We start from the raw sequence: 113,667 nt of genomic DNA on the forward strand, positions 1-113,667 counted from the left end.
GCTTGTGCGTGCGCATTTCGAAGTGCTCGCGGCTGTCCTTGTACTTGTGCGGAGAGCGGATTACGCAGTAAACGTTCTTCTCCGTCGGCAGCGGCACGGGGCCAACTACAGTTGCGCCTGCGCGCGTGACCGTCTCAACGATCTTCCGTGCTGAAACGTCAATGACCTCGTGGTCGTATGACTTCAGCCGGATGCGGATTTTTTGTCCCGCCATGTCGCCTGACTCTCTTTCAGTCTGTGCTTCCCCTGATTAGGGCTGCCCTGTTCACTTACCTGTTGTGCGGCTGCCGAAGCATTTGAAGTCGTAACTACCACCCGCCGCACAAGCTGAATCCGGATGAATCCGGGTTCCTCAACCTGCCGACGCAACCGACCCCCGCGGTCGGGCGTGTCGCGCTCTGTGCGCGTACTCGTCCGCAATTCCTTGGGAAGTGGGTTATGTTTGGGCTCTTACCTGGACCCTGGCACCCGGCATTATCCGGATCGGGACGCGAAAGAGCGCTTGAACAACTCATCTAGTATGCCGGAATTTGGCGCCAGAAGCGAATTGGCCCTTTTCCCGGCGCAGTCCAGGGGTCATTGCCAATGGATACGCCCGAATGGATGATAGGGGCATGACGCTGGAAAGCACCGAATCCGTGACTGACCTGGTCAGCCGCATGCCGCCGTCGTTCACGCTGGGCGTCGCGGCCGCAGCATTCCAGATCGAAGGAGCCGTTACCCAGGGAGGCCGGGGACCGTCCGGATGGGACGCGTTCGCTGAGAAACCCGGCAGCATTATGGACGGGCACTCCCCCGTTGTGGCCTGCGACCACTATAACCGCCTGCCGGAGGACATCGCTCTGTTGCAGGAGCTGGGCGTGGACTCCTACCGCTTCTCGTTGTCCTGGCCAAGGATCCAGCCCGGGGGCCGGGGAAGCCTCAATCCGGAGGGGCTGGACTTCTATGACCGGCTGATCGACCAGCTGCTCGCTGCCGGCATCTCCCCCATGGCCACCCTTTACCACTGGGATACCCCCCTGCCGCTGGAACAGCGAGGGGGCTGGATGAACCGCGAAACAGCTGAACGGTTTGGCGAGTACGCCGCTGCCGCCGGCGAACGCTATGGCGATCGCGTGGCGCAGTGGGTCACGCTGAACGAACCGCTGTCGGTGACCCTGAACGGCTACGCCCTTGGCGTCCACGCCCCTGGCCGGACACTCATGTTCGACGCTCTTCCGTCCATCCACCACCAACTCCTGGCCCACGGTCTCGGTGCACAGGCCCTGCGCGCTGCCGGGGTCAAGGGAGACGTTGGCGTCACCAACCTCCACTCGCCAGTCCGGCCAGCCAGCCGGAAGGTCGGGGACAGGCTGGTGGCGAAGCTGTACGACCTGCTTATGAACAGGATCTACGCCGACCCCGTGCTGCTGGGCCGCTACCCCAGCCTCCCGCTGTATGCCAGGCCGTGGCTGCGCTCAATCGGCAGGATTTCCGACGCCGACCTGCGGACCATCCACCAGCCGCTGGATTTCTACGGGCTTAACTACTACTTCCCGGTGAAAGTTGCCATCGGCCGCGGCGTGACGCCTATTCCTGCCAATACCCACAAGGCGGTAGCCAAGCTCCCCTTTCATGAGGCGGGCTACCCGGAATACAGCAGCACCGGCTTTGGCTGGCCTGTGGCCCCGGACCATCTGGGTATCCTGCTCAAGGAGCTGCAGGACCGGTACGGTGACGCGCTCCCACCCGTCTACATCACCGAAAGCGGAGCGAGTTTCCCCGAGCCCGACCAGGTGTCCGGCCCCGTCCAGGATGGGGACCGGGTGGACTACATCGCTGCGCACCTGCGCGCGGCACTGGATGCCACCTCGCCCGGCGGTGCGGCGTCGGGCGTGGACCTGCGCGGCTACTACGTGTGGACCCTGATGGACAATTTCGAATGGGCGGCAGGCTACTCCCAGCGCTTCGGCCTGGTGCACGTGGATTTCGGGACACTGGAGCGCACGCCCAAGCAGTCTTTCTACTGGTACCAGGCGCTCAGCAAGGCACGGAGGGCTGCGGCCGGCTAGCCATCCCAGCCCGGCGCCGCTACTGGTTTTTGTTCGCCCGGTTGATCCGCTTGGCGCGGTCAATCTCGTTGCGGAAGTGCTTCTTGGCCCAGAACACACCTGCGACCACGGCTACCGCGATAATCAGAAAAATAAGCCAACCCATGATGATCTCCTTTCGGTCCAGCAACAGTATCAGGGAGGGGTTAACGAAAAAGAACAGCCCCGCTGCAGTAGCAGTGGGGCTGTTCTTTCAGTTCAACTGGAATTACTTGTTGATCTTGGTAACGCGTCCTGAACCAACGGTGCGGCCGCCTTCGCGGATTGCGAAGCCGAGGCCCTCTTCCATAGCGATCGGCTGGATGAGCGCAACGGTCATCTCAGTGTTGTCGCCAGGCATAACCATTTCCGTGCCCTCGGGCAGGGTGATAACGCCGGTTACGTCCGTGGTGCGGAAGTAGAACTGCGGGCGGTAGTTGGAGTAGAACGGGTTGTGACGTCCGCCTTCGTCCTTGGAGAGGATGTAGACGTTAGCCTCGAAGTCGGTGTGCGGGGTGATGGAACCCGGCTTGACGACAACCTGGCCGCGCTCTACGTCATCGCGCTTCAGACCGCGGAGCAGGAGGCCACAGTTCTCGCCGGCCCATGCTTCGTCGAGCTGCTTGTGGAACATCTCGATACCGGTAACCGTGGTCTTCTGGACCGGGCGGATGCCGACGATCTCGACCTCGGAGTTGATGGCGAGGGTTCCACGCTCGGCGCGGCCCGTAACAACGGTGCCACGGCCGGTGATGGTGAAGACGTCCTCGATCGGCATCAGGAACGGCTTGTCACGGTCACGTACGGGGTCCGGAACGGACTCGTCGACAGCAGCCATCAGGTCCTCAACGGACTTGACCCACTCCGGGTCGCCTTCCAGTGCCTTCAGGCCGGAAACGCGGACAACCGGTGCTTCGTCGCCATCGAAGCCCTGCGAGCTAAGGAGCTCACGAACTTCCATTTCAACGAGGTCCAGCAGTTCCTCATCGTCAACCATGTCGGACTTGTTCAGCGCGACCAGCAGGTAGGGAACACCAACCTGGCGGGCGAGCAGAACGTGCTCGCGGGTCTGAGCCATCGGGCCGTCAGTGGCGGCAACCACGAGGATTGCACCGTCCATCTGGGCAGCACCGGTGATCATGTTCTTGATGTAGTCAGCGTGACCGGGGGCGTCTACGTGTGCGTAGTGGCGCTTCTCGGTCTGGTACTCAACGTGGGAGATGTTGATGGTAATGCCGCGCTGACGCTCTTCGGGAGCAGAGTCAATCGACGCGAAGTCACGCTTCTCGTTGAGAGTCGGGTACTTGTCGTACAGCACCTTGGAAATGGCGGCCGTCAACGTCGTCTTACCGTGGTCAACGTGACCAATGGTGCCGATGTTAACGTGCGGCTTAGTCCGCTCGAACTTTGCCTTTGCCACAGGTTCCTCCTAGAACGTTTTCAAATGACATACCCTTCTGCCGCTCTTGTAGCGGCAGAAACTCAGGTAAGTCTACTTGGGGGGCTTTGGATTGGTGAAATTGCAGATTCAGGAACTAATACTAGTCCCTCGAGCCTGTTCGTGCAGATGGCCGGGATCCGGCTTGTCCGGATGAATCCGGCCGTACCCGGCCACCTGCACCAGGCGGCCTCCGTCAATCGGAAGCACACCCGAGTTTGTTCGCTGCGAAGAGTCCGAAGACTATTCGCCGCGGGTCTTCTGGATGATCTCGTCGGCAACTGCCTTCGGGACCTCGGCGTAGCTGTTGAACGTCATGGAGTACACAGCACGGCCCTGGGTCTTCGAACGCAGGTCACCGATGTAGCCGAACATGCCGGACAGCGGAACGTGCGCACGGATGACCTTGACGCCCTGTGCATCTTCCATGGACTGCATCTGGCCACGGCGGGAGTTGAGGTCACCGATAACTTCACCCATGTATTCCTCAGGGGTGCGGACCTCTACATCCATCAGCGGTTCGAGCAGAACCGGGTTGGCCTTGCGTGCGGCTTCCTTGAAAGCCATACGGCCGGCGATCTTGAACGCCATTTCTGACGAGTCAACATCGTGGTACGCGCCGTCAACCAGTGTGGCCTTGATGCCCACAACCGGGTAACCGGCCAGGACGCCGTCGTTCAGCGCATCCTGGATACCAGCGTCAACAGACGGGATGTACTCGCGGGGAACGCGGCCACCGGTGACCTTGTTCTCGAACTCGTACAGCTCGCCCTCGGCGGTGTCCAGCGGCTCGATCGCGATCTGGATCTTTGCGAACTGGCCCGAACCACCGGTCTGCTTCTTGTGCGTGTAGTCGTGGCGTTCGACGGCGCGCTTGATGGTTTCGCGGTAAGCAACCTGGGGCTTGCCCACGTTTGCCTCGACCTTGAATTCGCGGCGCATGCGGTCCACCAGGATGTCCAGGTGGAGCTCGCCCATGCCGGCGATGATGGTCTGGCCGGTGTCTTCGTTGAGGGACACCTGGAAGGTGGGGTCCTCAGCGGAGAGCTTCTGGATGGCCGTGGAGAGCTTCTCCTGGTCACCCTTGGTGTTCGGCTCGATGGCAACCGAGATCACGGGCTCCGGGAAGCTCATGGACTCGAGCACGATCTGGTTGCCGGAATCACACAGGGTGTCACCCGTGGTGGTGTCCTTCAGACCGATGGCTGCGTAGATGTGGCCGGCGGTAGCGCCCTCGACGGGCATTTCCTTGTTGGCGTGCATCTGGAACAGCTTGCCGATGCGCTCCTTCTTGCCCTTGGTGGAGTTGACCACCTGGGCGCCTGCTTCCACGTGACCGGAGTACACGCGGATGAAGGTGAGCTGGCCGAAGAACGGGTGCGCAGCAATCTTGAAGGCCAGTGCGGAGAAGGGCTCTTCGGAGGAAGGCTTGCGGGTCAGTTCCTTCTCTTCGTCGCGAGGATCGTGGCCGACCATCGGGGGGACGTCGAGCGGGTTCGGCAGGTAGTCCACAACTGCATCGAGCATGGGCTGAACGCCACGGTTCTTGAAGGCGGAACCACAGAAGATCGGGTAGAGCTCGGAGTTGATCGTCATCTTGCGGATGCCGGCCTTGAGCTCGTCGATCGAGATTTCTTCACCCTCGAGGTACTTCTCCATGAGTTCCTCGGAGGACTCTGCAACCGTCTCAACGAGGTTTGCGCGGTACTCTTCAGCCTTTTCCTGGAGGTCAGCCGGGATCTCGCGGATCTCGTACTTCGCACCCATGGTGACGTCACCCTTGGCATCGCCGGGCCACACCAGTGCGCGCATGTAGAGCAGGTCCACGACGCCGATGAAGTCGTTCTCGGCACCGATGGGCAGCTGCATAACGAGCGGCTTGGCACCCAGGCGGCTGACGATGGTGTCTACGGTGAAGTAGAAGTCGGCACCGAGCTTGTCCATCTTGTTGACGAAGCAGATGCGCGGAACGTTGTACTTGTCAGCCTGGCGCCAAACGGTCTCAGACTGCGGCTCAACGCCTTCCTTGCCATCAAAGACGGCAACGGCGCCGTCGAGGACGCGCAGGGAGCGCTCAACCTCAACGGTGAAGTCAACGTGGCCGGGGGTGTCGATGATGTTGATCTGGTTGTTTTCCCAGAAGCAGGTCACGGCGGCAGACGTGATGGTGATGCCGCGTTCCTTTTCCTGTTCCATCCAGTCAGTGGTCGAAGCGCCGTCGTGCGTTTCGCCGATCTTGTGGTTCACACCCGTGTAGAACAGGATGCGCTCGGTGGTGGTGGTCTTGCCGGCATCAATGTGGGCCATGATGCCGATGTTGCGGACCTTACTAAGGTCGGTAAGCACGTCCTGTGCCACGGTGTCTCCCTTTCGGATGGACTACACGTTCGCCGCCGGCCTGTGAGGGCCGGCGGCGTACGGGAAGTATTACCAGCGGTAGTGTGCGAAGGCCTTGTTGGACTCGGCCATCTTGTGGGTGTCTTCGCGACGCTTCACAGCGGCACCGAGACCGTTGGAGGCATCCAGGATTTCGTTCTGGAGGCGCTCGGTCATCGTCTTTTCGCGGCGGGCCTTGGAGTAGCCAACCAGCCAGCGCAGGGCGAGTGCGGTGGAGCGGCCCGGCTTGACCTCAACCGGAACCTGGTAGGTGGCGCCGCCGACGCGGCGTGAGCGGACCTCGAGGGAAGGCTTGACGTTGTCCATGGCCTTCTTGAGTGCTGCTACGGGGTCGCCGCCGGACTTGGCGCGTGCGCCTTCGAGGGCACCGTAGACGATGCGCTCTGCCGTGGACTTCTTGCCGTCAACGAGCACCTTGTTGATGAGCTGGGTAACCAGCGGGGAGCCGTAAACGGGATCTAGTACGAGCGGCCGCTTGGGGGCCGGACCCTTGCGAGGCATATTACTTCTTCTCCATCTTTGCGCCGTAGCGGCTGCGGGCCTGCTTACGGTTCTTGACACCCTGGGTATCGAGGGCGCCACGGACGATCTTGTAGCGGACACCCGGGAGGTCCTTCACGCGACCGCCGCGAACGAGCACAATGGAGTGCTCCTGCAGGTTGTGGCCTACACCGGGGATGTAAGCGGTGACTTCAATGCCACCGTTGAGGCGCACACGCGCCACCTTACGCAGTGCCGAGTTCGGCTTCTTCGGGGTGGTGGTGTAAACGCGGGTGCAGACACCGCGGCGCATCGGGCTGCCGGCAAGCGCGGGAGCCTTGGTCTTTTTGACCTTCGGCGTGCGGCCCTTGCGGACCAGCTGGTTAATCGTAGGCACTCTCGTGTTCTCCGTTGGTTTGATCTCTACCGGCGCATTTCGGGCGTCAGCCGTCACTGCATCGGTTTTGGCGTTGTCCCTGCAGCCTTGGCGTCTCGAACCGTGCCTAGGCGTGCAAAAGAGTGGCATTCGTTGCGCACTTAGCCCGCAACCCGGAAACAAGCTCACACCCAGCATCATGAGAACAAAACCAAAATGATGCTGCGGCGGCCTTCATCCACTGCCACATAGAACAATTACAAAAAGTCTAGCACGGCTTGATCCCGGGCCTTAATCGGGTGTATACGAAAGGCCCCGTCCCCCTGCAAAACTGAAGCAGGGGGAACGGGGCCTTCCTACGGGCTCTTAGCGGAAGTCGTTGCCCAGGTCGTAGTCATCCAGCGGGATGGCGTGGAACTCAGGAGCTCCGTCGCCGCCCAGGGTGTCGTACGAGAAGTCACTGAATGCGCTGGGGCCGGTGAACAGGTTGGCCTTTGCTTCTTCAGTGGGCTCGACGGTGACCTCGGTGTAGCGCGGGAGGCCCGTGCCGGCCGGGATCAGCTTACCGATGATGACGTTCTCCTTGAGGCCGAGCAGCGGATCGCTCTTGCCTTCCATGGCCGCCTGCGTCAGGACGCGGGTGGTCTCCTGGAAGGAAGCTGCGGACAGCCAGGACTCGGTAGCCAGGGACGCCTTGGTGATGCCCATGAGCTCAGGACGCCCGGAAGCCGGAGTCTTGCCCTCGGACACAACACGGCGGTTGGCATCCTCGAAGCGGCTGCGCTCGGCGAGCTCGCCGGGCAGCAGGTCCGATTCGCCGGACTCGATGACCGTGACGCGGCGCAGCATCTGGCGGACGATAACCTCGACGTGCTTGTCGTGGATACCGATGCCCTGGCTGCGGTACACGCCCTGGACCTCGTCCACCAGGAACTTCTGTGCCGCACGGGGACCCATGATGCGCAGGACCTGCTTGGGATCCACCGGTCCGTTGATCAGCTTCTGGCCGACGGTGACGTGGTCGCCATCCTCGATCAGCAGGCGTGAACGGCGCAGGACCGGGTAGGCGATCTCTTCGGTTCCGTCATCGGGAGTGATGACCAGGCGCATCTGGCGCTCGGACTCTTCGATGGTGATGCGGCCGGCTGCTTCTGCAATCGGTGCAACACCCTTCGGAGTACGGGCTTCGAAGAGCTCCTGGATACGGGGCAGACCCTGGGTGATGTCGTCGCCGCCGCTGGCGGAGACTGCACCACCGGTGTGGAACGTACGCATGGTCAGCTGGGTACCGGGCTCACCGATGGACTGTGCGGCGATGATGCCCACGGCCTCACCGATGTCCACGGTCTTGCCGGTGGCCAGCGAACGGCCGTAGCACAGGGCGCAGGTGCCGACGCTGGACTCACAGGTGAGTACGGAGCGGACCTTGACCTCGGTGATGCCTGCTGCGAACAGCTCGGCGATGACCACGTCACCGCAGTCGGTGCCGGCGGCTGCGAGGACGGTGCCCTCAGAGTCCACGACGTCGACAGCCAGCGTGCGTGCGTAGGCGCTGTTCTCAACGTTCTCGTCCAGCACCAGCTCACCGTTGGAATCGGCGACGGCGATGGGCGTGACCAGGCCACGCTCGGTGCCGCAGTCCTCTTCGCGGACGATGACGTCCTGCGACACGTCCACCAGACGACGGGTCAGGTAACCCGAGTTGGCGGTACGCAGGGCGGTGTCAGCCAGACCCTTACGGGCGCCGTGCGTGGCGATGAAGTATTCCAGAACCGACAGGCCCTCACGGTAGGAGGACTTGATGGGACGGGGAATAATTTCACCCTTCGGGTTGGCCACCAGGCCACGGATACCCGCGATCTGGCGGACCTGCATCCAGTTACCACGTGCACCGGAGGACACCATGCGGTTGATGGTGTTCATCGGCGACAGGCTGTCGCGCATTGCCTGGGCGATCTCGTTGGTTGCCTTGTTCCAGATCTCGATGAGTTCCTGGCGGCGCTCGTCGTCGTCGATCAGGCCCTTGTCGTACTGGCCCTGGATCTTGGCAGCCCGCTCCTCGTAACCGGCGAGGATCTGCGGCTTTGCGGCCGGAACCTCGATGTCCGAGATGGCGACGGTGACCCCTGATCGGGTGGCCCAGTAGAAACCGGCATCCTTCAGGTTGTCCAGCGTTGCCGCGGTGACAACCTTCGGGTAGCGCTCGGCAAGGTCGTTGACGATGCGGGACAGTTCGCCCTTGTCGGCAACAGCCTCAACCCAGGGGTAGTCCTCGGGCAGGGTCTCGTTGAAGAGAACCTGGCCCAGGGAGGTCTGGACGAGTGCGGGCTGACCCTGTTCCCAGCCTTCCGGAGCTTCCCAGCCTGCGTACGGCACGAAGCCTTCGAGGCGGATCTTGACCTGCGAGTTCAGGTGCAGCTCGCGGGCGTCGAACGCCATGATGGCTTCCGAAACCGACCCGAAGATCCGGCCTTCGCCAGCTGAACCGGCACGCTTGGTGGTCAGGTGGTAGAGGCCGATGATCATATCCTGCGAGGGCAGGGTGACCGGGCGTCCGTCGGACGGCTTCAGGATGTTGTTCGAGGAAAGCATCAGGATGCGGGCTTCAGCCTGGGCCTCGGGGCTCAGCGGCAGGTGCACTGCCATCTGGTCGCCGTCGAAGTCGGCGTTGAAGGCGCCACAAACCAGCGGGTGAAGCTGGATTGCCTTGCCTTCAACAAGCTGCGGCTCGAATGCCTGGATACCAAGGCGGTGCAGGGTAGGTGCACGGTTGAGCAGCACCGGGTGTTCGGTGATGATCTCTTCCAGCACGTCCCAGACCTGCGGACGGTAGCGTTCCACCATGCGCTTGGCCGACTTGATGTTCTGGGCGTGGTTGAGGTCAACCAGGCGCTTCATCACGAACGGCTTGAAGAGCTCCAGTGCCATCTGCTTGGGCAGGCCGCACTGGTGCAGCTTCAGCTGCGGGCCGACGACGATGACCGAACGGCCGGAGTAGTCGACGCGCTTGCCGAGGAGGTTCTGGCGGAAACGGCCCTGCTTGCCCTTGAGCATGTCGCTCAGGGACTTCAGCGGACGGTTGCCCGGTCCGGTGACCGGACGGCCGCGGCGGCCGTTGTCGAAGAGGCTGTCAACAGCTTCCTGAAGCATGCGCTTCTCGTTGTTGACGATGATCTCCGGAGCACCCAGGTCAAGCAGTCGCTTGAGTCGGTTGTTGCGGTTGATCACACGGCGGTACAGGTCGTTGAGGTCGGAGGTCGCGAAGCGGCCGCCGTCCAGCTGGACCATGGGGCGCAGTTCCGGCGGAATCACCGGGACGGCGTCAAGGACCATGCCAAGCGGGCTGTTGTTGGTGGTCAGGAATGCGTTGACCACCTTAAGGCGCTTGAGGGCACGGGTCTTGCGCTGGCCCTTGCCGTTGGCGATGACGTCGCGCAGCAGGTCCGACTCGGCCTGCATGTCGAAGCTTTCAAGACGCTTCTTGATGGCTTCGGCACCCATGGAGCCTTCGAAGTACATGCCGTAGCGGTCGCGCAGCTCGCGGTACAGGCCTTCGTCACCTTCGAGGTCTGCGACCTTGAGGTTTTTGAAGCGGTCCCAGACCTGCTCGAGGCGCTCGATGTCGGCGTCGGCGCGCTTACGCACGTTGGCCATCTGGCGGTCGGCGGAGTCGCGGGCCTTCTTCTTGTCGGCAGCCTTCGCACCTTCACCCTCAAGGCGGGCGATTTCGCCTTCGAGGTCACGGGCGATAGCCGCGATGTCGGAGTCGCGGTTATCGATGAGCTGCTTCTTCTCGATGTCGTGCTCAACCTGCAGGTTGGGCAGTTCCTCGTGGCGGGCAGCCTCGTCAACGCTGGTGATCATGTAGGCAGCGAAGTAGATGACCTTTTCGAGGTCCTTCGGTGCCAGGTCAAGGAGGTAGCCCAGGCGGGAGGGAACACCCTTGAAGTACCAGATGTGCGTGACGGGAGCGGCCAGCTCGATGTGGCCCATGCGTTCGCGGCGGACCTTTGCACGGGTGACTTCAACGCCACAACGCTCACAGATGATGCCCTTGAAGCGCACGCGCTTGTACTTGCCGCAGTAGCACTCCCAGTCCCGGGACGGGCCGAAGATCTTCTCGCAGAAGAGTCCGTCCTTCTCGGGCTTGAGGGTGCGGTAGTTGATGGTTTCCGGCTTCTTAACCTCGCCGTAAGACCAGCCGCGGATGTCTTCCGCGGTTGCGAGGCCGATTTGCATGAGGCCGAAGGAGGATTCGCTGGACATATGGTCCCTGTTCTCTCTTGTTCTCTAAATTCTGAAGTCTTGGGATACGGGAAGAGGGAGGTGACTTACGACGACGGGTGGGAACCCGCCGTCGTAAGTCCCCTGCTAGACCTCTTCTACGGAACTGGGCTCTGCACGAGACAGATCGATGCCCAGTTCTTCCGCAGCGGTGAAGACTGCGTCATCAGAGTCACGCATTTCAATTGTGGTTCCGTCCGTGGAGAGGACTTCCACGTTCAGGCACAGCGACTGCATTTCCTTGATCAAGACCTTGAAGGACTCGGGAACGCCCGGCTCGGGGATGTTCTCGCCCTTGACGATGGCTTCGTAGACCTTCACACGACCATGAATGTCATCAGACTTGATCGTGAGGAGTTCCTGGAGCGTGTAGGCGGCGCCGTAAGCTTCGAGCGCCCACACTTCCATCTCACCGAAGCGCTGGCCACCGAACTGTGCCTTACCACCCAGCGGCTGCTGCGTGATCATGGAGTACGGGCCGGTGGAGCGCGCGTGGATCTTGTCGTCCACCAGGTGGTGGAGCTTCAGGATGTACATGTAACCGACCGAGATCGGATCCGGGAACGGCTCGCCGGAGCGTCCGTCGAAGAGACGGGTCTTGCCGGAGGAGTCGATCAGGCGCTGCCCGTCGCGGGTCACGTTGGTGGAGTCCAGCAGGCCCGTGATTTCCTCTTCGCGGGCACCGTCGAACACCGGCGTTGCAACAGTGGTCTGGCCACTCTCGCGCGGCAGGTTCGGCAGCTGCTTGACCCACTCGGGCTCGCCTTCGATCTTCCAGCCGGTCTTGGCAACCCAGCCGAGGTGCGTCTCGAGCACCTGGCCCACGTTCATACGGCCCGGGACACCCAGCGGGTTCAGGACGATATCAACGGGGGTGCCGTCGGCAAGGAAGGGCATGTCCTCGATCGGGAGGATCTTGGAGATAACACCCTTGTTGCCGTGACGGCCGGCGAGCTTGTCGCCGTCGGTGATCTTGCGCTTGGCAGCAACATAGACGCGGACCAGCTGGTTGACGCCCGGGGGCAGCTCGTCGTCGTTGTCGCGGTCGAAGACGCGCACGCCGATGACGGTGCCGGACTCGCCGTGGGGCACCTTCAGGGAGGTGTCGCGGACTTCGCGGGACTTCTCACCGAAGATGGCGCGCAGCAGGCGCTCTTCCGGGGTCAGTTCGGTTTCACCCTTCGGGGTGACCTTTCCGACCAGGATGTCCCCTGCTTCAACCTCGGCACCGATGTGGATGATGCCGCGCTCGTCCAGGCCTGCCAGTACTTCCTCTGACACGTTGGGGATGTCACGGGTGATCTCCTCGGCACCAAGCTTGGTGTCGCGGGCATCAATCTCGTGCTCCTCGATGTGGATGGAGGAAAGAACGTCCTCGGCAACGATGCGCTGCGAGAGGATGATGGCGTCCTCGAAGTTGTGGCCTTCCCATGACATGAATGCCACGAGCAGGTTCTTACCGAGGGCGAGTTCGCCCTGGTCCGTTGCCGGGCCGTCGGCGATGATGCCGCCAACTTCCAGGCGCTGGCCTTCGTTCACCAGGACACGGTTGTTGTAGCAGTTGCCCTGGTTGGAGCGGGCGAACTTGTTGATGCGGTAGTTGGTTTCCGTGCCGTCATCGTTGAGCATGATGACGAGCTCAGCGGAGACCTCGGTAACCACACCGGCCTTCTTCGCGATGGTGACATCACCGGCGTCGACGGCTGCGGCGCGCTCCATGCCGGTGCCCACGAACGGAGCCTCGGAACGGACCAGCGGCACGGCCTGGCGCTGCATGTTGGCACCCATGAGTGCACGGTTTGCATCGTCATGCTCGAGGAACGGGATCAGGGCGGTAGCCACGGACACCATCTGGCGCGGGGAAACGTCCATGAACTCGACGTCCTCGGCGGGAACCAGGACAGGCTCGCCTCCACCACCACGGGCACGGACCAGGACGGTGTCCTCGGCGAACTTCTTGTTCTCGTCCAGCGGAGCGTTGGCCTGTGCGATCAGCACCTCAGCCTCGTCGTCGGCCGTCAGGTACTGGACGTCGTCGGAAACGACGCCTTCCTTGACCAGGCGGTACGGCGTCTCGATGAAACCGAACGGGTTGATGCGTCCGTAGGATGCCAGCGAACCAATCAGGCCAATGTTCGGGCCTTCAGGGGTTTCGATGGGGCACATACGTCCGTAGTGGGACGGGTGCACGTCACGGACTTCCATGCCGGCACGGTCACGGGACAGACCACCCGGGCCAAGGGCCGACAGGCGGCGCTTGTGGGTCAGGCCCGAGAGCGGGTTGTTCTGGTCCATGAACTGCGACAGCTGGGACGTTCCGAAGAACTCCTTGATCGCTGCGACCACGGGGCGGATGTTGATCAGGGTCTGCGGCGTGATGGCCTCGACGTCCTGAGTGGTCATACGCTCGCGGACAACGCGCTCCATGCGGGACAGGCCGGTGCGGACCTGGTTCTCGATGAGCTCGCCGACGGCGCGGATGCGGCGGTTGCCGAAGTGGTCGATGTCGTCAATTTCGACGCGCAGGTCCACTTCCTGGCCATCGCGGATGCCCTTGGTGGTCTTCTCGCCGGCGTGCAGCGCAACGAGGAACTTGATCATCGCGACGATGTCTTCAACGTGCAGGACCGAAGCTTCCTTGTCGCCAAGGGAGCGGTCGATGCCAAGCTTGCGGTTGATCTTGTAGCGGCCAACCTTGGCCAGATCGTAGCGCTTGGAGTTGAAGTACAGGTTGTCCAGCAGCGACTGGGCAGCCTCAACGGTGGGCGGCTCGCCCGGGCGCAGCTTCCGGTAGATGTCCAGCAATGCGTCTTCGCGGGTTTCGGTGGCGTCCTTCTCCAGGGTTGCCCGCATGGAGTCGTACTGGCCGAACTCTTCGAGGATCTGGCCTTCGGTCCAGCCGAGGGCCTTCAGCAGGACGGTGACGGACTGCTTGCGCTTGCGGTCGAGGCGGACGCCGACCTGGTCGCGCTTGTCAATTTCGAGCTCGAACCAGGCGCCGCGGGACGGGATGATCTTCGCAGTGAAGATGTCCTTGTCGCTGGTCTTGTCGGCGGCACGCTCGAAGTAGGCGCCCGGGGAACGGACCAGCTGGGAGACCACGACACGCTCGGTGCCGTTGACCACGAAGGTGCCCTTCTCGGTCATCAGCGGGAAGTCGCCCATGAACACGGTCTGCTGCTTGATTTCGCCCGTGTTGTTGTTCATGAACTCGGCCTTGACGTACAGCGGTGCCGAGTACGTCGCGTCCCGGTCCTTGCACTCGGCCATGGTGTACTTCGGGTCAGCGAACTCCGGATCGGAGAAGCTCAGGGACATGGTGCCCTGGAAGTCCTCGATCGGGGAGATCTCTTCGAAGATGTCCGAGAGTCCGGACGTGGTGGCGACGCTAAGATCGTTTTCTTCGACAGCTTTCGCTACGCGTGCCTGCCAGCGTTCGTTTCCGACCAGCCAGTCGAAGCTGTCCGTCTGGAGGGCAAGCAGATTCGGAACGTCAAGAGGTTCGTGAATCTTTGCGAATGAGAGCCGGCGAGTGGCACCATCAGTGCTGTCGGCGGTGTTAGCGGTTTCGTTATTAGAGGTGCTCGAGGCGACCAAGAGGGATCCTTCCACAGACCTTCAGGCGTTTTCAGATCTCCCCCGCTGTGCACCCTGCGGAATGACTCCGCAGTGCTACCATCCGGTTCCGCTATATGACCCGGGGCCGGTGCTGACCATGCTGTGACGTTGTTGACGGCACGTTGATTGCCAGCTGCCAGGCGAAAGCCCACCGCTATATGAAGGCTGAAGGTAAACAGGGAAGACGCAAATATCTACGATACGGCAAAATAACCTACATGTCTACCCCACATCCGACGCGATTGCAAGCACCGGTTTTCCGGCTGGCTCCGGGCCGGTTCGGGCTGGCTGGGCCCGGGCCGCCTACGGACTGCGTCCGGCGGATGGGACTATAGCCGCAGAGTGACGCCTTCGGCCGTGCAGGTCCCCGCGTTGGCAAAGACGGCGTCACGGACGGCATCCTTGGATTGCTGCGCAGGCCCGCCGCCGGATTCCGCCGCGGCCGAGTGGTCGATGGCGAGCAGGCTCAGTGACGCGAAGAGCCCCGGCAGGTCTCCGGCTGTGGCGTCCTTGGCGTCTTCGGCCCGCAGGTAGATGTCCTCAAAACCGTTCGGTTCATCGGCGGGGATGGCTTTGTAATCCGCGAACATTTTGTTGAAGAGTTCGCAGGCTCCTTTCACTCCCCCTGCAGAGGCTTCCCCTGCAGCCGACGACGGCGGCGCGCCGCTGCCGCTGTCAGCGGAGCCGGTGGCGCGGGGAGAGCTTGCCTCGCCCGGCTCCGGCGTGGACGGCACCGATGAGGGGGCGTCGGGGGCCGGCGCGGAAAGCGAACAGGCCGTAAGGCCCGCGAGTCCGGCGGCCGCTGCCATGGCCAGAATTTTTTTCACGCTGCTGCTCCAAGCGTCCCGGGGAGCGGACCTGCTGTCCCCCCTGCAAAAGTGTCCGCCGCCCACCCTACGCAGGCCGCCGTCGTCGTGCACGTTCCCGGGATGGGGACTTCTCCCCGGCCGCTGCCGGCGCGGGAACCTGGGCACTGCCGGAATGCACATAGCGGCCGGGGCGTTTGAATATATGGGTGACCAGCGTCACGATAGCCTTGGTGGCCTACAACGGATCAGATCGGAAGAGATAAACATGGGCAACTCCGCGGACAACACTGACGTTGTCATCCTGGCAGCAGTTCGTACTCCACAGGGCCGTATCAACGGACAGCTGGCGAGCTTTACCGCCGTCGATCTCGGGGCCCACGCCATCAAGGCGGCCCTCGAGGCAAGCGGGGTGGACGCCGGCCAGGTGGAGGCCGTCATCATGGGACAGGTGCTCCAGGCCGGTGCCGGCCAGAATCCCGCACGGCAGAGCTCCATCGGTGCCGGTATCGGCTGGAATGTTCCTGCCGTCACCGTGAACAAGGTCTGCCTCTCGGGGCTGACCGCGGTGATCGACGCTGCCCGGATGATCCGCGGCGGCGAGGCAGCCGTAGTGGTGGCAGGCGGGCAGGAGTCCATGACCCGGGCACCTCACCTGCTGCCTGGCTCACGGCAGGGGTGGACCTACGGCTCCATCCAGGCGCTGGACGTTGCTGCGCACGATGGACTCACCGATGCCTTCGACGGCCAGTCGATGGGCCTGTCCACCGAAACCCGGAACCTTGCGCTGGGCATCGACAGGACGTCCCAGGACAATGTGGCCGCCCAGTCGCACCAGCGCGCGGCGCTGGCAGCCAAGAACGGAACGTTCGACGACGAGATCGTGCCCCTCAGCGTGAAACAGCGCAAAGGCGATCCGCTCATGGTCTCCACCGATGAGGGGGTGCGCCCGAACGCCTCCGTCGAGTCCCTCGCCGGGCTGCGGGCCGCCTTCGTCACCGACGGCACCATTACCGCCGGCAACTCCTCTCCCCTGTCCGACGGCGCCGCCGCCCTGGTCCTTGCCTCCCGAGCATTTGCCGAGCAAAACGGGCTGGAATACCTGGCAGTCGTCGGGAAGCCAGGGCAGGTTGCCGGGCCTGACAACTCGCTGCACTCCCAGCCGTCCAACGCCATCATGAACGCCCTTGGCCGTGCGGGCTGGACTACCGCGGATCTGGATTTTATCGAGATCAATGAAGCGTTCGGGTCCGTGGCGGTGCAGTCGCTGCAGGATCTGGACTACCCCCTCGAGAAGTGCAACATCCATGGCGGCGCCATCGCCCTGGGCCACCCCATCGGCGCGTCGGGGGCCCGGTTGGCTGTCCACGCTGCGCACGAACTGAAGCGGCGCGGAACGGGCAAGGCCGCGGTGTCCCTGTGCGGCGGCGGCGGGCAGGGCGAAGCGCTCCTGCTGTACCGCGACTGATGGCGGACGAGGCCGGGACCGGCACCGCGGCCAATGGCGGCGCCGGCAGGGACAGGTTCCTTGCCGACGCCGCAGCCCGCGGGCTGCAGGTGGACGTAGTGGAAAGGCCGGCTGCCAAAAGCCTGGCGGAGGCGGCAGGCATCCTTGGTATCGCTCCGGCGGACATTGTGAAGTCGCTGGTGGTCAAGCACAAGGACGGCTCGTTCCTGTTTGCGCTGATCCCCGGTGACCGCCAGATCTCGTGGCCGAAGCTCCGGAACCTTGTGGGCGTCAACAAACTCTCCCTGCCTCCGGCGGACGTGGCACTGGATGCCACCGGCTATGAACGCGGCACCATCACCCCGCTGGGCAGCACCAACCGCTGGCCTGTGTACGCCGATGCCACCATCACAGGCCGGAGGATCTCGATGGGCGCAGGTGCCCACGGCTACAGCGCCTTTGTGGACGCCGACGCCCTCACGGGAGCGCTGGACGCCGTCGTCGCCGACATCAGCGACCCCGCCTGACCTCCCCGGATCGCAAAAAGCCCCGCCCACAAACGTGGACGGGGCTTTTCGAGGAACAGGTGTTGTTACTTGAGGGTAACGGTGGCGCCTGCAGCCTCGAGCTGATCCTTGGCCTTCTCGGCAGCTTCCTTGGTGGCGCCTTCGAGAACAGCCTTGGGTGCGCTGTCAACCAGGTCCTTGGCTTCCTTGAGGCCGAGGGAGGTGATGGCGCGAACTTCCTTGATCACTGCGATCTTCTTTTCGCCAGCAGATTCGAGGACGACGTCGAAGTCGGTCTTCTCTTCAACCTCTTCAGCAGCAGCGCCGGCGGGGCCAGCAACGGCTACAGCAGCAGCGGTAACTTCGAAGGTCTCTTCGAAGAGCTTGACGAACTCGGAGAGCTCGATGATGGTCAGTTCCTTGAAAGCTTCAATGAGCTCTTCGTTGGTGAGCTTCGCCATGGTAGGCGTCCTTCCTGTTGTGGTGTTTCAGCGGCACGGAGCCACGCGTCACACCGGAGTCTGGTGGGGTGAAGAGAACTAGTTCTCTTCGGCTGCGGGAGCTTCAGCTGCGGGAGCTTCGGCTACTGCTTCAGCTGAAGCATCAGCAGCTTCTTCAGCGGCAGGCGCCTCGGCAGCTGCCGGTGCACCGTTCTCTTCTTCAAGCTTGAGGCGCAGTGCGTCAATGATGCGTGCAGCGGCGGCGGCGGGTGCCTTGAGGACACCTGCAACCTTGGCGAGCTGCAGCTCACGGGACTCGAGCGCTGCCAGTGCGGCAACCTCGCTGGCGTTCAGCGCCTTGCCCTCGAAGTAACCGGTCTTGATGACCAGCTGCTTGTTGGTCTTGGCAAAATCCGTCAGGCTCTTGGCAGCGGCAACTGCGTCACCCTTGATGAACGCGATTGCAGTGGGGCCGGCAAGCTGGCCGTCGAATGCTTCGACTCCGGCTTCCTTGGCTGCAATGGCGGTCAGGGTGTTCTTGACGACCGAGAACTTGGTGTCCTGGCCGAGAGAAACACGCAGCTGCTTGATCTGTGCAACGGTGAGCCCACGGTATTCGGTCAGGACAGCGGCGTTCGATTCCTTGAAATCGTTAGTGATCTCAGCTACTGCTGAAACCTTTGCAGGCGTTGCCATAACCCTCCTTCCGGGGATAGTGCCGGTATGCGACGGTCCCCGCTCAAGGTGAGCTAAAACTAAAAACGCCCCGCGCAGATGCACGGGGCTTGGCTCGACACAGATGTTCCGTGGAGCTTTGCTTCGTTCACCTGCGCCGGCCGCCCTACGTTCAGGGTCCTTCGTCCAGAAAGCCACTGTTTCCCCCGCGCGCAACTGCAGATTTGAGCCATGCTCGGGAGAGTGGATTTCCAACAACCGACGGTCTTTGGTCCTTCAAGTCTACGGGAGAGCCATCACTGCGCCAAATCGGGGTTCAGCTGGTGCTCGTGTGCAGGTGCGGAAGCTCCTTCTGCCAAATCCCCGTCACACCGGCAGTCTGGAAACCCAGCTGCTTATTGACGGTCAGGAGGTACCGGTTCTCCGGGGCGTTCCAGGTGTAGATGATCCGCGCATCGGGAAACTGCTCAGTGAGCCGTTCCATGTTGGCCACCTTGATCAGCAGGCCCAGCTTGTTCCCGCGGTGCTCCTGCAGCACCAGCGTGTCGTCCTGGAAAACAACGTCGGCGCGGTGCGCCAGCACCGTGATGGTGGTCAGGCCTACAAGTGCCCCCGAGGCGAGGTGCTCGACGGCGGTGACCACCGTCCGCCGGCCCTGCGCAATGGCAACTTCTTCGGCCTTCCGGAGGATGCCGCCGTCGAGCACCATGTCCTGCTCAACAGGCGGATCCAAGGAAGGGTCGACGTCGGCCCCCGCCTGGTTCTCAAGGGCCGCCACGGCCTCAAGCCAGCCGTCAGGGCAGCGATCCGTCCAGTGGTGCAGGCGGTACCGTCCGCTGTTGGCGGCGTCCGCCTCGGCCTGCAGATCCGCAACCAGCTTGGTGTCCAGCGGCAGCGCGCAGGAACTGAACTGCTCGATGTGCTGCAACGTATAGCCGGTCTTTTGCGCGAACTCGACTTCACGGCTCTCCAGCGGCACGAAACCCTGCCCCGTGCCGGGAACCAGCTGGGCGCGTTCAAACTCATGCAGGGAAGCCCCGGGGTGGTTCGTGTCCACCAGGATCATGGTGCGGCCTTCCCCTCGGGCAAACTGTTCGGCGGCCTGGAGGAGGCGCCGGCCTACGCCCTGGCGCTGGAACTCGGGCAGGATGTCGAGGGTGAATTCCGCCAGGTCCAGGTTGTCCGTAAGGGGCAGGGCGATGTCGACGGTCCCCACGATCTCCCCGTCCACCTTGGCGACGAGAATGAGCTGCCGCTCGTACGGGTCCTGGAACTCGAGCAGCTTCTCCAGGGGGCCGTAGGCAAGGTCGTCGCTCCCCCAGGTCTGCATTCGGACCTTCCGGCCCACCTCGACGGCGGCAAGAAATTCCGCAGCGTCCGGCGCGTCCAGTGAGTCGGGAATCCAAAGTTGCTCGATCTTCACGTCAATAGCCATAGGCGCATCATCCCAGCCGTTTCTGCCACTCGCCTTCAAAACCTGCGGGCTTGAATCCAAGTGCGATATTTATGGCCAGCATATGTTGGTTTTCGTCGGCATTCCATGTCAGCACCGACCGCGCTGACGGCCACCTGGTCTGGGCGCGCGGCAGGTTTGCCACTTTGATCAGCATGCCCAAGCGGCGGCCGCGGTGTTCCGAGGTGACCAAAGTGTCCTGCTGCACGATGGAGGCCGGCACCCCTGCGCGCCAGTTCAGGACCGTGTAAGCCACCGGCTGCCCAGTTTCCCTATGCCGGGCGGCCGTCACAGCTGATCGGACCCCGCTGCGGATCAACCTGTTTTCCTCTTCCCGGACCCTGGCGGCATCCCAGTCTTCACCTTCCCAGTCCATTCCGGCGATGGGAACGTCCCTGGTCATCGTGGCCCTGAGACGGGCATAGGCCTGTACCAGCTCCTCCGGACAATTGTCGTCCCAGCCGGTGATGGTGTATTCCGCTGCCCCGGCCGAGGCCTCGGCTTCCAGCCGGTCCAGCAGTTCCGGCGGAACCGGCAGGGCGAGGCGGCTGGATCGTTCCACCTGCTCCAGCTCATAACCGGCAGCAACGGCAAAGGCCACGGCGGGCTGGTTAAGCGGCAGGCCGCCGGCACCGGATTTGGCCGGAAGCAGGGCCGCACCGTCCGCCGCCTGCCACGGCTCTTCGTGGTAGGCGTCAAGGGATGTTCTGCCGTGTTCACAGGCGACTGCTTCTGAGTGCTCCAGAAGGGCCCGGCCCAGGCCCTGGCGCCGGTGGGCAGGGGCGATCAGGACATCTATTCCAGCGGTATGCGTGTTCTCGCGCAGCGGGAGGGTCACCGAACACGTGCCCACGGCTACTGTGCCGATCTTTGCCAGGTACAGGTGCCGTTCCTCATACTCATTGCCCCGCCAGTACTCCACAGCTTCCTGCAGTGTGTCGCAGCGGTCCAGGTTGCCCCAGACGGCGAGCTCATGCTCCACCCGCAGGGCGTGGCACTCCTTGAAGTCAGCGGTAACCGGACTGGTGCCCGCCTCCGTTTCACCATCCACCGGCAAGATGTCCACGGCAGTTATTGCCAGCGCAGCGGTTTCTTCAAGGGACGGTTCCACATCCGGTTTGGCCACTTCTCCAGCTTAGGCAGGAACCCGCCCCTGCGGCAGGTTCCTGGGCTTAAACAAAACCGCCCGGCGCGTACGCCGGGCGGTTTGGTTTGCAGCGGAAGGATCCGCGGCGGAGCTTCAGACGAGGATTTAGGCCTCGGTCAGAACCTTGGTGACGTTGGGGTCAACGGAGATGCCGGGACCGAACGTGGTGGCAACCGTGGCCTTCTGGATGTAGCGGCCCTTGGAAGCGGACGGCTTCAGGCGAAGCACCTCTTCCAGTGCTGCTGCGTAGTTCTCAGCCAGCTTGATGGCGTCGAAGGACACCTTGCCGATGATGAAGTGCAGGTTGGAGTGCTTGTCGACGCGGAAGTCGATCTTTCCACCCTTGATGTCGTTGACGGCCTTGGTGACGTCGGGGGTCACGGTGCCCGTCTTCGGGTTCGGCATCAGGTTACGCGGACCCAGGACCTTACCGAGGCGGCCGACCTTGCCCATGAGGTCAGGGGTGGCGACGGCGGCGTCGAAGTCGGTCCAGCCGGCTGCGATCTTTTCGATCAGGTCATCGGAACCAACGAAGTCGGCGCCGGCAGCGATTGCTGCCTCTGCCTTGTCGCCCGTGGCGAAAACCAGGACGCGGGCAGTCTTGCCGGTGCCGTGGGGCAGGTTGACCGTGCCGCGGACCATCTGGTCAGCCTTGCGGGGGTCCACGCCGAGGCGGAATGCAACCTCAACGGTGGCGTCGAACTTGGACGGGTTGGTGTCCTTGGCGATGGTCACTGCCTCGAACGGCGCGTAGAACTTCTCCGCGTCGATCTTGGCGGCTGCTGCCTCATATGCTTTGCTGCGCTTTGCCATGCTGCTTATTTCTCCTTGTGCAGTTGTGGTCTGCGGACCGCGCTGGGCCCTGCCACAGTTGGTAAGCGGGCTCGTTATCCGTGCCCGGGTCCCAACATTGTCGGTTTGTGCCGCTTATACGGCGGTGGTGCCGGTTTCCCGGCGGTGCCGCCCGTCGTGATCGGTTTCCCGAGCCCGACATCCGGCGGCGAGGGGACTAACCCTCGACGGTGATACCCATGGAGCGGGCGGTGCCGGCGATGATCTTCGCTGCGCCTTCGAGGCTGGTGGCGTTGAGGTCTTCCATCTTGGTGGTGGCGATCTCGTTAACCTGGGCCTGGGTCAGCTTGGCAACCTTGACGGTGTGCGGGGTTGCTGAACCCTTGGCGACGCCTGCGGCCTTCTTGATGAGCTCTGCAGCCGGCGGGGTCTTGGTGATGAACGTGAAGGAACGGTCCTCGTAGACCGTGATTTCCACGGGGATGACGTTTCCGCGCTGGGCTTCCGTCGCAGCGTTGTACGCCTTGCAGAATTCCATGATGTTGACACCGTGCTGGCCAAGCGCAGGACCGATCGGCGGAGCCGGGTTAGCGGCACCTGCCTGGATCTGCAGCTTGATGAGGCCGGTGACCTTCTTCTTGGGAGCCAATGTAGGGTCCTTCTCTCAATAACGTCCTGGGGCACAGGAGCGTGCCTCAGGTTTGTGGCCGCCATGGCGAGGCAGCCGGCCGTTCCGGTGCTGCTAAAGCGGGCAGCCCCGGGACGAATTCTTGGGTTGTCAGATCTTGGTGACCTGGTTGAACGCCAGGGTGACGGGCGTTTCGCGCTCGAAGATGGAAACCAGCACCACGAGGGTCTGCGATTCGACCTTGATCTCGGAGATCGTGGCGGGAAGGGTCTCGAACGGGCCTTCCTTGACGATGACGGATTCGCCAACTTCGAAGTCGACATCCACGGGAGCCTGGTGCTGCTTGTTGACCGGCTTGCCCTTCTCGGCCTGCTCTTCCTCGAAGACGGGGGCGAGCATGGAGAAGACCTCGTCCAGGCGCAGCGGCACGGGGTTGTGGGCGTTGCCCACGAAGCCGGTGACACCGGGCGTGTGGCGGACGGCGCCCCAGGAGGCGTCAGTCAGGTCCATGCGGACCAGGACGTAACCGGGAATCCGGACGCGGTTGATCACCTTGCGCTGAGCGTTCTTGATCTCAACGACTTCTTCCATGGGCACCTGGATCTCGAAGATGTAATCTTCCATGTCCAGGGTCTGGATGCGGGTTTCAAGGTTGGCCTTCACGCGGTTTTCGTAACCGGCGTAGGAGTGGATGACGTACCAGTCACCTTCCTGGCGGCGCAGCTTGGCCTTGAACTCCTCGGCGGGGTCCACGTCGGCCTTGGCGGCGGCAGCGGCGAGGGCGTCGCTGGACTCTTCCTCGGAGCCGGCGTCGTCCGCCTCGGCGTCCTCGTCAGACTCGGCGTCTTCATCAGACTCGGCGTCGCTGGCTTCGGGCGCGGAGGAATCAACCTCAGACTCGTCACCGGCTTCTGCCGTGATGTCCGCGGACTCTTCCAGCTCAGTCTCGGTTACCTCGAGCTCCTGCTCAGACACTTGGTCTCCTGCTTCCTCATTGCCTAACATGCCTATTTAAATGGCTCAATTCCGCACACCGGTGTTCCCTCCGGTTTTCCCGGATGGAACACTCGGCCTGCGGACCGTTCAGCCCTAGCTGTCCGTGGGGACGCTGCCGCCGAAGATCCAGCTGACAGCGGTTCCAAAACCGAGGTCCAGCAGGCTGACGATGATCATCATGATGCCGACGAACACCAGCACCACGAGCGTGTAGTTGATCAGTTCCTTGCGGGTTGGTGCAACAACCTTCTTCAACTCGCCGATGATCTGGCGGATGAAGAGTGCAATGCGGGCGAAGAAGTTTGCCTTGGCGTCCTTCTTAGCTGGGCGGCCCTTGGAGCTGCTGGCAGCTGTTTCGGTCACCTGGTCCTCGCTCATCTTTGCAATGTTGAATTACCCGGCTCTGATCAGAACCATGGTTGCTGCGCTTGCCCCGGATTTTCGCCCGGGGCAGCTTGCGCAGGGCAGACAGGACTCGAACCTGCAACCTGCGGTTTTGGAGACCGCTGCGCTACCAATTGCGCCACTACCCTATGGAGTGAATTCCACGCTTCGACGGCGAACCAGCAGCTTTCACTGGGGCGCACGTCATCATCCGTGTTTTCAACACCGGTGAACCAGTCTACGCAACATCTTCGTGTTCGTCGAACCAGCCCATTTCCGGGCCCTCCCCGTTGGCCGGGAATGACCTTGACTGACGGGCAGTCACAATCAAAACCGGCAACCCGGAGGGTCCGGTGATCAGCATAGAGTAGATCACGTCGAATCCCACATTCCAGCCTCCGGGCTGCAAGCAAAGAACGGACCTGCCATGTCTGCCGCCCGCGTTTCCCAGCGCATTTCCGCTATTGCCGAATCCGCCACCCTTGCCGTTGATGCCAAGGCGAAGGCGCTGAAGGCAGCAGGCCGGCCGGTTATTGGCTTCGGCGCGGGTGAACCCGACTTTCCCACCCCGGATTACATAGTCCAGGCCGCCATTGAGGCGGCCAGCCAGCCCAAGTACCACCGCTACTCCCCCGCAGGCGGGCTGCCCGAACTGAAGAAGGCCATCGCCGAGAAAACCCTCCGTGACTCCGGCTACGCAGTGGGCGCTTCCCAGGTCCTGGTGACCAACGGCGGCAAGCAGGCCGTCTACAACACGTTCGCCACCCTGGTTGATCCGGGCGATGAAGTCATCGTGCCCACCCCGTTCTGGACCACCTACCCCGAAGCAATCCGCCTCGCCGGCGGCGTGCCGGTGGAAGTGTTCGCCGGCCCGGAGCAGGACTACCTGGTGACCGTGGAGCAGCTCGAAGCAGCCGTTACGGACAGGACCAAGATCCTGCTGTTCGTCTCGCCGTCGAACCCCACCGGCTCCGTCTACTCGCCCGAGCAGGTGGCGGAGATCGGCAAGTGGGCCGCGGCCAAGGGCCTGTGGGTCGTCACTGATGAGATCTACGAGCACCTGACCTACGACGGCGTGCCGTTCACTTCAATCGCCACCGCCGCCCCCGAACTGGGCGACAAGGTGGTCATCCTCAACGGCGTGGCCAAGACCTACGCCATGACCGGCTGGCGCGTGGGCTGGATGATCGGCCCGGCAGACGTCATCAAGGCCGCCACCAACCTGCAGTCGCACGCTACATCCAACGTCTCCAACATCCCGCAGGTGGCTGCCCTCGCCGCCGTGTCCGGGCCGCTGACCGCAGTGGACGAGATGAAGGTTGCCTTCGACCGCCGCCGCAAGGCCATCGTCGCCGGCCTCAACGCCATTGAAGGCGTGGAATGCCCGACGCCGAAGGGTGCCTTCTACGTCTACGCTGACGTGCGCGCGCTGCTGGACAAGGAATTCCCGACGGCGTCCGGCACCGCCACGCCGCAGACCTCGGCTGAGCTCGCGGCCTTGATTCTGGACGAGGTTGAGGTGGCAGTGGTCCCGGGCGAGGCTTTCGGGCCTTCCGGCTACCTGCGCCTGTCGTACGCGCTTGGCGACGAGGACCTCGCCACCGGCGTGCAGCGCCTGCAGGACTTCCTCGGCAAGGCCCAGTAACGACGCCCCATCACCTCCCGCAGGAAAAACCAGAACGCCCCATCACCTCCCGCAGGAAAAACCAGAACGCCCCATCACCTCCCGCAGGAAAAACCAGAACGCCCCATCACCTCCCGCAGGAAAAACCAGAACGCCCCATCACCTCCCGCAGGAAAAACCAGAACGCCCCATCACTCTCTTGAAGAGAGTGATGGGGCGTTTGGGTTTAAGGCCGACAGGTGATGGGGCGTTTGTGGATTAGGTGCAGGATCTGATGGGGCGTCTAGAGGAGACGGCGCTCCGCGGCCCACTTGGTCAGTTCGTGCCGGCTGGAGAGCTGCAGCTTGCGGAGGACGGCGGAGACGTGCGTTTCTACTGTTTTGATGCTGATGAACAGCTCCTTTGCCACTTCCTTGTAGCTGTAACCGCGGGCAATCAGGCGCATGACCTCCAGCTCCCGCGCCGAAAGCTTGTCCAGTTCGTCGTCGGCGATGTCGGCCGGCGCCGTGCCAAATGCGTCCAGGACGAAGCCGGCAAGCCGTGGCGAGAAGACTGCGTCCCCGCCCGCAACCCGGTACACGGCCTCGGTGATTTCTGGCCCCGAGATGGTCTTGGTGACGTAGCCGCGCGCTCCCGCCCGGATCACCGCCACCACGTCCTCGGCGGCGTCCGAGACGCTGAGGGCAAGGAATTTGGTGCTGGACAAAAGGGCAGCTGAGCCGGCGATGACCTCGCGGCCCCCGCCGCCGAGACCGCCGGGCAGGTGGACGTCCAGCAGCACCACGTCCGGGCGTTCCTGTGCAATCACGGCGATGGCCTGCTCCACCGTCGCCGCTTCCCCCACCACATGGATGCTGGGGTCGAGGTCCGCCTTCAGGCCGGAGCGGAAGATTGCGTGGTCGTCCACAATGACCACCCTGGCGGACCTGGCGGTCCGGATGGGGCCTGTACCGGTTCCCTGCGTTGTGTTCATGGTTTGCCTTCCGTGCTGTCCTGCGGGGCGGCGGGGAAGCCCAGCCGCACCTCCGTGCCTGCGCTGGTGCTGGTGATGGTGGCCGTGCCGCCGTGGCGGTTCATCCGGCCGATGATGGACTCCCGGACGCCGAGCCTGTCCTCCGGCACGTCCTGCAGTTCGAAGCCGGGGCCCCGGTCCTTGATGAAGACTTCGGCGCGGCCGGCGGAGGCCTCCAGGTAGACCGAGACGGCCCCGCCGCCGTGGCGGGAGGCGTTCAGCATGGCCTCACGGCTGGCCTGGATCAGCGCTTCATGGCCTTCCGTGACGGCGGCGTCTCCCACGCTGACCACCTCGACGGCGTTGCCCAGCAGGTCTTCCACTTCGGCTGCGGCGGCCTTGATCCGGTCCGACAACTGCCCGGCGTCCTTGCCCGGATCCTCGAACAGCCAGCCGCGCAGCTCCCGCTCCTGTGCGCGGGCCAGCCGGACGACGTCGTGTTCATTGGCGGCGCGCCGCTGGATAAGAGCCAGTGTCTGCAGCACGGAGTCGTGAAGGTGGGCTGCAATCTCGGCCCGTTCGGTTTCCCGGATCCGGCCGGCGCGCTCCGTTTCGAGGTCGCGCCAGAACTTCAGCGCCCATGGGAGCAGGACCAGCACCACCCCGCCGAGGACAGCAACGGAGGCCAGCAGCGCGAGCCAGGTCTGCTCCCAGGAACCCGATCCGGACACCATCACCAGAACGCCCGCCACCACCAGCGCCAGGCCCGCAACAAGCCGGGCCCAGCCACCGGCCTGGTCCGCTTTGGTCTTGTCCACGAGCCCGGCGCGCCGGCTTTCATCCAGCTGCATCCAGGCAATAGAGGCGCCCCCGAGGACTGCTGCGGCCGGAATCAGTGTGCCCAGCGGAACGTCCACCCCCAGGAGCTGGGCGACCAGGATGCCTGCCACCAGGAGCAGCCCGACTCCGAGCAGGATCTCCTTGCCGTAGCGCATGTCGCGGAACCTGAACAAGGGCGGCCGGGCCTCGGAAGCCGCTCCGGCGGCCTGCCCCGCCGTAAGGTAATCACGGGCATCGGGAGGGGCAGCGGCCGCCCCACGGCCGCCGTCGGCCATTCCGGGCGGGAGCGCTCCGGGCGGCACCGTTCCAAGGCCATCCGGGGACACCGCAACCCCAGCCGGGGCTGTAGCCGTAGCCGTAGCTGCGGGCATCGCGCGGGGAACGGAAGCCGGCAGAGGCTCGCGGCTTACGGCCGGGGCAATGGGCGACGCCGGGCGGCGCGCCTGCCGTCGGGCACTTTCGTCCGCGGTGGGCACCATGATCCACAGCCAGGCGTAGAAGACGACGCCGGCCCCGCCGGCCAGCGAAGCCAGGACCATCGCCACCCGCACATTCCGGACGGGCCAGTCCAGATGCACGGCAAGGCCGGAGCACACTCCCGCGAGAAAGCGGTCGCTGCGGCGGACCAGCGGGGGCCGGGCGGGGACGGTGGTCATGGATCAATCCAAGCATGGATCAGGGTTTCCCGGACCGTATTCCGGCCGGAACCGGGGGCCGCTCAGGGACCGTTCAGGGTGTCCCCCAATAGAGCCAAACCGCCGTGGGCGGAAGGATCGAGGTATGAACTCGCAAACTCCCACCCCTGATGACGGACAGCCAACGGTACCCCTCCCCAAGCGGGAAAACGAACATCCCACGGAGCCCCTGGTGCCGCCTGCTTCCCCTTCAGCCCCGGACCAGAACCCGGGGCAGGAATCCAAACAGGATTCCCCACAGGATTCTTCCCAGGAATCCACCCAGGACCACCCGGCGCAGGACAGCTCCGGCGGGCCCTCGGCCGGGCCCTACTCAAGCCAAAGCGGCCCAAGCCGGAACACCGGCAGCTACGCATACGCCGGAGTGCCCAATCAACAGACGGACTTCTTCGGTTGGATCCGCAGCCACGGAATCACACGCGGCCCGGACCGCTGGATCGGCGGCGTCTCGAGCGGCATCGCCCACCGCATGGGCATCGACCCGCTGATCGTCCGGGGCGTCTTCATTGTCCTCACCCTCTTCGCCGGCATCGGCGTCCTTGCATACGGCCTGGCGTGGGCCTTCCTGCCCGAGCCCGATGGCAGGATCCATGTCCAGGAAGCCGGCGCCGGCAGGTGGACCACCGGCATGACCGGTTCCCTGATCGCCGTCATCCTCGGCTTCGGCGGGCTGGGAGGCGGATTCTGGGGCTGGGGCAACCAAGGCTTCGGCGCCTTCCTCTGGACCGTATTTTGGGTTGGCGGCGCCATCTACCTCGTTTACTACCTTGCCCAGCGGAACAAGGCCGCGGTTGGAACACCGGCGAGCGCAACCGCGCCAGGCACCACCTCCTACGCCGGTTCCACCGCCTACCCCGGAACCAACGCTTACTCTGCCGCAACCTCCACAGGTACCCCTCCCCCTTACTCCGACGTTGCGGGCACCGGCCCCTTCACCGGCAGCCCTTACGGAGGAGCCGGGTCCGGCAGTGGATGGAATAACGGAGGTGCCGGCGGCACCCGGCCGCCGCAGGGTCCTCCACCTGCCCCCAAGGTACGCCCCGCTGGTCCCGGTGCCCCCGCCGTCGCAATTGCTGCCGGCAGTGCCCTGCTGGTGGGCGCGGGACTCAAAGCACTGGATGTCACCAACATCATCGACCTCGGCGACGCCACCAACGCCATCGCCTGGGCCAGCGCAGCAGCGGTCCTGGGCCTCGGGATACTCATCCTGGGCCTGCGCGGCAGGACTTCCGGCATCCTTTCGTTCTTCGCGGTGGCGGCCCTGGTTATTGGCGGGATCTTCAACGTGGTGGGCAACAACGGCGACCGGGTCCGCTTCCAGCAGGTTGACTGGACGCCCACGAGCATCGAGCAGGCCCGCGACGGACTGAACATCACGGCAGGACGCGGCACCGTTGACCTCACCGGGCTGGCCCTGGCCACCCCGCTGCAGTCCGACGTCGTGGTCCCGCTGGACTTCACGGCCAGCAATGTCACGGTGGTTATTCCCGACACCGTGCCGGTGGACATCAGGGCCGACATGACCCTTGGCAACCTGGCCGAAGGCGGAAGCCAGCGCGGCGGAACCACCACGCGGGAAAGCAGCTACAACACCGACAAGCCCGGCAGCCACCTGGTGATCCAGATCGACGGCACGGTCAGCAACGTCACCATCAAGGAAGGTAACTGACATGAGCAGCCATACTCCGGACCCGTACGTTCCGGGAAGCACGACGGCGGCACGCACGGATTCTGCCCCTCCCTCGGGGGCGCGCGTCGGAACGGTGGTGTGGGGCCTGATTGTCCTGGCCCTCGCCGCCCTGATCATCATCGCTCAGTTGGGCATTGTCACCCTCAACGGGACCTACGTCCTGATCGGACTCATGATCGGCGCAGGCGCGGCACTGGTGATTGGCGGACTCCTCTCCGCCCGGAAACGTGACAACAGTCCTACAACAGGGAAGTCTTGAGCCATGGACAAGTTTTTCAGCATCGTCAGGGGCTTTGGCCTGAAACGCGGACCGGAGCGCTGGCTCGGCGGGGTGCTGGGAGGCATCGCAGCGAAGCTCAACGTGGATGTGGCCTTTGTCCGCATCGCTTTCCTGCTCTTCTGCCTGCTGCCCGGCCCGGCCGTGATCTTCTACCTCCTGGCTTGGGTGGTCCTGCCGGACCAGCGGAATGTCATCCCGCTCCAGACATTCCTCGACCGGCGGTCCATCAACCGCCCCTGAAACTCTCAAACGAAGACCCCCGCTCCTGTTCGGAGCGGGGGTCTTCGTGGTTCGACGCAGGTCATCGCGATGGAGCGGGGCCTTTTGTAACCGGTTTGTGTCGTACCCCACACCCCCCACTAGACTCTATGTGAGCTCAGCGTGGCGCTCTGCCTGTACACCTTCTCCCAGGATTTGAGCCAGAGACATGAAAATTGGAATTCTCACCAGCGGTGGCGACTGCCCCGGACTGAACGCCGTGATACGCGGAGCCGTCCTCAAAGGCATTGCCATCCACGGCCACGAATTCGTGGGTTTCCTTGACGGCTGGCGCGGCGTCGTCGAGGGCGACATCATCGACATCCCCCGCACCATGGTCCGCGGCATCGCCAAACAGGGCGGCACCATCCTGGGCACCTCGCGCACCAACCCCTTCGAAAACGGCGGCGGCCCCGAGGTCATCAAAGCCCACATGGACCGGCTGGGCATCGACGCGATCATCGCGATCGGCGGTGAGGGAACCCTGGCTGCTGCCAAGCGCCTCACCGACGCCGGCCTGAAAATCGTGGGCGTTCCCAAGACGGTGGACAACGACCTCGACGCCACCGACTACACCTTCGGTTTTGATACTGCCGTTCAGATCGCCACCGAAGCCATCGACAGGCTCCGGACCACCGGCGAATCCCACCACCGCTGCATGATCGCCGAAGTGATGGGCCGGCACGTCGGCTGGATCGCCCTCCACGCCGGCATGGCCGCCGGCGCCCACGCCATCCTCATCCCCGAACAAAAGGTCAGCATCGACCAGATCACCGAATGGGTTAAGGAAGCCCACGCCCGCGGCCGCGCGCCCCTGGTAGTGGTGGCCGAAGGCTTCGTACCCGAGCACATGGAAACCCCGCACTCCGAACGCGGCCTCGACACCTTCGGCCGGCCCCGCCTGGGCGGCATCGCAGACCAGCTCGCCCCCGAACTTGAAGCCCGCACCGGCATCGAAACCCGCGCCACCATCCTGGGCCACATCCAGCGCGGCGGCGTACCGTCCGCCTTCGACCGTGTCCTGGCCACAAGGCTCGGCATGGCAGCCATCGACTCCGTGGTGGAAGGCTACTGGGGCACCATGGTGGCACTGAAAGGCACCGATATTGAGCACGTGGGCTTCCAGGAAGCCCTTGGCCAGCTCAAGACCGTTCCGCAAAAGCGCTACGACGAAGCCGCCGTCCTGTTCGGCTGAGGTGTTGTGCACAGTAACGGTGTCCTGTTCGGCCGGGCTCCCTGCCCGCCCTAGGCTGGGAGCATGACACTTGACCCCGGTTCTGCCGCCATCATCCAGCTTGCCTGGGCCCGGCGCCTGGGACTCGACGACGACGCCTTCGGAACTGCCCTGGCCTCCGGCGAGCGGATCGTCCGGGCCGACGAATCGGCCCGGACGGTGGAGTTCGTGCGCCTCTTCGGCAGTTCGGCACTCGTGGGTCCACAGTGGGTCATTGACGCCGCTGCGGGCATTCCGGATGAGGAGATGGCCCAGCACGTCACGCTCCTGACGCTGGCCCGCTCCCATGGCGGTCACGGCCTGGGTGCTGCCGCCTTGTTCTTCGCGGACGACCTGCCCCTGAAGCAGCCATCGGAAGAGATGACTGTTTCGCACGGCAACCCGGAGGCCATCGAACTGGAGGGCCGCTGCCCGCCGGACGACGTCAACGAGGTTGGCCTTTCGGACCTCGAAAACCGCTACACCATCATCCACGAGATTGACGGGCGCCGGGTACCCCTGGCCTGTGGCGCTTACTCCGAGTGGGTGGGCCTGCTGGCCCATTTGGGTGTCCTGGTGGATCCGGAATGGCGGCGCCGGGGCCTGGGCTCGCTGGCAGCGTCCATCGCGGCCCACGAAGCCCTGTCCGCAGGGCTCACGCTGCAGTGGCGGACGGACGTCAGCAATACCGGCTCCCTGGCGCTGGCCCGGAAGCTCGGCCTGTCAGCCGGCGGAATCCAGACCAGCGTCCACCTTGGCTGACGAGGCCGCCCCGCTGCCGCCCCAGCCCTGAACCGGCTGCGGCTTCGCAAAGAACAGTGCCACGACAGCGCCGACCAGGACCACTCCGGCGGGCAGCAGGATGGCCTGCCCCATCGCCGCCGAAAATCCGCTGTGCAGGGCCTCCGGCAAGCTGCCGGACAGGGCCATGCCCTCGCCCGCCGCCCCGCCCGCGGAAAGCTCGGCTGCGAGCCGGGACTGGATCAGCACGGCGATGGCTGCGCTGCCCAGCACCGCGCCGAACTGCCGGGTGGTGTTGTAGACACCCGAGCCTGCACCGGCCTGCCGCGGCGGAAGGTTGCGGGTTGCGGTGGTGCTCAGGGGCGCCCAGATGCCGGCGTTGGCAAAGCCCAGGACAGCACTGGGCAGCAGGAACATCAGGATGGGCGTGTCTGGCTGCATCAGGGCCGAGTTCCATACCAGCGCCACGGCCATCAGGGTCAGCCCGCCCGTGGCGAGGTACTTCGGGTTCACCCGGTCCACGATCTTCCCCACCACCGGTGCCAGCCCGCCTGAAATCAGCGCCATGGGCACCATGAGGAGGGCGGACTGCGTTGGGGTCAGGCCGCGGACCATCTGGTAGTAGAAGATCAGCGGCAGGCCGAAGGAGGTGACGGTAAAGCCCACCATGGTGATGCCAATGTTGGCGAGGGAGAAGTTCCGGTCCCGGAACAGCCCCAGCGGCAGGAGCGGCTCACCCTTGATAAAGCGCTGCCACACCACAAACCCCGTCAGCACGGCAAAGCCGGCGATGATGAGTCCCCACACACTGACCGGCCCTGTGATGGTGCCCCAGTTGTAGGTTTCGCCTTCCTGGATGCCGAACACCAGGAGGAAGAGCCCGACGGCGCTGAGCACCACGCCCGGAATATCGAACCGGTGCGGGTGGGTGCTGAGGGCGGGAACGTTCCGCCAGGCGAGGATAAAGCCGGCGATGCCCACGGGCACGTTGATGAAGAAGATCCACTGCCAGCCGAAACCGTCAACCAGCACGCCGCCGAGGATGGGGCCCACAAGCGTGGCCACGCCGGCGGTGGCTCCCCAGATGGCCATGGCGGCACCCCGCCGGTCGGGCGGGAAGATCCGGGTAATCACGGCCATGGTCTGGGGTGTCATCATTGCTGCGCCGAGCCCCTGGAGCACCCGCGCGGCAATCAGGGTTTGGATATCACCCGACAGGCCGCACCACAGCGAGGCCAGGGTGAAGACCACCAGCCCCGAGAGATACAGCTTCTTCGGCCCAAAACGGTCACCCAGCCTGCCTGTAATCAGCAGCGGGACGGCGTAGGCGAGGAGGTAGGCACTGGTGACCCAGATGACCGAGTTGATGTCAGCGCCGAGCTCCTCCATGATCCGGGGATTCGCCACTGAAACGATGGTGGTGTCAATCAGGATCATAAAGAAGCCGATCACCAGCGACCAAAGGGCCGGCCACGGCCTTGCTACTTTTTCCACCGGGTCATCCTTCGTCAGGGGGTTATCTGCCGGGCGGGACCCGGCGGCACTAGCCCAGGAGATCCAGGATCTCCTGGCGCGCGAACATCTGGGCGGCTGCGCGGGCAGACGGCGATCCGGCGTCCGGATCAGCTCCGGCATCCAGCAGGACGCGGGCAACAGCGGTGTAGCCCTTGAACGCCGCTCCTGCGAGCGGCGTCTGGCCGCGGTCATTGGCGGTGTCGGCTTCAGCGCCGTGTTTTAGGATGAGCTGAACGGTCTCCGCGTGGCCGTGGTAGGCGGCCAGCATCAGGAGTGAATCCCCGGCGGAGTTCGTCAGGGTGGCGGGAGCGCCGGCGTCGAGATAGGCATGCAGCAGCGCGGAGTCGCCTTCCCTTGCCGCTTGGAACAGCGTGTGCGCCAAAGCCAGCGCCTCGTCGTCGGGCCCACCCTGGGCCGCCGGAGAGTCGGACGGCACTGCGTTCGACTGCCCTGGGTCATGTGCGGCGTTTTCAGTCATTAGCGTGGCCCCTTGAGAAATCCGGTCTGGCGCCCCACCACCTGGCCGGCGTCGGGGGCGACGATGAGTTCCTGGGCGGCAGGGTAAGGTTCCTCGCCATCCAGGACCGTCAGTATTTCATCCGCACCCACGGAACGCTTTATGACTGCCAGGGCAACCGGCCCCATCTCATAGTGCTGGGCCACGGACGTCACCGTCCCCACCTTCCGCTCCCCCACCAGCACGGGGCTTCCGGCCTGCGGCAGGGTGTGCTGGGATCCGTCCAGCTGGAGGAACACGAGCCGGCGGGGCGGGTGCCCCAGGTTGTGCACGCGCGCGATGGTTTCCTGGCCCTTGTAGCAGCCCTTGGCGAGGTGCACGGCCGTGCGGAGCAGGTCCAGCTCATGCGGGATGGTCTTGTCATCGGTCTCGGCACCGATCCGGGGACGCCAGGCAGCAACGCGAAGGGCTTCTGCAGCGAGGACCCCGGCCAGGGGCCGCCCGTCCACAGCTGCTTCCAGCCCGGCGGCAGGAACCAGGTACTCAAACCACGGGCGTTCGAGGCCGGGATGGTTTTCCTCCGCAACCGTTGCATAGGAGTACCCGCCGGCGGAGACATGCGGCCACGGGTCCTGCCATGCAAGGTAGGAGGACCACTCGGGCACGGCCTTGGTGCTTCCCAGCACAGCCCAGTCGGCCGAGACGTCCGCGATCTCCACGCGCAGCATGAACTTCATCCTGTTCAGGAACTCCGCCAGCGGTGCTGCTTCGGCGGCCTCAACGAGCAGCCAGGTGGTCACGCCGTCGTCAATCACCCGGGCGTCGAAGTCGATCCTGCCCTGGACGCTCAGGAGGAGCAGTTCGCTGGACTCCCCCGGCTGCAGGTTGGTGACCTGCTGCGAGGACAGCGTGTTGAGCCAGCTCAGCCTGTCCGGCCCGCTGACCGTCACCACCCCGCGGTGGGAAAGGTCGACGACGGCGGTACCGGCTGCGAGTGCGCGCTGCTCGCGCAGCGGCTCACCATAGTGGGATGCGACGCCTGCGTCAGTGCCGGTGGCCTCAACGGCTCCAGGGCGCGACAACAGAGGGCTGGAAGTAGTCATACTGGGGGCAACGTCCTTAGGTCAGTGTCTATTCCGGTCCCGACGGCCTCGCGGGGTTAAGGAGCGGTTGGGGATCTGTACTCGGGATTTTCGAAATCAAACCGGGTTCCGGCCGCCCACTCCTGCGGCAGGTTGCCGTGGGCCGGGTAACCGCCGGCGTCCTTGAGGATCCGGGCAAGGTGCAGGAGGTTCCAGGTCATGAAGGTGGCGTTGCGGTTGGTGAAGGATAGAAGGCCCACTGGCCCTTGCTGTTGAGTTCGCCGGAGTGGGCGTAGAGGCGTTCAATCAACTTCTTGGTCTGTGAGGAGTTGTCGCCCAGCCAGATGGGCCCGGCCACCACCACAATGTCCGCGTCCTGGACCGCAGGGTACAGCTCCGGCCATTCGTCCGTGGGCCAGCCGTACTGGGTCATGTCCGGGTATACACCACTGGCGATGTCGTGGTCCACGGTGCGGATCACCCGCGTGCTGACACCCTGCTTCTCCATAATCAGCCGGCTGATCTTGATCAGGCCATCCGTGTTGCTGGCCTGGGGCGATCTCTTCAGCGTCCCGTTGAAGAAGACGGCTTTCAGGTCGCTGTAGTCCCGCGCGCTCCCCTGGGCCTGGACGTTTTGAAGATTCTCCAAGTTCCACGACCCGCTTTCGTTCCTCCGGACCGGATCGGTCAGGAAACTTTTTTGAGGAAGGCGGAGGCGTGGGCTTCCAAACCCTTGCCCTCCTTGCCGCCGACGGCGACGTCCCAGCGCCAGAGCAGGTTCCCGTCCACCAGGCCGAAGATGCGCGTGGCGGCGCTGTAGTCCTTGGAGTGGCTGCCGCGCATCACCATGTCTGTGGTGAGCTGGATCTGGGGTCCCTTGATCTGCCCGTAGTACAGCTCGGAAATTCCACCGGGATGCGAGATGGACACGGAGATGTCGAAGCCGCCCTCACTGTTGCGGAGGGCTTCCACCTCATCGGCACTCTTCAACGCCGGAACGATGTCCGCCGGGATCAGGCCCGGTCCGCCGTCGGCATCGAGTTGCTTGCGCTCCAGCGCCCAGAAGCCTGTTTCAACGGTCAGCGGCCGCAGGCGCGTGCCGTCGTCGTCCGTCAGCCAGCTCTCGGCACGGTACTGGAGATAAGCCAGCCCGTTGTGGGTGAAGGATACGTGCTGCAGGAAGTGTTCAGAATCCTCGTCCCCGGTGCCCAGGCGGCCGCGGCCCTCCCACTCCCCAATGAGCCAGGAAAGCGGGACAAGTTCTGGGGTCAGGTCTGTAGGAATTTCAATCGGCACAGCAAATACCTCGGGAAACTGCTAGCTCCGGAACGGGACTACTTCTGACCTTTGAACAGGCGGTAGACCACAAAGCCGGCAAACCACGCCATGGACAGGCTGGCGATGCCGAGCAGGACAAGGAAGAAGATTTCAAAAGCAAGTACGGACATGATGCCATCCTAACGCGTTAGTAGATGAGTAGTTTGTCTATGAAGTAAGCCAGGGAACCCACCGCCGAGACGGGTGCCAGCCCCATGCTAAGGGCAGCTGGAACATTAAGCGGTGCGCCGCGTAGCGTCACGAGCCGGCGGAAGCTGACCAGGACCGCGCCCACCACCACACCAAAAATGGCTGCGGGCAGAACGGCGATGTCGGAGAGGACCAGCCCTGCCAGCGGACCGGCAAGTCCCGCAAGGACGATGCCAAGGGGCGCGATGATGCTGTCGGGCCACCTGATCAAGCAGGCCAACAGGGCAACTGCCGCGCTGATGGCCGCCACCAGCAGCATCTCCCTAACCCCGTTGAACCGTGCGCCGGCGATCCAGCCCGCGCCGAGGCAGGCGAGCAGCACTCCCACCGAGCAGCCAAGTGTTGACTCCAGCCGTTGCGCCTGCCCTGTCCCGCGGATGAGCTGCACTACAAAGACGGCCATGATCCCCAAGGCGATAAAGGGCGGCGTCCAGTCCAAATAACCGGGAGCGGGGGCGTAAGCGGCGGCGAGCGCAGCGCCGGCTCCAGCCAGGGCAATCACCGCCGCGAGCGTCTTTTTAGCAGGAATCCGAAGGAAGTGGGGCCAGCCGATGCCCACCGCGGCCGCACTGGCCACGGCAACAGCGACGAGGGCCTCGCGGGAGGTGTAGACCCCTGCAATGATCGCGGCCAGCCCTGCGATGCCAGCCACACCAATGGTCCACGAGCCCAGGGAACGCACCGGCGCCTGCAGTTCCGCCGTCATACGGATCCCGGCCCGGGCTTAGTCTGTGCACTCACTGCGCTGCATCCCATCCTGCGTTGACCTTCGAAGGCGGTCCGCCCTCAGTGGCAGGGCATCGGGCCCTGCCACAATCCTGCCTTATGTGAACGGCATATGTCGCAAAACGTACCCTGATCCGGGGCCGACCAGTGGCAGCTTCGGGGCCGCCGGGTATACTCGGAGCTCAGCTAAGTTCCCTGCTGAGGTGGCCGTGACCGCTGCTGTTGGCAGAGTCCCAAACCGGGGCAGGGAGCCAGTACCGGCCGGTGAAAATCCGGTTCAGTCGCCCAACGATGCGCGGACGGCCCTTGGAGGAACAATGTCGCACATCCTGTTATTGACGAACAGCACCGGTTCTTCGGTGGACATCCTGCCTGCCTTGGAATTGCTGAACCACCGGGTCCACATCCTCCCCGCCGAGCCCACCGCCCTGCTGGAAACGGACCCCTGCGACATCGTGCTGCTGGATGCCCGCAAGGACCTTGTGGGGGCCCGCTCCCTCACCCAGCTCCTCAAGGCCACCGGCCTGAGCGCCCCGCTGGTGCTGATCCTCACCGAAGGCGGAATGGCTGCTGTCTCCTCCGCCTGGGCTGTGGACGACATCGTGCTGGAATCAGCCGGGCCCGCGGAGGTGGAGGCCCGCATCCGGCTGTCCGTGGCCCGGGCCGTCCCTGAGCAGGACGACGCTCCGTCCGAAATCCGCGCCGCCGGCGTCGTTATCGACGAAGCGAGCTACACCGCCCGCGTGAACGGGGCTCCCCTGAACCTGACGTTCAAGGAATTTGAGCTCCTTAAGTACCTGGCACAGCACCCCGGCCGCGTCTTCACCCGGCAGCAACTGCTCACCGAAGTATGGGGCTACGACTACTACGGCGGTACCCGTACCGTGGATGTGCACGTCCGGCGCCTGCGCGCCAAACTCGGCGCCGATCATGAAAACCTCATCAGCACCGTCCGCAACGTCGGCTACCGGCTCACCCTGGTGCGGCAGCAGGAAGACGAGCTGACGGAAGCCTGAGCAGGGCGGCCCGCGATCCGGCAGTCGTTGATCCCGTATAGCCTTGCCTCATGACTCCAGCGCACCCTGAGAAGTGGCCCGTCCATGTTGTTAAAGGCGGTGTTGACCGGCAGCTCCTGAAGGACTGCGGCGATCTGCTGGCTGCGGCGGAAGAGTCAGACGGCAATCCCGCCATTTCGGAGCAGACCCTCATCAGCATGCGTGCCGGTGATTCCGCGGACCACCAGGTGCTCACCCTGGCCCTGTACGCTCCGGATGAGGACTCTGATCCCTCCTCCGGCCAGGACCTTGCAGGGTTCGCCGCGGTGGTGGAAGAACCTGACGGCAGCGGCGTGGTCGAAATCGCCGTGCATCCCAGCTACCGCAACCAGGGTGTCGCGGACCGCCTCGTGGGCACCCTTCAGGACCGGCGCGGGCTGCAGGGACTGAAAGCCTGGTCGCACGGCAACCACGAGGCAGCCGCGGACCTTGCCGCCCGCTACGGCTACGTGCCCGTGCGCGAGCTGTGGAAGATGCGGATGACGACCGCGGCGGCGGAGCTTCCCGACGTCGTCCTTCCGGACGGCGTGTCCATCCGGGCGTTTGTGCCCGGCCAGGATGAGGACGGCTGGCTGACTGCCAACCGTGCCGCGTTTTCCCATCACCCGGAGCAGGGCAACCTCACCCGCGCCGACCTCGATGCCCGGATGGCTGAGGAATGGTTTGACCCCGCCGGCTTCCTCCTTGCCGTGAATGGGAACGGCCGGCTGCTCGGATACCACTGGACCAAGGTGCATCCGAGCCACGGCTCCCACCCCGCAATCGGGGAGATCTACGTGGTGGGCGTAACGCCGGAAGCGCAGGGTTCGGGCTTGGGCAAGGCCCTCACGGTGGCAGGCATCAAGTACCTTCAGGACCTGGGGCTGCACGCCGTCATGCTGTACGTCGACGCCGACAACGCGCCTGCGGTCTCCCTTTACCGGCGGCTGGGGTTCACGCGCTGGGACATGGATGTGATGTACGGCCCGGCAGCAGGTTAGTCCAATCCCTTGACGCAAGGGCCCTGCGGCGCTAAATCCAAGGCCTCCGGCTACTGATTGCTTGTAAGGTTGAAACAGAACCGCGCAGGCCGGATACGGCCGCACCAAGCGCCAGGTAAAGGAGATGCCATGAACCCGGAACCTTCCGGAGCAGCCACGTCCCAAGAGACTCCAGTCCCCGTGCGCGCCCGATTCGGCTCCTCGGAGGTTCCGGCGTCGCGGGCCACGCAGGACCGGATCGACATCCCGGATTTTGCGCCCAACCTGGAGCCCGAGGGCGACATCCGGCCGGACCGCTTCCTTGACCGGGAACTGAGCTGGCTCAGCTTTAACTCCAGGGTTTTGGAACTTGCCGAAGACGCTTCCCTGCACCTGCTGGAACGGGTCAGCTTCCTCTCCATCTTCGCGTCCAACCTGGACGAGTTTTTTATGGTGCGCGTGGCTGGCCTGAAACGGCGCATCGCCACCGGACTGGCCGTCCCCTCCCCCGCAGGGCTGAGCCCGGTGGAAGTCCTGGAAAAAATCGGTGAGGAAGCCCACCGGCTCCAGCAGCGGCACGCGCAGGTTTTTGCAGAGCAGATCCGCCCGGCCCTGGCTTACGAGCACATCCACCTGATGCACTGGGACGAACTGGATAGTGCCGCCAAACAGCAGCTCAGCCAGATGTTCGCCGAAAAGGTCTTCCCCATCCTGACGCCCCTGGCGGTGGACCCTGCACACCCGTTCCCTTACATTTCGGGCCTGTCACTGAACCTGGCCGTAGTGGTGCGGAACCCGGTCAGCGACAAGGAACTGTTCGCCCGTGTCAAGGTGCCGGACCAGCTGCCGCGGCTCATTTCCATTGATGGTCCGCGCGCCGGTGCGGTGGCAGGCCGAGTGGCGCGCTTCATCGCGCTGGAGGAAGTCATCGCCGTTCACCTGGACAAATTGTTTGCCGGGATGGAGGTCCTTGAGCACCACACCTTCCGGGTCACCAGGAACGAGGACGTGGAGGTTGAAGAGGACGACGCCGAGAACCTCCTGCAGGCGCTCGAGAAGGAACTGCTGCGCCGCCGCTTCGGCCCTCCCGTCCGGCTTGAGGTCACCAACGACATCAACCCCAATATCCGGGCGCTGCTGATCCGCGAGCTGGGCGTTGAGGAATCCGAGGTGTACTCCGTGCCGGCCCCGCTGGACCTCCGGGGCCTTTCGGTCATTGCCGGCATTGACCGCGCCGACCTGCACTACCCCAAGCATGTTCCGCATACCTCCCGGTACCTGAACGAGTCCGAGACCTCCAAGGCGGCCAACGTCTTCGCGGCGATGCGCCGCCGGGACATCCTGCTCCACCACCCGTACGACTCGTTTTCCACCTCAGTACAGGCCTTCCTGGAGCAGGCAGCGGCCGACCCGAAGGTCCAGGCCATCAAGCAGACCCTGTACCGCACCTCGGGCGACTCCCCCATTGTGGATGCGCTGATTGATGCCGCCGAGGCAGGCAAGCAGGTCCTGGCCCTGGTGGAAATCAAGGCCAGGTTTGATGAGCAGGCGAACATCTCCTGGGCCCGCAAGCTTGAACAGGCGGGCGTACATGTGGTGTACGGCATCGTGGGCCTGAAGACGCACTGCAAGCTCTCGCTGGTGGTGCGCCAGGAAGTGGACGGGCTGCGGCGTTACTGCCATATCGGCACGGGCAACTACCACCCCCGGACAGCCCGCTACTACGAGGACCTCGGCCTTCTCACGGCCAACGACCAGGTGGGCGAGGACCTCTCCAAGCTGTTCAACCAACTGTCCGGCTACGCGCCCAAGTCCACCTTCAAACGGCTGCTCGTTGCTCCGCGTTCGGTGCGTTCCGGGCTGATTGACCGGATTGAAACTGAAATCCGGAATGCCCGGGCGGGGCTGCCGGCCCGCGTCCAGATCAAGGTTAACTCCATGGTGGACGAGGCCATTATCGACTCGCTGTACCGTGCATCGCAGGCCGGGGTGAAGGTGGATGTAGTTGTCCGCGGCATCTGCTCACTGCGTCCGGGGGTTCCGGGACTCAGTGACAACATCACCGTCCGCTCCGTCCTGGGCAGGTTCCTGGAGCACTCCCGGGTGTTCGCGTTCGCGAACGGCGGTGAACCGGTGGTGTACATCGGCTCGGCGGACATGATGCACCGCAACCTGGACCGCCGGGTGGAGGCCCTGGTCCAGCTTGCCGCCCCCGATGACATCAACTACGTCCTGGACCTTTTGCGCCGCTATATGGCCCCGGAAACTGCAAGCTGGCACCTGGACAACGAAGGGAACTGGTCGCGTCACCACCTGGCCGATGACGGCAGGCGGCTTGAGGACGTCCAGTCCTTCCTGCTGGCGTCACGGCCGCGGCAACGCAGCCTGAGCCGACGGTAAGGGCTGCGGTTTTGTCGAGCGACGCACTCGTAGCTGACCAGACGGACCACCCAGGCGAACCGGTAGCCGTCACGGCTGCCGGGGCGCTGCCGTGGCGCCTCAACAAGGACACGCTTGAAGTACTGCTGATCCACAGGCCCCGCTATGACGACTGGTCCTGGCCAAAAGGCAAGATCGACGACGGCGAAACTATCCCCGAATGCGCCATCCGCGAGGTGCGGGAAGAGATTGGACTCACCGCATCACTGGGCATACCGCTGCCGCCAATCCACTACCACGTCGCCAGCGGCCTGAAGGTGGTGCATTACTGGGCCGTTAGGGTCAACGGCGACAGGCTGGTCCCGGACGGCAAGGAGGTGGACAGTGTGATGTGGTGCACCCCGGAAAAGGCGGCCCGCCTGCTGTCCAACCCCTCCGACGTCGAACCTCTTGAGCATCTCCGGGACGCCCACGAGCGCGGGGAGCTGAACACCTGGCCCCTCCTGGTAGTCCGCCATGCCAAAGCTAAGCCGCGCTCTTCCTGGACCAAGGCGGAAGGCGAGCGGCCGCTGGCTGCCACCGGAACGCGTCAGGCCCAGGCTGTGGGCCGGCTGCTGCAGGCGTGGAAGCCGCCCCGGGTTGTCACCAGCCCGTGGCTGCGCTGTGTCGCGACGGTTGCGCCCTATGCGAAGGCGGCCGGTGCAAAGGTAAAGCTGGAGGAAGCCCTCACCGAACACCGGCACGAGCGGAGCCCCAAGAAAACTGGGGCCGTCATCGAGGCCCTTCTCGACAAGCAGCGTGCGGTGGCCGTCTGCACCCACCGCCCGGCGCTGCCCACGGTGTTCGGGCAGCTGGCCAAACACATGCCCCCGCATCTGGCCGTCCTCCTTCCCGCCGAGGAACCATACCTGTCCCCAGGCGAACTGGTGGTGTGCCATGTGGCTCCGGGCGGGAAAAACAGGATTGTGGCGGTGGAACAGTTCAGGCCCTTCGACGACTGACTCCCCGCGGTGACTGCCGCGCTTGACCCGCAGAGTTTTGTATCAAACACTTAGTACACTGATGCATTCTTTTGGGGGAAATGTGCCTGGTTCCGATGTAACGGCAGTGTTCAGTAATGTCCCGCCGGGGGTGGCGCTCTGGCCGTTCCTGCTCGCAGCAGGGATCTACCTGCTGCTCCGATGGGTGATCTGGGAGCCGGGAGGGGGCGCGTCCGCAACCACGGCGTCCCAGCACGCCTTCTGGGTGGGGATCATGGGCTGGCTGGTTAGTTCGCTGCAGCCCGCTGGAAATGCCGGCATACTTCCCGCGGGTTCAACCACCCAGCCGTTCACCGGCCCCGGCGACATCATTCCAGCTTTGGCGTGGCCCGTGCTGGGCTGCCTGGCGGTTCATGCCATCGGCCAGTTGAGCTACCCCGGCCCGCGCCTGCCACGCCGGTTGGCGACGCTCGAGGCGCGGCGGGTACGGGACTTCCTGCCGCGTCCGCTGGCTTGCACCGTGTTGGCCATCTTTGCCGCAGCTGCAGTGCAGATCGGCTGGGTGGCGACGCTTCCAGGTTTTCCGCCGATCCCCTACGGCTCACAGCCTGGTCCCGGAAACGGCTACACCACCTTTGGCGGCAGGGTGCCCGGCGTTGAACTGGCCGCCTACCTCGGGCCTGCCCTCCTTATCCTGGCCGCCGGCACGTGGCTGGTGCTTGAGCTCATCACCCGGCGCAGGCAGCTTGAGCCGCTGACCACGCAGGAGAACCACCTGCTCAGGACCATTGCCATGAACCGGCTCCTCCGCACCGTGGCCACCATAGCCGCCGGGCTGGCCGGGATTGCGGGCAATCATGCCGCCCGGCCGGATCCCTCCGTCGCGTCCGGCTCCTGGACGAACGCCGCAGGGGCGGTGGGGCTCGCCGTCCTGCTGGTGATGTGGTGGTGGGCCCCGCCCAAGCTCCCAAGCGAACGGGCTGCGGGCAGCCTGCCGGCACCCCATGAGCCCTCCGCGTCGGCCCAACCCGCCACCCGGCTTTCGGTGTCCCTGGGCGCAGCGCTGGGACTGGCAGCCCTGGTTCCTGCTGTGGTGGCGCTGATCATCCCGGGAGCGGTGACGGGGCACCCGGCCCTGGTGGTGGCGATGTCAGCCGCGTTGGTTCTGATGGTCACCGCCGCAGGGGAACTGCTGATGCAACGCAATTACGGAACGCCGGAGGCCCGACGCAGCTGGCCGCGGCAGCCTGTCAGCCCGGCGCTGCTCACCACCGCAATTGCTGCCCTCACCCTGCTGGTTGTGGTGGTTGTGGTGACAGCTGTTGCTCAAGCAACCCTGGAGGTAACGCCGTCGTGGCCAGCCACCGTCTGGGCGGGAGCGGCTGTGGTGATCCTGTCCGTACTCCCCCTCGCAGCTGCCCGCGCACGGCGTGGTATCGCGGCGTCGGTTCGGGGATTGGATGCCGCCCTCCGCGCCATCACGGTGTACCGGGTGGTACGGGCGCTTGCCGCCTGCTTCACCGTGCAGGCGGGGGTGCTTCTCATATCTGCGGCCCCGGCAATCAAAAGGGCCATGAACCTGAACCCCGCGGAGTGGGCCGGCTTTTGGGACCTGGCGGCCGCCGCCGGCGCCCTGCTTGCGGCGGCAGGAGTGTTGATCGCAGTCATCCCCGTGCGCGGTTTTGTCCGTACCGCTCCCCCTGTGAGCAGCGCCGTCGGGCAACCTGCACCATGAGCGCAGGGATCTTCGTCGACCTGCGTTCGGCTGTTCCGCCCTACGAGCAGATCCGCTCGCAGATCAGCTCCCTGGTGGCAGTAGGCGCGTTGTCCCCCGGAACCCGTCTCCCCACTGTCCGCAGCCTCGCAGCCGACCTGGGCATCGCCGCGGGCACAGTAGCGCGGGCCTACAAGGAGCTGGAGGCGGCAGGGCTTGTTGAAGCCCGACGGCGGGGAGGCACCGTTGTGACGGGCCCGCTCCCGGAAAGCACCGGCACCCAGGGGACGGTCCCGGGGACGGTGACTGCCGCCGTCGAGCGTTACATTGAAGCGGGGCGGAAAGCCCAGCTGAGCGACGAAGTCCTGCTGGACCTGCTCCGCGGGCGGTTGCGGAAGTCATGATGCCCGAAGCCTGGGACCAACCCCGATAGACTTGAGCCGTGAGCATCCCAACGCCCTATGAAGACCTCCTGCGCGATGTCCTGGCCTCCGGCACGCACAAATCGGACCGCACCGGGACTGGAACCACCAGCGTTTTCGGGCGCCAAATGCGGTTTGACCTGGCCAAGAGCTTCCCGCTCATCACCACCAAGCGGGTCCATTTCAAGTCCGTGGCAGTTGAGCTTCTGTGGTTCCTGCGCGGCGAAACCAATGTGAAGTGGATGCAGGACCAGGGCGTCACCATCTGGAACGAATGGGCAGACGCCGACGGCGATCTTGGCCCTGTCTACGGTGTCCAGTGGCGCAGCTGGCCCACCCCGGACGGGGGGCACATCGACCAGATCGCGGAGCTCATCGAGAACCTGAAGTCCAACCCGGACTCCCGCCGGCACATCGTCTCAGCCTGGAATGTTTCCGAGCTGCACGATATGGCCCTGCCGCCGTGCCACGCGTTCTTCCAGTTCTACGTGGCGGACGGCAAACTTTCCTGCCAGCTGTACCAGCGCTCCGCGGACATGTTCCTGGGTGTGCCGTTCAACATCGCCTCCTACGCCCTGCTCACCTGCATGGTGGCTCAGCAGGTGGGACTCGAACCGGGCGAGTTCGTCTGGACCGGCGGTGACGTCCACATCTACGAAAACCATATGGACCAGGTTCTTAAGCAGCTGGAGCGGGCACCGTATGAGTACCCGCAGCTGAACATTACCCGGAAGCCCAAATCGATCTTCGACTACACCCTTGAGGACTTCGAAGTGGTGGGCTACCGGCACCACCCCACGATTAAGGCCCCGATCGCCGTATGAGCACGGAGAATTCCACCGATCCGCAGTCCTTCACGGAAGAGCTCGCCGCATCGGTCACCGGTGTGGGTCTGGTGTGGGCGCAGACCCCGGACGGCGTCATCGGCAAAGACGGTGACATGCCCTGGCACCTGCCCGAGGACCTGAAGCACTTCAACCGGCTCACCATGGGCCACCCAGTGGTGATGGGCCGCAAGACCTGGCTGTCCTTTCCGGACAAGTACCGCCCCCTGCCCGGCCGGACCAACATCGTGGTCACCCGGCAGAAAAGCTGGGCCGACAGGCCTGAGGCGGAGGGCGCCGTCGTGGTTCCTTCCCTTGACGACGCGCTGCTTGAGTCCCAGTTCGTCGACGGCGGCGAAACCGTCTGGATCCTGGGCGGCGGGGAGATTTTCCGCCAGTCCACCGAGCTCGCCAACGTCGCGGTGGTCACCACCATCGACGTCGATGCCGACGGCGACACTTTCGCCCCGGAGCTTGGCACCAGTTGGGAGGCTGCGGCCTCCGTCCCGCCGGACGGCTGGTTGACGGCCGCTAACGGCACACGCTACAGATTCACCAAATGGTCACGGACTGAGGGCTAGAGATGTTGAAGAAACCGGAAACCCTCTTTGTGCTGGGCTACATGCTGCTCCCCCTGTTGGCGCTGCTGTCTGCCATCGTAGGGCTCACCATGATCCTGGGCGGCAACAAGATCGCCGGCGCCATCGTGCTGGTGGTGGTGACGCAGGCGTTCGCGTTCGGCGCGTTCTTCGCCCTGCGGGCGCGCAAGGCAGCGGTGCTGGAGGATTCCGAGCGCAGTTAGGACCTTGTGCCGCATATGGGGAGGAGACCCCATCGCGGCGGCTGCAGGTTGCCATTAGGCTGAGCTGGGTTTCAGCTTGAAAGACGGCTGGTTGATTATCGGGGGGATTGCCAGGTGGCAGGAAATTTGTGGGGCGCGGACGTTGCCGAATTGCGGACGCTGGCGAAACAGTTCGGCAAGACGGCCGATCTGCTGCTGCAGCAGTCCACGCAGCTGACAAGCCATATCAACAGCACAACGTCATGGAAGGGCCAGGACGCCGTTGCGTTCCGGTCCGATTGGAACGGCAGCCACCGGGCAATGCTCCAGCAGGCTGCCTTCGCCCTCAAACAGGAGTCGAAGAAGCTCCTGGAGAACGCGAACCAGCAGGAGACGGCGAGTAACGCCGGCACCGGTTCCGGCGCATCCGGCCCCGGTGTAGAGGCCAGCAGTAACGGCCCCGCCGGTTTCATCCCCGGACAGGGCAGCAAGGACCCTTGGGGCCCCGGCTGGATGTCCGACCCAGACTCGCCGTTCCGTGACGGCTGGGACGCCTATGGCCTGGCCAAGGCTTTTCCGAATATCCGCGCGGGAATCTTTGACATCGGCGCCATGCTTCATAAGTCCCGCATCCGAGATTTCTTGGACCCCGCAGCTTGGCGCGCCTTCGAGAACTCGAACGAGTTCAGCAGGTTTTTCAACCTGTCCAACAACCTGTTTGAGGGTAAATTCCACGAAGTCCTCAACCTGGCCGACACCACAAAGGCGTTCAAGTTCCTCGACGGCTTTAGCGGAGGCCTTGGTCTCGTCGGGGTCGGCCTGGACAGTCTGGACGCCTTCAACAACTTCAAAGAGGGCGATTTTGCAGCAGGTGGATACTCCACTGCCAAAGCCATCCTGGGCGCCGGCTCCTTCGCCCCGCCGCCGATTGGTACGGCCTGCATGGTGGCCAGCGGCGCCCTTGCCCTGTACGACAACGTCCCCGTCATCCGCGATTCCGTCAACTACGTGGGGGATAGGATCGCGGATGGGGCAGAGGCTGTGGGCGGTGCCATCAGCGACGGGGTAGACGCCGTCGGCGACTTTTTTGGCTTCTGAGAACTGAGGAGAACATCAAGTGACTGAAACAACAACAACAAGGTCCTCACCTGCCAGTCAGGGCTTCCCCGACGCCATCGGTTTTGGTTTCGCCGAACTCCTGGTCCTCCTGAACCTCCGGCGCAGCCCGGTAGCCGACGCATCCGCGAAGGCACTTCGGCTGGAGGCCGAACTCGACGACGTCTCGCTGCTGTCTGCCGGAGCCTCCTCTCTGGTGGCGCGCGGCGCCGCCAAGGCCAGCAGCGACGGTGAACTTTCGGTTGCCGGGCCGGTGGCAGCGGTCACCGCTGCCCTGACCGAAGCAACCAAACGGGTACAGATCAATCTCCTGACGGCCGACTCCGTAGACAACGTCCTGTCCATCGAATCGGCCGAGTATCGAATTTTGCTGCAGCCGCGCGCCTACCTCAGCTGGTTCGCGATGGCCCACCGCCCGGATATCACGCCTGAAGAAGCCAACTTCTTCATTGTGCGCAAACATCTCGAGGAAAACCCTGCCGGCGGAGCAACAATTCGCTTGCTAGAGGACGAGGCTGACCAGCAACTGCTGATCAAACGCAGCGGACAGTCCTGGTCCGTGGGGTATGGCATCATCGATGCACCCGCCCAACCCATCCAGGAAATATCAGGCCTCACCGAGGGCCAGGTGTTGGACCACATTCGATCAATTCGACAGGACTAGCGTGCAGAACGGCATTCCAGGCAGCAACACGGGCAACGGCCCGCACTCCGACGACCAAGTCCGCGCCTACCACGAGCAGGCAGTGGCACGCGGTGACAAGAGAATCCTGTTCCGTACCGTGGAGGGCAGGCTTCACAGCTACGCGAAGGATGAGCTGGGAATAGTCACGGCCAGTTCCCACCCACAGGTTCGGTCAGCCGGCGGCTTCCTGGCAATGGCTGTCTTCTTCGCTGCCGCGGCAATCTTCTCTATCCTGCTGGTGGCCGGGCCCACCGGCCAAGGCCAGGATCCGATGTGGGGTGGGCTGTTCTTGACGGCCGCCGGGCTGGGAGGCGCGGCGTATGCCGTTCGGATGGCGAATGTGGCTTCGACGGCCAAACGCCTGCGGGCGGAACGGGGCATCCCGGAACCGACAGGCCGGCAGTTGGACTGGTAGCGAGGCCTCACTTTTCTCCCCCGGAATGCCTGGAACCTGAACCACGAAAACGAGAACGCAACGACGCCGCGTACGCCGAACACAAGGAAGCGCTCGCCCGAGGCGAAAAGCGGGTGCTCCGAGGACCGATACCGGTGAACTCCACAGCTATCCTCCTGATGAGATCGGGTTCTCTCCGGGCCGGGGCCAAGCTCAAGTCAGAACATGGTGGGGCATGGGGATCGTTTCCGCTTTTATGGTGCTGGTATTTCTGGGCTCTGCGATGATGCTCTTTATGCCCTTGGCGCACGGTGACGGTTTCGAGTGGGGTGCGTTGTTTCCTATCGCGCTGGGCGGGTTCGGCGCCTGGTACACATTTGGCATGGCAAGGGACGAATACCAGGCCAAGAAGCTGCGGCGAGAACGGGGTGCACCCGAGCCAGCGGCGGGGCACGTTTCACAGTGACGCCGGCCCGGCACAGGCAAGCAGTCGTGGCCGCCCGCCGTCGTCAGTTCCGCACGGCAGTGACGTAACCGACTGCGCCCTGCCGGCCCAGAAGTCTAAACTATACGAATGACTACAGCAGCTACCCCTTCCGTCGGCCTGGTCGGATGGCGCGGCATGGTCGGTTCCGTCCTCATGCAGCGCATGCAGGACGAGGGCGACTTCGCCAACATCAACCCGGTGTTCTTTTCCACCTCCAATGCGGGAGGTGCCGCGCCGTCCTTCGCTGACGGCGCCGGCAAGCTCGAGAACGCGTTCGACATCGACACCCTCGCGAAGCTGCCCATTATCGTCACCGCCCAGGGCGGGGACTACACCAAACAGGTCCACGGCGAACTGCGCAGCCGCGGCTGGGACGGCCTCTGGATCGACGCCGCCTCCACCCTGCGCATGAACGACGACTCCATCATCGTCCTGGATCCGATCAACAGGGACGTCATCGACAAGGGCCTGGTCAACGGGACCAAGGACTTCATCGGCGGCAACTGCACCGTGTCCTGCATGCTCATGGGCCTCGGCGGGCTGTTCAAGAACAACCTGGTGGAGTGGGGCACCTCCATGACGTACCAGGCAGCCTCCGGCGGCGGCGCCCGGCACATGCGCGAACTCCTCAGCCAGTTCGGCACCCTCAACGCCGAGGTCAGCACGGAACTGAACGACCCGGCGTCGGCCATCCTGGACATCGACCGGAAAGTCCTGGCCCACCAGCGCACGGGCATCGACGCCGCCCAGTTCGGCGTGCCGCTGGCCGGCTCCCTGATCCCCTGGATCGACGCCGACTTGGGCAACGGACAATCCAAGGAAGAGTGGAAAGCCGGGGTCGAAACCAACAAGATCCTGGGCACCTCCGAGGAAAACCGCATCATCATGGACGGCCTGTGCATCCGAATCGGCGCCATGCGCTCCCACTCGCAGGCACTGACCCTCAAGCTCCGCGAGGACCTGTCCGTCGCCGAAATCGAGAAACTCCTGGCCGAGGACAACCAGTGGGCCAAGGTGGTTCCCAACTCCAAGGAAGCCTCGATGGCCGAGCTGACCCCGGTGGCAGCGTCCGGCACCCTGGACATCCCCGTTGGCCGTATCCGCAAGATGGAGATGGGCCCGAACTACATCAGCGCCTTCACCGTGGGCGACCAGCTCCTCTGGGGTGCCGCCGAGCCGCTCCGCCGTATGCTCAACATCGCCACCGGGAACCTCTAGCCCCGGGGTCTTCCGCAAAGCGGCCCTGCCCCGCCCGAACGGTGTTGCCAAACACCGCTCAAGCGGGGCAGGGCCGTTTTTGTTGTCAGCCGTCGAGAAACGCCTGGTAGCGTTTCGCGGCGCGGGCGAAGGAACCTAGGGCGGTCACCCCGAGGGACTTTGTTTCGTCGAAGAGCTCGGGCACGACGGCGGCCCGCGCCCCTGTGCCTTCCCGGGCCCACGTGCCAATCACCTCTCCCCCGGCCACCACCGTCTTCTTGAAAACGCCGTTGCCGCCGGGGACGATCTTGTTGGCATGCTCCGGTGCCAGGACCAGGCTCCGGTCCGTGTAGCCCAGGACGAACTCATCGAAGCCGGGCAGCAGAAGGACAGACCGCTGGCCCGGCACGCCGCCGTCGAGCAGGGACGCGGTCTCCGGGGACAACCAGTAGCTGGTGCCCTCGAATTCCAACTCCACCAGCTGGTCCTTAAGGTCTTCGAACACCGCCCGAACCTCGGTCAGGGGAATCTGCGTCCACCAGGCGAAGTCGCGGACAGTTGCCGGGCCGTGGCTTCGGAAGTAGCGCAACAGAAACTCCGCGATGGCCTCCTGCCGCTCCAGCCGGCGGGACGTTGGGATCCAGCTCTGGAAGTCCACGAGAAGCTGCTGGTTCCCGGCCAGCGGTCCCTGTACAAGCCACCCATGCCGGCACAGTGTCCCCAGGACATGGATTCCCCGCTGGCCCTCGGTTGACTGCCCTGCAGCCTCAAAGACGGCGAAAAGCTCCGCTCGGCTTACAGCCCCGCCGCCGGCAATCCGCTCCAGCGCAATGTCGCGGCACTTTTCGACGTCCGCCCACGTGATGCCCAGTTCCCGGTGCCGGGCGGCGATGCTCTTCGTGAGCCGGTCAGCGGTGAGGTCCAGCATCCAGTGCAGGTCCTCCGGCGCCACCAGGTGCAGGGTGCCCCGCATCGGCCACGACCGCACCACAGCAGCCGAGTCGAGGGCAGACCGCACATCCTGCAGCCCCGCTCCCGGCACCCTGGCGCCCACGGCCCACAGGGCGGCCTGCAGGTCCTGGGCCTGCATCGCCGTCATCCACCGGACAGTCCCGGCCACGGCGGCGGCATCCGGTACCAACCGCGGCGGCGCGGCCGGAAGCGGCACCAGCCGTTGGGAAGCCAGCCGCAGCCTACCCATGGTCCGGCGGTCAAGACGGTTCCCCACCCTCGCAGCCATGGGCCCATCCTAAGCTCGGGACTGGCCTGCCGACATGACCGCTAGGGTAGAAGCATGACTTTGGGGAGTTTGTGGCAGTTGCTTGATTTAAGAACGAAGCGTTGGATGGTTGGCGGGACTGTGTGCGTCCTTGCCGGAACGGGCGCAGGGCTGGTCTCCATGTCCGCCTTACTGGAAAGCGGACGTTCCGATCCCTTGCTGCTTCTTCCGTCCCTCGGCTTAAGCCTGGGCGGCGGCTACGCGGTACTTTTTCCCGGCATCAGCGTGAACCGGAACGGCCCGCATATCTTCCGGGACTGGCGCCGGCACGCCCTGGCCGGAAAGGTTCTTTGGGTCCTGTCCCTCGCCATCGCCGCGGGAGGCCTCATGACCTGTATTGTGGCCGGCCTGGCCAATCCGCTGGCCCCCGGCCTCCTCGTCTGGCTGTTTATGGGGCTCTACCTTGCCAGCGCCGGCTGGGCCTCCGCCATGATGGGAGTGGGCAACGCCATCACGGGTGAGGCCCTGAATGCAGAACCTGACGAGGCGCGGGCTACAGTTCCAAGCCGATGAGCAGGGGCTCCGGGTGCAGTTGGATTCCGAAGCGGCGTTCGACGCCGGAACGCACCTCGCGGGCCACCGCCACCACGTCCGCCGCGCTGGCCGAGCCCCGGTTGGTGATGGCGAGGGTGTGCTTGGTGGACAGGGACGCGCGGCCCCCGCTGACACTGCCCGGCTCCAGGCCGAAGCCCTTGCCGAAACCCGACTGGTCAATCAGCCAGGCAGCGGAAAGCTTCACCAGCCCGTCCTGGCCTGCCGGGTAACGCGGCGCCCCCTCCGGAAGCGCTGCAGCAACGTCGGCCGGGACAATCGGGTTGGTGAAAAACGAACCCGTGGAGTACGTGTCGCGGTCCTTGGGGTCCCACACCATGCCCTTCGAAGCCCGCAGCCGCAGCACCTCCCGGCGCACGTCGGTGGCATAGGCGCGCTTGCCCTGCTCCACGCCCAGCGACCGTGCCAGCTCCGCGTACCGGATCGGGGCGCTCATGCGCCCCAACGGCAGCTGGAACTCCACGGTCAGCACCACATAGCGCGGTGAACCGTTAACGGTGGTCTGCTTGAGGATGGAGTCCCGGTACCCGAACTTCAGCTCAGAGTTTGTGAAGGTCTTGACGGCGTTCCGCTCGCGGTCCCAGGTGCGGACTGCTGCGATGGTCTGGGAAACGTCAGAGCCGTAGGCGCCCACGTTCTGTACCGGAGTCGCCCCAGTGGAACCCGGGATGCCGGCGAGGGCCTCCACCCCGGACCACGCGTGCAGGACCGCGTGCTCCACCAGCTTGTCCCAGTTGTGCCCGGCCTGCACCACTACAGCCACGCCGCCGCAGGAGTCCTCCGCATTGACGGTGAACCCTTCTGAAGCGATCTTGACCACGGTGCCGGGGAAACCGTCGTCCGAAATCAGCAGGTTGGAACCGCCGCTAAGGATCAGCAGCGGCTCCCCTGCTGCGTCCGCGGTGCGGACGGCGTCGATGATCTCGGCCTCGGTCCGGGCCTCGATGAAGGCGCCGGCCGGTCCTCCGACCGCGGCCGTGGTCAGCTGGGAAAGCAGAGTGGAAGTCACCGAACAACCCTATCGGGAAAGTCAGGCCGGTCCTCCCGGCTCAGCTGAGCCGGACGACTGCCTGGGCCTTCATCAGGACTTTCTGCCCGGCGGACACAACGGTGAGGTCGACACGGGCGGTGCCGGCATCGGCGTCGAGCTTTCCGATGGTGCCGCTGACCTCGATGGTGGCCCCGGGCTCATTCTCCCCGGTGGTGTCGGTGACCAGGACGGGCTTGGTGAAGCGGGTTTGGAAGTCGACGACGGCGGCCGGGTCGCCTGCCCAGTCGGTGACCAGCTGCACGGCAGAGCCCATGGTGAACATGCCGTGCGCGATGACGCCGGGCAGTTCCACGCCGGTGGCGAAGGCCTCGTTCCAGTGGATGGGGTTGAAGTCGCCGGAAGCGCCGGCGTACTTGACCAGGTCCGTGCGGGTGACCTCGATGGTGCGGCTGCCGATGTCCTGGCCTGCACTGAGTTCGTTGAAGCTGGGGCTCATGGTTACTGTCCCTCTCCGCGGACCAGGATGGATGACGTGGTGGTGGTGACCGGTTCCCGGGAATCGTCCGTGCCGAGGGCGAAGATTTCCGAACGCGTGGTGATCATCGCTCCCCCGCCCATGGCCCGGACGCCGTCCACGTGCAGCTCCGCCACCAGGCGGTCGCCGGCAAGGATGGGCCGGTGGTGGATGAAGCGCTGGTCGGCGTGCACCACGCGCGAGAAGTCGATGCCGGCCTCCGGATCCTCGATGAGCTGGGCGTCGGCACGCTGGGCGATGATGATGGCGAACGTCGGCGGGGCAACCAGATCGGTGTGGCCCAGGGCCTTTGCAGCGTCAATGTCGAAGTGTGCAGGATGGCTGGCTTTGACGGCGCGGGCGAACTCGCGGATCTTCTCGCGGCCAACGTCATACACCTCTGCGGCAGGGTAGCTTCGGCCCTGCAGGTCCGGATTGATAGTCATGGGCTCAAGCCTATCGTCAGGCTGTTGAGCGGCAGAAAAAGGGAGCGGCCCGGAAGGTTACCGGCGGAGGTTCTTCCTAATGCTTTGGCCGCGGACCACAATCCCGGCGATGTGCAGGATCAGGCCCAGCCCAATCAGCGGCAGGGATGCGGTGGCGAGGCCGGAGTTGCCGCTGGTGTTTCCCACCAGGTTCAGGATGATGCCGACGGCGATCAGTCCCATCGCGCTGAAGACCAGGACTTTGTAGCGGGTGGGCGCCGTGGCCCAGAATTCGTTCAGCACCCTGCCAGTCTACTGGGGGTTACGGCCAGAGTCCGCGCCGGTTCAACCCAGCTAATGGGCCGACGTCAGAACAGAGCTTCCTGGACTGCCGGGACGTCGGAGCTGTACCGGCCCAACTCGATGGTGCGGCCCTTGAGCTGGCCAAGATCCACCACGAATTCCACATCCGCGCCATCGAGGGCGGCCAGCACAAAGCTGCCGCAGATGGACCGGATGGTGAACCCGTGCTGCCCTGAAGCCATCGCGTGGGGGTAGGCGTGCCGGGCCCTTCCGGAGCACAGCCCTTCCGCCAGTTCGGGCCTGTTCCAGCCTTCGTCCACCACTTCGAAACCGTCTTCGCCCGCTCCGGAAATAACGTGGCGGGCGGTGGTTGCGAGTGCCGCGTTGTGGGCTTTGACCTGGTCCGGGGGTACCGGGGTGGCCAGGGCGGCGGCCTTGGCAGCAGACCGCACCTGCTGCGGAAGCCCGCCGTCGCGCGTTACCAGGTCCTCCAGGATCCGCACTACCCGCCCGTCCGCCGCGCGGGCCACGTAGCTCGCCGCCACGGCGCCCTGTTCGGCGAGCCGCTGCCACTTTCGAACGTCCGACGCAGTCCCTACCTTGCTTGCCCCGTTGGCGAAGGTGGCGACGTAAAGCCAGTGCGGCTGCATCAGGTAGTTGCGCAGGCCGGGCGGGACACGCCCGCCCCGGTGGAAGTCGTGCATCAGCCGGAAGTCGTCCACCACGAAGCACCGCTCGCACTGGTTCCCGCGGGCCGCCGGAAACCGGCCCCCACACAGGACATGGTCCCGTAGGGCTGGGCCGTGCACGCGGTGATGGCCAAGGCAGGACTTGCCCTCGGCGGCTAGCCGAAAACCCAACCGGGTGCCGCCGTCGAGCGCTATCTCCTCGAAGGTGCCGTCCGAAGCCTGCAGCCGCAGCACCGGGCAGGAGGCCGGCGGCGCAAGCCAAAAGACCCCGTGCACCAGATAGCGGGTATCGGTCACGGGGTCTCCTGAAAACGTGCGGGTGCTACAGCGCGGGCTGCACCCCAAAGGCTACCGCGAGCTTCATGATCTTCTCGGCGCGGCCCAGGCGGGGCAGGTCGGAACCGTCACGGATGACGCGGCCGTTGGCTTCGAAATCGGCCATGAAGTCCGTGGCCCAAGCGACGTCGGACGGGGTGGGGCTAATGACCTCGTTGATGACAGGGGTCTGGTCGATGGCCAGGCACAGCTTGCCGGTCATGCCCATCATCACCGTGATGCCGGTCTGCTCCCGCAGGATGGGGTGGTTGGTGCCGACAGTGGGGCCGTCGATGGGGCCGGGAAGGTTTCCCACGCGGCTGGCTACTACCAGTTTGGCGCGCGGGTAGGCCATGGCCTCAGCAGTGGCCGCCATGCCGGTGTCCCGGCGGAAGTCGCCGGAGCCGAAGGCCAGGCGGAATGCGCCCTGTGCCTTCGCGATGTTGTTGGCTTCCTCGATGCCGACGGCGGATTCAACCAGCGGGATGACGGGGGTCTTGCCGTCCATGCGGTGGAAGCTCTCGGTGACCTGGTCGGCGGATTCGGTCTTGGCGAGCATCACGCCGAGGAGGCCGGGGGTGCCGCGGAGGCCGGCGAGGTCGGCGGCCCAGAAGGGGCTGGTGGCATCGTTGATCCGGACCCAGGCCTTGCCGCCGGCGGTCAGCCAGTCCACCACGTTGTTCCGTGCCTGGTCCTTCTGTGAGGGGTCCACGGCATCTTCAATATCCAGGATGATCGAGTCGGCGCGGGACACTGCCGACTGGTCAAAAAGCTCGGTCTTCATGGCATTAACAAGGAGCCATGAGCGTGCGATTTCTGCTGGGATATTGCGTTCCGGCCTTACGGTCTCGGTGGCGATGGTAGACGTCATGCTTTCTACAGTATCTGCCCGGCAACCGGCATTGCGAAGAAATCGGCCCCCTTGTGAGGTTCAATACGAACTAAACCGGATATGACTGGGGCCTGCGTGCATGTGGGTAGCAGCAGGTGCCGTTATGGGCTTCATAACGGCACCTGCTGCTGCCCGGTTGGGGTCAGGGGATGTTGCTGCCCCGCGCCGTCACCCATAGCCGGTACCACTCCGCCCGGCTCATGGCCTCGGCCACCCGGGCAGCGTCAGCGCAGGCACGGATCCGGCCGGGGTTTACCGTCCCGATCACCGGTGCGATGTCCGCCGGGTGCTTCATCAGCCACCCGAGCAGGACCGCCTCCCCCGAACTGCCGTACCGTCCGGCGAGCTCCGCCACCAGCTCTGCAGTGGCCGCCTCAGCCGACGTCGGGCTGTCCTGTTCCGCCCCCGTGTACAGGCCGCGGGCCAGGGAGCCGTAGGCCTGCAGGGTGATCGAGTTGCGGACGCAGTACTCCAGCGTGCCGTGCGGGAAGCTGTAGTCCAGGTGCTCGGCATGGTTGACCAGCACCTGGCTTTCCAGCCAGGCCCGCTTGAGCAGGCTCATCTCCAGCTGGTTCGCGACCACCGGGGTTTCCAGCCGGTCCTGCAGCGCCTCGATCTGCGCCCCGGACATGTTGGACACGCCCAGCTGCCGGACCTTGCCTTCCGCCATCAGCTGCCCGACGGCGGCGGCCACCTCTGCCGGATCCGCCAGGGGGTCCGGGCGGTGCAGCAGGAGGATGTCCACGTAGTCCGTCCGCAGCCGCTTGAGGCTTTCGTTGACCCGCTCGAGGATGGCCCCGCCGCTGAGGTCGTAGTGCGTCTGCAGCCCGCGCTCATTCAGCCTGATGCCGCACTTGGTCTGCAGCCGGATGCGGTCCCGGAGCGCGGGCGTGGCCGCCAGCACCTCACCAAAAACCGCCTCCGACTTGCCGCTGCGGTAGATGTCCGCGTGGTCAAACAATGTGATGCCGGCATCCAGCGCGGCCTCGACGGCGGCAGCGGCCTCGTCCACATGCTCACCTGCGTGCGGCTCGTCGGACCAGCTGCCGCCCAGGCCCATGCAGCCATAAATCAGCTCCTGCATCAGGCCGGCCGCCCCGCACGGCGCGGCGCGGCGATCAGCGCAGCCATGCGGTGGTGTTGGCGGGCAGCTTACCGTCCTCGAGGGGGGCGCTGCTGACCAGGACCGTGCCTGCCGGAAGGTCGACAGCGGTGTCCCCGAAGTTGGTCACCGACTGCCAGCCGTTGGGCCGGCGGAAGTGCAGGACGTCGGGGGTGCCGGCCTCGACCCATTCGAGCTCTTCGTCGGTCTGCAGTTCGCGGCGGAGCTTCAGGGCGGCGCGGTAGAGCTCCAGCGTGGAGCCCTGGGTACCGTCCTGCGCCTGCACAGCGTACTTGCTGAACCAGTCCGGCTGCGGCAGGTGTGCGCCGCCGTCGCCGAAGCCGAAGGAGGTGCCTTCCACCTTCCAGGGCAGCGGCACGCGGCAGCCGTCGCGGCCGATTTCCACGCCCTTGTTGCGGAAGAAGGATGGGTCCTGCCGCTCCGACTCGGGGATCTCGGCCACTTCCTGAAGGCCAAGTTCCTCGCCCTGGTACAGGTAGGCGGAGCCGGGAACTGCGAGCATCAACAGCGTTCCGGCGCGGGCGCGGCGTTCACCGAGCTCCACGTCCAGCTCCTCTTTGGGGCCGCCGGCGAGCAGCCAGTCTTTGCCGTCCTGGCCCTTGGTACGCGCCTTGCCCTTGGAAACCTGGGGCAGGCCGTAGCGGGTGGCGTGGCGGACAACGTCGTGGTTGGAAAAGACCCAGGTGGAGGAGGCTCCGGTGGCGGCAGCCTCGGCGAGGTTCCGGGTGATGATCTCGCGGTACTCCGCGGCGTCGAAATCGGCCTGCAGCAGGTCGAAGTTGAAGGCCTGGCCGAGACCCTGCGGGCTGGCGTAGCGGGCGCGGCGCGTGGCGTGGACCCAAGCCTCGGCGACGGCGGTGCGGGGCGGGTTGTACTCGTTGAACACCTCGCGCCATTCGGCGTAGACCTCGTGGACTTCGTCGCGGTCCCAGAAGGGGTGGGTGCCGTCGTCGAATCCATCCACGCCGGTGTTGGCCGCGCTCAGTTCCAGCTTGGACAGCAATGGCTCGGTGAGGTCCTTGGTGAGGGCGTGGGCAACGTCCACCCGGAACCCGTCAACGCCACGGTCGGACCAGAAGCGCAGGGTCTTGAGGAAGTCCTCGCGGATTTCCCGGTTGGACCAGTTCAGGTCCGGCTGTTCCTTGGCGAAGATGTGCATGTACCACTGGCCCGGCGTGCCGTCCGGTTCGGTGATGCGCTCCCAGGCGGGGCCGCCGAAAACGGAGTCCCAGTCCGACGGCGGGAACTCGCCGTTGGGCCCCTTGCCGTCACGGAAAATGTAGCGGTCGCGGGCGGGCGATCCCTTGGGTGAGGCGAGGGCCTCCTTGAACCACTCGTGCCGGTCCGAGGAGTGGTTGGGCACGATGTCCGCTATGAGCTTGATGCCGGCGCCGTGCAGCGCATTGGCCATCTCGTCGAAATCGGCCAGCGTTCCCAGCTTGGGGTCGACGTCGCGGTAGTCGTCGACGTCGTAACCGCCATCTGCCAGCGCCGACGGGTAAAACGGGCTCAGCCAGACGGCGTCGATCCCCAGCGACTTCAGGTACGGGACCTTGGCGGTGATGCCCCTGAGGTCACCGATGCCATCGCCGTTGGAGTCCGCGAAGCTCCGCGGGTAGATCTGGTACACGGATGCCTGGCGCCACCAGTTCGGATCGGCCAGGCGGTCGGAATCGGAAAGGGTTGCCAGTGTGGCGGTGGTGGACAAGGGGTGATCCTTTGCTTCTTGTCGACTATATTTATTTTGGCTCTAAATTTAGTTGCCCGATCATTATCTGGCGCGACGCACGGAAAGGTCAACAGCATGGCTGACACCACCCCGGCAACTCCCCAGCTGCTGCGCAGGGTTAGCGCCGGCTCAGTGCTGGAGTTCATGCGTTCCTCCGCCGACGTAACGGTCACTGGGGTCATGGAGGCAACGGGACTGACCCGCGCAACAGCCATCGCTGTGTGTGAAGACCTCAAGGAACGTGGCTGGATACGGGAGCTGGAAAACCAGCGGGCCTTTGGCGGATACCAGAAGGGCCGCCCCGCACGGCGCTTTGAGCTCAATGAGCGGGCCGGGGTGGTACTGGGGATGGATGTGGGCATCTCCAAGGCAACAGTGGTGGTGTCAGACCTCCGCGGCAATCGGCTGGGAAAATCCAGCCTGCCCTTTGCCGATGCGGAAATTTCGGCGGAGGAACGCGTCTCCGTCATTGACCGCGCGGCCCTGAAAGCCCTGGCCGGCGTAGGCGTCTCCCCCGCTTCGGTCCTGGCCGTGGCCGCCGGCATCGCCGCTCCCGTGGACCGCAACGGAAACGTGCTGGTAAGCCAGCACTTCTGGGGCCTGTTCGACGTCGGCCTGAAGTCGGCGCTGCGGGAGCGGCACGGCTGGACTGTGCTGCTGGAGAACGACGCCAACCTTGCTGCCCTGGGGGACAGCTGGCGGGGCGCGGCGGCGGGAGTCGGGGACGTCGTCGTGATTCTTGCCAGTGAACGGCTGGGTGCAGGGATGCTCGACGGCGGACGGCTGCTGCACGGCAGCCGTGGCGGGGCGGGCGAGCTTGCGTTTTTGGAACAGGTCCGGGGCGTGGGTGATACCTATGGCATCGCGAGCCTCGCCAGGGCGTGGGCCGCAGATGCGCTCGCCGGGAAGGCCAGGACCTCCCTTCGCGCCCACTTGCAGCATGGAGGTGCGGAAGCGGAGCATGTCTTTGCCGCCGCCGCGGATGGGGATGCGGTGGCCCTGAAGATCCTGGACCGCCTGGCCGACAGGATGGCCAGGGTCATTGGGGCGGTGGCCACCATGCTCAACCCGGAGCTCGTGGTTATCGGTGGAGCCGTGGCAAACTCTGCCGGTGTGTTGCTGGACCCGATCGCCGCGAAGCTGAAGGAGTTCACCGCCACGCCTCCGCATGTGGCTGTATCGCCGCTGGGTGATTCGATCGTCACCGTCGGCGCTGTGCGCGCAGCCCTGGACTATGTGGAGAAGAACTCGCTGGACCTGGAGCTTGCCGCAGCAGTCAGCTAGGCGATTCCAGCGCAGCGGCAACCGGCAGGGAGCCGTCGCAGAATTCGATCATCCGGCCGGCCGTCTCCGGCAGGTCCAGCACCGCGGCCGCCACGATGGCCGTATTGCTGCGCGACGTTCCGCGGTCCCCCTCGCCCGGGCTGGGGTCCACTGTGATCAGGCCGGTACCGGGCTTGTCCGTCAGGGTGCCCGGTCCCAGGATGGTCCAGGCGAGGCCGGTTCCGCAAAGATATTCGTCAGCGGCAGCTTTCGCCTCGGCATAGGCGAAAAAGCCGTTGCTCTCCGGTACACCGTGATCCTTGCGCGCGCCCAGGTAGGACACCATCACGTAGCGGTTCACTCCGGCCTGCCCTGCGGCATCCATCGAACGGATGGCCGCATCCCGGTCCACGGCGTAGGTCCGGGCGGAGTTTCCGCCGCCGGCGCCTGCGGACCAGACCACGGCGTCGTGGCCCTGCAGCGCCTCGGCGATTGCCGCCGTCGTCGAATTCTCGATGTCCAGGACCGACGGCGTTGCGCCCGTCTGAGCGACGTCGTCCGCATGGTCCGGGTTGCGGAAAAACGAGGTGACGCTGTGGCCCTCGCCGGTGAGCAAAGTGGACAGGTGGAGGGCCACTTTGCCGTGGCCGCCGATGATTGCGATTCGGGTCATGGCCCCATTGTGCTCCTCCAGCCAGCGGATGCCACATCCGTGGCGCGTCGGTCCTGGGCCGGGGGTCAGGAGGCAGTGCGGTAGCTGAGGTACACAACCCCATTGCCGAACCGCCGTTCGTCCTGTAACTCGAGCTGCAGTTTGAGTCCGTCCGGAAGAAACCGGAGCCCGCCTCCGACGGCTACCGGGTTGAGGAAGATCCGGCACTCGTCCACCAGCCCGGCCCGGAGCGCAGCGGCAGCCAGGGTAGCGCCGCCGATGCTGATGCTGCCGCCGGCGCTGGCCTTCAGCTCCCTCACGGCGTCCGGATCAAAGGTCCGTTCCACGCGGGTGCGGGTGGTGGTGGCGTTGGCCAGCGAGGCCGAATAGACAACTTTGTCCGCCCCCTGCCAGATCCGGGCGTAGTCCTGGATAACCGGCGGATCGTCAGGGCCACCCATTGTTTCCCAGACCGACATGACTTCGTACATGCGCCGCCCGTACAGGTGAATGCCGGCGTCACGCTCAAGATCGTTGACGAAGGCATGGACTTCTTCGTCGGGAGCGCTCCAGTCGAAGTCGCCACTGCTGTCCGCCACGTAGCCGTCAAGGGAGGCAATGCCGATGTAGATGAGCTGGGCCATGGGCCCATTCTGCCCGGGCCGGGTCCTCTTGGTAAGGGCTCCGATCCGTGGATCCGGTACCTGGCCTACGTGCTGTTCGGCGCCGGCCGGTCCCGGACGAAGAACTGTTGAGCCAGGGTCCAGGCGTTGGTGACGGTCCAGTAAACCAGGACGCCAATGGGAAACAGAACCCCGCCCAATGCGAACACCACCGGAAGGATGTACAGCAGCATCTTTTGCTGGCGCATGAACGGGCTTTCCCCGGCCCCGGGCGGTACGTTCGCCGCCATCACCAGTTTTTGGGTGATGAACTGCGCCGCCGTCATGGCAAGGATCATCAGGATGGTCAGCACTGTAGCGGCCGCCTGATCACCACCGCCGCCGTGCAGCACGGATGCGGTCAGCGAAGCGCCGAAGATGGTGGATTGGTCGAACTGCACCACCTGGTCATGACTCATCGCACCAATCCCCTCAGCCTGCCTTGCCCGGGTGCTGATGCCGGAAAGGACCTGGAACAACGCGAAGAAGAACGGCACCTGGATCAGCAGTGGCAGGCAGGCCGAGAAGGGGTTGGTCCCGTGCTTTTTGTACAACGCCATCTGCTCCTGCGCCATGGACTGGCGGGAAAGCGGGTCCGTTTTGCCCTGGTACTTTTCCTGCAGTGTCTTCAGGTCCGGCTGCAGGAGCCGCATCCGGCGTTGGGCGTCACGCTGCTTCAGGAACACGGGAATCAGGGCGGCACGAATCAGGATGACCAGCCCGATGATGGACAGCGTCCACGTCCAGCCGCTGGCAGGAGGCATGCCGGCGGCGCTCAGTCCTTCGTGGAAGCCGACCATAATCGCGGACACAAGCCATCTGAAGGGAACCATGACCGCGTCAAAGTCCATGCGTTTCCCCCATCCGTCCGATGCGGCAAAGCTACGGGGAAACAATCAACTTGTCACGCTTCTGCGCCTGGCGGATCCCGGAGACAAAAACGGGGGCCGGCGAAATCTTCGCCGGCCCCCGCGGGACCTTCCGTTTAACCCGGTATCGGGTTCGCTGTTACCTACTGCTTGACCAGCACATTTCCGTAGCCGGCATCGCACTTGCCGTCGTGGAGGACGCCGGCGCCGGGCGCCACTGCGTAGTTGCTTGCGGGGTGAAAGACAGCGGTGCCGACGTTTGTCACCCTGTTCGCGCACGCGTTGGCAGCGTCGGCGTCCACGCTCTCGCCGCCGATCCACATGCCGATCCAAACGGTGGAGTTGGTGCGGTGATCGTCGGCGCCCTGGTGGCATGGCCCGCCCTCCCGGTCCCTGCCGTGGCCGCAGATGTCTTCGACGATGAAGTAACGGCGGACGTCCGGAAGGTAGATCCTCGTTCCGGCGGGGAAGTCCAGTACGTCCTGCCCGGTGGCGAGGGACTCCACGGCGATGGTGATCGGGTCCTCATAGGTGCCCGTGCCGCCGTCGGCCGTATGCGGTCCCCCGTGGCTGATGGCATCCGAGTCCGCTGCGGTGTTGTCGTACCAGGTGTACGCCGCCGTGTAGGCGGTGGTGACACTGCGCTCCGAAGACGACGACGGAACGGCGGGTGCCGCTGCCGGCTTCGGGGCCGCGGGAACAGCGGCAGTCGGGGCGGGAGCGGGCCCAACTGCCGGCGGGCGTCCCGCTGCCTGCTCCAGTGCGGCTGCTGCCTTGGCCGCTGCGGCAGCGGCGGCCTTGGCCTTTTCTGCTGCGGCGTCCGCCTCGATCTTCTTCGCCGTCTCGGCTGCCACGGCTTTTCCAGCCTTCTCAGCTGCGGCGGCCGCGGCTTGCTTGGCCTTGTCGGCTTGCTTCGCCTTCTCGGCAGCGGCACGCTGGGAAATTCCTACCTCGGAGGACGACGTTCCGCCCCAGGCGCTGGAGCTGGCTTCGATACCGGCATTGGCCTCAACAGGTTGTGCGGATGTCGCGGGGGTGCCGGTTCCGGCACTACACGCCGAGGTGGCGAGTAGGACCGAGAGCATGCCGGCGGCCAGCAGAGTATTTCTGCGCATGGAAAACTAAGCCTCTTCATGGGAGTGCGGAACGGGCAGACCCCTTGGGAATGTCCTGCCCTGAGTTGGTCACGGTCTGCGGAACACCAAGGCGCTACTGCCTGGGGACCTACCACACGCAAAAGCGCTGAGAACGCTTTCGTCAGGCGTGTGCTCTGACCGGTGACCTAAACGTTACATGGCCCGGCGAAGAAGAAGCCAATCGGTGATGGACCGGCCCCGGCGGCTTACCCGCTGCTTGAGGATTGGTTCCGGTTAACTGGAAAACCCCCGGAATCTCGGGGATTCCGGGGGCTTAGCCTGTAGCGGTGGGGAGGCTCGATCTCCCGACCTCACGATTATGAGTCGTGCGCTCTAACCAACTGAGCTACACCGCCACGAATGAGAAAAACCTGCGCCAAGCCGGTCAAAACCGCCCTGACACAGGCCCTCATTCAGAGCCCCCCACCGGAATCGATCCGGTGACCTCGTTCTTACCAAGAACGCGCTCTACCACTGAGCTAGGGGGGCAACGAGTAAATACTCTACCGGAAGATTTTCCTCCCAACAAATCGGCGCCAAGAGTGGTTCCGCAGCTGCGTGTCAGGTCTTCCACCGCGCTGTTTTCCGCGCCATTGCGGGGATCGGCGTTCCCCTGGCGGTCGCGGAAACCGGCCCCCAAGCACGTTTCGGAGCCGCTCCGGGGTACCAATGTGTTCAGGCACACACCTGCGCGGGGTTTTCTGACAGATACCGGGACGTGAGCCGCCCCGAAGTCCCGGCATCTGTCCAAAAACTCCATCGGGTTAAACGCTGGTGGGCCGGCTCGAAAGCCGGCCCACCAGGGGAACGTGTCAGGCTACCTGACGGTTACCACTTGCCCTTGCGGTTGAAGTCGCGCTGACCGCCCTCGTTGCCGTGGCGGGGCTTGCGGGAGCCGTCGCCGTGGCCGCCGAAGCGCGAGTCACTGGTTTGGCCGCGGCTGGAACCGCTGTCAGCACCAAAGGAACGCTCGCTGTACGAACGGCCGCCGCGGTCCGCGGAGCTGCGCTCGCCGTCGTTCTTCCGGTATTCCTTCTTGAACCCGCCGCTGCCCTTGAAGTTGCCGCCACGGTCGCCGCCGCGGTTGCCCTGGTAGGCGCCACGGTCGCCGGAGGGCTTGCGGCCGTTGTCCAGCTCAAGGTGGATCAGCTCGCCGCCGATCCGGGTGCGGGACAGGGCACGCAGCTGCTCGGGGCTCAGGTCCGCCGGGAGCTCCACGAGGGAGTGGTCCGAACGGATGTCGATTCCGCCGATCTGGGCCGAGGAGATGCCGCCCTCGTTGGCAATGGCGCCCACGATGGAACCGGGCATGACGCGCTGGCGGCGTCCCACGGCGATCCGGTAGGTGGCATTGCCCTCGGTGAGGGTGCGGGTCGGTCCACGTGAGCCGAAGCCGTCCTTGGACCGCTCGCGCTTCTGGAACTCAGGAGCTGCCGGCAGTTCCTTGACCAGCAGCGGCTGGCCGCCCTGTGCCATGACGGCAAGGGCAGCAGCGATCTCCGCGGCCGGCACGTTGTGCTCTTCCTCGTAGGAGGCGATGAGGTCGCGGAACGCTGAAACGTCCTCGGAAGCGAGGGTCTCGGTGATCTTCTCGGCGAACTTTCCCAGGCGCAGCGTGTTCACGGTTTCCGCAGTGGGCAGGTGCATCTGCTCCACCGGCTGGCGGGTTGCCTTCTCGATGGAGCGCAGCAGGTACTTCTCCCGCGGCGTCATGAACAGGATGGCGTCGCCGGAACGGCCTGCACGGCCGGTGCGGCCGATGCGGTGCACGTAGGACTCAGTGTCGTGCGGAATGTCGTAGTTGATCACGTGGCTGATGCGCTCGACGTCAAGGCCGCGGGCGGCGACGTCGGTAGCAACGAGGATGTCGATGCGGCCTTCCTTCAGCGCGTCCACTGTGCGCTCGCGCTGCTGCTGCGGAATGTCGCCGTTGATCGCTGCTGCCTGGAAACCGCGGGCCTTCAGCTTGTCAGCCAGGTCCTCGGTCGCCATCTTGGTCCGCACGAAGGCGATAACGCCGTCGAACTCTTCAACCTCGAGGATGCGGGTCATGGCGTCGAGCTTGTGAGGGCCCATAACCTGCAGGTACCGCTGGCGGGTGTTGGCGCCGGTGGTGGTCTTGGACTTGACGGAGATCTCTGCCGGGTTGTTCAGGTACTGCTTGGACATGCGGCGGATCTGGCTCGGCATGGTGGCTGAGAACAGTGCCACCTGGCGGTCCGAGGGCGTCTGCTGGAAGATCTGCTCCACGTCTTCGGCGAAGCCCATGCGGAGCATCTCATCGGCCTCGTCCAGCACCAGGTACTGGAGTTCGGACAGGTCCAGGGAACCCTTGGAGATGTGGTCGATCACACGGCCCGGGGTACCAACAACAACCTGGGCACCGCGGCGCAGGCCGGCGAGCTGGGGGCCGTAGGCGGAACCGCCGTAGACGGGCAGGACGGTGAAGTCGTCGATGTGCTTGGCGTAGGAGGTGAAGGCCTCGGCAACCTGGAGTGCCAGTTCGCGGGTGGGAGCCAGTACCAGGGCCTGCGTCTTGCGGGACGGGCCGTTGAGGTCGTGAAGCTCGGCCAGGCGGGACAGTGCCGGTACTGCGAATGCTGCAGTCTTACCGGTTCCGGTCTGGGCGAGGCCCACAACGTCGCGGCCTTCAAGCAGCAGCGGGATGGTTGCAGCCTGGATGGGGGACGGCTTTTCGTAGCCGACATCCTGCAGGGCAGCGAGGACACGGCCGTCGATGCCGAGATCGGCGAACTTGGTGCCCTCTTCGTCTTCCCCGGGGCTGGTTGCGGGGGCGGCGGGCGCTTCGACAGAAGCGTCGGCTGCGGGGGCGGGCTCTGCTGCGGGAACAGCGGCCTCAGTGAATTCGACAGCGGCGGTTTCGGAGTTTGCCGCTTCGAAGGTGGCGTCGTTTTGATTTTCGGGCATAGGAGAATATTCCTCATCCATAGGGGGCCAGGCGGCACTACCCGAGGTGAGCGGAGCCGCAGTACGTGTGCCGTGGTTGCCGGGCATACATTGACCGGCCGGTCACATAGAAGTCCGGCGCTTTCGCAATCCCGTGGCAGGACTTCCCGCTGCATCTCTTGGCTGCTATCCCAGCAGTCTGTACAGCGTTTTCTTTAGCCGGCTCTCCCTATGAAAATGCCCGCTTCACAATTGCGGGCCCCAACACTTACCAGTCCTGCCTCAAAAATTGGGCAGGAATAAGGGATTTCCGGAGTGGGGGATGTTTCAAGTGTAGGGCACGGACCTGCCCCAGCGGTAATCCGGGGCACGACGGCGGCGGTGAGCTTGCGCACACGGCTCCCCCGCCGGCCACCCGGGTGAGCAGTTACCGGCCCAGCTGCCGCTCGAGCGCCGCGAACTTCTGCCTGAACTCAGGCTGCTGGAGGCGGATCCCGCCCTCGGCCTCGGCGTCACGGAGTGCTTCCATGGACTCCCGGTCCGGTTCGCTGAACCACTTGCCCACGGTGACCCCGTGCTTCGGGACGTACAGCCGGTGGATGTGGTCGCCTGCCCGGATGGTGCCCACCCGCACCACGCGCAGGTACGCCCCTACCCGGCCTTCCCCGGTGAAGCGTTTGACGAACTGCGGCTCACCCATCCGGCGCTGGAAGGTGGCGCAGGGTGTGCGCGGCGACGTGACCTCCACTTCCACGTCCAGGCCGATCTTCCAGCGCTCCCCGATCAGGGCCCCGGTGGCGTCGATCCCGGCGACGCGCAGGTTCTCGCCGAAAATCCCCGGCGGCAGGTCGCGCCGGAGCTCCTTTGCCCAGAAGTCGGCGTCCGCCTGTGAGTAGGCATAGATGGCCTGGTCCGGGCCGCCGTGGTGGACCCGGTTCGCCTGGATGTCGCCCTGCAGGCCCAGCTTGTGCACCTTCACCGGCCCCTCCACCGCACGCTTGTCGATGGCGGTCACCCCCACATTCGACGCATCCGGCAGGAGCTGGTGGACACGGCAGACGGCGAGCACAGAGGCGGTTTCCATGGCTCCAGTGTAGGGATCCGGCGCCCCTCCGGCCCGGCACACCGCCATGGGGAGTTCTCCCGGGTTGCTTGCTCGCAGCAGCGGTCTGCAGGGACTACGCTGATTTGAGGATTGCAATTGGGGGTGCAGCGCTGTGCCCAATTGACGTGGACTACAGAGGGGGACGCCATGGACCCGAACAAGGATCCGGACAACGAGCCGCAAAGCGACGGCGGCCGGCCCCCGGGCGAAGGCAGTGCCCCCAAGCCTCCCCCCTGGCAGGTGCCCAAGCCGGAGCTCCGGCCGGACCTCCTCAACGAGCCCGTCACGCCGGTGGACCCCTTTGCCCGCGACCGGGAAAAGCAGCTCAACGAGGCTGCTGCCCGGAAGAAGCGCTCCCAGCGGCGGACCGTCGTCGTAGGCCTGGGCGTCACCGCCCTGCTGGCGGGCACCATCACGGCAGTTGTAGCCAGCAACCAGGACGATCCGGAGTACGCACAGGTCTGTTTCAACGACGAAACCGGCGAGCGCGTGGAGGACACCAACTGCAACAGCTCCGCCGGACGCGGCGGCGGCATCTACGCCTGGTACTTCTTCTCCCGCGGCGCGTTCGTGCCCGCAGTGGGACAGAACCGGTCCACAGCGCCGAACTTCAGCAGGACAGTTCCCAGCGGCGCGAAGGCATCCACGGGGTACAGCACCCAGGGCGGCACCGTCAGCCGCGGCGGGTTCGGCACCACCGCAAAGAGCGGCACCAGCGGCGGCGGCAAAGTCTCGGGGGGCTGAGCGTGAAGCGGTTGTTGAGCGAGCCCCGGCCCGGGTGGAAGCAGAAGATCGAAGAACAGGGCCTGGTGTTCTCCACCACCACCATGCCCGACGGGCGCAGGATCGAATACTGGAACGAGGCCGCGTACTACGAATTCACCGGGGACGAGGTGGAAACCCTCGAAATAGCGGCTGAGGACATGCACAAGATGTGCCTGGAGGCAGCACGGTTCCTCGCGACCGGCGCTATGGGGAACATCGGCATTGGATCCCAGGCATTGGAACTGGCCGCGGAATCGCTTCAGGCCGGGGACGTGGATGTCTACGGCCGGTTCGACTTCATCTACGACGGGCAGGGCGGCCCCGCCAAGATGCTCGAATATAACGCGGACACCCCCACCGGCCTGATCGAGGCCGCGGTGGCCCAGTGGTTCTGGCTGCAGGACGTCTTCCCGGACAAGGACCAGTGGAACGGCATCCACGAAGCGCTGATCCGGCAGTGGAAAAAAGTGCAGTACCGCACCGGCATGAGCACCCTGCACGTGGCGCACTCGGAAGTCGAGGAGTCCGGTGAGGACTGGATGACGGCCGGTTACATGCGGGACGTGGCCAGCCAGGCAGGCTGGACCACCATCGGCATCAACATGTCCGATATCGGCTGGGACCCCAACCTGAACCGCTTCGTGGACATGGACAACTTCATGATCAGCACGCTGTTCAAGCTGTACCCGTGGGAGCTGATGATGAAGGAACCGTTCGGTCCCCGCCTGCTGCAACGCGCCCACAATCCACGCTGGGTTGAGCCGGCCTGGAAGATGCTGCTCTCCAACAAGGCACTTCTCGCGGCGCTGTGGCACCTTTACCCCGATCACCCCAACCTGCTGCCCGCATACCTCAACGAACCAGGGCCGCTCAAGGAATGGGTGGCAAAGCCGCTTCACGGCCGAGAGGGCGACAACATCAAGATCCACGCCCAGGGCATCAACCTCGAACAGCCCGGCGGATACGGCCGCGAGGGCTGGTGCTACCAGCAATACCAGCCGCTGCCGGATTTTGACGGCAACCACCCCGTCCTTGGCCTCTGGGTGGTGGACGGTGAGTCCGTGGGCTGCGGGATCCGGGAATCGGACGGCCCCATCACTGACTACTTCTGCAGGTTCGTGCCCAACACCATTGACGCTCCGGCCCCGCTCTCGGCCGCGGCCCATTCCAGCAAAGCAGGTATCGCACTATGAGCACAGAAACCACGACGGCGGGAGGACCGGGCGGCGCGCCCGGCACCAACGTCCCGCCCAAGGGTCTCCGCGCCGGCATCCTGGACCTGGGCGACTCCGTCATGCTGGGCCTGGCTTCCACGGCGCCGGTCTATTCGCTCGCCGCCACCCTGGGACTCATCGTTGCGGTGAACGGGAACTACACGCCCCTGATCCTGCTGCTGGGCTTCATCCCCGTCCTGTTTATCGCCTATGCCTTCCGTGAGCTCAACAGCGCCATCCCGGACTGCGGCACCACGTTCACCTGGTCCCGGCGGGCCTTCGGGCCGTGGGCAGGCTGGCTGGGCGGCTGGGGCGTTGCGCTCGCGGGCATGGTGGTCCTCGCCAACCTCGCGCAGGTGGCGGGCCAGTATCTGTGGCTCCTGGTGGGTGACGGTTCCCTGGCCGACAACAAGGCGGTGGTCACCGTCACGGGCGTGCTGTTCATCGCCGTGATGACGCTGGTCAACTACCGGGGCATCCGGCTGGGCGAGCACGTCCAGCGTGTCCTGACCTATGTGCAGTACATCGCGCTGGGCATCTTTGCGCTGGCCATTGTGGTGGGCATTGTGGCGGGTTCGGCGGCCGGGGAAACCACCATCCAGGCGTTCGATTTTGAGTGGTTCAATCCTGCCGGCGCCTTCGCCGATCCTGGCGCGGTGGTCCACGGCGCGCTGCTTGCCCTGTTTATCTACTGGGGCTGGGACACCTGCCTGGCGGTTAATGAGGAAACCGAAAACCCCTCCACCACCCCGGGCCGCGGGGCCGTGATTTCCGCCTTCGTGCTGGTGGCCATCTACTTGTCCGTTGCGCTCCTGGTGATGATGTACGCCACCGTTGGCACTGACGGCATCGGCCTGGGCAACGAGGCCAACCAGGACGACGTCTTCCTGGCCATGAAGGACGTGGTGCTGGGACCCTGGGGCTGGCTGATCGTCGTTGCGGTCCTCGCCTCGGTGCTGTCCTCCACGCAGACAACCATCCTGCCCACCGCCCGCGGCACCCTGTCCATGGGAGTCCACGGCGCGCTGCCCGCAAAGTTCGGGCAGGTGCATCCGAAGTACCAGGTCCCAGGTTTTTCCACCCAGGTCATGGGGGCCGCGGCCATGGCCTACTACGTGGTGATGAGCTTCCTGAGCGAAAACCTGCTTTCCGACTCCATCAGCGCCATCAGCCTGTTCATCGCCTTCTACTACGCCCTCACCGGCTTCGCCTGCTTCTGGTACTTCCGGGACACGCTGCGCGGGTCCGCACGAAACCTGTGGTTCCGGGGCATCCTGCCCCTGGTGGGCGCGCTGTTGCTGACCGCCGCCTTCTTCATCTCGGCCGTGCAGATGTGGGACCCGGCGTACGGCGATACCCAGATCTTCGGCGTCGGCGGCGCCTTCATCAGTGGCGTAGTGCTCCTGGCCCTGGGCGTGGTGCTGGCCGTGCTCTGCCGGTTCCTGCCCGCAACCCGCGGCTACTTTGTCGGACGGCCATGACATCAGACCTGTCCGATGTCCTCGCCCTTGATTCCCTGCTGACTGCGGACGAACTGGCCCTCCGGCAAAAAGTCCGGGACTTCACGGACCAGCGCATCAGGCCGGACATCGCCCGCTGGTATGAAGATGCCGTCTTTCCCCTGGAAATTGCCCCGGAACTGGGTGAGCTCGGGGTGCTGGGGATGCACCTGACGGGCTACGGCTGCCCAGGCAGGTCCGCCGTCGAGTACGGCCTGGCAGCGATGGAACTGGAGGCGGGCGATTCCGGAATCCGCACATTCGTTTCGGTGCAGGGTTCGCTGGCCATGACCGCCATCCATACATGGGGCAATGAGGAGCAGAAGCAGGAGTGGCTCCCCAGGATGGCCGCCGGGGAGGTCATCGGATGCTTCGCCCTGACCGAGCCTGCTGCCGGTTCCGATCCGTCCTCCATGACCACCTTCGCCCGTCGCGACGGGCGGGGCGACGACGCCGGCTGGGTGCTGAACGGGGCGAAGCGCTGGATTGGGCTGGCCTCGGTGGCGGGGGTGATGGTGGTGTGGGCCATGACGGACGTCGGCGTGCACGGCTTCCTGGTCCCAGCCGGAACGCCCGGCGTAACCGCCACGCCTATCACCCGGAAACTGTCCATGCGCGCGTCCATCCAGTGCGATGTGGTGTTCGACGACGTCCGGCTGGGACCGGAGGCCCTGCTCCCGGCGGCGCGCGGCCTGCGCGGCCCGTTCACCTGCCTGAACGAGGCGCGGTACGGCATCGCCTGGGGCGCCATGGGTGCTGCCCGCGACTCCTACCAGGCAGCGCTGGCGTACTCGCAGGAGCGGCTCCAGTTCGGCAAACCGCTGGCCGGTTACCAGCTGACCCAGGAAAAGCTGGTGAACATGCTGCTCGAGATTCAGAAAGGAACAATGCTGGCACTCCACCTGGGCCGGCTGAAAGACGCCGGCAGACTGCGGCCGGAGCAGATTTCGCTGGGCAAACTGAACAATGTGCGCGAAGCCATCCGCATTGCCCGCGAGGCCCGGTCCGTCCTGGGCGGCAACGGGATCACGCTGGATTACCCTCCGCTGCGGCACGCGGCGAACCTGGAGTCGGTGCGCACATATGAGGGCACCGACGAGGTTCACACCCTGATCCTCGGCCAGCACATCACCGGCCTTGGTGCCTTCCGCTGATCCCCGCAATCCCAACTTGGGGTCAGGCGGAGAAGCCGCCGTCGGACTTGATGAGCTGGCCGGAGACCCACCGGCCGGCAGGTGAGAGCAGGAACGCCACCGTAGCGGCGACGTCGGCCGGGGTGCCCAGCCGGCCGGTGGGCTGGCGTTCGACGACGGCCTGCCGGATCTCGTCTGTCATCCACCCGGTGTCCACCGGACCCGGGTTGAGGACGTTGGCGGAAATGCCCTGCGGACCCAGCTCCCGGGCGGCCGCGACGACGATCCTGTCCAGCGCGCCCTTCGAGGCGCCATAGGGAAGGTTGAACGCTGTGTGGTCACTGGTCAGCGCAACGATCGCGCCGCCGTCGTTCGTTGCCTGCCGCGCGAACGCGGCAATCAGCTGCCAGCTGGCGCGGGTGTTCACGGCAAAGTGGCGCTCAAACGATTCCAGACTGGTGTCCAGGATGCCGGAGTCGACGGATTCGGCGTGGCTGAGCACCATCCCCTGCAGCGGGCCGGCGAGCTGTACTGCTTGGGCCACCAGCCGGTCCGGGACACCGGGGTCCTGAAGGTCGGCCGGGATGACGTGGGCACGGGCGCCGATGGCTTCGAGCTCGGCGGTCAGCCGGACCAGATCCTCGGGTTCACTCCCCCACGGCATCCGGGCATCGTAGTCCTGCCAGTAGGACAGGACCAGGTCCCAGCCGTCCGCCGCGAGCTGCCGGGCAATGCCGGCACCGATACTGGCCAGCCTTCCGGCACCCGTGATCAGGGCAGTATTGCGGGCAGCGCCATGGATAGGGGGTTCCATGGCACCAGCCTAATAGGCGCGCTGTTAAGCCACGGGGACCGGCTCTTCCCGCGGGGCGGCATGCCGGCGGATGGTGGCGCTGATGACGGCCGCGATGGTGCACATCGCGGCTGCGCCGAACCAGGCGTAGGTGTACTGGCCGGTGGCATCCCTGATGGCTCCGGCGCCCAGTGCAGCCGCGGCCGCTCCGAGCTGGTGGGCCGCGAAGACCCAGCCGAACACTACGCTGCCGTCCGCTCCGAAGGTCTCCCGGCAGATGGCCGCTGTCGGCGGGACAGTGGCCACCCAGTCGAGGCCGTAAATCACCACAAAGACGATCATGCTGGGCTGGATTTCGGCGCTCAGGAGCAGGGGCAGCACCAGCAGTCCGATCCCGCGGAACTGGTAATAGACGGCGAGCAGGATTCGGGGGTTGAACCGGTCAGTCAGCCACCCCGAGGCGATGGTGCCCACGATGTCAAAGAGGCCGACGACGGCGAGCAGGCCGGCGGCAGTGGTTTCGGGCATGCCGTGATCGTGGGCTGAGGGAATGAAGTGGGTGCCGATCAGCCCATTGGTGGTGGCACCGCAGATTGCGAACCCGGCCGCCAAAGCCCAGAACGTGCGGATGCGGCTGGCCCTCTTGAGGACCTGCAGGGCGCGCACCGCAGCGTTGCTTCGCCGGCCCGTCTCCTCCAGTGGGGACTGCGGCAGCGCCTCACCGGCAGGGGCAGTTTCACCGTAAGGCAAGGCCCCGACGTCGGCCGGGGAGTTTTTGAGGAACTTCAGCACCAGCGGGACTACCGCCAGTGCTCCCGCGGCGATTAACAGGGACGCCTGCCGCCAGCCGGGATCCTGGGCCAGCATGGCGATAAACGGAAGGAAAACCAGCTGGCCGGCCGCGCTGCCCGCGGTCAGGATGCCGATCACCAGCCCACGGCTCTTGACGAACCAGGTGTTGGCAATGGTGGCGGCGAAGACCAGCGCCATCGACCCGGTTCCGAGGCCAATCAGCAGGCCCCAGGTCAGCAGGATTTGCCATGCCTGGTTGACCAACACCGTCAGGGCGCTGCCCGTTCCGATCAGGACCAGCGCGGTTGCCGTTACTGCCCGGATGCCGAAACGCTCCATCAGGGCAGCCGCGAACGGTGCTGTGAGCCCAAAGAGGACCAGGTTGATGCTGACAGCTGCCGACAACACAGTAGTGGACCAGCCGAACTCCTGCTGCAGCGGCACCATGAGCACCCCCGGCGCGGCCCGGAACCCCGCAGCTCCTACCAGGGCGAGGAACGCTACCGCCGCAACAATCCAGGCGGGGTGCAGACGGCGCTGGAAGGCTGGCGGGGATGGGGTCAGGGATCTTTCGTGCCCATCAGACACGGTTGCCTCAGCCGGCGCTGCTTCTTCGTCCGGTATCGCGGTACTCATGCGGCTGCTTCTTTCCCGACTCAGCGGTGGACAGTTCAATGGGCCGCTCCGACCTGAAAGCCAGCCTAGGGTTCCGGGACGCGAGATGACACTTGACGGCAATCCGGCCAGGCAGAACTGCCGCGAAGTGTCATCTCGCGCGGGGTTGGAGGGAGGAGTTGCGGAAATCCGCTTAGGGCAGGGAGGTGAACGCCTGGTCGAGGTCCGCGATCAGGTCCTCCACGTCCTCAATTCCGCACGAAAGCCGGAGCAGGTTCACCGGAACGGCCAGCTCAGTGCCCTTCACCGAGGCGTGTGTCATCTCCGAGGGGTAGTTCATCAGTGACTCAATGCCGCCCAGCGACTCTGCCAGCATGAACACGGACGTGGACTCGGCCACCTTCCGGGCTGCTGCCTCACCGCCCTTAAACTGCACCGACACCACGCCGCCGAAGCTTCTCATCTGCTTCCTCGCCAGCTCGTGGCCAGGGTGGGAGGGCAGGCCTGGATAGAGCACAGCCTCCACTTCGGGGCGTTCCTGCAGCCATTCCGCCACGGCCTGGCCGTTGAGGCTGTGCCGGTCCATCCGCACGCCCAGGGTCTTCAGGCCGCGCGTGGTGAGGAAGGCGTCCATGGGCCCTGAAACTGCGCCTACGGCGTACTGGACGAAGCCGATCTTCTCCGCCAGCTCCGCGTCCTTGACCACTACGGCGCCGCCCACCACATCAGAGTGGCCGCCGATGTACTTGGTGGTGGAATGGACTACGACGTCGGCACCCAAGGCCAGCGGCGTCTGCAGGTAAGGCGAAGCGAAGGTGTTGTCCACCACCAGGAGGGCACCGGCGTCGTGCGCTATGCCTGCGAGCGCGGCGATGTCCGTGATCTTCATCAGCGGGTTGGACGGCGTCTCCACCCAGACGAAGCGCGTCCTATTGGCGGCGACGGCCTGGGCAACGGCGTCGAGGTCTGCCATGTCCACCGGGGTGTTGCCGATCCCCCAGCCGCCCAGCACCCGGCTGATCAGCCGGTAGGTGCCGCCGTAGGCATCGTTGCCGAGCACGATGTGGTCCCCGGGGCGGGTGAGGGCGCGGATCAACGAATCCTCGGCTGCGAGCCCGGAGCTGAAGCTGTAGGCGGAGGTGCCGCCTTCCAGCGCGGCGAGCTGTTCCTGCAGGGCGTCCCGGGTGGGGTTACCGCCGCGGCTGTACTCATAGCCGTCCCGCAGCCCGCCGATGCCGTCCTGGGCGTACGTGGTGGCGAAATGGAGGGGCGGGATCACAGCACCGGTGCGCGGCTCAAAGTCCTGGCCGGCGTGCACCGCACGGGTGTTGAAACCTTGGTTCTGCGGGACGGACATGATGCTCCTTATCGGGGTTGAAGCAGTTCAGTTGCTGAGGTAGGCCAGGAGGTCATGCCGGGTGAGGATTCCCACCGGGGCGCCAACGAACGTGACCATCACGGTGTCCACGTCCGAGAGCAGCTCCCTGGCCGCTGAGATGGTTTCCAGGGACCCGATGACGGGCAGCTTGGGTCCCATATGCTCGGCGATCTTGTCCGTCAGCTTGGCCTCGCCGCGGAACAGTTTGGCCGTAAGCGTGCGCTCATCCACAGCGCCCAGCACCTCGCCCATCACCACCGGCGGCTCCTGGGACAGGACCGGGATGTGGCTGACGCCGAACTCGTTCATGATGTTGATGACATCGCGGACGGACTCGTTCGGGTGGATGTGCACCAGGTCCGGCAGTTCGCCGTTCTTGGACTTGATGACCTCGCCGACCGACGTTTCCTCGCCGCCGGAGAGGAAGCCGTAGGACCGCATCCACTGGTCATTGAAGATTTTGGCCAGGTAGCCGCGGCCGGAATCCGGAAGGATGACGACGACGACGGCGGACTCCGGCAGGTCCCGCGCCGCCTGCAGTGCGGCCACCACAGCCATCCCTGAGGACCCGCCCACCAGCAGCCCCTCCTCGCGGGCGAGGCGGCGGGTCATGGCGAAGGAATCAGCGTCGGTGACGGCGATGACCTGGTCCGGGACGGACTTGTCGTAGTTCCCAGGCCACATGTCCTCCCCCACGCCCTCCACGAAGTACGGGCGCCCGGTGCCGCCGGAGTAGACCGAACCTTCGGGGTCGGCGCCGATGATCCGGACCAATCCGCCGTCGGACTCAGGCCTGTTCGCCGAGACTTCCTTGAGGTACCGGCCGGTGCCGGTGATGGTTCCGCCGGTGCCGGCGCCGATGACACAGTGGGTGACCTTGCCGTCGGTGTCGCTCCAGATTTCCGGGCCGGTGGTCAGGTAGTGGCTTCCCGGCGCTGCCGGGTTGGAGAACTGGTCCGGTTTGTAGGCGCCGGGCGTTTCGCGCACCAGCCGGTCGGAGACGCCGTAGTAGCTTTGCGGGCTGTCCGGCGGGACGGCGGTGGGTGTCACCACCACTTCCGCTCCGTAGGCCTGCAGGACAGCCCGTTTGTCCTCGCCCACTTTGTCCGGCACCACGAAGATGCACTTGTAGCCCTTCTGCTGGGCGACGAGCGCCAGGCCCACGCCGGTATTGCCGGAGGTGGGCTCGATGATGGTGCCGCCGGGCTGCAGCTTGCCGTCCCGCTCGGCATCCTCAATCATCTTGGCCGCGATGCGGTCCTTGATGGATCCGCCCGGGTTCACGTACTCCAGCTTGACCAGGACAGTGGCCTTGATGCCCTCCGTTACGTGGTTGAGCTTGATGAGCGGGGTATTGCCGATGAGGTCCAGGACGGACTGGGCGTACTTCATGGATACAAAGCTACCGCTTTCGCAGGCGCATTCCGCTACCCCGCGGCCTGTGCCTGCTGGTCCGCGGGAAGGTTCTCCCAGAGGCCCATGACATTGTTCTCGGGGTCCTTGAAGTAGGCAAAGTAGCCCATCCCGGGAATCTCGCTCTTGGGCATGACCACCGATCCGCCGAGTTGCTCCACCGTCTGAAGCGTGGCGTCAATGTCCGGCACGTCCACTGTGATGACGGGATTGGTGATCTGGCCCTCCCTGGCCATCATGCCGCCGTTGATGGCGCCCGGTTGCGTTGGCTGTCCCGTGGACTCATCCATGGGGGTGGTGATCACCATGTTGTAATCCATGCCCGGGACCGGATCGATCCGCCAGCCGAGAGCCTCCTGGTAGAACTTCCGTGCCCGCTCCTGATCGTCCGCGGGAATTTCAAAATGTACTACTCCACCCATTGCGCTCACCTCGAAGCTCGAAGGGAAGGCGCAGACGCCCCGCGCCACACCTGGGATTCTAGTCCTTCACCCTGCCCGCAGCTCCCCGTACGTTGACAAAACTCCGGCGCCAAACCGACCCGGCAGGCGTATTGTCAGCCTGCCGTGGGACGATGGCTGGTATGAGGATTGCAGAGGCACCTGCGCGGCTGGCGGCCGCTGCGGACGCCTCATTCCGCTGGTATCCGGGTGGCCCGTATGACCTCGGCCGGACGCTGGGCCCGCTTTTGCGCGGCAACAGCGATCCGTCCTTCACCGTTCAGGGAAGCGTCATCTGGAACGCCTTCACAACTGCGGAAGGGCCGGCCACCGTGAGGTTCAGCCCCGCAGGCAGTGAGGACCTGGAGTTCCGGGTGGACGTGCAGGCGTGGGGACCGGGGGCCGGCGCAGCCATCGGCTCAGTGCCCCGGCTTCTGGGCGCGGATGACGACTGGCAGGACTTTGACCAGCCTGAGTTCCACGCCACGCTCCCCCACCTGGTCCGGGAGGCTCGACGGCGGAGCCTGGCCCTCCGGCTCCCATCCAGCGGCCGCATGATTGACCAGCTCGTACCGATCATCCTGGAGCAAAAAGTGACGGTAATCGAGGCCCGGAGGGCCTACCGTTACCTGGTGCACCGCTACGGCTCCCCGGCACCGCAGGCAGGACTATTGGCTCCCCCGGGACTGACGCTGGCGCCCACGGCTGGGCAGTGGCTGCAAATCCCCAGCTGGGAGTGGCACAAGGCCGGCGTGGGGCCGCAGCGCGCGGCGACGGTGATGCGGGTGCTGCGTTCCGCCGTCGCGCTTGAGCGGCTGGCGGCGCTGCCGGCGCCGGAGGCGGCAGCGAAGATGCAGGTTATCCCCGGGATTGGCATCTGGACAGCGGCGGAGGTGGTGCAGCGCACCCACGGCTGCCCGGACTCGATCTCCGTGGGCGACTACCACCTGGCTGCCTACGTGGGCGCAGCGCTGACCGGCCGGCGGACGGACGACGCCGGCATGATCCGGCTGCTGGAACCGTGGAAGGGACACCGGCAGCGCGTGGTGCGGATGATCCAAAGCAGCGGCTTCCGCAAACCCACGTTCGGTCCGAGGATGACCATCCAGGACCACCGCCGGCACTAGAGAAGCGGTCAGAGTCCCAGCCTCGCCACGGCCTCCTCCCGCATCTCCACCTTGCGGATTTTGCCGGAAACGGTCATGGGGAAGCTGGCCCGGACATCCACATAGCGGGGAATCTTGTAGTGGGCCAGCTTGCCGCGGCAAAATTCGGCAACGGCGTCCGCGTCCAGCGGCTCCGCACCCGGTGAGAGGATGACGCAGGCCATCAGTTCCTCCCCATAACGGGTATCGGGGACGCCGATGACCTGCACGTCCTGGATCGACGGGTGGGTATAGAGGAACTCCTCGATCTCCCGGGGATAGATGTTTTCCCCGCCCCGGATCACCATGTCCTTCATGCGCCCTTCAATGACCACATAGCCTTCTTCATCCATCCGGGCCAGGTCGCCGGTGTGCATCCAGCCGTCTTCGTCAATGGCCTCCGCGGTTTTCTCCGGCTGGTTCCAATACCCTTCCATCACTGCGTAGCCGCGGGTGCACAGCTCTCCGATCTGTCCCCGCTCCAGGACGTCGCCCGAGCCCGGATCCACAATTTTGCTTTCCAGGTGCGGCATGGTCCGTCCCACGGTCTCCGTGCGGTGCTGCAGGGTGTCACCGTCCCGGGTCATGGTGGATACCGGCGAGGTTTCGGTCATTCCGTAACAGATGGCAACATCCCGCATGTTCATCTCCGAAATAACCCGTTTCATCACCTCGATGGGGCACAGCGAGCCGGCCATCACGCCGGTGCGGAGAGTGGACAGATCGTAGGAGGCAAACTCCGGCAGCGCGAGCTCGGCGATGAACATGGTGGGCACCCCGTACAGGGATGTTCCGCCGAAGTCCTGGACCGCCTCCAGGGCAGCGGCTGGGTTGAAGCCTCGGCCCGGGACGATGGTGGCGGCCCCGTGGCTCAGCGCGTTCAGGTTGCCAATCACCATGCCGAAGCAGTGGTAAAACGGAACCGGGATCACCACCCGGTCGTGCTCGGTGTAGCCGAGCAACTCCCCTATTGAAAAGCCGTTGTTCAGGATGTTGTGGTGGGTGAGCGTGGCCCCCTTGGGGAAACCCGTGGTCCCGGAGGTGTACTGCAGGTTGATCGGATCGTGCGGGCCGAGTTCGGCCATGCGGGCCCGCAGCCCTGAATGTCCGACGTCGTCCGCCCGCCTCAGCAGCTCGGCGTACGTCAGCTCCGAGTCGCTGAGGGGGATGCCGGCGTCGAGCCCCTCGCCGCCGGGGCCTTCCCCGTTGAGCCCTTCCGGGGCGGGCAGGAACACAAGTTCACGCAGGTCCGGGCACTGCGCGAGTGCATTCCGGGCCATGCCCACATAATCGCTGTTCCGGTCCGAAGGGGCGGTGACCAGCATCCGCATGCCGTTTTGCTTCACCACGAACTCGAGTTCGTGGCTGCGGTAGGCGGGATTGACGTTGACGAGGATGGCGCCGGCCTTGGCCGTGGCGTACTGCAGCAGCGTCCACTCGGCGCAGTTCGGGCTCCAGATCCCCACCCGGTCACCCTTGGCGATGTCCAGGGCGAGGAGCGCACGCGCCAGCCGGTCGACGTCGTCATTCATCTTGGCGTAGCTCCACCGCCGCGCGTCAGCGCCCGGGACCGGGGCCGCCTCAATCAGCGCATCGTGAAAAGGGAATTTGGCCACCATCTGCTCAAAGTTCCCGCCGATGGTCTCCTCGAGAAGCGGGACGTCAGTGTCCCCGGCTGTGTAAGCACGCATGATGGCACGCTACCAAGCGGCCCCCACCAAGAAAAGCAAAAACGAGGCGCAACAGTCCGGCGGCCTGCGTAAACAGCAATAGGCCTGCAGTCGCTGGCCGGTATTGTGAAATCCATGAGTTCTCCCATTGACCTGCAGGCAACGTTCATCCCCAACGACGGCGAGTTCTACCGTGTGAAGCTGGCCCTGGAAATCGCCATCGACGAGGTGGTGAACGAAACCGGCTGCATCCGTTACGAGCTCACCGAAGCCACCGAGGAGAAACTGGTCCTCACTGAGCAGTGGGCGTCGGAGGAGGACCTGGCCAAGCACTCCAAGGGCATTGCGGTTCAGGACCTGAACGAATCCCTGAGCGCCCTGCTGGCTGAGCCGGTCAAGCTGGAGCGCCTCTGACGTCCGGCCGGTAAAACCAGTCAAAGCGAAGCGGCGCCCTCCTTGTGGAGTGCGCCGCTTCAGAGTTTTAAGGGATGGTTACGCTTCGGGAATCTGCGTCCCGTCCTGCGGGCCGGCTGCGGCAGCTGCTTCCTCGCGCTGGCGCGCCACGTGCGCGTGGACCTCGTCCATGTCCAGGGCCTTGACAGCGTCAACCACCTGTTCGAGCTGCTGTGAGTTCAGGGCGCCGGGCTGCGAGAACACCAGCACTTTTTCGCGGAAAGCCATCAGCGTGGGAATGGAGGAGATGCCTGCCTCGGCTGCGAGCTGCTGCTCGGCCTCCGTGTCCACCTTGGTGAAGAGGACATCCGGGTGCTTCTCGGAGACGGTGGAGTACGTGGGCCCGAACTGCTTGCAGGGGCCACACCATTCTGCCCAGAAATCCACCAGGACAATGTCGTTGCCCTCGATGGTCGATGCGAACTGTTCACCTGTGATGTCAACGGTAGCCATGTGTCAACGGTACGCGTGGCAGGACGGGATGTCGCGGCCCTGGACCGTTTGTTCGCTTCCCGCGTCATTGGGAATATCCTGCCCGCTTGCATATCAGCGAGGCCAGGGACGCTCATTCCGGGGGTCACAAGGTTCAGTGCCTGGCACTGTTCAGGGGCGCGGGTCCCAAAGGTGCGGCGCGGGCCTCCGGGTTCCCGGCAGTGCGCTGGAAGCGCGCCACTCATGGACCCAGCCGGGAAGCACCAGGTCCGCCGGCGGCTGGCCGAACTCCCGCAGGATGTCCTCCTGGCTGACGGGCCTGCCCTTGTGGACCAGGCGGGTGGCGATGTAGGCGCGGGCGTAGATCTCGCCGTCGGCCACCATGCGCTGCTCGAAGTAGATGGCCTTGGCGTCCAGGCCGATGATGCGGGTTTCGATGGTGTACTGCTGCCACAGCCGAAGGGACTTCCGGAAGGTGATGGTTTCCGCGGAGACCACCGGACCCCAGCCCCGGCGCCGCATCCGCTTCCACACCCCGCTCCGGGCCATCAGGTCGAACCGGCCCAGGTCCAGCAGGGAAAGGTACATGCCGTTGTTGACGTGCATGGCGATGTCGATGTCCGTGGGCAGCACCCGCAGCGGCAGCGAGGAACTGTCCCAGACCGCCAGCGGCGGGCGGCGGGAAGAGGTGAAAAGCAGCAGGATGGTGCGTAGAAGCAGGTGCATCCGACAATGTTACCTGCGGGTAACATCCAGCGGGATCAGGGCCGGAAAGGTCCCTCCGGTCCGCGTAGGATTTGCTGCATGACCCAACAACGCTACCGGGACCTGGCGGACTGGCCGCTTACGATGACGGCGCTCATCTTCCTGGCAGCGTATGCGTGGCAGGTGATCGGCCGCCTGGAAGGCAGCGGGGCGTTTTGGCTGGAAGCCGTAATGTGGGCTACCTGGGGCATCTTTGCAGTGGACTACATCGCCAACCTGTGGCTGGCGGATGACAAGAGTAGCTGGTTCTTCCGGAACCTGCATGAACTGCTGATTGTGGCCCTGCCGTTCTTTCGGCCGTTGCGCCTGCTCCGGCTGGTGACACTGCTGTCCGTACTGCACCGGACGCTGGGAGACACGCTCCGGGGTCGCGTGGTCACGTACGTGGCGGGCTCTGCCACCATGCTGGTGTTTGTGGGCGCCCTCGCCGTCCTTGACGTGGAACAGTCAGTCCCGGACGCCAAGATCGTCACCTTCGGTGACGCCCTGTGGTGGGCCATGACCACCATTACCACTGTCGGCTACGGAGACATGTATCCCGTGACCCCCATCGGGCGGATGGTCGCGGCCGCCCTCATGATGAGCGGAATTGCCGTCCTGGGCGTGGTCACAGCCTCCATCGCGTCCTGGCTGGTCCAGCGTGTGGAGGACACCGCCGACGCGGTCGCCGATGCTGAGGAGCCGGTCCGTACCGAGCTGGCGGAACTAGTGGCTGAAATGGCTTCGCTTCGCCGCGAAATCGCTGAGCTGAAGGACCAGCACAGCCGCTAGTGCAGTGGTTGCGCGGTAAATAGCGGGCATCCTGCCAGCTTGAGCAGCTGGGCAGGAACGCCCAAGTACCGGACCCCAAATATTCGGGTAATCCCTACTGATGCCCGCGCCTTGCCGATTTCCTAGACTCGGGATTCCTAGGACCCAACATGTGCTGGCCTGTTCACCGGATAGCTTCCGGATGGCAGCGCCTTTTCGCGGAGCTTCCGTATTTTCTGGGTATGCGGACGCCTCCATCATGTGCCGATGGCGGCCTGGTCTGAAACGGGACCGCCGGGTGCATCACACCTCGATCCGTCCCGCCTTCGCTTCGTGCGCCTGCAGCTGCCCGGCCGGGACCGAACCTCGATGGGCTACCCATGAACTTTCAACCCACAGATCCACCAATCCACGGTTTCACTACCGATATCCCCCGGTCTGACCTGACCGCCGGCCGGCCCACCATCAGCAACAAGCTCTGGGCCGGGATGGCCGCCGTTGCCGTGGTGGCGGCCGTGGGAGTCGGTGCGCTGGCTGCACCTGCCGCCTCCCTGTTGCAGGATACGACGGCGGCTGCTCCCTTTGCCGGGGCGGCCCCCGAAGCAGCCGCCGGCGTTGAAGCCGCGGGCGAGGCCGGTTCCGCCGGCGATTCCTCCGGAAGCTCCGCCGGCGTTGGACAGGAGCAGGCGGCCCTGCCCGCAGACGCACCTGTGGCTGCACCGGCAGCGGCACCGCCTTCAGCGGAAACGCCGGCGGAGGCACCTCCGGCACCACCCGCCGTCGAGCCTGCGCCCGCCCCTAAGCCACCAGCAGCACCTGCCGCAGAATCCAACCGGTACACGGTGGGACCCGGCGATACGGTTGGCGCCATCGCGGCCAGGTTCGGGGTGGACATAAACGCGATGCTTGCCGCCAACGGGCTAAGCGCCTCCAGCATCATCGTTCCGGGACAGACATTGGTCCTGGCCGGTCCAGCCGTTGCCGCACCCGCGGCGGCGGCCGAACCGGCCACCGCTCCCGCACCGGAAGCTGCACCGGCAGCGGCTCAGGCGCCCGCTGCCGCTCCTGCCGCTCCTGCCGCTACTGCCGCTCCTGCCGCTCCTGCAATCCGTACCATCTACGTGGCCGGTGCCGGCGGGCAGTCCATGGTGGACGCCTGCATCGGACCCATCCACTACACCCCCAACGACGGCTACTCGCTCTTTATCACCGAACATGACTTCTGCGGCGGCTGGGCGCGCTTCTCCGGAATCGGGGTGGGTGAGACAGTAAGCATCCCGGGCTACGGAACCTACAAGGCAACTGCCAGGGGCCAGGTGCCCAACCCGGGAACCACCAACGACGTCATCGCAGTTTTCGGTGGTTTCCCGCGGGCGATCCTGCAGACCTGCATACCGGGGACCAGCCAGATGCTCCTGATCGCACTGAACTGAAGATACTGAAGTGCCCGTGCTGAACTGATCGCGCTGAACCCACGGGGCAGCTTCCTAAGCTTGTCCGCGGCTCCTAACCTTCAAGGCGGGGAGCTGCGGACAAGGCCATGAACGGGCTTGAAGTAACGCCACGGAAAGGGCTCCGTGGCGTTAGTTTGAGGGAAAATTCCGCCGGGAAGCCCTGGCTAGGCGTTCATCCGTTTGCGTTCCGAGATGTGCTCCACGAGCTCACCCACACGCTGTTCGGAGTAATTGCGGGCGATGTCTCCCTGGCTGATGATTCCCACCAGCTTGTGGTCGGCAATGACCGGGAGGCGCCGGACCTGGTACCTCTCCATCATTTCGATGGCGGCATCAACGTTAGCGTCGGCATCGACCCAGTACGGCCGGCCAGAGGCGAGGTCGCGGGCCATCATCTCGCGCGGATCGCGCCCGGCGGCAACGCACTTAAGCACGATGTCGCGGTCGGTGATCATGCCCCTGAGCTTGCCGTCGTCACCGCAGATGGGCAACGATCCGCAGTCCAGGTCCAACATCATCCGGGCGGCATCGGCGAGGGACTGGTTTTCCCTAATACACTGTGCGTCCGTAGTCATGAATTCACGTACGGCACTCATTGGTCCTCCTTTATCGATTCTTTAATCGACGCAGGGCATCGCGGTACATGCGCCGATGCTGCCAGCCTACGCCCGGGCTGAAACGGTGTCGTCGGCGTTTTGCCTGCCGTGGAGGCAGGCTTCAGGGACCTGCTGAAGGACGCAAAAAAGCCTCCGGAACCATGTGGTTCCGGAGGCTTTTCCTTGGGTGGCAGATGAGGGATTCGAACCCCCGTAGGCGTTGCCAGCTGATTTACAGTCAGCCCCCTTTGGCCGCTCGGGTAATCTGCCGAACTTCAAAAGAAGATCACCCCCGGCTGCAGTCTGTGGAACGTCCGTTTCCGGGCCGTTCCGCTTCCAGTAACCGCGGGCAAGACAACTTTACAGAACTTCCGCCGAAGAATCGAATCGGCGCACTGGCGCCCGGATCAGCGCGGATTTCCGGGCTTCCACACCTCCCGGAACGGGGGCCGGCCGGACGCGTCAGGCTTCGCCCAGGATCCGTCCGGCCAGGCGGGCCTCGAACTTCAATGCCTGCTCCTCGGTGATCTGGTTCAGCTGGACTGCGCGGAGAAGATCCTCGCTGACACCCTCCATCCGGGAGGCGGCATCGGCCACCGGGCTGAAGACGATGGAGGCTGCCACCGCTGCTGCCGCCACTGACGTTGCTGCTGTTGCCACCGCACCGGCCGCTGCCGAGGTGGTTCGCGTGACATATCGGACGGCGTTGCGGTGCATGGGGTTCCCTTCGTGCAGCTTTCCAACTCCTTCAACTCTCACCGCACCTCCTTCGTTCCCCCGGAGCGTCCGCTGAGAGGGAACTGTGAATACCGCTCCCCCTCAACAGGAGCTTCCGTATTAGGCTTGAATCCAGCCATCCAAGCCCTGTCCACGGACGGGGCTCCCACCAGCACAAGGAGAGTCATGGCAGGCGAGTCAACGTTCGACGTCGTAAGCAAAGTGGACAAGCAGGAAGTGGCAAACGCCCTCAACCAGGCACAGAAGGAATTGGCCCAGCGCTACGACTTCAAGGGCGTTGGCGCCGAGGTGGACTTCAGCGGGGAAAAGATCCTCATGAAGGCCAACTCCGAGGAACGCGTCCTGGCGGTACTGGATGTCCTGCAGTCAAAACTGATCCGCCGCGGCATCTCGCTGAAGTCCCTGGACACCGGCGAACCCTACGCCTCCGGCAAGGAGTTCCGCCTCGAGGCCTCCATCAAGGAAGGCATCGCCCAGGACCTGGCCAAAAAGATCAACAAGCTGATCCGCGACGAAGCTCCCAAGTCGGTGAAGTCCCAGATCCAGGGCGACGAGCTGCGCGTGACGTCCAAGTCCCGTGACGACCTCCAGGCCACCATGGCGCTGTTGAAGGACTTCGACGAGGCCGACCTGCAGTTCGTCAACTTCCGCAGCTAGCCGCCGCCGTCGTTTTCGACGCGCAAAAGTTCCGCCGCCACGCAAAGAGGCTGGCGCGCCCGGAATATGGGCAGCGCCGGCCTCTTTGCGCGTCGCGGGGAATTTTGCGCATCTAGAACGGCCGTCCGTTCATCAGAACTTAGCTGAGCCTTATTGTGAGATATTCATAATAAGTGCTTCAATGGTGTCATGACGGAGAACTTCGACGGCCACGAGGCATGGGCCAACGCCCTGCGCGCCCATGGCCGCAGGGTGACAAAGCAACGGCTCGCGGTCCTCGCCGCCGTCGAACGCCACCCCCACTCCCCTGCGGAAAGCATCCTTTCCGCTGCCCGCGCCGAGCTCCCCGAACTGACGGCACAGTCCGTGTACGTAGTGCTGGGGGACCTGACGGACCTCCACATGCTTCGCAGGTTCGAACCCCCGCACTCTCCCGCGCTTTACGAAACCCGTGTGGGCGACAACCACCACCACGCCATCTGCATCAGCTGCGGCCGCGTGGAGGACGTTGACTGCGCAGTGGGCCATGCCCCGTGCCTCACGCCGCACTGGGATGAGAACGCCAAGCCGATGACCATCCAGATCGCCGATGTTATGTACCAAGGCATCTGCCAGGACTGTCAGCAGTCCCAACAACTTCCTTCCCATCGTTTGTCACAAGAAACAGAGAAATAGGAGAACAATGACTGCCATTTCAACAACCCAGTCAGGTGCCCCCGTAACGTCCGACGCGCACTCGAAGTCAACCGGTGCCGACGGCGCCATCATCCTGACTGACCACTACCTGGTGGAAAAGCTCGCCCAGTTCAACCGCGAGCGGGTCCCGGAGCGCGTAGTGCACGCCAAGGGCGGCGGTGCATTCGGTACGTTCAAGACCACCGAGGACGTGTCCAAGTACACGAAGGCAGCCTTCCTCCAGCCCGGTGTCGACACCGAGATGCTGATCCGCTTCTCCTCCGTCGCCGGCGAGAACGGCTCCCCGGACACCTGGCGCGATCCCCGCGGCTTCGCCGTGAAGTTCTACACCTCCGAGGGCAACTACGATCTCGTGGGCAACAACACCCCGGTGTTCTTCATCCGCGACGGCATCAAGTTCCCGGACTTCATCCACTCCCAGAAGCGCCTCCCGGGCACCCACCTGCGCGATGCCGACATGCAGTGGGATTTCTGGACCCTGTCCCCCGAGTCCGCACACCAGGTCACCTGGCTCATGGGCGACCGCGGCCTGCCCGCCTCCTGGCGCGAAATGCAGGGCTACGGCTCACACACCTACCAGTGGATCAACGCCGAGGGCGAGCGCTTCTGGGTCAAGTACCACTTCAAGTCCAACCAGGGCGTGAACTCCATGAGCAGCGAACAGGCCGAGGCCCTGGCCGGCTCGGACGCGGACTTCTACATCCGTGACCTGTCCGAGAACATCGAAGCGGGCAACTTCCCGTCCTGGGACCTGCACGTGCAGGTCATGCCCTACGAGGACGCCAAGACCTACCGCTTCAACCCGTTCGACCTGACCAAGGTCTGGCCGCACGGCGACTACCCGCTGATCAAGGTGGGCACCATGGAACTGAACCGGAACCCGGAGAACTACTTCGCGCAGATCGAGCAGGCCACGTTCGCGCCGTCGAACTTCGTGCCGGGCATCGCCGCTTCGCCGGACAAGATGCTGCAGGCCCGCATCTTCTCCTACGCTGACGCACACCGCTACCGTGTGGGCACCAACCACGCCCAGATCCCGGTGAACCAGCCGAAGAACCAGGTCAACAACTACAGCCAGGACGGCGCCGGGCGGTACCACTTCAACGCCCCCTCTGTCCCGGTCTACGCCCCCAACTCCGTTGGCGGCCCGGCTGCAGTAGAGCCGCAGAACCCGGCCGGCGGCTGGGAGAACGACGGCGAGCTCACCCTTGCCGCGCACTCCCTCCACACCGAGGACAGCGACTTCATCCAGGCCGGCACCCTGTACCGCGAGGTTTACGACGACGGCGCCAAGGCCCGCCTGCTCGAGACCATCACCGGTGCAGTGGGCGGCGTCAAGAGCCCCGGCATCAAGGAACGCGCCATCCAGTACTGGACCAACGTTGACGCCGAACTCGGCGCCAAGCTCCGCGCCAACCTCGGCGCCGTAGCTGTTGCGTCGGCACCGTCGTCCGATGCAGAGGCTGCCAACAAGATCGGCTAAGTCCCCTTAAGCTGCTGAAACCACCCCGCCACGGATTCCCGTGGCGGGGTGGTTTTTGTTTTCCACACAAGGGGCGCTTTCCACATATGCACTAAGTCAATAGCCGCCACGGGCAGCCCTCCCTAGGATCGACGCATGACAACTTTCCGCGGCATACCTGCCGGCGCCTTCGAGTTCTACAAAGAGCTGCAGGAAAACAACAGCCGCGAGTGGTGGCTGGAGCACAAGGAAAGGTACCAGGAGCTGGTCCGCGAACCCATCACTCTCCTGCTTGCGGAGCTGGAGCCCCGGTTCGGCCCGGGCCGGATCTTCCGGCCCAACAGGGACATCCGGTTCTCCCAGGACAAGTCCCCCTACAAAACGGCACAGGGTGCTTTCGCGTCCATCCAGGAAGGCATGGGCTATTACCTGCAGGTCAGCGCGGACGGGCTGCTGGTGGGCGGCGGCTACCACTCCCATACGCCGGCCCAGCTGGTGAGGTACCGTAACTCGGTCGATGCGTTCGGAACAGGCGAGTCACTCCGGCACATTGTCGACGCCGTCAGTGCTGCCGGCTTTGTGGTGGAAGGAGAACAACTGAAAACCGTCCCGCGCGGGTACCCCCGGGACCATCCCCGGGGCGGGCTGTTGAAGCACAAGTCCCTTGCGGCCAGTACCGACCTCGGGCGGCCTGCCTGGCTGGAAACTTCCGCAGCAGGGCAAGAAATCGGACGGTTATGGGATGAGCTGCGGCCACTGGTGGACTGGGTGGGCCGGTACGCTGCACCTTAAATTTCAGCCGGTGCTTACCAGTTCCACGTTGTAGGAGCGGATCCGGACCACCCGGCCGTCCTCGAAGTCGTAGATGTCGCAGGACGCGACCCGGCTGATGCTGCCATCAGCCGAAACGTAACTGGCAACGCTGTCCACCACAGCGTTTGAGGCAGCGGCAATCACCCTGAACCGGTCGAAGGTGGTTTTGACCCCCTTGAGGTCCCGCGCCAGGGATGTGCAGACGTCCACAACCGCCAGCTTGCCGGTCAGGGCTTCGCCGCCCACAAGCTCCCAGGCAATGTCGTCGTCCAGTTGGGACAGGGCATCCTCAAAACGGTGGCTCGAAAAGGCCCGGGCCACCGCCTCCATCGTCATCTGCATAACGTCCGCTCCTTCCCCGCTTTTGTTTCGCCTTTGATCCACTCATTGAACTCCAAAGCCCCGCTGCCGGCACCTGCAATTCCGGACCAACTGGATGGGAGAAAGCAAAACCGCCCGCTGATGCAAGGATCAGCGGGCGGTTTCAATTGCTGGTGAAGCAGTTGAAGCGATGTCAGGCGCGGGTCAATTCGTCTTCGTTGTCCTTGCCGGCTACAACGGAAGCGCCATTGACGGCCGTGTTGGCCTCACTGAACCGCTCGTTCAGCCGGGAGTGGCGCTGGCCGTAGGCGAAGTAGATGGCGAGGCCAATCGCCAGCCAGATGGCAAAGAAGATCCAGGTCTCCACGGCCAGGTTGGTCATTAGGTAAAGGCACAGCAAGGCGGAAACGATCGGCAGGACCTTGCCGAACGGGACGCGGAAGGCCGGCTTCAGGTCCGGGCGCTTCTTGCGCAGCACCAGGATGCCAAGGCTCACCACCACAAATGCGGACAGCGTGCCGATGTTGATCATTTCCTCGAGCAGGTCCACGTTGGTCAGGCCGGCTACCAGCGCCACAGCGGCGCCGCAGATGATCTGGAGACGTACGGGTGTGGACCGCTTCTCGCTGGTCTTGGACAGTGCACGCGGCAGGAGTCCGTCGCGGCTCATGGCGAGGACCACGCGGGACAGTCCCATGAGCAGCACCATGATCACGGTGGTAAGGCCCACCAGGGAACCGAAGGCGATGACCTTGGCCGCGGATGTGTCGCCCACGGCTTCGAAGGCGGTGGTAAGCGTGGGGCTCTCCGCCTCGGCCAGCTGGGTGTAGGACACCATGCCGGTCAGGGCCAGGGAAACCAGGATGTAGAGCAGCGTCACCAGTGCAAGACCGCCGAAAATACCGCGCGGCAGGGTCTTCTGGGGGTTCTTGACTTCCTCAGCGGAAGTGGCCACGACGTCGAAGCCGATGAAGGCGAAAAACACCAGTGCAGCGCCGGCAAAGATGCCGAGGGTGCCGTACTGTGCCGGAGCCGCTCCCGTGAGGAAGCCGAAGAACGACTGCTTCAAAACGTCGGCAGTGCCGGTGCCGCCGGTGGGCTCAGCGGCAGGGATGAACGGGCTGTAGTTCTCGAACTTCACGTAGGTGAATCCGACGACGATCACAAAGAGGACCACGCCGATCTTGATCAGGGTGAAAATGTTGCCCACGCGGGCGGACAGCTTGGTACCCAGCACCAGCAGCACCGTAAAGACGGCAACGATCAGGAACGCGCCCCAGTAGAGGTCCACGCCGCCGAGTGGGAGTGCCGCCGGGATATCGGCGCCCATCAGTGCGAAGACCTTGCTGAGGTAGATGCCCCAGTACTTGGCGATGACCGCGGCCGCTGTGAAGAGCTCGAGGATCAGGTTCCAGCCAATGATCCAGGCAAGGAGTTCACCCATCGTGGCGTAGGTGAAGACATAGGCGGAGCCGGCCACGGGGATGGCGGTAGCAAACTCGGCATAGCACATGATGGCGAGGGCGCAGGTGATGGCGGCGATCGCGAAGGACAGCGTGACGGCAGGGCCGGAAAAGTTGGCTGCTGCCTTGGCTCCGACCGAGAAGATGCCGGCGCCCACGGCCACGGCGACGCCCATGATCATGAGGTCCCAGGTGCTGAGGGAGCGCTTAAGCTTGCGTCCGGGTTCATCGGCGTCGGCCATTGACTGCTCGATAGATTTGGTCCGGAGGAGGTTCATAGGGGGATCACAATCCTGATTTCTGATGGAAACAGACCTATCAACGATAGTGTCCATCCACTGGACGGTCCCAATTGTTCCGAATGATGAGACGGCGTTATTGCCGAACACTGTTCAGGAAAAGCGCTTGAGGCCCTCCAGTTGGAGGGCCTCAAGCGCTTTTAGCTCGAACTGTCAGACAGGCCAGTCCATCAACGTGGACCGGATCAGGAAGCGTTTGCCTTCCGGGGCTTCCACCGAAAATCCGCTGCCCCGCCCCGGCACCACATCGACGGTCAGATGCGTGTGGCTCCAGTAGTTGAACTGCTCCCGGGACATCCAGAACTCCAGGGGCCGGGGTTCCAGGCCGTCAGAGACATCGAACAGGCCCAGCAGGACATCGGAGTCACCGGTCAGGAAGTCGCCCTTCGGATAACACATGGGCGAGGACCCGTCGCAGCACCCGCCGGACTGGTGGAACATCAGCGGCCCGTGCTGAAGCCAAAGCTTCCGCAGCAGTTCCGCGGCCGCCGGCGTGAGCGCCACCCGGGAGAAGTCCTCCCCGGGCAGCGTCACCGCGGCATCAATCGCACTTCCCGGTGCCATGGCCTAGAAGAAACCCAGCTTGTTTTCGTTGTAGCTGACCAGCAGGTTCTTGGTCTGCTGATAGTGGTCGAGCATCATGGCGTGGTTTTCACGTCCGATGCCCGAGGACTTGTAGCCGCCGAACGCGGCCCCGGCCGGGTAGGCATGGTAGTTGTTGACCCAAACCCGGCCGGCCTGGATTTCCCGGCCGGCGCGGTAGGCAACGTTGCCGTTGCGGGACCAGACGCCGGCGCCCAGCCCGTAGAGTGTGTCGTTGGCCAGGCCCATGGCGTCGCTGTAATCGCTGAATTTCGTCACGGCGACCACCGGGCCGAAAATTTCCTCCTGGAAGATCCGCATCTTGTTGTGGCCCTCGAACACCGTGGGCTGGACGTAGTAGCCGCCGGCCAGATCGCCCGGGAGCTCTGCCCGGCCGCCGCCGGTCAGCACCTTGGCGCCCTCCTGCTTGCCGATGTCGATGTAGGAGAGGATCTTTTCCAGCTGGTCGTTCGAGGCCTGGGCGCCCACCTGGGTTTCGGTGTCCAGCGGGTTGCCTTGGACCATTTTCTCCACCCGGGCGATGGCGTCGGCCATAAACGAGTCGTAGATGTCCTCCTGCACCAGCGCGCGCGACGGGCATGTGCACACCTCGCCCTGGTTGAAGGCGAACAGCGCGAAGCCCTCCTGCGCCTTGTCGTAGAACGAGTCATTGTCCTGGGCGACGTCGTTGAAGAAGATGTTCGGGCTCTTGCCGCCCAGCTCCAGGGTGACGGGAATGAGGTTCTGGCTGGCGTACTGGCTGATGAGGCGGCCCGTAGTGGTCTCGCCGGTGAACGCGATCTTGCGGATCCGGGGGCTGGATGCCAGCGGCTTGCCGGCCTCCACGCCGAAACCGTTGACCACGTTGAGCACGCCTGCCGGCAGCAGGTCACCGATGAGTTCCATCAGGACCAGGATGGACGACGGCGTCTGTTCGGCCGGCTTCAGCACCACGGCGTTGCCGGCAGCCAGCGCAGGGGCGAGCTTCCATACGGCCATCAGGATGGGGAAGTTCCAGGGGATGATTTGGCCCACGACGCCGAGCGGTTCGTGGAAGTGGTAGGCGGTGGTGTCGTCGTCGAGCTGGGACAGCCGGCCCTCCTGGGCGCGGACAGCAGAGGCGAAGTAGCGGAAGTGGTCTGCCGCGAGCGGAAGGTCCGCGTTGAGCGTTTCACGGATGGGCTTGCCGTTGTCCCAGGACTCTGCCACCGCGAGCATCTCCAGGTTCTCGTCGATCCGGTCGGCAATCTTGTTCAGGATCGCGGCGCGCTCGGCCACGGACGTCTTGCCCCAGGAGGGTGCCACCTTGTGTGCGGCATCCAGTGCCAGCTCGATGTCTTCCGCCGTGCCGCGGGCCACCTCGCAGAACGCCTTGCCCGTCACCGGCGTGATGTTCTCGAAGTACTGCCCCTTCACCGGGGCCACCCACTCCCCGCCGATCCAGTTCTCGTAGCGGTCCTTGAATGTGACCTTCGAGCCCTCGGTTCCGGGCTGTGCGTAAACAGTCATTGCTAGCTCCTTTGCTATCGCAGTCAGGCTTTCGCCGATGCAGCCAGCGTAGGCGCGGGAAGGTTGCAGCAAGGTTGCAGGAGATGGGCAACCCACCGGGCCGGTGACGATTAGGCGCCCAGCTCCGCCTCCAGCCGCTCGAGTTCCGCCACGACGGCGGCCCGCTTGGGCGAGCGGGCCGGGAGGAGGCGGAGCGCGGCATGGCGGACGCCGACGTCGTTCCTTGCTTCCGGGAGTTCCGCGTACCTGAGCAGCGACTCGGCACTGCCGTCCGTCATGACCGCTTCCCTCAGCAGTGACGAAACCTTGTTCCGCAGCTCGCTGATGCCCGGCGCCTCCGAACGGGGAAGCACCGCGCCACGGTAAATCTCCAGGGCGATCCGGTGGGCACCGCGCTGCAGGCAGCTCAGCACCTGGGCACTGTCCGGCACCACGTCCATCGGCAGGCGGTAGGGCCGTGAGCCGGGGACAGCGCCCGGGTTGAGCTGCTGAAGGACCTTGCGCAGGCGCACCATCTCGGCCCTAAGCGTGATGGTGGAACCCGCACCCGGGTACAGCAGGACACTGAGCTCCTCGGCGCTCAACCCTTCCGGATGTGTGCTGAGCAGGGCAAGGATCTCACTGTGCCGGCCTGACAGCACAACCGTCCTGCCTTCCAGGCTGAGCAGGGCCTGGTCGCGGCCCAGCAGCTGCAGGCTGTTCCGGTAGAGGCTGCCTTCCTTGGCATCCGCCCCCGGTGCGCGGGAAGCGGAAGCCGCGGTCCGGCGTCGTGCAGGGCTGCTGGCGAGGTCCGCGGCAAGCTGCAAGCGCTCGACACGCAGCTGCGCCTGGGCGGCAGCCACAGTTGCCTCTACGAGGGACAGCGTGTGGGGTGCCACTGCGGAGGCCGTCCCGGTGATGTCCACAACTCCCAGCACCGCTCCGGAGTCCGGGTCGTGGAACGGGACGGCGGTGCAGCTCCAGGCATGGACGGCCCGCTGGTAGTGCTCCGCACCGGCGATCTGGATGCCGCGCCCCAGGGCAAGGGCAGTACCCGGCGCACTGGTGCCCACGGTGGCCTCGGACCAGTCAGCGCCCGGGACGAACATCATGCCCTCGGCGCGGCGCTGCAACGCGGGATCACCGTCCACCCACAGGAGCCTGCCCACCTCATCCCCCACTGCCACCAGCAGCCCGCTGTCGTGGCTGGGCTGGACCAGGAGCTTGTTGATGACCGGCATGATGGCGGCCAGCGGGTGCTGCCGGCGGTAGTCCTCCAGCTCGTCCCGGTCGATGGCCAGCGGGGCGGCGGCGTTGTCCGGGTCCGCCTTGAAGCTGACTGATCGCTGCCAGGACTCACGGATCAGGGGGCGCAGCCCGCCGGGGGCATCACAAAGGCGGCCGCCGTCGAGCTGTTCATGCGCCGCAAGGGCGCCGCGCTGCAGCGGCTCCGCTTGGATCAGGTTCCTCATTGAACTCCTGTGCTGCCTGTAGGCACGGCACAACAATGCCGGCCAAGGGTGGTGGCCATTCTAACGTGACCCACCTCACCCACCTAGCCGGGAGTCAGGCGCGGGAGATGCGGACCATCTCCTCGCGCGGCACCACCTTAATGCGTTCGCGCACAACATGGTCCACGCCCTCCGGCCCGGTCCAGGCTGCCCCCAGGCCCGCTTCGTGGGCGTCGAGCTTGTTCCAGCCTTCCCAGGTGGTGTATTCGATGCCGCGTTCTTCGAGCAGGTCGATGATGGCCTGCGGGCTGGGGTTCTGGGCGGGCGGCAGGGTGAGCCGGTCCTCGAGCAGGAAGCCGATGGTTTCCAGGGCGTCGCCCTTGGTGTGGCCGATCAGGCCCACGGGTCCCCTCTTGATCCAGCCGGTGGCGTAGATCCCGGGCACGGGCGTGCCTTCGGTGTCCAGCACGCGGCCGCCTTCATTGGGGATGACGCCGCGCTTGGCGTCGTACTCCAGCTCGTCCAGTGCCGAACCGTGGTAGCCGATGGCGCGGTAGACCGCCTGCACCGGGTAGTCGATGAACTCGCCCGTGCCCTTGGCGTTGCCCGTGCCGTCAAGCTGCATGCGCTCAAACTTTATCCCGCCCACCTTGCCGGACCCGCCGTCGTCGTAGATTTCAACGGGGCTGTGCAGGAAATGCAGGTGCAGGCGGCGGGAGGAGGGGTTTTCGGACTCGGTGTGCTCTTCCACCAGCCAGTTGGTCAGGGTGTTCACCATGGTCTTGATCTGGTTGTTGCTGCGGATCGCCTCATCTGAGGCGTCATCGAACTCGAAGTCCTCCGGGTAAAGCACGATGTCCACGTCATTCATGTGGCTGAGCTCCCGCAGTTCCAGGGGCGTGAACTTCACCTGGGCCGGGCCGCGGCGGCCAAAGACGTGCACGTCCGTCACCGGGGAAGCCTTCAGGCCCTGGTAGACGTTGTCCGGGATTTCGGTGGTCAACAGTTCCTCGGGGTGTTTCACCAGCATCCGGGCCACGTCCAGGGCCACGTTGCCGTTACCGATGACGGCGATCTCTTTAGCCTCCAGCGGCCACTCACGGGGAACATCGGGGTGCCCGTCGTACCAGGAAACGAAGTCCGCCCCGCCGAACGAGCCGGGCAGATCGATGCCCGGGATGTTCAGGTCCGCGTCCTTGATGGCGCCGGTGGAGAAGATGACGGCGTCGTAGAAGGCGCGGAAGTCGTGCAGGGTGAGGTCCCGGCCGTAGGTCACGTTGCCCAGGAACCGGATGTCGCCGCGGTCCAGGACCTTGTGGAGGGCATTAACAATCCCCTTGATCCGGGGGTGGTCCGGTGCCACGCCGTAACGGATCAGTCCGTAGGGCGCAGGGTAGGCCTCGAAGAGGTCGATGCTGACCTCGAAGTCGCCGTCCGCGACGCCCCTGGACTTAGTGAGGATGTCCGCAGCGTAGACGCCGGCCGGTCCGGCGCCCACAATTGCTACGCGGAGGGGACGTGCGGGGGTGGTTTCGCCGTGGTTGGACACCTGGGACCCTTCTGACCGATAACGTTGCGCGGCAGGAGCAGCGCACCATCACATATTCTAGTTGCCCGTTTCCGCAGGGCACTGCTGTCCCCTAACGCAGGGCCCTTAACCGCTTTTTGCCAGCGGAACCACGTTGCCTTCGCGGTAGAGCAGCGCACGGAGCTCTGCTTCAGCGGAGTCAGGGCGCTTGGGGTCGATGGTTTCGCCCTCGTGGTAGTGATCCAGGACGCGCGGGTCCACGTAGCTCTTGCGGGCAATCGAAGGGGTGTTGCCCAGCACCTCGGACGCTTCCATCATGGCCCGGCTGATGGCCCTCTTTCGTTTAGCCGCCGTCCGCTGCGCGCCGGTCCGGGCCAGGCTTGCGGCAGCCGCCACCGTACCCCTTAGGGTCCGGAAGTCCTTGGCCGTGAAGTCCGAGCCGGTCCGCTCCTTGACGTAGGCATTGATGTCCGCGCTGGTGACGGGGCGCCACTGCCGGCCCTCCTTGTACGCCAGGAGCCTGGCGTTGGCGCCGCGCCGCTTGAGCAGGCGCAGCAGGGCGGCGAGATCGGCGTCGCGGATTTCCGACTCCCAGTCCTTGCCGCTCTTGGCCGGGAACCGCAGGAGGATCCGGTCCTTGCGCACCTGGACGTGGGCGCAGAGCAGGGTGGCGAGCCCATGGCTGCCGTTTTCGTTGGTGTACCTCTCGGAACCTACCCGCAGCGAGCCGCTGTCCAGCATCCTGAACGCCCCGGCGAGGACGCGCTCGCGGGAAAAACCTTCACCGCGCAGGTCCATGGTGACCCGCCGGCGCGCGGCGGGAAGCGATTCGGCCAGCTGCAGGGCACGGTCGAACTTCAACCGGTCTTTCCGTTCCCGCCATTCGGGATGGTAGATGTACTGCCGCCGGCCCACACCGTCCATCCCGGTGGCCTGGATGTGCCCGTTTTCGAAAGGTGCGATCCACACGTCAGTCCAGGCCGGCGGGATGCCGATGCTCTCCAACCGGTCCCGAACAGGGCCGGGCGGCAGGGTCGAACCATCGAGGTCCCGATAGCTGAAGCCCTTGCCTGCGGGAACCCGGCGGTATCCCCGCCCCGAGGCATTGCTGCGCCGGAGCCTCACGGGCCAGCTTCCGGCAAGTCGGCAAATATCATAAAAGCAAGCCTACTGACTATTTGTTGGAATACATGCCCTGGGACTGATGTTATGGATGTCGTGCCTTCTCCCGATGGATTCCCCTCCGCTGCCCAGGTTCCTGCTCCGGCCGCTCCTTCGGCGTCGCCCGCCGTGCCGGCAACCGCGGCCCAGGCCGCAGTGACCCCGGCGGCGGCGGGTACCAAGGGCGCGCCTCCCAAGGCAGTGGACAAGGAGACGACGGCGGGAATCCTGTTCGGCATCGGGGCCTACGGGCTGTGGGGGCTGCTCCCCCTGTACTTCTTCGTCCTGATGCCCGCGGGCGCCGTCGAAATCGTGGCGAACCGCGTGGTGTGGTCGCTGCTGTTCTGTGCGCTCCTCCTTACCGTTACCCGCTCCTGGTCCGCCCTTGCCCGTGCCGTTCGAGACCGCGCCGTGTTTGGTTCCCTGGCCCTGGCCGCTTTCCTGATCGCTGTTAACTGGCTGACCTACACCTACGGGGTGACCACCGGCCAAGCTGTGGAGGCCTCACTTGGCTATTTCATCAACCCGCTGGTCTCCGTCCTGCTGGGCGTCTTTGTGCTGAAGGAGAAGCTTCGCCCGCTTCAGTGGGCGGCAGTGGGCATCGGGTTCATAGCGGTGGGCGTCCTCACTTACTCCTACGGCAAGCTGCCGCTGATTGCCCTGACTTTGGCCTTCAGCTTTGGCCTCTACGGCTTCGTGAAGAAACGTGTTGGCCCCAAGGTGGATGCCGCCACGAGCCTCAGTGTGGAGACCATGGTGCTGGCCCCCTTTGCGGCGGCCACCATGATCTACCTGGCCGTATCCGGAACCGCCACGCTGACCACGCAGGGTCCGGGCCATTTCTGGCTCCTGCTGGCCTCCGGTGTGATTACCGCCGTCCCGCTGCTGTTCTTCGGGGCTTCGGCCCGGCGGCTTCCCATGACCACCATCGGGCTGCTCCAGTACTTCGCACCCCTGCTCCAGTTCATCATCGCCCTCGTCGTTTTCCGCGAAGCAATGACCATGGACCGCTGGATCGGGTTCGGCGTGGTCTGGGTGGCGCTGCTGGTCCTGACGGTGGATATGCTGCGCACCGCCCGCAAGAACTCCCTGGCCAAACGCGGGATCCGTACTTAGGCCTGGGCGTTTGAAGTAACTGACCCTGGCTTACTCCCCGACGGCATTCCGCTTCGCCGACCAGTATGATGGAAGGCTGTCATACGGATTCGGTTCCACGTCGTCCGTCACGAAGATCTCTTCAGCGCCTTGCTGCCGGGCGCGGCTCACCACCTCAGCAAGCTGATCCTGTGGAGCCCCGCTGACAATGTGCCACACCTCGGTGCGCGTTTCCGTTCGGAGCCACTCGGGGGGTTGCTTAATTTTGGCGTAAGCGTCCAACGGATCCTCGAACGTCACTATGGCATCGGCGAATTCAAAGTAGCCACGGTCTGGGACTATCCCCGGGTTGAGCACCGCGACCCCGCCGGATTGGTGGATAGTGGCGGCGTACTCTGCATAAGTGCCCACCTCTTCGGAGACCGATGCCGCCTCGTCCAGGAAAATGCTGTCGACGCCGTACCACTCTCGCCAGCGGTCAATGTCCTGTGTAACCTCCGCCTGGTCCCGGACGCCCCACCCGGTCATTACGTAACCCAGCACGCGCACTCCTGCATCACGCAGTGTCCTGATGAGCTGGACGTGCTGTTCGGACGCCTCTGCCCCTGGCCCGTTGTTGGGGTTAACGATGACATCGCGCAGCTGTGGCGGGGCCTCAATAATCGACTGCCAATACGTTGCATCGGTCGGGTCAACATAGGCGGGGACAGCGATGCCCAGTTCGCGCGCCTCGTCTTGGGGAACCGGGGTGGGTGGAGGCGGCTCATTCAGCCCGCAACCGGCTAATAAGCCGAGCAGGGCAGTCGCCAAAGCGACAGCCATCGTACGCCAGCGCCCTGACGCTGCGGGCGTCATTGTCCCACCGCCAGCACTGCCGGGGGCTTGATCAAGACGTTGTCCGCGGAGCTATAGACCGGATCGCTGAGGTGGAAGGCATCAATGTGATTGCCCTGCAGCGCTGCCAGCACCTGTGCCGTCAGGGCGTCTGCGTACTGGAGGTCAAAACTCGTGGCCGTTTCGTAGAGGGTGATCCCCAGACGTGCCTTGTACGCCGCCATCTTCGCCAGTTTTGGCTTGTACGTGACCGGCGCCAGGAACTGGCCGTCCGACAGCACGTCGTTCTCGCCCAGATAGCCATCCCCCGGACCCATCGTGACCGAGCGCGCCAGCACGTCGTCAGGATTCCATGCATTGGCCAGCACGCTTAGCCCCAACGAGTGTATGTAGTTCACCACGGCATCGAATCGGGCTCGGCTCACCCCGTAGTCAGCACCGGCGCAATCGATGAGCACTCCGCGGGCGCCGAGCCGGTGCCATACGTCCAGGCGCTCGCGCAGCTCATTGAGGGAGTGGTTCGGCTCCCCGTCGCCAACTCCGACTGTTACGTACCCGTACGGGACACCCCCCCGGGCGGCTACCCCTTCCATGATGGGGGCCGCCAGGGGGTCACCGGCCGGCGTCGCGGTGTCGTCACCAAAGACCACAACCCCGTAGCCGTCGAATGCCTTGATGGCCCGGGTTACGTTGCCATGGGCGCCGTTTACGTAGCTTGGCCATCCGTAGTAGATAGCAAACGGCCGGATAACTGAAGGGTTGGACGGGGTGATGCCAGGGCCCCGGCCAGGCGCCGGGACAGCGCGCCCCGTGCCCATGAGTTTCTGCAAGTACCCCGCGATACCTGGACCGAGCTTCCGGGGCATCACTTAGCCACCAACTGAAGCTCGTCGCCGCCCGCATAGTCGAAGGACCCCAGCCGGATGGGCTCGCGCCCGGGCTCGGTGACCTCAAGCGTGCCACTGCCTTTCGCGGCGTAGGGCGGCAGTTCCAACGTAGCAGCTCCGCCAGTCCCCGCCGCAGTCTCACCCAGCACGGCACCTTGGTCGTCCACGAGCCTCACGGCAGCGCCGTCGGGCAGACCAGTCAGCTGCAAGTGGTCTTCCTCAACGACCCAGAAGTTCTGGAACGAGGAGACGAACGGCGTCTTCACAGCCTGCACCTCGAGGTACGGCTGGTACGGTGCCTGAATCTCCAGCTCGAGCTCGTCAGAGTGGAACACCTGCTCTTTGCCGAACCAGACTGTCAGCGTGCGGCGGCCGTCCGTGCGGAGGGTGACATCCTGGGTGTCCGGTGAGTTCACCGACGGCTCAGTGCTCCAGTAGTTGACGTACGCTGCATTCCTCACGTGCCCATGCATATACCCCACCCTCCAGGAGGTCATACCGTCTGTGCTGTCACCGGACAGAACGATGAAGTTGATGAGGCCGGTGACCTTGGTGGAGGCAGTCTGGACGGCGAAGACCGCTTGGCCGACCTCGGTGGGCGACTCGATTTGTCCGGGCTGTTTCGACATCCGCACATGGAAGATGCTGGTCTCCGGGTATGCGTCATGGGTGACCGCAAAATACCCGTTGTGGGCCTCGGCCTCCGGCATGGGCTCCACCCCCACCTGAAGGCCGTCGTCGGTGGCGCGCACGAACGCGAGTTCAGGGTCGGTGTCCCCGTTGAACTCGTAGGTGTCCTGAACCTCCCGCGGCGTGATGGCCTGGTTGAAGGGATTGTCCATGAGGGTGCCTTCGGTGGTCCGCAGGAGTTGCCACTGGCCGGCGGAAGCGATCGGTGCGGGGCCCTCCCCTGACCTGGCTGCGGCGATACCCGCGCCAGTGAGCGCGAGGGCGGCGACGGCGGCGAGGATTGTCTTAGTCATCTTCATTAGAACGCCCTAAAGTAGCTGAGGTCGAATCGCCCGAACATGCGGTAGGCGGCCACCGTTGTCGCAACGGCGAACACGGCAGAACCGGTCACCAGCCCGGTAACCGGACCGAAAATGTCGTTCCACTGGTACGAGAGCGCGAGACCTATGGCAAGGGACACCGCCGCTCCTATCCACACGGTGGTCGCGGGCAGTCGCGACCTGCCCAGGCTGAACAACTGCCCGGTGTTGAAGGCTCCAATTCCCAACAACAGGTAGCCCACCAAGGAGCCGGTGTACACCTCCTTGGCCTGCTGGAGGTGCACAGTAAGCAGGCTGACCGTGGCGAGCCAATCTGTGGCAGCCAACAGCAGTGCACCACTGGCCAGCCCGACCAGCAAGGTGATCACCAGGTGCCGGCGGTAGAACGCGAGCATCACGCGGTTAATTCCCTTGCTGCCCGTGATCCTGTGCCGTCTCATCTCCCGCCGCACAGTTGCGGGCAGCAGGTACCCGGCTGCGATCGCGTAGGTGAGTGTCGGAACAAGGACGAGCAGGCCGGTCCCGACACCGACCTGGTAAAGACCGTTGTAGTTGAACGTTCCCATCCATAAGCCTCCGGCGACCAGCTGATCGATCACGAGGAGCACAAAGAATCCTGTCCCGTAGGCCCAGTATGCCCGCACCGAGCGCGCCACGGGTCCGACCCGTGGCACAAGGACGTTCCGGTTGTCCACGGCGGTGTCTTCGACGCCGGCAGGTGGTGCGGCCAGCCGCCGCAGGACACGGACGTCGAACAGCACTGCCACGACCACCGCCGTCCACAAGGCGGCGAACTGGACCCATTGGGCGGTGTATAGGTTGATGTAGTTCCCCTCGGTGATCGACAACCCGCCGATTACAGCCACCAGCCCGCCGGCGCCGGCTGCAATCACCACGTCCCGCAGCGCCCGGGCGAGGTAGAGCGGCGAAAAGGCCAAGAGCAAGATACCGATGGACATACCGAAGAACAGGAACGACCGGTTTGCTGCAGGCGTGTAAGCCTGCAGCCCGTATTCCAGGATCAGGTAGCCCCCACCAATAACCACGAGCAATGCCCCAAGGCCCGCTCCCAGTGTCCAGCGCATGGCCCAACGCAACAAGGTTTCGCTGTGTTGGAGGGAATAAAACAGTCCCCTCCGCGCGAATGCCTGCATAAACCCACCGGTAACGACCAGTGCCGCGAACAACGCCAGGCTGACTGTGGTTGAAAACATTTGTGGGGTGATGGTGGACCAGAAGGACACTCGAGCGATAAGCAGCGCAAGGACAGCGATAATCCACGGCGCCGAATAGAGGAGCGACCGGGCCAGCAGTCCCAGACTCATCCGGTCTGGTCCAGGTGGTGGTTCAGGGGCGTGGTCAACGGTGCCCACCGGGGGCTCATCCGCCGGCCCGCCATAGAGCGGCAGGAGTGCCGCCACCTTCTCGGCGAGCTCGAAAACATCCCGGTAGCCCAGTTCACGCGCGCGCTGGTCGTTGTAACCCAGGGTCGCAAGGATCACTGCCACTTCAAAGGCATCTTGCGCTTGGCGGGTCCGGCCCGCGACGGAGCGCGCCTCCGCGTGCAAATCCGGGCCCAGCTCGTCGAGGCGCATTGTGAAGTCGGCGAGGGAGGGGCCCTCAGGCAGCGTGGTCATCGACGACTCCCAAGTAGAGGGCACGGTACGCCTCGAGGAAGCGATCCTGGGAGAATAACTCGACAGCGCGCTCCCGGAATTCCGCACCGATCGCGGCGCGTTGTGCGGGGCTCTGCCGGTAGAGGGCCACCAGAGCGTCCGCCAACGCCTGCGGATTCTGCGGCTCGACGAGCAGCTCGGGGCGGTTCAATGCCTCAGGGACACCGCCGACTGCAGTCGCGACGACCGGACGACCAGTGCTCATCGCCTCCACCACGGTATAAGGAAAGCCCTCAGACACCGAGCAAAGCACCACAACATCCGACTCCTGATATGCCAGGACCGGGTCCATCGTGGGACCTTCGAACACAACGTTATCCTCGAGCTGCATGGCTGCCACGGCCAGCCTGCAACGTTGGGCATAGCGGCGGTCATCCTCAGGACCATATATGCGCAGGAGTATGTCAGGGATCTCGCGGCGGACCATGTGGAGTGCGGTGATGAGCCCCAGCACGTCCTTGAGCGGCTCAATGCGACCGACATAGGCAATGGTTGGCCTGATCAACTCAACAGCCCGCGGTGCGAACTCGTCAGGGTTGACGCCGTTATAGACCACCTGCAGGCGGCCCGGATCAGCGCCCAGCTCGTACTCCCAACTGGTGTTGTACGCACAGACCGGCAGGATGACGTCGGCATGGGTATAAGCGCAACGGGCTATGGCCCGGTAGAGATTGCCCAGCAACACCTTCCGTAGGAGCGGAGTATCGTTACGGACCAGGTGAAGGACACGTTCGCGTACGTAGACCCCGTGCTCGGTCAGCAGCAGTGGGACTCCGTGGTGGAGCTTGGCGGCGAGTGCGGGCAGCGCGCAGAGTGCAGCACCAGACGAATGCGCTACGTCTACGTCAGGCAGAGGCACCGCCAGGGGCGTCAGGTAGCGATATAGGGAACGTGCGAAGTCGATGGCGTCGGCCATCGAGATGTCAGCGAGGAGCGAATGCTCACTGAGCCGGCTGCGCACCAGTTGCCAGCAACGGGGGTCACGCAATCCCTCATGCAGATCGTTGTTCTCGCAGTACTTGGCTATGTCAGCGATGGCGGCACCCAAAGCCTGCGGTTCGCGGGTTTCCAGGAGGTTGCCGATCACCTCCTCGTATGCCGGCAGCAGCAGGTCGACGAGGGCCTTCTCCCGTGACCGTCCCCGCAGGTCACGCCGTCGTCGCGTACGTGCTGTCGGCTGGACATACTCATCCACTTTCTCCGTTCCCCATAAAGGGATGGGCACGATGCTCGTGTTGGCTGGGACGCTGAAGGCGGGAGTCACGTCCGGGCTGCCGATGACCGCAGCCACCACAAACTCATGCTCGGGCAAGCCGTTGACCAGCTCATGTGCCCAGGTGGACACTCCCCCCTGGAAGTAGGGGTAGGTCCCCTCGGTCGTCAGCAGAATCCTCATGACGCCGTCTTGGCGCTTTCGTCAAGGGAACGGCTGTGGTCAGGCACCGCACGGGCCTGCTCGATGCACCAGCCTGCCCTGTCCAGCTGCTGCAGCTGGAGGAAGCACTTGGCTGCCGAGATCCATGCCTGATGCGTGGCGTCCGGAGTGAGCACGTTGCGCTCTGCTGCATTCGTGTAAGCCGCTGCGGCACACTCAAGCAGCTGGTCGCACTGCTCCGCCATCCCCTGCAACCGGGCCTGTTCTGCGGCCGTCCGGAAGGCTATCGCGGCGCGGCCGTGGCTGCCTTCCCTGGAACGTGATTCCGCTTCCTGGACGAAGCAGGTAATGGCCCTCTCATGGTTTCCCGCCCGCGCCGCCACACGGCCTTCATCCCACATATCGCCGTCAGGGGCGGTTGCCGGTGAACTCTGCTCAGGTATCGAATCTGACTGGGGGGGAGCATGGAAGTTGGTGTTCCCGAAGAAGCGCCGACCGCGATGGCGGGGCTTGTCCTCAAGAGTCGAACGCGTGGCGGCAGCGTGGGCTGTTCGCTCCTCGGTTCCCGTGGATAGCTGAGTCATTGCAATTCCCCTGTCTCTAGCAACATGTCCGTGGCTTGGCGCCGTTCCTTCCCCTCCACGCAGGCAGCGGCCTCGGCGCCCAGTGGTCTCGCCACCGGGTGATAATCAGCTTCGAAGCGTTTCATCGGCTCTCCTCAACTAGGGGCTTTCGGGAGCCGCTGCTTGGCTCGCCATACGTCCAAGTTACGAGGAGTTGCGGACACTTAACACGAGTACCCGGTACTGCAAAGAGCGCTTTAGGGATACTTACAAGGACTCTTCCGGGCGGCCGGGTGGTTGGGTAGTTGCCGCGCATAATGGGGGGGGAATTAGGTAGTTGACACGTTGCGTTAGGGGCAGGGCAGCTTTCCCCGGAGGGCTGCCAAACATGAGAGGGCGGCACCCCCGGTACTGGGGGTGCCGCCCTCTATCTCATTTCCTTCGCTGGGACTTCGCTGGCTCCGTTATGCGTTGGCCTTAATGGCCGCGGCCAGGACGTCCAGTCCGTCGTTCAGCAGTTCGTCGGTGATGACGAGCGGCGGCAGGAGCCGGATGACGTTGCCGAAGGTGCCGCAGGTGAGGATGATGACGCCTTCCTTGAGGCAGGCGGCGGCAACAGCCTTGGTGAGCTCCGGGTTCGGTTCCTTGGAACCTGCCTGGACCAGTTCGATGGCCAGCATGGCGCCGCGGCCGCGGACGTCGCCGATCACGGAAGAGCCGGCGGCGGCCAGCTCGGTCTGGAGTTCACGCAGGCGGGTGGTGGCCACCGCTTCGATGTGGCGGGCTCGGCCGGCGAGGTCGTATTCCTCCATGGAGCCGATAGACGCCAGCGCGGCAGCGCACGCCACCGGGTTGCCGCCGTAGGTGCCGCCGAGTCCGCCCGGGTGGACGGCGTCGAGCAGGTCTGCCCGGCCGGTGATGGCGGACAGCGGCATGCCGCCGGCGATCCCCTTGGCCAGGGTCAGGATGTCCGGGATGACGCCTTCATGGTTGACGGCAAACCATTCACCGGTGCGGCAGAAACCGGACTGGACCTCGTCGGCAATGAAGACGATGCCCTTCTCCTTGGCCCATTCGGCCAGCGCGGGGAGGAAGCCTTCGGCCGGGACGATGAAGCCGCCCTCGCCCTGGATGGGCTCGATGATGATCGCGGCAACCTGGTCCCCGCCGATCTGCTTTTCGATCATGGTGATGGCACGCTTGGCGGCCTCGGCTCCGGTGATCTCCGGGTTTTCCTCGCGGTATGGGTAGCTCATTGGCATGCGGTAGACCTCGGGCGCGAACGGGCCGAAGTTGGTCTTGTACGGCATGGCCTTGGCTGTCAGCGCCATGGTGAGGTTAGTGCGGCCGTGGTAGGCGTGGTCGAAAGCCACGACGGCGTCGCGCCCGGTGGCCAGGCGGGCCACCTTGATGGCGTTCTCCACTGCCTCCGCGCCGGAGTTGAAGAGGACGGTGCGCTTTTCGTGGTCGCCCGGGGTGAGGCGGTTCAGCTGCTCTGCGACCGCCACGTAGCCTTCGTACGGGGTGACCATGAAGCAGGTGTGCGTGAAGTGCTCCACGGCCTCCTTCACGGCACCTACGACGGCGGGATCGGAGGCTCCGACGCTGGTCACGGCGATGCCGGAGCCCAGGTCAATGAAGGAGTTGCCGTCCACGTCGTGGATGATGCCGCCGTCGGCGTCTGCAACGTAAACCGGGACGCCGGACGCGACGCCCGCAGCGACCACGGCTTTGCGCCGCTCGGCCAGGGCCAGCGACTTGGGTCCCGGGAAGTCGGCCTGGACGCGCCGCTTCTGCTCCAGGCGGAAGGTCATGTCTGATGCGGTGGTGGTCATGGTGTTTCTTTCTTTGCTGAAGGGTGGATGGGCCCACGCCGGCCGGGTTCCCTGGCCGAAGCGGAGCGAGGTTAGGGTGCCGGTGGGGATTAGGAGTCGAGCGCGGACATCACGTGCTTGATGCGCGTGTAGTCCTCGACGCCGTACATGGAGAGGTCCTTGCCGTAGCCGGACTGTTTGAAGCCGCCGTGGGGCATTTCGGCGGTGAGCAGGATGTGGGTGTTAATCCAGACGGCCCCGAAGTCGAGGTCGCGGCTCAGGCGCATGGCGGTGCCGTGGTTGGTGGTCCACACGCTGGAGGCGAGCGCGTAGTCCACGTCGTTGGCCAGCTCAACCGCTTCTTCCTCCGTGCTGAACTTCTGCACGGTGATGACGGGGCCGAAAGTTTCCTGCTGGACGATGCTGTCAGACTGCCGTGCGCCGGTGATGATGGTGGGCTCGAAGAAGAAGCCCTTCTCCCCCGCACGGTGCCCGCCGGTTTCGATCCGGCAGTGCGCCGGCAGGCTCTCCACCACCGACGTGACCTGGTTGAAGTGGTTCACATTGTTCAGCGGGCCGAAGTAGTTGTCTTCGTCGTTCTGGGAGCCGGTGCGCAGGGTTCGGGTGTGCTCCACCATGGCGGCCACGACGTCGTCGTGCACGGAATCCTCCACCAGCACCCGGGTGATGGCGGTGCAGTCCTGGCCGGCGTTGAAGAAGGCGAACTCGGCGATCGCCGCGGCGCTCTTCTTGATGTCCGCGTCCTTGAAAACGATGGCCGGAGCCTTGCCGCCAAGCTCCAGGTGGGCACGCTTGAGGCCCTTGGCCGCACCGGAGGCGACGGCGATGCCGGCACGGACCGAGCCGGTGATCGACACCAGTCCCGGGACCTTGTGGTCCACCATCATGGCACCGGTTTTGCCGGTCCCCAGCACAACGTTGAGCACACCTGCCGGCAGGATGCCACCGGCAAGGCGGGCCAGGACCAGGGTGGATTCGGGGGTAGTGTCCGAGGGCTTCAGCACCACGGTGTTACCGGCCGCGAGCGCGGGGCCGATCTTCCAGATGGCCATCAGGAACGGGTAGTTCCAGGGGGCCACCTGTGCCACCACGCCGATGGGTTCGCGGCGCACGTAGGAGGTGTGTCCCTCGAAGTATTCGCCGGCGGACTTGCCTTCCAGGATGCGCGCGGCGCCGGCGAAGAAGCGCAGCTGGTCAGCGCCGGCGGCGATTTCCTCGGAGGCGATCAGGGAACGCACCTGGCCCGTGTTGCGGTGCTGCGCCTCCACGAGTTCGTCACTGTTGGCCTCGATGGCGTCCGCAAGCTTGAGCAGCATCAGCTGCCGCTGTCCCGGGGTGACGTGCTTCCAGGTTTTGAAGGCCTCCTTGGCGGCAGCCATGGCCGCATCAACGTCTTCCTGGCCGGAGATGGGCGACTGTGCCACAACGTCACCGTTGGTGGGGTTGACGATATCCAGCGTGCCGGTGCCGGCGGGCGTAACGAACGTCCCGTTGATGAAGTTCTGCAAGGTTTGGACCACGGTGTGCAACCTCTTTCCTGGGGGCCATCGGCGCGAAGCGGATGGATCTGACTGCCTTGAGCCTATGCCAGCACCCCTGCGCCGTGAATAGCCACCTGCACACCCTTTCTGCTGCTTGTTAGTGCGGTTGACTAGCCCCGATTATCCTTGGTCCATGGCCATTTCCCTCGCTGCCCTTCTGGGTGTCAAATCCCTGAACCTGTCCAAGGCAGGGCTTGCCGAGACCACCTGGCACCATGACATCAACTGGGTGGCGGTGACAGAACTTGAGGACCCGCAGCGGTTCATCAACGGCGGCGAACTGGTGCTCACCACCGGCCTGCGGCTGAAATCGGCGCCCGAGCAGCGGCGGTTCGTCCGGCAGGTGCAGCGGGCGGGCGCCGTGGGCATCGGTTTTGGTGTGGGGCTTTCGCATGAAGCGGTGCCGCCGGCACTGCTGGCGGAGGCGAACCGGTGGGGCCTGCCCGTTGTGGAGGTCCCCTACGCGACGCCCTTCATCGCCATCGGCAAGCTGGTGGCTGACGCCCAGTCAGCGGACCACTACGCCAAACTTGAGCGCCTGATCGCCGGGCACCAGGTCCTGGCGCGCGCACTGCTGACCGGCGGCGGCCTGGCCGAGCTCCTCAAGCACCTGGGCGGCATGCTGCGGGCGGACATTGCCCTCACCCAGTTCACTGCCCAGCTGTACAACAGCAGCAAGGACGCTCCGCAGGCGGACACCTGGGCCTCGTACCCCATCCCCACGGGCCGTCGCGACGCCTGCACGCTGTGGGTGCGCAAGCCCTTTGAGGACTCGGGCATTATCGGCTACGCCCAGAACCTGATCAGCGTCGAATTGAACAACATGGTCAAGCAGCGCCAGTCCGAGCGTGCCCTGTGCGGGCAGGTGCTGGAGGACGTGATACATGGTGCGCTGGAAACCAGTGAGGCCCAGCGCCGCCTGGCCGGTGTCGGCGTGAACAGCACCCGCAAGAATGTGGTGCTGCTGGCCGTGTCCGCGGCCCACCACAAAGCCCTGGTGAGCACCTCGGTGCCGCGGGAGCTGGAGAACGCGGTGGCCGCCGTCGTGGGCAAGGACCTGGTGCTGGTGGTGAACGACGACGGCGGCACGGCGCCGTCCATGGCGCGGAAGTTGAGTGACCACCTGGCTGAGGCGGGCATTCACGCGACGATCGGCATCGGCGGCGCGTACACCAAGCCAAACGGGCTGCGCTGGAGCTACTTTGAGGCGCGCGACGCTGCAAGCCACGGACTCCCCGTCAACGAGCCGGAGCGGCTGAGCCTCACATCGCTGCTGCTGGCGAGCGAGGACGTGCCGCTGGCCGACATGGCCCACGAATCCCTGAATCCGCTCCGCACCTTCGACGCCGCCCACGGCGCCGAACTGATGACCACCCTGGAAAGCTACCTCAACAACAACGGGTCGGTGGCCGCCGTCGCCGAAGAGCTCACCCTGCACCGAAACACCGTCCGGTACCGGCTTGCCCAGATCACCGAGCTGACCGGGTACGACCCCGCAGTCACCACCGACCGCGTGCAGCTATGGCTGGCACTGGCGGTGGCACGGCTGTCCGCACGGCAGGGAAAGTAGCCGGCACACATCCGGCTGGATGCGCTAGATGACGCGGGGCTTCAGCAGCTCGCGGGACTTCTTGCGGGCCTTGCGGTACTTGGCCTCGGCTGCGTCCATCAGGTCCGTCTGGCGTGTCCGGAGTGCTGCCAGTGCCTCAGCCGTTGTCTCCGCCAGCCCGTGGCCCGCTTCGAGGGTCTGCAGCAGGTTCCGCGCAAGGAGGGCGTCGTGGTAATCGCCCAGGATCTTTTGCTGCCGGTGGCCGGCCTTGGCCACCTTCCCGGCGCGTTTGCCCCGCACCAGCCCCGCCGATTCGGCAACATGGCGCAGCCGCTTGGCGTCCTTGCGCACCTGGTGGAGGGCGATTTCGTGGGCCGTCCCACGCCTGGCGTGTGCCGCGGCCTTGTGCGAGCGCCGCAGCCGGCGGGCGGACTTCTCCACCACCTTTGCAGCAATCGTCCGCCCGGGAGCCACGGCCTGCGGCAGCACCGGCGGCTGGCGGCAGAAGTCTTCAAGATCGTCCAGCAGCCGGAAATAGCGCTCCGACTGCAGCGCCTCCTGGAGCCGGCGGTATCCGGCGTCGAAGGCAGCACCGGCCTTGCGCTCCACCTGTTCCCTCGCCGCGTCAGTGCCCTCGCCAGGAGGCAGCTCATCGAGGTGGCCCCGCAGCCGGCCCAGCAGGACGTCGGCGTCCCGGGGTTCGCCCAGCAGGTGGCCCAGCCAGCCAAGTTCGTCCCGCAGGCGCCGCACCGGGACAGCGCGGTAAAGCTTCCGGTAGGCGGCCAGCACCGAGCGGATCCGCCGGGTTGCGGACCTCATGTCATGGACTCCCTCGGGCTCCTCCAGCCGGACGGCCGCATCCTCGGCGAGGAGTTGGCGCAGCTGCTCTGCCACATAAATGGTGACGACCGCGGCCGCCGGGGCCTTCTTTCCGGCCAGGAGCGCGGACGGGCTTTCGGTTTCCTGTTCTCCGTTCCCGTTTGCAACGCTGCCGAGTGCCCGCGCGAGTTTGGAGGCATGGCCGGCGGGACGGGCGCCGGCGGCGGTGAGGAGTTCCTCTGCGGGACCGAAAAGCTCCGGTCCGCCGTCGACGAGCTCAAGTTCCCACTCCCGCCAGCGCTGCGGCTGTTCATCCGCATGCCCGTGCAGGCGTATCGCCTCCACCTGGTCGTCGGCCAGGTCTGCCAGATGAACGCCGTCCTCGCCGTAGAGCGCGTGGGTGGTGCGCCGTGTTTCAAGCCGGACAACCGGGGCCACGTCCGTTCCACGGAGGTACGCCTGCACGTGGGCCACCAGGTTGTCGGGTACGACGCCGGGCTGGCCAAGCGGTGCGTGCAGCTCCCGGCGCTGCTGGGGTTCTGCTTCGGATCCGGCCTGGGCTTCGGGGGGCAGCTTCAGGTGCCAGCCGGCGTCGATCCCCCCGGTGCGGCGGCGGAGGGTGATGCGGCGGGATGTGAGTGTGTGCCGGGCGGTATCGAAATAGACGGCCTCCAAAACAGCGGTATGGGGCGTTCCAACGCGGGCAACGCCGGGCAGTTCTTCCAGCGCGGGCACTGTGGCTTCGTTGCCGACGTCGTACTTCTTCTCGATCTCAATCCCCTGGGAAGCCTTCACAGCCGTCCTTCCGCGTTGGTCCTGCGTGCGGGCCGGCACGAATTGGTGTCAGGGCCCTCGCTGGAAGTCTATTCCCGGGCCGGAGGTGCCGGGGAGAGCTTGCCCACAAAACAACAGACATCAAACGTCCAACCTTTAGCCTTGAAGGATGCCCGCCACTCCCCCCGCTCCTGCCGCCGCACCCACCAAGCCCTTCCCCGCGCCCGCGGCTGCACCCGTGCCGTCAGTCGCGCCTACTGCCCCCATGACAACTGCCGGGACCTCGCTGACCAAACCGCGTTCCGCCGTCGTAATCGGCGTTATTGCGCTGGTGCTGATCGGGCTCAATCTACGCGCGGGCATCACCGGGGCATCGGCGCTGTTGCACGACCTGCAAACGGTGTTGGGTTACGGCCCGCTGGTGGCTGCAATTATTCCGTCGATCCCCACGCTGTGCTTCGCCCTGGCGGGAGCCGGCACATCCTGGCTGACGGGGAGGCTGGGGGTGGAAAAGGCGATCCTGTTGTCCCTGGCCATGCTTGCCGGCGGCCTTCTGCTCCGTGGGATTCCCGCTACCGGGATGCTGGTGGTCGGCAGCGTGGTGGGGATGTCAGGGCTCGCGGTCTGCAACGTGGCAATGCCATCCTTCATCCGCGAGCATTTTGCGCACAGGACTTCGCTCATGACCGCCGTCTATACGGTGACCATGACCACCGGCGCCACCGTCACCTCCGTCGCCGTCGTCCCACTGGCACAGGCCCTCGGATCCCCGTCCGCCGCCGTCGGCGCCATTGGCATTACTGCCGTGGCGGCATTCCTGGGCTTCCTTCCCGTAGCGCTGCATGCGCACCGGAACAGCACCCCTTCGACGTCGGGGCATGTGTCCCCTTGGCCCTTGCTCCGGACCCGAAAAGGACTGCTGCTGACCGCGATTTTCACACTCCAGTCGCTGCTGGCCTATGCGCTGCTGAGCTGGTTCCCGTACATGCTGACCACCATGGGGCGGGATGCCTCGGAGAGCGGGCTGATGTTCGGACTGATGCAGCTGGTGTCCGTTCCCGCGGGCATGCTGCTCATCGCCATCGGTTCCCGCCCCAGGATGCTGCGGCCTGCGTTTTACTTGGTCAGCATCACCATGGCGGCGGGCCTGGCCCTGCTCCTGGTCCTGCCCGTGGGCCTGGCCGTCCTTCCGGCAATCCTGCTGGGCTTTGGTTTGGGCATCTTCCCGCTGGTGATGGTGATGATCAGCCGCAGCGGAGTGAGTACGGCCGAAACCACAGCGCTGTCCACGCTGGCCCAGTCCACAGGCTACCTGCTCGCCACCACGGGCCCGTTCGGGATGGGGCTCCTGCACAGCGCCACCGGCGGCTGGACCCTGCCCCTCGCTTTGCTGCTGGCCCTCGCGCTGGTGCAGATTGTGGTGGCGCACCTGATCACGGGCCGCGCGATGACCCGCAGCGTTGCCGGCACCGCTGCCCGCAACCTGGCCGGCGTCCCTGCCGGCGCCACCACAGGCAAGGGAAAGTAGGACGCCATGGCACTAAGCACCTCACACCGCCCGCCGCTTGCCGATGAAGTCACCGCAAAGCTGCGGACCATGATCCAGTCCGGCGAGTGGCCCCTCCACCAGCGCATCCCGTCCGAGACCGGGCTGATAGCTGATTTGGGCGTCTCGCGCGGCACCCTCCGCGAGGCCATCAAGGCACTGGCCCACAGCGGCATGCTGGAGGTCCGCCGCGGCGACGGCACCTATGTCCGGGCCACCAGCGAGATCTCCGGCGCCGCCCGCCGCATGTACCAGGACCACA

107 protein-coding genes, 4 tRNA genes and 1 pseudogene (2 of these 112 cut by a window edge) are annotated in these 113,667 nt (G+C 64.9%); 41 read left to right on the forward strand and 71 right to left on the reverse strand.

Features of this window, described 5'->3' with window-relative positions:
* On the reverse strand, window positions 1-214 hold the 5' portion of the coding sequence (gene rpsJ, locus M1E07_RS14690; RefSeq protein WP_003803825.1) for a 30S ribosomal protein S10. It extends 95 nt beyond the left edge of the window; 214 of the gene's 309 nt are visible here — the first part of the coding sequence; the start codon lies at window positions 212-214; its stop codon lies beyond the left edge, outside the window.
* A gap of 400 nt (window positions 215-614) precedes the next feature.
* Between rpsJ and M1E07_RS14695 the strand changes: the two genes are divergently transcribed.
* Window positions 615-2,051, forward strand: a complete 1,437-nt coding sequence (locus tag M1E07_RS14695) for a GH1 family beta-glucosidase (RefSeq protein ID WP_461187380.1) — start codon at window positions 615-617, stop codon at window positions 2,049-2,051.
* 19 nt (window positions 2,052-2,070) lie between these two features.
* On the opposite strand, the gene M1E07_RS14700 is transcribed toward M1E07_RS14695, so the two are convergent.
* From M1E07_RS14700 to M1E07_RS14735, 8 genes are all read right to left on the reverse strand, one after another.
* Window positions 2,071-2,196: a hypothetical protein gene (locus M1E07_RS14700; RefSeq protein ID WP_461187381.1), complete on the reverse strand. Its 126-nt coding sequence runs from the start codon at window positions 2,194-2,196 to the stop codon at window positions 2,071-2,073.
* Window positions 2,197-2,298: 102 nt separating this feature from the next.
* Entirely contained in the window at window positions 2,299-3,489 is a 1,191-nt protein-coding gene (gene tuf / locus M1E07_RS14705) for an elongation factor Tu (protein ID WP_163161890.1), read from the reverse strand.
* A 261-nt stretch (window positions 3,490-3,750) separates the two neighbouring features.
* Window positions 3,751-5,865 carry an elongation factor G gene (gene fusA / locus M1E07_RS14710; RefSeq protein WP_461187382.1) on the reverse strand — a complete coding sequence of 705 codons (2,115 nt, stop codon included), beginning with the start codon at window positions 5,863-5,865 and terminating at the stop codon, window positions 3,751-3,753.
* A gap of 69 nt (window positions 5,866-5,934) precedes the next feature.
* Entirely contained in the window at window positions 5,935-6,405 is a 471-nt protein-coding gene (gene rpsG / locus M1E07_RS14715; protein ID WP_026531948.1) for a 30S ribosomal protein S7, read from the reverse strand.
* Window position 6,406: 1 nt separating this feature from the next.
* Window positions 6,407-6,781, reverse strand: a complete 375-nt coding sequence (gene rpsL, locus M1E07_RS14720; RefSeq protein ID WP_306634852.1) for a 30S ribosomal protein S12 — start codon at window positions 6,779-6,781, stop codon at window positions 6,407-6,409.
* Between the two features lie 345 nt (window positions 6,782-7,126).
* A complete protein-coding gene (locus M1E07_RS14725; RefSeq protein ID WP_461187383.1) occupies window positions 7,127-11,026 on the reverse strand; it encodes a DNA-directed RNA polymerase subunit beta' in 3,900 nt (1,299 codons plus the stop codon).
* A gap of 105 nt (window positions 11,027-11,131) precedes the next feature.
* Window positions 11,132-14,641, reverse strand: a complete 3,510-nt coding sequence (gene rpoB / locus M1E07_RS14730; RefSeq protein WP_461187384.1) for a DNA-directed RNA polymerase subunit beta — start codon at window positions 14,639-14,641, stop codon at window positions 11,132-11,134.
* A 350-nt stretch (window positions 14,642-14,991) separates the two neighbouring features.
* A complete protein-coding gene (locus tag M1E07_RS14735) occupies window positions 14,992-15,489 on the reverse strand; it encodes a hypothetical protein (protein WP_461187385.1) in 498 nt (165 codons plus the stop codon).
* Between the two features lie 247 nt (window positions 15,490-15,736).
* On the opposite strand from M1E07_RS14735, the gene M1E07_RS14740 reads away from it, so the two are divergent.
* Window positions 15,737-16,936, forward strand: a complete 1,200-nt coding sequence (locus M1E07_RS14740) for an acetyl-CoA C-acetyltransferase (protein WP_461187386.1) — start codon at window positions 15,737-15,739, stop codon at window positions 16,934-16,936.
* Window positions 16,936-17,442 carry an aminoacyl-tRNA deacylase gene (locus M1E07_RS14745; protein ID WP_461187387.1) on the forward strand — a complete coding sequence of 169 codons (507 nt, stop codon included), beginning with the start codon at window positions 16,936-16,938 and terminating at the stop codon, window positions 17,440-17,442. The genes M1E07_RS14740 and M1E07_RS14745 overlap by 1 nt, the downstream gene beginning before the upstream one ends.
* A 65-nt stretch (window positions 17,443-17,507) precedes the next feature.
* On the opposite strand, the gene rplL is transcribed toward M1E07_RS14745, so the two are convergent.
* The 10 genes from rplL to M1E07_RS14795 form a co-directional block, all read right to left on the reverse strand.
* Window positions 17,508-17,882, reverse strand: coding sequence for a 50S ribosomal protein L7/L12 (gene rplL / locus M1E07_RS14750; RefSeq protein ID WP_461187388.1), 375 nt, complete (start codon window positions 17,880-17,882; stop codon window positions 17,508-17,510).
* Between the two features lie 78 nt (window positions 17,883-17,960).
* Window positions 17,961-18,557 (reverse strand): 50S ribosomal protein L10, encoded by a 597-nt coding sequence (gene rplJ / locus M1E07_RS14755; protein WP_461187389.1) that lies wholly within the window; start codon window positions 18,555-18,557, stop codon window positions 17,961-17,963.
* A gap of 295 nt (window positions 18,558-18,852) precedes the next feature.
* Window positions 18,853-19,971, reverse strand: coding sequence for a GNAT family N-acetyltransferase (locus tag M1E07_RS14760; protein WP_461187390.1), 1,119 nt, complete (start codon window positions 19,969-19,971; stop codon window positions 18,853-18,855).
* 7 nt (window positions 19,972-19,978) lie between these two features.
* Window positions 19,979-21,115 carry a GNAT family N-acetyltransferase gene (locus M1E07_RS14765; protein ID WP_461187391.1) on the reverse strand — a complete coding sequence of 379 codons (1,137 nt, stop codon included), beginning with the start codon at window positions 21,113-21,115 and terminating at the stop codon, window positions 19,979-19,981.
* A gap of 126 nt (window positions 21,116-21,241) precedes the next feature.
* Window positions 21,242-21,949: a 50S ribosomal protein L1 gene (gene rplA, locus M1E07_RS14770; protein WP_461187392.1), complete on the reverse strand. Its 708-nt coding sequence runs from the start codon at window positions 21,947-21,949 to the stop codon at window positions 21,242-21,244.
* 196 nt (window positions 21,950-22,145) lie between these two features.
* The gene (gene rplK / locus M1E07_RS14775) at window positions 22,146-22,577 is read right to left on the reverse strand and encodes a 50S ribosomal protein L11 (protein ID WP_018773647.1); all 432 of its coding nucleotides are present in this window, start codon (window positions 22,575-22,577) and stop codon (window positions 22,146-22,148) included.
* A gap of 129 nt (window positions 22,578-22,706) precedes the next feature.
* Window positions 22,707-23,531, reverse strand: a complete 825-nt coding sequence (gene nusG / locus M1E07_RS14780; RefSeq protein WP_461187393.1) for a transcription termination/antitermination protein NusG — start codon at window positions 23,529-23,531, stop codon at window positions 22,707-22,709.
* A 114-nt stretch (window positions 23,532-23,645) separates the two neighbouring features.
* Window positions 23,646-23,930, reverse strand: a complete 285-nt coding sequence (secE, locus tag M1E07_RS14785) for a preprotein translocase subunit SecE (RefSeq protein WP_104042553.1) — start codon at window positions 23,928-23,930, stop codon at window positions 23,646-23,648.
* A gap of 82 nt (window positions 23,931-24,012) precedes the next feature.
* Window positions 24,013-24,085, reverse strand: a tRNA-Trp gene (locus M1E07_RS14790).
* An 89-nt stretch (window positions 24,086-24,174) separates the two neighbouring features.
* Window positions 24,175-24,312, reverse strand: coding sequence for a hypothetical protein (locus tag M1E07_RS14795; protein ID WP_461187394.1), 138 nt, complete (start codon window positions 24,310-24,312; stop codon window positions 24,175-24,177).
* 51 nt (window positions 24,313-24,363) lie between these two features.
* Here M1E07_RS14795 and M1E07_RS14800 point away from each other — a divergent pair, with 51 nt between their 5' ends.
* Window positions 24,364-25,581, forward strand: a complete 1,218-nt coding sequence (locus tag M1E07_RS14800; RefSeq protein ID WP_461187395.1) for a pyridoxal phosphate-dependent aminotransferase — start codon at window positions 24,364-24,366, stop codon at window positions 25,579-25,581.
* A 262-nt stretch (window positions 25,582-25,843) separates the two neighbouring features.
* Here M1E07_RS14800 and M1E07_RS14805 read toward each other — a convergent pair whose 3' ends face one another.
* Window positions 25,844-26,533 (reverse strand): LuxR C-terminal-related transcriptional regulator, encoded by a 690-nt coding sequence (locus M1E07_RS14805; protein WP_461187396.1) that lies wholly within the window; start codon window positions 26,531-26,533, stop codon window positions 25,844-25,846.
* Window positions 26,530-28,008: an ATP-binding protein gene (locus tag M1E07_RS14810; protein ID WP_461187397.1), complete on the reverse strand. Its 1,479-nt coding sequence runs from the start codon at window positions 28,006-28,008 to the stop codon at window positions 26,530-26,532. The genes M1E07_RS14805 and M1E07_RS14810 overlap by 4 nt, the downstream gene beginning before the upstream one ends.
* Before the next feature lie 124 nt (window positions 28,009-28,132).
* Between M1E07_RS14810 and M1E07_RS14815 the strand changes: the two genes are divergently transcribed.
* The 5 genes from M1E07_RS14815 (at window position 28,133) to M1E07_RS14835 (ending at window position 32,250) form a co-directional block, all read left to right on the forward strand.
* Entirely contained in the window at window positions 28,133-29,716 is a 1,584-nt protein-coding gene (locus tag M1E07_RS14815) for a PspC domain-containing protein (protein WP_461187398.1), read from the forward strand.
* 1 nt (window position 29,717) lies between these two features.
* Window positions 29,718-29,996 (forward strand): hypothetical protein, encoded by a 279-nt coding sequence (locus M1E07_RS14820; RefSeq protein ID WP_461187399.1) that lies wholly within the window; start codon window positions 29,718-29,720, stop codon window positions 29,994-29,996.
* 3 nt (window positions 29,997-29,999) lie between these two features.
* On the forward strand, window positions 30,000-30,257 hold the full coding sequence (locus M1E07_RS14825; RefSeq protein WP_387545445.1) for a PspC domain-containing protein: 258 nt from the start codon (window positions 30,000-30,002) through the stop codon (window positions 30,255-30,257).
* A gap of 187 nt (window positions 30,258-30,444) precedes the next feature.
* A complete protein-coding gene (locus tag M1E07_RS14830; protein ID WP_050054289.1) occupies window positions 30,445-31,470 on the forward strand; it encodes an ATP-dependent 6-phosphofructokinase in 1,026 nt (341 codons plus the stop codon).
* Between the two features lie 63 nt (window positions 31,471-31,533).
* On the forward strand, window positions 31,534-32,250 hold the full coding sequence (locus tag M1E07_RS14835; protein WP_461187400.1) for a GNAT family N-acetyltransferase: 717 nt from the start codon (window positions 31,534-31,536) through the stop codon (window positions 32,248-32,250).
* Here the strand turns inward: M1E07_RS14835 and M1E07_RS14840 are convergent.
* The 6 genes and pseudogenes from M1E07_RS14840 to M1E07_RS14865 form a co-directional block, all read right to left on the reverse strand.
* A complete protein-coding gene (locus tag M1E07_RS14840) occupies window positions 32,212-33,723 on the reverse strand; it encodes a DHA2 family efflux MFS transporter permease subunit (RefSeq protein WP_461187401.1) in 1,512 nt (503 codons plus the stop codon). The two genes, M1E07_RS14835 and M1E07_RS14840, sit on opposite strands and share 39 nt — an antisense overlap.
* A gap of 49 nt (window positions 33,724-33,772) precedes the next feature.
* Window positions 33,773-34,222, reverse strand: coding sequence for an ankyrin repeat domain-containing protein (locus M1E07_RS14845; RefSeq protein WP_461187402.1), 450 nt, complete (start codon window positions 34,220-34,222; stop codon window positions 33,773-33,775).
* Entirely contained in the window at window positions 34,222-35,304 is a 1,083-nt protein-coding gene (gene ygfZ, locus M1E07_RS14850) for a CAF17-like 4Fe-4S cluster assembly/insertion protein YgfZ (RefSeq protein WP_461187403.1), read from the reverse strand. The genes M1E07_RS14845 and ygfZ overlap by 1 nt, the downstream gene beginning before the upstream one ends.
* Window positions 35,305-35,360: 56 nt before the next feature.
* Window positions 35,361-35,932: pseudogene (locus M1E07_RS14855) on the reverse strand (flavodoxin family protein).
* Between the two features lie 38 nt (window positions 35,933-35,970).
* The gene (locus tag M1E07_RS14860; protein WP_104042566.1) at window positions 35,971-36,579 is read right to left on the reverse strand and encodes a nitrobindin family protein; all 609 of its coding nucleotides are present in this window, start codon (window positions 36,577-36,579) and stop codon (window positions 35,971-35,973) included.
* A 169-nt stretch (window positions 36,580-36,748) separates the two neighbouring features.
* Window positions 36,749-37,516, reverse strand: a complete 768-nt coding sequence (locus M1E07_RS14865; RefSeq protein ID WP_461187404.1) for a permease — start codon at window positions 37,514-37,516, stop codon at window positions 36,749-36,751.
* A 337-nt stretch (window positions 37,517-37,853) separates the two neighbouring features.
* Here M1E07_RS14865 and M1E07_RS14870 point away from each other — a divergent pair, with 337 nt between their 5' ends.
* The 14 genes from M1E07_RS14870 (at window position 37,854) to asd (ending at window position 50,550) form a co-directional block, all read left to right on the forward strand.
* Complete coding sequence (locus tag M1E07_RS14870; RefSeq protein ID WP_461187405.1) at window positions 37,854-38,552, forward strand: winged helix-turn-helix transcriptional regulator; 699 nt, start codon at window positions 37,854-37,856, stop codon at window positions 38,550-38,552.
* A 50-nt stretch (window positions 38,553-38,602) separates the two neighbouring features.
* A complete protein-coding gene (mshD, locus tag M1E07_RS14875) occupies window positions 38,603-39,571 on the forward strand; it encodes a mycothiol synthase (RefSeq protein WP_461187406.1) in 969 nt (322 codons plus the stop codon).
* 129 nt (window positions 39,572-39,700) lie between these two features.
* Window positions 39,701-41,950, forward strand: a complete 2,250-nt coding sequence (locus M1E07_RS14880) for an RNA degradosome polyphosphate kinase (RefSeq protein ID WP_461187407.1) — start codon at window positions 39,701-39,703, stop codon at window positions 41,948-41,950.
* An 11-nt stretch (window positions 41,951-41,961) separates the two neighbouring features.
* The gene (locus tag M1E07_RS14885) at window positions 41,962-42,930 is read left to right on the forward strand and encodes an NUDIX hydrolase (protein WP_461187408.1); all 969 of its coding nucleotides are present in this window, start codon (window positions 41,962-41,964) and stop codon (window positions 42,928-42,930) included.
* A 106-nt stretch (window positions 42,931-43,036) separates the two neighbouring features.
* Complete coding sequence (locus M1E07_RS14890) at window positions 43,037-44,644, forward strand: hypothetical protein (RefSeq protein WP_461187409.1); 1,608 nt, start codon at window positions 43,037-43,039, stop codon at window positions 44,642-44,644.
* Window positions 44,641-45,027: a GntR family transcriptional regulator gene (locus M1E07_RS14895; RefSeq protein WP_461187410.1), complete on the forward strand. Its 387-nt coding sequence runs from the start codon at window positions 44,641-44,643 to the stop codon at window positions 45,025-45,027. Before M1E07_RS14890 ends, M1E07_RS14895 begins: the two co-directional genes overlap by 4 nt.
* A 38-nt stretch (window positions 45,028-45,065) precedes the next feature.
* Window positions 45,066-45,869 carry a thymidylate synthase gene (locus M1E07_RS14900; protein WP_461187411.1) on the forward strand — a complete coding sequence of 268 codons (804 nt, stop codon included), beginning with the start codon at window positions 45,066-45,068 and terminating at the stop codon, window positions 45,867-45,869.
* Window positions 45,866-46,450 (forward strand): dihydrofolate reductase, encoded by a 585-nt coding sequence (locus tag M1E07_RS14905; protein ID WP_461187412.1) that lies wholly within the window; start codon window positions 45,866-45,868, stop codon window positions 46,448-46,450. The genes M1E07_RS14900 and M1E07_RS14905 overlap by 4 nt, the downstream gene beginning before the upstream one ends.
* Before the next feature lie 2 nt (window positions 46,451-46,452).
* The gene (locus tag M1E07_RS14910; RefSeq protein ID WP_461187413.1) at window positions 46,453-46,671 is read left to right on the forward strand and encodes an NF038396 family protein; all 219 of its coding nucleotides are present in this window, start codon (window positions 46,453-46,455) and stop codon (window positions 46,669-46,671) included.
* A 114-nt stretch (window positions 46,672-46,785) separates the two neighbouring features.
* Complete coding sequence (locus tag M1E07_RS14915) at window positions 46,786-47,748, forward strand: WXG100 family type VII secretion target (protein WP_461187414.1); 963 nt, start codon at window positions 46,786-46,788, stop codon at window positions 47,746-47,748.
* A 19-nt stretch (window positions 47,749-47,767) separates the two neighbouring features.
* Entirely contained in the window at window positions 47,768-48,430 is a 663-nt protein-coding gene (locus M1E07_RS14920) for a hypothetical protein (RefSeq protein ID WP_461187415.1), read from the forward strand.
* Between the two features lies 1 nt (window position 48,431).
* A complete protein-coding gene (locus M1E07_RS14925) occupies window positions 48,432-48,866 on the forward strand; it encodes a hypothetical protein (RefSeq protein ID WP_461187416.1) in 435 nt (144 codons plus the stop codon).
* Window positions 48,867-49,080: 214 nt separating this feature from the next.
* Window positions 49,081-49,311 (forward strand): hypothetical protein, encoded by a 231-nt coding sequence (locus tag M1E07_RS14930; protein ID WP_461187417.1) that lies wholly within the window; start codon window positions 49,081-49,083, stop codon window positions 49,309-49,311.
* A 108-nt stretch (window positions 49,312-49,419) separates the two neighbouring features.
* Window positions 49,420-50,550, forward strand: a complete 1,131-nt coding sequence (gene asd / locus M1E07_RS14935; protein WP_461187418.1) for an aspartate-semialdehyde dehydrogenase — start codon at window positions 49,420-49,422, stop codon at window positions 50,548-50,550.
* Between the two features lie 85 nt (window positions 50,551-50,635).
* On the opposite strand, the gene M1E07_RS14940 is transcribed toward asd, so the two are convergent.
* On the reverse strand, window positions 50,636-51,769 hold the full coding sequence (locus M1E07_RS14940) for a winged helix DNA-binding domain-containing protein (RefSeq protein WP_461187419.1): 1,134 nt from the start codon (window positions 51,767-51,769) through the stop codon (window positions 50,636-50,638).
* A 105-nt stretch (window positions 51,770-51,874) separates the two neighbouring features.
* Here M1E07_RS14940 and M1E07_RS14945 point away from each other — a divergent pair, with 105 nt between their 5' ends.
* The gene (locus tag M1E07_RS14945; protein ID WP_461187420.1) at window positions 51,875-52,321 is read left to right on the forward strand and encodes a hypothetical protein; all 447 of its coding nucleotides are present in this window, start codon (window positions 51,875-51,877) and stop codon (window positions 52,319-52,321) included.
* On the opposite strand, the gene M1E07_RS14950 is transcribed toward M1E07_RS14945, so the two are convergent.
* From M1E07_RS14950 to M1E07_RS14985, 8 genes are all read right to left on the reverse strand, one after another.
* Window positions 52,302-53,369, reverse strand: a complete 1,068-nt coding sequence (locus M1E07_RS14950) for a UDP-N-acetylmuramate dehydrogenase (RefSeq protein WP_461187421.1) — start codon at window positions 53,367-53,369, stop codon at window positions 52,302-52,304. The two genes, M1E07_RS14945 and M1E07_RS14950, sit on opposite strands and share 20 nt — an antisense overlap.
* A 40-nt stretch (window positions 53,370-53,409) precedes the next feature.
* Window positions 53,410-53,847, reverse strand: a complete 438-nt coding sequence (locus M1E07_RS14955; RefSeq protein ID WP_461187422.1) for a MaoC family dehydratase — start codon at window positions 53,845-53,847, stop codon at window positions 53,410-53,412.
* A 2-nt stretch (window positions 53,848-53,849) separates the two neighbouring features.
* Window positions 53,850-54,311, reverse strand: a complete 462-nt coding sequence (locus tag M1E07_RS14960) for an FAS1-like dehydratase domain-containing protein (protein ID WP_461187423.1) — start codon at window positions 54,309-54,311, stop codon at window positions 53,850-53,852.
* 57 nt (window positions 54,312-54,368) lie between these two features.
* Complete coding sequence (locus M1E07_RS14965; RefSeq protein WP_461187424.1) at window positions 54,369-54,593, reverse strand: DUF3188 domain-containing protein; 225 nt, start codon at window positions 54,591-54,593, stop codon at window positions 54,369-54,371.
* Between the two features lie 65 nt (window positions 54,594-54,658).
* Window positions 54,659-55,579, reverse strand: coding sequence for a DUF2797 domain-containing protein (locus M1E07_RS14970; protein WP_461187425.1), 921 nt, complete (start codon window positions 55,577-55,579; stop codon window positions 54,659-54,661).
* Between the two features lie 25 nt (window positions 55,580-55,604).
* Window positions 55,605-56,468: an HpcH/HpaI aldolase/citrate lyase family protein gene (locus tag M1E07_RS14975; RefSeq protein WP_461187426.1), complete on the reverse strand. Its 864-nt coding sequence runs from the start codon at window positions 56,466-56,468 to the stop codon at window positions 55,605-55,607.
* A gap of 163 nt (window positions 56,469-56,631) precedes the next feature.
* Window positions 56,632-57,573: an aldo/keto reductase gene (locus M1E07_RS14980; RefSeq protein ID WP_461187427.1), complete on the reverse strand. Its 942-nt coding sequence runs from the start codon at window positions 57,571-57,573 to the stop codon at window positions 56,632-56,634.
* 34 nt (window positions 57,574-57,607) lie between these two features.
* Window positions 57,608-59,320 (reverse strand): glycoside hydrolase family 13 protein, encoded by a 1,713-nt coding sequence (locus M1E07_RS14985; RefSeq protein WP_461187428.1) that lies wholly within the window; start codon window positions 59,318-59,320, stop codon window positions 57,608-57,610.
* 96 nt (window positions 59,321-59,416) lie between these two features.
* On the opposite strand from M1E07_RS14985, the gene M1E07_RS14990 reads away from it, so the two are divergent.
* Window positions 59,417-60,625 (forward strand): ROK family protein, encoded by a 1,209-nt coding sequence (locus tag M1E07_RS14990; RefSeq protein WP_461187429.1) that lies wholly within the window; start codon window positions 59,417-59,419, stop codon window positions 60,623-60,625.
* Here the strand turns inward: M1E07_RS14990 and M1E07_RS14995 are convergent.
* The 8 genes from M1E07_RS14995 to M1E07_RS15030 form a co-directional block, all read right to left on the reverse strand.
* Window positions 60,618-61,277, reverse strand: coding sequence for an SDR family oxidoreductase (locus M1E07_RS14995; protein ID WP_461187430.1), 660 nt, complete (start codon window positions 61,275-61,277; stop codon window positions 60,618-60,620). The two genes, M1E07_RS14990 and M1E07_RS14995, sit on opposite strands and share 8 nt — an antisense overlap.
* Window positions 61,278-61,342: 65 nt before the next feature.
* Entirely contained in the window at window positions 61,343-61,900 is a 558-nt protein-coding gene (locus M1E07_RS15000; RefSeq protein WP_461187431.1) for a dihydrofolate reductase family protein, read from the reverse strand.
* Between the two features lie 65 nt (window positions 61,901-61,965).
* Complete coding sequence (gene yidC, locus M1E07_RS15005; RefSeq protein WP_461187432.1) at window positions 61,966-62,769, reverse strand: membrane protein insertase YidC; 804 nt, start codon at window positions 62,767-62,769, stop codon at window positions 61,966-61,968.
* 161 nt (window positions 62,770-62,930) lie between these two features.
* Window positions 62,931-63,902 (reverse strand): hypothetical protein, encoded by a 972-nt coding sequence (locus M1E07_RS15010; protein WP_461187433.1) that lies wholly within the window; start codon window positions 63,900-63,902, stop codon window positions 62,931-62,933.
* A gap of 303 nt (window positions 63,903-64,205) precedes the next feature.
* A tRNA-Met gene (locus M1E07_RS15015) sits at window positions 64,206-64,279 on the reverse strand.
* A 61-nt stretch (window positions 64,280-64,340) separates the two neighbouring features.
* A tRNA-Thr gene (locus M1E07_RS15020) sits at window positions 64,341-64,412 on the reverse strand.
* 339 nt (window positions 64,413-64,751) lie between these two features.
* Window positions 64,752-66,851, reverse strand: a complete 2,100-nt coding sequence (locus tag M1E07_RS15025) for a DEAD/DEAH box helicase (RefSeq protein WP_461187434.1) — start codon at window positions 66,849-66,851, stop codon at window positions 64,752-64,754.
* Window positions 66,852-67,257: 406 nt separating this feature from the next.
* Window positions 67,258-67,914: an MOSC domain-containing protein gene (locus M1E07_RS15030; RefSeq protein WP_461187435.1), complete on the reverse strand. Its 657-nt coding sequence runs from the start codon at window positions 67,912-67,914 to the stop codon at window positions 67,258-67,260.
* Window positions 67,915-68,082: 168 nt separating this feature from the next.
* On the opposite strand from M1E07_RS15030, the gene M1E07_RS15035 reads away from it, so the two are divergent.
* Genes M1E07_RS15035 through M1E07_RS15050 form a run of 4 tightly spaced genes read left to right on the forward strand, consistent with a single transcriptional unit; the run spans window position 68,083 to window position 72,567 of the window.
* A complete protein-coding gene (locus M1E07_RS15035) occupies window positions 68,083-68,679 on the forward strand; it encodes a Tat pathway signal protein (protein WP_461187436.1) in 597 nt (198 codons plus the stop codon).
* Between the two features lie 2 nt (window positions 68,680-68,681).
* Window positions 68,682-69,893, forward strand: coding sequence for a glutathionylspermidine synthase family protein (locus tag M1E07_RS15040; RefSeq protein ID WP_461187437.1), 1,212 nt, complete (start codon window positions 68,682-68,684; stop codon window positions 69,891-69,893).
* The gene (locus tag M1E07_RS15045) at window positions 69,890-71,395 is read left to right on the forward strand and encodes an APC family permease (RefSeq protein ID WP_461187438.1); all 1,506 of its coding nucleotides are present in this window, start codon (window positions 69,890-69,892) and stop codon (window positions 71,393-71,395) included. Before M1E07_RS15040 ends, M1E07_RS15045 begins: the two co-directional genes overlap by 4 nt.
* Entirely contained in the window at window positions 71,392-72,567 is a 1,176-nt protein-coding gene (locus M1E07_RS15050; protein ID WP_461187439.1) for an acyl-CoA dehydrogenase family protein, read from the forward strand. The genes M1E07_RS15045 and M1E07_RS15050 overlap by 4 nt, the downstream gene beginning before the upstream one ends.
* A 22-nt stretch (window positions 72,568-72,589) precedes the next feature.
* On the opposite strand, the gene M1E07_RS15055 is transcribed toward M1E07_RS15050, so the two are convergent.
* The 5 genes from M1E07_RS15055 to M1E07_RS15075 all read right to left on the reverse strand — a co-directional run bounded on the left by M1E07_RS15055 (window position 72,590) and on the right by M1E07_RS15075 (window position 77,959).
* Complete coding sequence (locus tag M1E07_RS15055) at window positions 72,590-73,360, reverse strand: SDR family oxidoreductase (protein WP_461187440.1); 771 nt, start codon at window positions 73,358-73,360, stop codon at window positions 72,590-72,592.
* A 24-nt stretch (window positions 73,361-73,384) separates the two neighbouring features.
* Window positions 73,385-74,767 carry an MFS transporter gene (locus M1E07_RS15060; RefSeq protein ID WP_461187441.1) on the reverse strand — a complete coding sequence of 461 codons (1,383 nt, stop codon included), beginning with the start codon at window positions 74,765-74,767 and terminating at the stop codon, window positions 73,385-73,387.
* 172 nt (window positions 74,768-74,939) lie between these two features.
* Window positions 74,940-76,103, reverse strand: coding sequence for a cystathionine gamma-synthase (locus tag M1E07_RS15065; RefSeq protein WP_461187442.1), 1,164 nt, complete (start codon window positions 76,101-76,103; stop codon window positions 74,940-74,942).
* Window positions 76,104-76,130: 27 nt separating this feature from the next.
* Complete coding sequence (locus M1E07_RS15070) at window positions 76,131-77,516, reverse strand: cystathionine beta-synthase (RefSeq protein WP_461187443.1); 1,386 nt, start codon at window positions 77,514-77,516, stop codon at window positions 76,131-76,133.
* A gap of 35 nt (window positions 77,517-77,551) precedes the next feature.
* On the reverse strand, window positions 77,552-77,959 hold the full coding sequence (locus M1E07_RS15075; RefSeq protein ID WP_461187444.1) for a VOC family protein: 408 nt from the start codon (window positions 77,957-77,959) through the stop codon (window positions 77,552-77,554).
* A gap of 161 nt (window positions 77,960-78,120) precedes the next feature.
* On the opposite strand from M1E07_RS15075, the gene M1E07_RS15080 reads away from it, so the two are divergent.
* Window positions 78,121-79,104 (forward strand): DNA-3-methyladenine glycosylase family protein, encoded by a 984-nt coding sequence (locus M1E07_RS15080; RefSeq protein WP_461187445.1) that lies wholly within the window; start codon window positions 78,121-78,123, stop codon window positions 79,102-79,104.
* A gap of 8 nt (window positions 79,105-79,112) precedes the next feature.
* Here the strand turns inward: M1E07_RS15080 and M1E07_RS15085 are convergent, their stop codons facing one another.
* Window positions 79,113-80,813 carry an AMP-binding protein gene (locus M1E07_RS15085; RefSeq protein WP_461187446.1) on the reverse strand — a complete coding sequence of 567 codons (1,701 nt, stop codon included), beginning with the start codon at window positions 80,811-80,813 and terminating at the stop codon, window positions 79,113-79,115.
* Window positions 80,814-80,927: 114 nt separating this feature from the next.
* Between M1E07_RS15085 and M1E07_RS15090 the strand changes: the two genes are divergently transcribed.
* The gene (locus M1E07_RS15090; protein ID WP_461187447.1) at window positions 80,928-81,206 is read left to right on the forward strand and encodes a putative quinol monooxygenase; all 279 of its coding nucleotides are present in this window, start codon (window positions 80,928-80,930) and stop codon (window positions 81,204-81,206) included.
* A 78-nt stretch (window positions 81,207-81,284) separates the two neighbouring features.
* Here M1E07_RS15090 and M1E07_RS15095 read toward each other — a convergent pair whose 3' ends face one another.
* Both M1E07_RS15095 and M1E07_RS15100 read right to left on the reverse strand, forming a co-directional pair.
* Entirely contained in the window at window positions 81,285-81,698 is a 414-nt protein-coding gene (locus M1E07_RS15095) for a thioredoxin family protein (RefSeq protein WP_461187448.1), read from the reverse strand.
* Between the two features lie 150 nt (window positions 81,699-81,848).
* Window positions 81,849-82,403, reverse strand: a complete 555-nt coding sequence (locus tag M1E07_RS15100) for an acyl-CoA thioesterase (RefSeq protein ID WP_461187449.1) — start codon at window positions 82,401-82,403, stop codon at window positions 81,849-81,851.
* A gap of 78 nt (window positions 82,404-82,481) precedes the next feature.
* On the opposite strand from M1E07_RS15100, the gene M1E07_RS15105 reads away from it, so the two are divergent.
* A complete protein-coding gene (locus tag M1E07_RS15105) occupies window positions 82,482-83,213 on the forward strand; it encodes a potassium channel family protein (protein ID WP_461187450.1) in 732 nt (243 codons plus the stop codon).
* A 359-nt stretch (window positions 83,214-83,572) separates the two neighbouring features.
* Window positions 83,573-84,625: a LysM peptidoglycan-binding domain-containing protein gene (locus M1E07_RS15110; protein WP_461187451.1), complete on the forward strand. Its 1,053-nt coding sequence runs from the start codon at window positions 83,573-83,575 to the stop codon at window positions 84,623-84,625.
* Between the two features lie 185 nt (window positions 84,626-84,810).
* On the opposite strand, the gene M1E07_RS15115 is transcribed toward M1E07_RS15110, so the two are convergent.
* The 3 genes from M1E07_RS15115 to M1E07_RS15125 all read right to left on the reverse strand — a co-directional run bounded on the left by M1E07_RS15115 (window position 84,811) and on the right by M1E07_RS15125 (window position 85,959).
* Window positions 84,811-85,242: a CBS domain-containing protein gene (locus M1E07_RS15115; RefSeq protein ID WP_461187452.1), complete on the reverse strand. Its 432-nt coding sequence runs from the start codon at window positions 85,240-85,242 to the stop codon at window positions 84,811-84,813.
* A gap of 188 nt (window positions 85,243-85,430) precedes the next feature.
* Window positions 85,431-85,512: transfer RNA gene (locus M1E07_RS15120), tRNA-Tyr, on the reverse strand.
* Window positions 85,513-85,704: 192 nt separating this feature from the next.
* Window positions 85,705-85,959 carry a hypothetical protein gene (locus M1E07_RS15125; RefSeq protein WP_461190409.1) on the reverse strand — a complete coding sequence of 85 codons (255 nt, stop codon included), beginning with the start codon at window positions 85,957-85,959 and terminating at the stop codon, window positions 85,705-85,707.
* Window positions 85,960-86,145: 186 nt separating this feature from the next.
* On the opposite strand from M1E07_RS15125, the gene M1E07_RS15130 reads away from it, so the two are divergent.
* From M1E07_RS15130 to M1E07_RS15145, 4 genes are all read left to right on the forward strand, one after another.
* On the forward strand, window positions 86,146-86,637 hold the full coding sequence (locus tag M1E07_RS15130) for a YajQ family cyclic di-GMP-binding protein (protein ID WP_050054209.1): 492 nt from the start codon (window positions 86,146-86,148) through the stop codon (window positions 86,635-86,637).
* A gap of 189 nt (window positions 86,638-86,826) precedes the next feature.
* On the forward strand, window positions 86,827-87,312 hold the full coding sequence (locus M1E07_RS15135; protein ID WP_461187453.1) for a Fur family transcriptional regulator: 486 nt from the start codon (window positions 86,827-86,829) through the stop codon (window positions 87,310-87,312).
* 7 nt (window positions 87,313-87,319) lie between these two features.
* On the forward strand, window positions 87,320-88,816 hold the full coding sequence (locus tag M1E07_RS15140) for a catalase (protein WP_461187454.1): 1,497 nt from the start codon (window positions 87,320-87,322) through the stop codon (window positions 88,814-88,816).
* Window positions 88,817-88,951: 135 nt separating this feature from the next.
* Window positions 88,952-89,587, forward strand: coding sequence for a DUF2461 domain-containing protein (locus M1E07_RS15145; protein WP_461187455.1), 636 nt, complete (start codon window positions 88,952-88,954; stop codon window positions 89,585-89,587).
* 3 nt (window positions 89,588-89,590) lie between these two features.
* Here the strand turns inward: M1E07_RS15145 and M1E07_RS15150 are convergent, their stop codons facing one another.
* From M1E07_RS15150 to M1E07_RS15180, 7 genes are all read right to left on the reverse strand, one after another.
* The gene (locus tag M1E07_RS15150) at window positions 89,591-89,950 is read right to left on the reverse strand and encodes a nuclear transport factor 2 family protein (RefSeq protein WP_461187456.1); all 360 of its coding nucleotides are present in this window, start codon (window positions 89,948-89,950) and stop codon (window positions 89,591-89,593) included.
* Between the two features lie 172 nt (window positions 89,951-90,122).
* Complete coding sequence (locus M1E07_RS15155; protein ID WP_461187457.1) at window positions 90,123-91,670, reverse strand: amino acid permease; 1,548 nt, start codon at window positions 91,668-91,670, stop codon at window positions 90,123-90,125.
* 174 nt (window positions 91,671-91,844) lie between these two features.
* A complete protein-coding gene (locus M1E07_RS15160) occupies window positions 91,845-92,255 on the reverse strand; it encodes a DUF779 domain-containing protein (RefSeq protein ID WP_461187458.1) in 411 nt (136 codons plus the stop codon).
* Between the two features lie 3 nt (window positions 92,256-92,258).
* Complete coding sequence (exaC, locus tag M1E07_RS15165) at window positions 92,259-93,782, reverse strand: acetaldehyde dehydrogenase ExaC (protein ID WP_461187459.1); 1,524 nt, start codon at window positions 93,780-93,782, stop codon at window positions 92,259-92,261.
* A gap of 110 nt (window positions 93,783-93,892) precedes the next feature.
* Window positions 93,893-95,233, reverse strand: coding sequence for a GAF domain-containing protein (locus tag M1E07_RS15170; RefSeq protein ID WP_461187460.1), 1,341 nt, complete (start codon window positions 95,231-95,233; stop codon window positions 93,893-93,895).
* A gap of 94 nt (window positions 95,234-95,327) precedes the next feature.
* Entirely contained in the window at window positions 95,328-96,761 is a 1,434-nt protein-coding gene (locus tag M1E07_RS15175) for an FAD-dependent oxidoreductase (protein WP_461187461.1), read from the reverse strand.
* Window positions 96,762-96,866: 105 nt separating this feature from the next.
* The gene (locus M1E07_RS15180; protein WP_461187462.1) at window positions 96,867-97,865 is read right to left on the reverse strand and encodes a DNA topoisomerase IB; all 999 of its coding nucleotides are present in this window, start codon (window positions 97,863-97,865) and stop codon (window positions 96,867-96,869) included.
* Window positions 97,866-97,949: 84 nt separating this feature from the next.
* Here M1E07_RS15180 and rarD point away from each other — a divergent pair, with 84 nt between their 5' ends.
* On the forward strand, window positions 97,950-99,017 hold the full coding sequence (gene rarD, locus M1E07_RS15185) for an EamA family transporter RarD (RefSeq protein WP_461187463.1): 1,068 nt from the start codon (window positions 97,950-97,952) through the stop codon (window positions 99,015-99,017).
* Between the two features lie 30 nt (window positions 99,018-99,047).
* On the opposite strand, the gene M1E07_RS15190 is transcribed toward rarD, so the two are convergent.
* The 8 genes from M1E07_RS15190 to M1E07_RS15225 form a co-directional block, all read right to left on the reverse strand.
* Window positions 99,048-99,818 carry a spherulation-specific family 4 protein gene (locus M1E07_RS15190; RefSeq protein ID WP_461187464.1) on the reverse strand — a complete coding sequence of 257 codons (771 nt, stop codon included), beginning with the start codon at window positions 99,816-99,818 and terminating at the stop codon, window positions 99,048-99,050.
* A gap of 29 nt (window positions 99,819-99,847) precedes the next feature.
* On the reverse strand, window positions 99,848-100,648 hold the full coding sequence (locus tag M1E07_RS15195) for a hypothetical protein (protein WP_461187465.1): 801 nt from the start codon (window positions 100,646-100,648) through the stop codon (window positions 99,848-99,850).
* Between the two features lie 47 nt (window positions 100,649-100,695).
* Complete coding sequence (locus M1E07_RS15200) at window positions 100,696-101,700, reverse strand: hypothetical protein (RefSeq protein ID WP_461187466.1); 1,005 nt, start codon at window positions 101,698-101,700, stop codon at window positions 100,696-100,698.
* A gap of 5 nt (window positions 101,701-101,705) precedes the next feature.
* Window positions 101,706-103,364, reverse strand: coding sequence for a hypothetical protein (locus M1E07_RS15205; protein WP_461187467.1), 1,659 nt, complete (start codon window positions 103,362-103,364; stop codon window positions 101,706-101,708).
* A complete protein-coding gene (gene pelF / locus M1E07_RS15210; RefSeq protein WP_461187468.1) occupies window positions 103,348-104,799 on the reverse strand; it encodes a GT4 family glycosyltransferase PelF in 1,452 nt (483 codons plus the stop codon). The genes M1E07_RS15205 and pelF overlap by 17 nt, the downstream gene beginning before the upstream one ends.
* Window positions 104,796-105,362 (reverse strand): hypothetical protein, encoded by a 567-nt coding sequence (locus M1E07_RS15215; RefSeq protein WP_461187469.1) that lies wholly within the window; start codon window positions 105,360-105,362, stop codon window positions 104,796-104,798. The genes pelF and M1E07_RS15215 overlap by 4 nt, the downstream gene beginning before the upstream one ends.
* A gap of 443 nt (window positions 105,363-105,805) precedes the next feature.
* A complete protein-coding gene (gabT, locus tag M1E07_RS15220; RefSeq protein ID WP_461187470.1) occupies window positions 105,806-107,176 on the reverse strand; it encodes a 4-aminobutyrate--2-oxoglutarate transaminase in 1,371 nt (456 codons plus the stop codon).
* An 89-nt stretch (window positions 107,177-107,265) separates the two neighbouring features.
* Window positions 107,266-108,696, reverse strand: a complete 1,431-nt coding sequence (locus M1E07_RS15225; RefSeq protein WP_461187471.1) for a gamma-aminobutyraldehyde dehydrogenase — start codon at window positions 108,694-108,696, stop codon at window positions 107,266-107,268.
* Between the two features lie 154 nt (window positions 108,697-108,850).
* Between M1E07_RS15225 and M1E07_RS15230 the strand changes: the two genes are divergently transcribed.
* Window positions 108,851-110,287 (forward strand): PucR family transcriptional regulator, encoded by a 1,437-nt coding sequence (locus tag M1E07_RS15230; protein WP_461187472.1) that lies wholly within the window; start codon window positions 108,851-108,853, stop codon window positions 110,285-110,287.
* 24 nt (window positions 110,288-110,311) lie between these two features.
* On the opposite strand, the gene M1E07_RS15235 is transcribed toward M1E07_RS15230, so the two are convergent.
* Window positions 110,312-111,880, reverse strand: coding sequence for a CYTH and CHAD domain-containing protein (locus tag M1E07_RS15235; protein ID WP_461187473.1), 1,569 nt, complete (start codon window positions 111,878-111,880; stop codon window positions 110,312-110,314).
* Between the two features lie 148 nt (window positions 111,881-112,028).
* On the opposite strand from M1E07_RS15235, the gene M1E07_RS15240 reads away from it, so the two are divergent.
* Entirely contained in the window at window positions 112,029-113,387 is a 1,359-nt protein-coding gene (locus M1E07_RS15240) for an MFS transporter (RefSeq protein ID WP_461187474.1), read from the forward strand.
* Between the two features lie 6 nt (window positions 113,388-113,393).
* On the forward strand, window positions 113,394-113,667 hold the beginning of the coding sequence (locus tag M1E07_RS15245; protein WP_461187475.1) for a FadR/GntR family transcriptional regulator. 407 nt of this gene lie beyond the right edge of the window; the window shows 274 of its 681 coding nt (coding positions 1-274); its start codon is at window positions 113,394-113,396; its stop codon lies beyond the right edge, outside the window.

It is taken from the genome of Arthrobacter sp. Z4-13 (assembly GCF_054792705.1).

Excerpts from the sequence above, each read along its gene's own strand:
- M1E07_RS14695 (WP_461187380.1), top strand. The coding sequence starts at position 615 with ATGACGCTGGAAAGCACCGAATCCGTGACTGACCTGGTCAGCCGCATG.
- M1E07_RS14700 (WP_461187381.1), bottom strand. The coding sequence starts at position 2,196 with ATGGGTTGGCTTATTTTTCTGATTATCGCGGTAGCCGTGGTCGCAGGT.
- rpsG (WP_026531948.1), bottom strand. The coding sequence starts at position 6,405 with ATGCCTCGCAAGGGTCCGGCCCCCAAGCGGCCGCTCGTACTAGATCCC.
- M1E07_RS14725 (WP_461187383.1), bottom strand. The coding sequence starts at position 11,026 with ATGTCCAGCGAATCCTCCTTCGGCCTCATGCAAATCGGCCTCGCAACC.
- M1E07_RS14740 (WP_461187386.1), top strand. The coding sequence starts at position 15,737 with ATGGGCAACTCCGCGGACAACACTGACGTTGTCATCCTGGCAGCAGTT.
- M1E07_RS14745 (WP_461187387.1), top strand. The coding sequence starts at position 16,936 with ATGGCGGACGAGGCCGGGACCGGCACCGCGGCCAATGGCGGCGCCGGC.
- rplL (WP_461187388.1), bottom strand. The coding sequence starts at position 17,882 with ATGGCGAAGCTCACCAACGAAGAGCTCATTGAAGCTTTCAAGGAACTG.
- rplJ (WP_461187389.1), bottom strand. The coding sequence starts at position 18,557 with ATGGCAACGCCTGCAAAGGTTTCAGCAGTAGCTGAGATCACTAACGAT.
- M1E07_RS14760 (WP_461187390.1), bottom strand. The coding sequence starts at position 19,971 with ATGGCTATTGACGTGAAGATCGAGCAACTTTGGATTCCCGACTCACTG.
- rplA (WP_461187392.1), bottom strand. The coding sequence starts at position 21,949 with ATGGCAAAGCGCAGCAAAGCATATGAGGCAGCAGCCGCCAAGATCGAC.
- secE (WP_104042553.1), bottom strand. The coding sequence starts at position 23,930 with ATGAGCGAGGACCAGGTGACCGAAACAGCTGCCAGCAGCTCCAAGGGC.
- M1E07_RS14800 (WP_461187395.1), top strand. The coding sequence starts at position 24,364 with ATGTCTGCCGCCCGCGTTTCCCAGCGCATTTCCGCTATTGCCGAATCC.
- M1E07_RS14805 (WP_461187396.1), bottom strand. The coding sequence starts at position 26,533 with ATGAACACAACGCAGGGAACCGGTACAGGCCCCATCCGGACCGCCAGG.
- M1E07_RS14810 (WP_461187397.1), bottom strand. The coding sequence starts at position 28,008 with ATGACCACCGTCCCCGCCCGGCCCCCGCTGGTCCGCCGCAGCGACCGC.
- M1E07_RS14815 (WP_461187398.1), top strand. The coding sequence starts at position 28,133 with ATGAACTCGCAAACTCCCACCCCTGATGACGGACAGCCAACGGTACCC.
- M1E07_RS14820 (WP_461187399.1), top strand. The coding sequence starts at position 29,718 with ATGAGCAGCCATACTCCGGACCCGTACGTTCCGGGAAGCACGACGGCG.
- M1E07_RS14825 (WP_387545445.1), top strand. The coding sequence starts at position 30,000 with ATGGACAAGTTTTTCAGCATCGTCAGGGGCTTTGGCCTGAAACGCGGA.
- M1E07_RS14830 (WP_050054289.1), top strand. The coding sequence starts at position 30,445 with ATGAAAATTGGAATTCTCACCAGCGGTGGCGACTGCCCCGGACTGAAC.
- M1E07_RS14835 (WP_461187400.1), top strand. The coding sequence starts at position 31,534 with ATGACACTTGACCCCGGTTCTGCCGCCATCATCCAGCTTGCCTGGGCC.
- M1E07_RS14845 (WP_461187402.1), bottom strand. The coding sequence starts at position 34,222 with ATGACTGAAAACGCCGCACATGACCCAGGGCAGTCGAACGCAGTGCCG.
- ygfZ (WP_461187403.1), bottom strand. The coding sequence starts at position 35,304 with ATGACTACTTCCAGCCCTCTGTTGTCGCGCCCTGGAGCCGTTGAGGCC.
- M1E07_RS14865 (WP_461187404.1), bottom strand. The coding sequence starts at position 37,516 with ATGACGGCGGAACTGCAGGCGCCGGTGCGTTCCCTGGGCTCGTGGACC.
- M1E07_RS14870 (WP_461187405.1), top strand. The coding sequence starts at position 37,854 with ATGTCGCACATCCTGTTATTGACGAACAGCACCGGTTCTTCGGTGGAC.
- mshD (WP_461187406.1), top strand. The coding sequence starts at position 38,603 with ATGACTCCAGCGCACCCTGAGAAGTGGCCCGTCCATGTTGTTAAAGGC.
- M1E07_RS14880 (WP_461187407.1), top strand. The coding sequence starts at position 39,701 with ATGAACCCGGAACCTTCCGGAGCAGCCACGTCCCAAGAGACTCCAGTC.
- M1E07_RS14895 (WP_461187410.1), top strand. The coding sequence starts at position 44,641 with ATGAGCGCAGGGATCTTCGTCGACCTGCGTTCGGCTGTTCCGCCCTAC.
- M1E07_RS14905 (WP_461187412.1), top strand. The coding sequence starts at position 45,866 with ATGAGCACGGAGAATTCCACCGATCCGCAGTCCTTCACGGAAGAGCTC.
- M1E07_RS14910 (WP_461187413.1), top strand. The coding sequence starts at position 46,453 with ATGTTGAAGAAACCGGAAACCCTCTTTGTGCTGGGCTACATGCTGCTC.
- M1E07_RS14930 (WP_461187417.1), top strand. The coding sequence starts at position 49,081 with ATGGGGATCGTTTCCGCTTTTATGGTGCTGGTATTTCTGGGCTCTGCG.
- asd (WP_461187418.1), top strand. The coding sequence starts at position 49,420 with ATGACTACAGCAGCTACCCCTTCCGTCGGCCTGGTCGGATGGCGCGGC.
- M1E07_RS14940 (WP_461187419.1), bottom strand. The coding sequence starts at position 51,769 with ATGGCTGCGAGGGTGGGGAACCGTCTTGACCGCCGGACCATGGGTAGG.
- M1E07_RS14945 (WP_461187420.1), top strand. The coding sequence starts at position 51,875 with ATGGTTGGCGGGACTGTGTGCGTCCTTGCCGGAACGGGCGCAGGGCTG.
- M1E07_RS14955 (WP_461187422.1), bottom strand. The coding sequence starts at position 53,847 with ATGAGCCCCAGCTTCAACGAACTCAGTGCAGGCCAGGACATCGGCAGC.
- M1E07_RS14960 (WP_461187423.1), bottom strand. The coding sequence starts at position 54,311 with ATGACTATCAATCCGGACCTGCAGGGCCGAAGCTACCCTGCCGCAGAG.
- M1E07_RS14975 (WP_461187426.1), bottom strand. The coding sequence starts at position 56,468 with ATGACGTCTACCATCGCCACCGAGACCGTAAGGCCGGAACGCAATATC.
- M1E07_RS14980 (WP_461187427.1), bottom strand. The coding sequence starts at position 57,573 with ATGCAGGAGCTGATTTATGGCTGCATGGGCCTGGGCGGCAGCTGGTCC.
- M1E07_RS14990 (WP_461187429.1), top strand. The coding sequence starts at position 59,417 with ATGGCTGACACCACCCCGGCAACTCCCCAGCTGCTGCGCAGGGTTAGC.
- M1E07_RS14995 (WP_461187430.1), bottom strand. The coding sequence starts at position 61,277 with ATGACCCGAATCGCAATCATCGGCGGCCACGGCAAAGTGGCCCTCCAC.
- M1E07_RS15000 (WP_461187431.1), bottom strand. The coding sequence starts at position 61,900 with ATGGCCCAGCTCATCTACATCGGCATTGCCTCCCTTGACGGCTACGTG.
- yidC (WP_461187432.1), bottom strand. The coding sequence starts at position 62,769 with ATGGACTTTGACGCGGTCATGGTTCCCTTCAGATGGCTTGTGTCCGCG.
- M1E07_RS15010 (WP_461187433.1), bottom strand. The coding sequence starts at position 63,902 with ATGCGCAGAAATACTCTGCTGGCCGCCGGCATGCTCTCGGTCCTACTC.
- M1E07_RS15025 (WP_461187434.1), bottom strand. The coding sequence starts at position 66,851 with ATGCCCGAAAATCAAAACGACGCCACCTTCGAAGCGGCAAACTCCGAA.
- M1E07_RS15030 (WP_461187435.1), bottom strand. The coding sequence starts at position 67,914 with ATGGAAACCGCCTCTGTGCTCGCCGTCTGCCGTGTCCACCAGCTCCTG.
- M1E07_RS15035 (WP_461187436.1), top strand. The coding sequence starts at position 68,083 with ATGGACCCGAACAAGGATCCGGACAACGAGCCGCAAAGCGACGGCGGC.
- M1E07_RS15045 (WP_461187438.1), top strand. The coding sequence starts at position 69,890 with ATGAGCACAGAAACCACGACGGCGGGAGGACCGGGCGGCGCGCCCGGC.
- M1E07_RS15050 (WP_461187439.1), top strand. The coding sequence starts at position 71,392 with ATGACATCAGACCTGTCCGATGTCCTCGCCCTTGATTCCCTGCTGACT.
- M1E07_RS15055 (WP_461187440.1), bottom strand. The coding sequence starts at position 73,360 with ATGGAACCCCCTATCCATGGCGCTGCCCGCAATACTGCCCTGATCACG.
- M1E07_RS15060 (WP_461187441.1), bottom strand. The coding sequence starts at position 74,767 with ATGAGTACCGCGATACCGGACGAAGAAGCAGCGCCGGCTGAGGCAACC.
- M1E07_RS15065 (WP_461187442.1), bottom strand. The coding sequence starts at position 76,103 with ATGTCCGTCCCGCAGAACCAAGGTTTCAACACCCGTGCGGTGCACGCC.
- M1E07_RS15070 (WP_461187443.1), bottom strand. The coding sequence starts at position 77,516 with ATGAAGTACGCCCAGTCCGTCCTGGACCTCATCGGCAATACCCCGCTC.
- M1E07_RS15075 (WP_461187444.1), bottom strand. The coding sequence starts at position 77,959 with ATGGGTGGAGTAGTACATTTTGAAATTCCCGCGGACGATCAGGAGCGG.
- M1E07_RS15080 (WP_461187445.1), top strand. The coding sequence starts at position 78,121 with ATGAGGATTGCAGAGGCACCTGCGCGGCTGGCGGCCGCTGCGGACGCC.
- M1E07_RS15085 (WP_461187446.1), bottom strand. The coding sequence starts at position 80,813 with ATGCGTGCTTACACAGCCGGGGACACTGACGTCCCGCTTCTCGAGGAG.
- M1E07_RS15090 (WP_461187447.1), top strand. The coding sequence starts at position 80,928 with ATGAGTTCTCCCATTGACCTGCAGGCAACGTTCATCCCCAACGACGGC.
- M1E07_RS15095 (WP_461187448.1), bottom strand. The coding sequence starts at position 81,698 with ATGGCTACCGTTGACATCACAGGTGAACAGTTCGCATCGACCATCGAG.
- M1E07_RS15100 (WP_461187449.1), bottom strand. The coding sequence starts at position 82,403 with ATGCACCTGCTTCTACGCACCATCCTGCTGCTTTTCACCTCTTCCCGC.
- M1E07_RS15105 (WP_461187450.1), top strand. The coding sequence starts at position 82,482 with ATGACCCAACAACGCTACCGGGACCTGGCGGACTGGCCGCTTACGATG.
- M1E07_RS15110 (WP_461187451.1), top strand. The coding sequence starts at position 83,573 with ATGAACTTTCAACCCACAGATCCACCAATCCACGGTTTCACTACCGAT.
- M1E07_RS15115 (WP_461187452.1), bottom strand. The coding sequence starts at position 85,242 with ATGAGTGCCGTACGTGAATTCATGACTACGGACGCACAGTGTATTAGG.
- M1E07_RS15125 (WP_461190409.1), bottom strand. The coding sequence starts at position 85,959 with ATGCACCGCAACGCCGTCCGATATGTCACGCGAACCACCTCGGCAGCG.
- M1E07_RS15130 (WP_050054209.1), top strand. The coding sequence starts at position 86,146 with ATGGCAGGCGAGTCAACGTTCGACGTCGTAAGCAAAGTGGACAAGCAG.
- M1E07_RS15135 (WP_461187453.1), top strand. The coding sequence starts at position 86,827 with ATGACGGAGAACTTCGACGGCCACGAGGCATGGGCCAACGCCCTGCGC.
- M1E07_RS15140 (WP_461187454.1), top strand. The coding sequence starts at position 87,320 with ATGACTGCCATTTCAACAACCCAGTCAGGTGCCCCCGTAACGTCCGAC.
- M1E07_RS15145 (WP_461187455.1), top strand. The coding sequence starts at position 88,952 with ATGACAACTTTCCGCGGCATACCTGCCGGCGCCTTCGAGTTCTACAAA.
- M1E07_RS15150 (WP_461187456.1), bottom strand. The coding sequence starts at position 89,950 with ATGCAGATGACGATGGAGGCGGTGGCCCGGGCCTTTTCGAGCCACCGT.
- M1E07_RS15155 (WP_461187457.1), bottom strand. The coding sequence starts at position 91,670 with ATGAACCTCCTCCGGACCAAATCTATCGAGCAGTCAATGGCCGACGCC.
- M1E07_RS15160 (WP_461187458.1), bottom strand. The coding sequence starts at position 92,255 with ATGGCACCGGGAAGTGCGATTGATGCCGCGGTGACGCTGCCCGGGGAG.
- exaC (WP_461187459.1), bottom strand. The coding sequence starts at position 93,782 with ATGACTGTTTACGCACAGCCCGGAACCGAGGGCTCGAAGGTCACATTC.
- M1E07_RS15170 (WP_461187460.1), bottom strand. The coding sequence starts at position 95,233 with ATGAGGAACCTGATCCAAGCGGAGCCGCTGCAGCGCGGCGCCCTTGCG.
- rarD (WP_461187463.1), top strand. The coding sequence starts at position 97,950 with ATGGATGTCGTGCCTTCTCCCGATGGATTCCCCTCCGCTGCCCAGGTT.
- M1E07_RS15190 (WP_461187464.1), bottom strand. The coding sequence starts at position 99,818 with ATGGCTGTCGCTTTGGCGACTGCCCTGCTCGGCTTATTAGCCGGTTGC.
- M1E07_RS15195 (WP_461187465.1), bottom strand. The coding sequence starts at position 100,648 with ATGGGCACGGGGCGCGCTGTCCCGGCGCCTGGCCGGGGCCCTGGCATC.
- M1E07_RS15200 (WP_461187466.1), bottom strand. The coding sequence starts at position 101,700 with ATGACTAAGACAATCCTCGCCGCCGTCGCCGCCCTCGCGCTCACTGGC.
- M1E07_RS15205 (WP_461187467.1), bottom strand. The coding sequence starts at position 103,364 with ATGACCACGCTGCCTGAGGGCCCCTCCCTCGCCGACTTCACAATGCGC.
- pelF (WP_461187468.1), bottom strand. The coding sequence starts at position 104,799 with ATGAGGATTCTGCTGACGACCGAGGGGACCTACCCCTACTTCCAGGGG.
- M1E07_RS15215 (WP_461187469.1), bottom strand. The coding sequence starts at position 105,362 with ATGACTCAGCTATCCACGGGAACCGAGGAGCGAACAGCCCACGCTGCC.
- gabT (WP_461187470.1), bottom strand. The coding sequence starts at position 107,176 with ATGACCACCACCGCATCAGACATGACCTTCCGCCTGGAGCAGAAGCGG.
- M1E07_RS15230 (WP_461187472.1), top strand. The coding sequence starts at position 108,851 with ATGGCCATTTCCCTCGCTGCCCTTCTGGGTGTCAAATCCCTGAACCTG.
- M1E07_RS15240 (WP_461187474.1), top strand. The coding sequence starts at position 112,029 with ATGCCCGCCACTCCCCCCGCTCCTGCCGCCGCACCCACCAAGCCCTTC.